The sequence below is a fragment of the Pseudomonas sp. MPB26 genome (assembly GCF_046605355.1).
In the GTDB taxonomy this organism is placed as follows: Bacteria; Pseudomonadota; Gammaproteobacteria; order Pseudomonadales; family Pseudomonadaceae; genus Aquipseudomonas; species Aquipseudomonas cedrina.
This window is the reverse complement of the sequence record NZ_CP176793.1, coordinates 5069574-5182191: the sequence shown is the minus strand read 5'-3', so window position 1 is coordinate 5182191 and position 112618 is coordinate 5069574. Positions and strand designations below refer to the sequence as shown.

Genomic DNA, 112618 nt, shown 5'->3' with positions numbered 1-112618 from the left:
CATGATCAGCATCATCTTCTGCGCGTAGCCGACCGCGTCGTCCAACACATCAATCGGCGTCCCCAACGCCTGCAGGGCCGGACGTGCGAACAAGCTGCCCAGCACTGCGGCGATTACCCCGACCAACGCCCCCAACGTCAGGGTGGCGCCGGTAATCGCCTTGACCATCCCTGTCTCCTGCGCACCCCAGGCCTGGCCGATCAGCACCGACGCACCCGCCCCCAGGCCGATCACCAGCGCAATAAAGAAGAACACGATGGGAAACATCCCCGACACCGCCGCCAACGCCTGGGTGCCGAGCATTTGCCCGACATAAATGCCGTTGAGGGTGCCGGAAAAGCTTTGCAGGAAGTTGGACAGCACCATGGGTGCCAGAAAGATCAGGTAGATCTGCCACAGGGGTCGTTGCAGGGGGCTTTGCATGAAAAAACCGGGCCTCGGAAAACTAAAGCGTGCGAGGGTTATACCGTAATTGGATCCTATGTTCCTGTGCTTTAAGGCATTCCCGCTCGCTCACTCCGCTGCGCGGAAGACAACGTCGCTCAGGCCGAGCGATTTTATTCCATCAATTCGCTCAATAGCGGTTTCAGTATTTACTGATTGGACGCGCACCCGGCGGAGCTTTAGATTTCGCCGCATAGATAGCTTTTAGCCATCACCTCTACTCTCCTGACTATCGAGTTTCCCATGAAAAAACCTGTTTCGTTGGCGATGCGTATCGGCCTGGGCTTCGCGTCCACCCTCTCGCTGCTGGTGCTGATCACCGCCGTCGGTATCCAACGCGTGGGTTTTATCGACAGCACACTCAAGGATGTCGGTGAAAAGGCCGCCGTGGTGCAGCGCTACGCGATCAATTTCCGCGGCAGCGTACACAACCGTGCCATCGCTATTCGCGATGCGGTGCTGGTCAAGGATGAAGCGGCGCTCAACCTTCACCTGGCCGAGATCGACCAGCTCAAGCGCGATTACCAGGATTCCGCCGTGATGATGGATCGCCTGTTGGGCAGCAGCGCCGCCAGCGGCGAAGAGACCCGCCTGTTGGGCGATATCAAGGCCATCGAGCGCCAGGCCCTGGCCTCCACCGAACGGGTGGTCAACCTGCGTCGCAATAATGACCTCGCCGGTGCCCAGGACCTGCTGCTGACGCAGGCGTCCGCCGACTACACCCAGTGGCTCGCGCGCGTGAACGCCCTGATCGACTTCGAAGAAGCGCAAATCAGGCAACGCCTGGACACGGTGCAATCGGCCGCCAGCCACTTTGCACTGCTGATGGTGGCGGCCAGCGCCGCCGCGATTATCTTGAGCGTGCTGGTTTCACTCCTGATTATCCGTAAGGTCAAGGCCACCCTTGGCGCCGAGCCCGAAGAAGTCGCCGAGGCAATCCGCCGCCTGGCCAATGGCGAGCTGAACCAGCCCATCGAAACGCGCTACCCCGACAGCGTGATGGGCCTGCTGAAAAACGCCCTGGCGCGCCTGGGCGACACCATCACTGAAGTACGTTCGGCGGCCCAGGCCCTGCGCCACTCCTCGGTCACCTTGTTGTCGGTTGCCAGCGATAACCGCCGGCAGATCACCCTGCAGACCAGCGAAGCGCAGCATGTGGCGGCAGCGATCACGCAAATGGCCGCCTCGGTCAGCGAGGTGTCGGGCTACGCATCCGCCGCGTCCAAGGCGACCATCCTGGCCGACGCGGAAGTCAACAGCGGCCACCGCCTGGTGGGCGAAGTGACGGTGGCGATCGAGGAACTGGCAACCATCCTCGACCAGGCCACCCACCGGGTCAATCAGGTGTCCAGCGACAGTGAGAGCATCGAAACGGTGATTGAAGTGATCAACGCCATCGCCGCTCAGACTAACCTGCTGGCGCTGAACGCTGCGATTGAAGCCGCCCGCGCCGGTGAGCACGGCCGAGGCTTTGCGGTGGTGGCCGATGAAGTGCGCTCCCTGGCGACGCGCACCCAGCAATCCACCCAGGAAATCCGCGACATGATCGGCAAGCTGCAGAGCGGCACCCAGGACGCCGCCGATATCATGCAACGCAGCCGCAACCTGGCCCAGATCACCGTGGCGCAGACCCGCGACTCCCAAGTGGCACTGGGCAAGATCAGCCAGGAAGTGGGCGCGATCAATACGATGAACGCCCAGATCGCCAGTGCCTCGGTGCAGCAAACCGCCGCCGCTGAAGAAGTCGCGCAGAACGTTACCCGCATCCACGGCTCAACCGTGCAATCGGCGGCCGGCTCCGAAGTGGTGGAAGGCGCCAACCAGAAACTCGTGGAGCTGGCGGATCGGTTGAGCACCAAGGTGGCGTTCTTCAACGTGGCGTGAGGGCTCGGTGCCTGGTCCACCGCTCACTACCCGCCAAACGTGTGCGACGGCCGGCACCGCCAACCCCGCCATCCGTGGTCGGGACCAGGTCAACCAGGTGCGGCCGAAGTGAAATGCGCGGTGAAGTCGGTCGCTCGAGCGTTAATCATTGCGGCACGAAAGGCAGCGCGCGTTTGTGCGCTGTCTTGCTATACGCCTCCTCGACGATCGCCCTCACCCGCTCGCTCACCGGCTCGCCCATCAGGTACGCATCGATGTCTGCATAGGTGCAGCCGTACGCCACCTCATCCGCTTTCCCCGGCGCCAGCTCTTCCAGGTCGGCGGTGGGCAGCTTGCCGACCAGGTTCGCCGGTGCGCCGAGGCTTGCGCCCAACAGGCGTACCTGGGTTTTGGTCAGGCCGGACAGCGGCGCCAGGTCGCAGGCGCCGTCACCGAACTTGGTGAAGAACCCCATCAAGGCTTCAGCGCCCTGGTCGGTGCCGACCACCAGGCCGTTGTGCAAATTGGCCACGGCGTACTGGGCGATCATGCGCGCTCGCGCCTTGACGTTGCCTTTGATGAAATCCACGCGCTCGGCGCTGACGTCCGGCACAGACAGGTTGGACATCAGCCCGTCGACGCCCGCCGCAATATTCAACGTCTCGGTCTGGTCTGGGCGGATAAAGTCCAGGGAGGCTGTCGCATCGTGCTCGTCCGCCTGGCTCTTGTACGGCAGGCGCATGGCAATAAAACGCGCAGGATAATCTTCAGCGCGCAATTGCTCTGCCGCCAACTGACACAGGCGCCCGGCCACCAGCGAGTCGACCCCGCCGCTGATGCCCAGCACCAGGGCCTTGCAGCCGGATTGACGCAGGGTGTCCTTGATAAAGTCGACGCGGCGCTGGATTTCCTGGGGCTCGCGACCTTTTACCAGCGAGCGGTCGATATTCAGTTCCTGAGCGATACGGTCCTGGGTTTGCATGTCATACCTCCACACTGCCAACGTTGAACACTTGTGCTACGTACTGCAAGAACGAGGGGTCCTCACAGACGTTCTTGATCGGATCATCCGAAAACTTCACCACCGGCTCGCCGTGCACCCTGACCAGTTTCATGACGATGCTCAGCGGCTCGACGCCGTCCACATCGCAGGCCAGGCTGGTGCCCATGCCAAAGCCGAACCGGGCCTTGCCGCGGATGTGACGCAGGATCGGCAGACATTTTTCGAAGTTCAGGCCATCGGAGAACATAAGGTCTTTGGTCATGGGGTCGATGCCGAGTTCCTTATACCTGGCCAGGACTTTATCGGCCCAGACGATAGGATCACCGGAGTCCTGGCGCAGGCCGTCGTACAGCTTGGCGAAGTACAGGTCAAAATCCTTGAGGAAAAAGTCGGTGCTGATGCAGTCGGTCAGGGCCATCCCCAGGCGGCCACGGTATTCATGCACCCAGTTTTCCAGCGCGGCATTCTGGCTTTCGCGCAGACGGCCCAGTTGCTGGTGCACCATCAGCCATTGGTGGGCCATGGTGCCGATCAGCGGCAGGTCGAACTCATAGGCCAGGTGCGCGTTGCTGGTGCCGAGGAACTGACCAGGGAAGTCGCGGCGCATGATATCGACCACTTCACGCTGGGCCTTGAATGACAGGCGCCGCCGCGTGGAAAAATCGGAGACACGCAAGTCGGCCAGTTCCTCGCGGCTGAGGTTTTTCTTCAGCCAGTCAAACTTCTGGTAGAGCTTGCGGGTAACGTCTTCCAGGGTCACATCAGGGTATTTATCGCGGTTGCGCAGCTCGCTGACCAGCGCCAGTACCGGTTGCTCGAACATGATGCAGTGAAGCATCGGGCCAACCACACGGATATTCAGTTGGCCGTCGACTTCGCTGACATGAATGTAGCGCAGGTTGAAGCGGAACAGGCCGAGGAAGCGCTCGTAGTCCGGGGTAAGGTATTCGCGAAAACGTGGGTTGAACAGAAAGCGCAGTTCACCTTCGCGCATGTTCAGGCCGGCGAGCTTTTCCAACTCGTCGCGCAACTGCGGAATCAAGTGCCCCAGTTTTTCCCTGGAGCGGACGATGAAGTTGTATTCCACATCGACATTGGGGTGCTGGTGCAACACAGCCTGCATCATGGTGAAGGTATAGTAGTCGGTGTCGAGCAGCCCCTGGATGACCGGGGATTCGTAGTCGTATGCACTTTCCATGGTGTATCTCCTTAACGCGTGGCCATCGCGGCCAGTTCTTCGCGGGTGCTGCTGATGACGGCACCGGCCTTGAGCAACTCATTGACAGCCTGTACGCCGCCCTCCTCGTTGATGCTTCGGCACGCCGGCAGGTGCAGGACCACTTCCAGGCCAGCCTTGAGCAGTTGCAGCGCGGTGGTCTTGACGCAGTAGTCCAAGGCCAGGCCACCGACGATCACGCGGCTGACGCCCTGGGCCGTGAAGTACTCGATCACGCCCGTGGACAGCTTGTCGTGCAGGTCGTGATAGCAGGCACCGTAGGGGTGCAGGTCGGGTTCGACGCCTTTCCAGATGAAGTAATCGTAGTCATAAGGCGTGGGCAATTCGTCCAGCAAAGTGAAGCCTTCGGTGCCGGGCACGCAGTGGCTGACCCAGGTCACATCGGCGTGGGCCAGGCCGGTGGGTTGCAGCATCGCGCTGTGTTGGCTCACTACCCAGGGGGCGTGCGGCGTGTGGGCGTCTTTACTGCCGACGCGATGGCCGGCCAGACTCGCCATGTAGTTGAGCTCGGCACCAATCAGGTCGCCACCGGCTACAGGCAACTCATCGGGGCACAGCGGCGTAAAGCTCTTCTGGGCGTCGACGTCGAATGAAGCAATGGCGGTTTTCGCGAGGGTCATGGTGTTCTCCTGTGGCCTGGAAACAAAAGTACACGTCATGTACTCTCATTGCAAGAAACATTTGGATATCTACGTGGGCGCAAGTACATGACATATCTGCTCGATTCGTTAGACTGTGCCCCACCGCTGTTAGAAGGACATCCCATGCCACTGAGCGCCTACCTCCATACTGTTGACCTGTGCGTGCTGTTTTATTGCCGCGCGGACGGGGAATTGAAGCTGCTGCTGAACAAGCGCGAGGCCGAACCGTTCGCCGGGCACTGGGCGCTACCGGGCGTAGTCGTCAACGGCGGCGTGCAAGATTTGAGCCTCAAGGATGCCGTGGAGCGGTTGCGCGCGAGTGACAAAGTTGGGCTGGCGTTGGCCTGGAGCGAGCAAGTCGGCACTGTGGGGGATGCGTTTCGCGATCCGCGCTGCTGGTCATCGTCCACCTACTACCTGGCGATCGTGAGCGATGAGGTGGAGTTGGCTGAGCATCAGGGTTGGTTTTCGCTGACGGCGGTGGCCGACGGCGGGATCAAGTTGCCGTTCGATCACAACAACATTGTGGCGGCGGTCAAGGAGCGGCTGTTCTCCAAGTCGCTTTACAGCAGCTTGCCGTTGATGTTCCTGGGCGATGAATTCAGTGCGCCGGAAGCGACGACGATCTTTTCGCTGGTGCTGGAGCGGCCGGTGTTGAAGACCAGTATTCGCCAGCGTTTGCTCAAGCTGACCGAGGCGGGGTATTTGCGCGAGACCGGGCGCAAGAAGCACGGTGAAGGCGGCAGGCCCCAGGCGACGGTGGAAACGCTGAGGCCCGCAGAGATCTATTTTTTTGATCGCAGCTTTGCCGACTAGCCTCGACTCCAAGCCCAACGAGGTTCAAATGTGGGAGCTGGCTCTAGTTCATCCAGTTCCCGCCATCCACGTTATAGGTCTGCGCGACCACGTAATCGGCGTCCCTTGACGCCAGGAAAACCGCCATCCCCGTCAAATCCTGCGCCGTGCCCATCCGCCCGAACGGCACTTCGGCCCCTACACGCTTCTTCTTCTCGCCAGGCGCCAGGCCTTCGTGCCTGGCAAACAGCGCATCCACCCCGTCCCAGTGTTCGCCATCCACCACACCCGGTGCGATGGCGTTGACATTGATGCCTTGCTTGATCAGGTTCAACCCCGCCGATTGCGTCAGGCTGATCACCGCCGCCTTGGTCGCGCAATAGACCGCCACCAACGGCTCGCCCCGGCGGCCGGCCTGGCTGGCCATGTTGATGATCTTGCCGCCGTGCGCCTGGCGGATCATCTGCCGTGCGGCGGCCTGCAGGGTGAACAGCGTGCCGGCGACGTTGATCGAAAATAGCCGTTCATAGCTATCGCGGGTGATGTCGACGATCGGCGCCAGGTCGAACAGCGCGGCATTATTGACAAGGATGTCCAACTTGCCAGCCTGTGCCACCACGGCGGCAATCGCGCCGTCGATGGAGCCTTGGTCGGTGACGTCCATCGCGACCGCGTAAGCCTGCGGGCCCAGGTCGGCGGCCGTGGCCTGGGCCCTTTGCAGGTTGATATCGGCAATGGCAACCGTGGCGCCTTCAGCGATATAGGCCTGGGCAAAAGCGCGGCCGATACCGCGCGCCGATCCGGTGATCAACGCACTTTTTCCTTCCAGTCGTTTCATGAGGTACCTGGCCCTTGTTGGAAAATTATTTGGGATAACCGGCGCGCTTCATCTCGCGCTCGGTCGTGGACTGGGCCTGGAGCAAGGCCTGGTCAACCGACATGCCGCCAGTCAGCGCCGCCGAGAACAGCTTGCCGACCGAAGTGCCGATCGCTTGGAACTCAGGAATCGTCACGTACTGGATGCCCACGTAAGGCACCGGTTTGGCCGACGGGTGCGCGGGATCGGCATGCTTCATCATTTCCAGGGTCACCTGGGCAAACGGTGCGGCTTTCAAATAGGCCTTGCTATAGGTGGACTGGCGGGTGCCCGGCGGTACATTGGTGATGCCTTCCTTGTCGGCGACCAGCTGGATGTAGTCCTTGGAGGTGGCCCAGGCGATAAAGGCCTTGGCGGCATCCTTGTGCTTGGAAGTGGCCGGGATCGCCAGGGACCAGGCGTAGAGCCATGAGGAACCTTTGTCGGTCACTTCGGTAGGCGCGGCGGCGAAACCTACGCTGTCGGCCACCTTGCTTTGCGCCTTGTCGGTGGTGAAGGACCCGGCGACGCTGGCATCGACCCAGATCGCGCACTTGCCGCTGTTGAACAGCGCCAGGGTTTCGTTGAAGCCGTTGCTGGATACGCCCGGCGGGCCGTATTGCTTGAGGGTGTTGACGTAGAAGTTGGCCGCCGCGGTCCACTCTGGGCTGGTCAGCTCGGGCTTCCACTGTTCGTCGAACCAGCGCGCGCCAAAGGCATTGGCCATGGTGCTGAGCAAGGCGATGTTCTCGCCCCAGCCGGCCTTGCCGCGCAGGCACATGCCGTACTGGCCTTGGTCCTTGGCAGTAAGCTTGGCGGCGAATTCGCCGAGCTGTGTCCAGGTAGGGCGCGCGGGCATGTTCAAGCCGGCCTGCTTGAACAGGTCGGTTCGGTAATAAGTGACCGTGCTTTCACCATAGAACGGCAAGGCATACAGGGTGTCGTTAACCGAAAGCCCTTGGCGCACCGAGGGGAAAATGTCGTCGACGTCATAGTCGGCCGGCAGTTGGGTCAACGGTTCCAGCCAGTGCTTGGCGCCCCACAGCGGGGTTTCGTATGTGCCGATGGTCAGCACGTCGAACTGCCCGCCTTGGGTGGCGATATCGGTGGTGAGCCGCTGGCGCAGCACGTTTTCTTCCAGCACCACCCAGTTGAGTTTGATATCTGGGTGCTGTTCCTCGAACACCTTGGACAGGCGCTGCATGCGGATCATGTCACTGTTGTTGACCGTGGCGATGGTTACGGTGTCGGCGGCGTGGCTTGGCAGCGCCAGGCTGGAAAGCAGGAACAAGGCTTGCGGGATCTTGGCTTTGCCGTTCAGGAACATGGCGGTTTCCACCTGTTGTTTTTGTTTGAGTGCCGATTACAGCAGCTTGGCCCGGCCTCCACAAACGCGTGGCGGATGCCGGACCGGTACTTTTTTAACACTGGGTCAGCCGTCAAAAAAGTATCAGTGGCGGGCAAAACGGGGGTAGCGCGCCCGCGACCCAGGCGCGTATTTTGAAGCGTCCGAGAACCCTAAGAAGCCCGCCATGCCTGTCAGCCGCGCCAAGCTCTTCGAGCACCGCCCCGCCGAACTGGAGGTCATCCTGCCCGAACCGGACCACTGCTTCCGCTGGTTCGAACACGATTACCCCTACGACCTGGCGCGCTGGAACCACCACCCCGAATTCGAAATCCACTTGATCCGCCAAGGCAGCGGCAAGCTGGTGGCGGGCGACTACATCGGTGCATTCAACGCCGGGCATGTCGCGCTGATCGGCCCCGACCTGCCTCACGACTGGATCGGCGAATTGGCGCCCGGCGAACACCTGAGCGGCCGCGATGTGGTGCTGCAATTCGACGGCGCCACCCTCCTCGCCCTGCGCGCCACCCTGCCGGAACTTGGCGATTTGCAACCCTTGTTCGAGCGCGCCCGACGCGGCCTGGAATTCGCCGGCGACACGGCGTTGCAGGCCGCGCGGTTGATGGAGGCCATCGGCAGCGCCCATGGCCTGCCGCGACTGATCCTGTTCCTGCAACTGCTCGATACCCTGAAAAACGCCCCGACGCAGCAGGTCAAGGCCCTGGCCAGCCCTTGCTACGCACCGACGTTGGATGCGCGCAGCGCCGAACGCATCAATAAGGCGTTCGACTATTTGATGCGCGAGCTGACCGGCGAGGTGCGCCTGTCGGTCATTGCGCAGCAACTGGAGATGAGCGAACCGGGTTTTTCGCGCTTCTTCAAGCGCAACACCGGCCACGGTTTTATCGACCTGATGCGCAAGTTCCGCGTGCAGCGCGCCTGTCGCTTGTTACTGCAAAGCGACAGGTCGGTGGCAGACATCTGCTTTGAAGTGGGTTACGCCAACCTGTCCAATTTCAACCGGCACTTTCGCATCGAGATGAACCAGACACCGAGCGACTATCGACGGGAAACGGCGAGGCATTTGTTCCAACCCATTGAAAAAATGCCACCCAGTCAATTCTGACCAAAAGGTCGACTAAATCGTATTTTTTGCAGGCTGATCAATCGATTGAGCCAAGTTGGTACAACCTGTGCAAACGTTTGCGGTACGGACTTGCTCGCCAGGTTCACCGTACCCGAAGAATCGGGTCCCAACCGCGTACGAATAGGGATTTTCAATGCAGTCCACCTCAAGGCGTCCTGCCAACCTTGGTGTTTCCCTGCTACTGGCCGCCGTTACGGGAGTACTCAGCGCGCCCATTTTGGCGCAGGGGCAACCCGTCGATGACTCAGCACAGGGCGAAACCCTCAGCCCGAAAACCAAGAGCCCGCAAGCCAGCCCGACAAAGCAAGGCGCATACCTGTCGGACTGGTTCAACCAGGACCTGACGTTGATCGGCAGCAAAGACATCAGCTTCGGCCCCAAGCCGCAGGATGATATCTACCTTGAATATGAGTACTTCGGCCGCAAGGGGCCTTTCGAACTGTACGGTTACATCGACGTGCCGAAGATTCTCACCATCGGTAACAGCAATGACAAAGGCGTGTGGGACCACGGCTCGCCGGTGTTCATGGAGCATGAGCCGCGCATTTCCATCGACTATTTGGCGGGCCGCAGCCTGGCCATCGGGCCATTCAAGGAATGGTACGTGGCGTTCGATTGGATTTACGACCACGGCAGCCGTAAGGAAAACCGCGCCAACACGCTGTACAGCGGCCTCGGCACCGACATCGATACCCACTCGCGGGTCAACCTGTCGGCCAACTTCTACGGGCGCTACCAATGGGAAAACTATGGCGCCAGCAATGAATATGCGTGGGACGGTTACCGCGCGCAAATGAAGTACATCGTGCCCATCGGCAAGTTCGACAACGGGGCCTCACTGACCTATATCGGCTTCACCAACTACGACTTCGGCTCGGATCTGCACAAGGACAATCCCGCACGCACCGCCAACTCCCTGGTGGCGACCAACGTGCTGTTGTATTCGTTTACCCACCTGCGCTTCACCCTGGTCGGCCGTTACTTCCATAATGGCGGCAACTGGGAAGATGGCAGCGAGTTGAATTTCGGCGAAGGCAACTTCCGCGCCCGCTCCGATGGCTGGGGTTATTACGCTGGCGTGGGCTACCAATTCTGATGGAGGCGTTACAGATGAAAGCACTTACCCGACTCTCGCTGGCCGTGGGCCTGGCCTTGCTGCCCCACGTAGTGCTGGCGGATACGCCCGCGCCGATCAAACCCAAAGTGATGCTGATCACCATGTTCGCCCCCGAGGCGCAAACCTGGATCGATCGCCTGGCACTCCAGCAAGAAGTGCGTGTACCAGGGCTGTCCGCCGAATACCCGGTGATCCGCTGCAACACCCAGGACGTGTGCCTGCTGGTCACCGGCATGGGCCAGACCAACGCCGCCGCGTCCACGCTGGCCCTGGCGCTGTCGCCCAAGTTCGACCTGCGTCAGAGCTACTTCCTGATCGCCGGTATCGCCGGCATCAACCCCAAGCACGGCACCCTCGGCACCGCCGCCTGGGCGCATTACCTGGTGGAGTTCGGCACCCAGTGGGAACTGGACGCGCGGGACGCGCCCAAGGCGTGGCCGACGGGCTATATCGGCATCAATACCAAGGGCCCCAACGAGAAACCACCGTTGGACTACAAGACTGAAGTGTTTGAATTGAACCCCAAGCTGCAGGCCAAGGCGTTTGCCTTGTCGCAAAAGGTTGAGCTGAGCGAAAGCAAAGAATCGAGCGCCTGGCGCAAACACTACCCTGCGGCACCGGCCAACCAGCCACCACAGGTTACCCGTTGCGACACCTTGGCAGGCAACACCTGGTTCTCCGGCACACGCCTGAGCGAACGCGCCGAAGTCTGGACCAGGCTGCTCACCGACAACAAGGGCGAGTACTGCACCACCCAACAGGAAGACAACTCCACCTACGAAGCACTGTTGCGTGCCAGCCGCGAGGGTCTGGTGGACATCCAACGCCTGGCCGTGGTGCGCGCCGGCTCGGACTTCGACCGCCCCTACCCCGGCTACAGCGAAGTGGACAACCTGCTCAAATACGCGGACCAGGGCGGCTTCGTACCGGCGCTGGAAAACCTCTACCGCACGGGCAACCCGTTGGTGCAGGCGATCCTCCAGAACTGGTCGGCGTGGGAGAAAGGCGTTCCCGAAGCCTGAGGAACAGTAAACCCTGGTGATGGCTACCGCCCGGCAATCCAACTGAATTTTCGCGGCCGGCGGTGATCACTTGCTTACACCACCAGGGTTGATGGACCAATGAATAACGCAAAACTCTTTGTGATCGACTACAGGCTGCATGGCGAGCCCAAGTCTTTCATTATCCGCCTGGAAAAACTCGACAACCTGGAAGCCTGGCATTGGGCGAGTTGTGACGCAGGCATCGGCCGCATTGGCAGGTTCGCGCGTGAACAGGTAAAGAAAACCAGCCAGGAGCAGGCCGAAAAGTTCGGCCTTACCGGCGTGCAGTGGCGCCGCTCCGATGCCCGCGCCCAGGCTTGATCGAGGAGAGATACCCATGAATTCACTGGAACCGGTCAATGGCAAAGCGCGCATCGACTACACCCAGGACACGTTGTTCGGGCCGATGGCCAAGCAGGTCGAGTGCCAAGTGGCCGTGCAGCGTCAAACAGATGGGGTGGTCCTCAAGGTCTTCCAGCCGTTGCCAGACGATCTGCACGCAGCGCACACCGTAGTGGTCGCCCTGGACGGGCGGCGAACGAGCGGCGTGGTCAAGGATAGCCAGCGCTTGTCCGACGATAGCCTGAGGCTTGAGCTGGAAATCCAATAGCCACCATCTACACAACGCCCAATGGCTGACAAGTCTCTCGTAGTGAGCGGGCTTGTCCCGCGCTGGGTGGCGAAGCCGCTCCCATGAAAGACACCGCCGATTCCGCAGAGAACCGAGTAGCCTGGTTTGGGGCCGCTTCGCAGCCCAGCGCGGGGCGAGCCCGCTCACTACAAAGAGATGGCCATTGCAGACAAGCGGGCTTCCAAAGTTTTTAACTGCGCTCAGTCATGGGGCGGCTTTGGCGCACTCACAACCGTTTACCGCCGCACACGGCTCGCCATGGGCATGGTGTTCGGCACAACCCTGGCAGCAATAGCCCTTACCGTCCTTCATCACCGCGTCAATGCCCAACACACATCGGCAATGTGGGCAGGCACACGTTTGATCTGGCATGTTCAGACTCCTCTTTTTTGATCGTGACCGGTGCGGCGCACGCCCCACCTCCAACAGTGACTGCGCGCCGCCGGCGATGGTTCAAATCATCAATCGGTACGGGTATTGCTGCGGTACATGAACACCAGTGCCAGGGCCAGGCAGGCCATCGCCACGATCCGGCTGCCCGACAGTTCGATGGCGGGGTTGCCCAGACAGCCGAAGTTATCGATCAACATGCCCATGCCCAGTTGGCCGACGATCACCGCTACAGTCGCCACGGCCGTGCCGACGATCGGCACCGCGCCGACCATCACCATCATGTACACCACCCCGAACAACGCGCCGGTCAGTTGCCATTTCGGCACATCCAGCACGCTCACCGCCTGGGCCGGCTCAAAGAACAGGATCAGCAAGGCGGTGACAATTGCGCCCACCACAAAGGTCAACAGGCTGCCGCGCAACACACCGACCGCCTGGCCCAGACGGCCATTGATCGCTGCCTGCACACTCAACACCGCGCCCGCGGCCACCACCACTGCCAATAACAGAATCAGATTCATCGCCTTAACCTCGTGCAATCAGAACAAGCGCCACCACAATCAACGCCAACGCAATCCAGCGCTCGCCATTGACCCGTTTGCGCGCCGTGCCGAACCAGCCGAAATGGTCAATCAGCACACTCTTGCCGACCTGCCCGGACAAAATCGCGATCATGGTCATCGCAATACCGATATGCGGCGTGGCCAGGGTCAGCACCACCACGTAGATCGGCCCCAGGAAACCGCCGATCAACTGCCAGCGCGGCAGCTCGGACAGCGCCGGGCCCTTTTGCGGGCCACTGAACAACAGCAGCAGATACAAAATCGCCGAGCCCACGCCGAAGATGCTCAAGGTCGCCCATAAATGGCCCACCTGCACACCCAGCGGCCCGAGCAGCCCCGCTTCAACCGACAGGCCCATACCCGCGAGGATCACCAGCGGCAACAGCAGCAGCCGCAGAAGGTTTTTCTTCGGCCTGGCCTGGGCCGCGCCCTCGATAGCACTTGCTTGCATACATCACCTGCACATCAACAAAGGATTGGATGGCGCGCATTATCCAGTGGTCTTGCTGTGCGATAAATGGGAGCATGTCGACAACACCTTTGCACAAAACGCACAACCCAGGAGACGTGATGCAAGGTCTGAATGAATTGAGTTTCAAGGCCTTGCGCCTGTTCGTCGCCGTGCTGGACCTCGGCAGTTTTTCCGAAGTGGCGCGCCGTGAAGGCCTGGCGCCCTCTTCCATCTCCCGGCAGATACAGCTGATGGAACAGGCCCTCGGCCAGCAATTGCTCTACCGCCATACCCGGGCGGTCAGCCCCACCGAGGCGGGCCGCTTATTGGGCCGGCACGCACGCTTGATGCTCGAACAGCTGGAAGTCGCCGGCCAGGCCCTGCAGGAACAGGAAAGCGAGCCCAGCGGCCTGGTGCGCATCAACGCGCCGATGGTGTTTGGCCAGCGGCATCTGTCACCTTGGCTTGGCGAGCTGTGCCGGCGCTATCCGAAGCTGCAACTGGATATCCAGCAGACCGACACCTTCGTCGACCCTCTGCAAGATGGCACCGACCTGCTGTTTCGCATCGGCGTGCTCAACGACTCCAGCATGCAGGCACGTATTTTCGCACCGCAACGCTTTCGCATTGCCGCCAGCCCCGCTTATCTGGCCAGGCATGGCACGCCGCGACACCCCGACGAACTCGCCAACCACCAGTGCCTGGCCTACAAAGGCATCACCGGCCAGCAACGCTGGTTCTTCCGCAAAGGTCAGGGAGACTGGACGCCCTACAGCGTCAAGGGTCCGATCACCGGCAACCATGCCGACACCCTCACCCACGCTGCCGAGCAAGGGCTGGGGCTGGTGGTATTTCCTTCATGGTTGATCGGCGAAGGCTTGCGTGCCGGTACATTGCAGGCGGTGCTCACCGAATACGACGTAGCGACAACCCTGGAGCCGCAACAGATTGCCGCGTTGTGGCCGGGCAGCCGGCGCTTGTCGCTGAAGGTGCGTACGGTGATTGATTACTTTGTGGAATGTTTTGGGGCGGTGCCGTATTGGGATCGTTAATAGCCGAGCGGTTCGCCGGGTACATTTCCTACGTGAATAAGTAGTTCAATTCTGATTTTACTGGCCAGCATTTTTTACCGTCGTGCACTGCGGCAGACTTTGGCAACTTCCGTCATGGAGAGAAGTCATGAACGCGCCATGCGCTGAACTTAAGGTTACGTTCGATCTAGCAAAGGCAAACTTTTCAAAACTGGTACATCAAGCCAGCGCCGGGAAAATCATAACGATCACTCAGGATGGACGCGCACTTGCCCGGCTCGTGGCCGCAGAGTTGCAACCTGGACGCCGGATCGGCGCGATGAAGGGAAAACTTATAATCCCAGCAGACTTTGGTTCGCCGCTTCCAGACGACACGCTGGATGCGTTCGAATGCAGGTCCATTTGTTTAACCTGAACCACGAGTCAAAACACCCACTGCCCGATCAACCACGCATTCGCCCCACTGATCACCGCAAACAGAAACCACGCCAGCAACCGCGTCGGCAGCCGATTCACGAACGGCCCCATCAACTTTTTATCGCCGGTCATGCGAATCAATGGGTACAGCGCGAACGGCAGCTGCAGGCTGAGCACCACCTGGCTGAGGATCAGCAGCTTGCCGATGGCGTCATCGCCCATCAGCCACACGCCGAGAAACGCCGGGATCAGCGCCAGCCCGCGAGTAATAAGGCGCCGTTGCCAGCAGGGAATCCGCAGGTTGAGGTAGCCCTCCATGATCACCTGCCCGGCAATGGTACCGGTGAAGGTGGAGCTTTGGCCGGAGGCCAGCAAGGCCACGCCAAACAGGATGCTCGCAAACGCACCGCCTACCAGCGGGTCGAGCAGATGATAGGCATCCTGGATCTCGACCACGTCGGTGTGGCCCGTCTTATGGAAGGCGGCTGCGGCGAGTACCAGGATTGCAGCGTTGACCAGCAAGGCCAGGGCCAGCGAGCCGATGGTGTCGATACGGGCCAGCTTGACCGCGTCCTGTTTGCTGGCGAGGTCCTTGCCGATCATACGGGTCTGCACGATGGAGCTGTGCAGGTAGAGGTTATGGGGCATCACCGTAGCACCGAGAATACCGATGGCCAGGTACAACGGAGCGGCATCGCTGATGGCCGACAATGACGGGGTGAAACCGCTGAACACATCCGGCCAGTAGGGTTTGATCAAGACCAATTCGATAAAGAAACACACGCCGATGGTCGCCACCAGCGCCAGCATGATCGCCTCCAGACGGCGGAAACCTCGGTTCTGGAGGGCCAGGATCAGCAACGTATCGAAGGCGGTGATAACAATACCGGTGGTCAGCGAAACGCCAAGCAGCAGGTGAAATGCCAGGGCGCAGCCCAGCACTTCGGCAAGGTCGGTGGCGATGATGGAGATTTCCGCCAGCGCCCACTGGGTGCGGGCGGAACGCTTGCTGTAGCGTTCACGGCACAATTGCGCCAGGTCCTTGCCGGTGGCGATGCCCAACCGCGAGCACAGGCACTGCACCGCCATCCCTGCCAGGCTGGCCAGCAACACCACAAACAACAGGCTGTAACCATAACGTGAGCCGGCCTCGATGGCCGTGGCCCAGTTTCCCGGGTCCATGTAGCCGATGGAAATCAGCAGGCCCGGGCCTGCGAACATAAGCACGCGCTTGAAAAACGAGGCCTTGGGATCAACGGCGACGGAGCCCGCCACTTCCGGCGGGCAAAACGGGGCGGTGGCGATTTTTGGCAGGCTGAATTTCACGCGGCATTCCAGGCAAACACACTCGATGGAGGCGCAGCTTATCAGTCCGACGCAACGGTGCGCATCACCGTTTCCCGCGGCAGGTCGAACGCTTCGACCACCTGCACCACCAGGTCCAGCTCCTGATTCAGCGCTTCACGCTCCATGCGTTGGCGGATCACCCCGATCACCAGCACCGCCAGCGTGGTGATCGAATACGCCGGCCCGGAAAACGCGCGCACACCACTCACCAGCAGCATCGCCGCCGCCACCGCTTGCCCTACCACCGGAATCGCCGAAGCTGCACCACGGCGCAGGATAAACCCGGTCAGCCCGGCCAACGCCGTGCCACTCAACGCCGTGGTAGCCGATCGGCCGACATCGAAACGGCTGAACATCCCCTGCTCCTTCCGCGCGGCGGCTTTGAGCTGCGCGTCGAACACCTGCCGGTCAGCGTGGCTGAGTTTGTCCTTGTACTGCGCGATGAGTTTTTCCGCGACCTGCGCCTCAAGGTCCGCCAATTCAACGGTATCCAGAGGCACCTCGAACTTGATTCCCAAGCGCCGCACCACATCCTCGGCGATCTGGCGATAACTCACGCCATGGCCGCGGGCCAGGTTCATAAAGGTATCGCCGCCCATGCGTTGTAGCTCGATGGCCAGCTTGAGCGGCTCACGCACCGTGGCATCGACGGATGCACTGCGCTTTTGCGCCATCAGTTCGGCGAGGAACTTCAACTCTTCCGGGCGCGCCTGCACCAGCGCCGGGAACAGCTGCGCGTCCTCTTCGGCAAAACGTACCTCGGTGCTGCGCTGGTCGGAGCGGATCATGCCGCGCCGCTCGTGCAACAGGTCGGTGTACTGCACCACTGTCTGCAACTGCGGCCAATAGGCGGCGTGGTCGAAGCTTGCCAGGTGCACATTGGTGACCTTGGTCTTGAGCGCCGGCGTCACCGGTATCGCGTAACGGCCAATGCAGCGCTCGGTATCTGGCTTCATGGCCAGGGCCCAGTCCTTGCTGGAATGGCAGTTGATCACGCGTCCCTTGAGCGGCGCCGACACTTCATCCCACGGGCTTGACGTGCAGATCGCACCGCCCATCAACAGCAAGTTGTCCAACGGCAGTTCGCGGGCGGTTTCAGGGCTGGCCAGCAGGCTCTTGACCAGAATGCGTGCGCCCAGGGAATGGCCGATCAGGTTGATACGCCGCACCTCAAGGGACTCACCGTGCAGGTAGCTGGCGAGTTCCGGCAACAGGCTCCTGGCAACTTCGTCCACCCGCGCCTCGACGCTTTTATAGTGATCGAGAAAATATGCAATGGCCTTGCCTACCCCCACCGTGGCCGCGCCCAGGCTACCGCCGCCGAGCATCGCGCCCATCACATCTTTGAAGGGGGCAAACAGGTTTTCCAGGAAATGTCCGGCTGGCCAGAACAGCATCAGGTTGGTCGAACCTTCGATGCTTGCCAACTGCGCCTTGAAGCTACCCAGTTGTTGCCGGTTGAAGAACGCCGAATAACCGTGAACGTAGAGATTGAGCACATCGCCCTGGGGCTCGCCACACAGTAAGAACGTGGGCTTGCGGGTACGGTGCATTTCATCCCACTGCTGCTGCATGGGGCGGTGACTCCTGGTGACGAGGGAGGGTGATAGTATCAAAGGCTGCGTTTCAAAGGCGTGCCGCTGGGGGAAAAGGCCTCCGTTGGTCTATCCAATCATGCACGGCACGAGGCTTGGCGATTGCACCCGCGTTCAGTAGGCAAAATTGTCGATCTTGACCTGACCATCAGGAAACGTCGCAATGATCTCCAACTCACCGCCCATCGCACGGATGTAATTGCGCAACGTGCTGATGTACATGTCGGTGCGCCGCTCCATCTTGGAAACGGCCGCCTGGTTGATATTCAATGCCTTGGCCAGGTTCTCCTGGCTCAACTGCTGAGCCTTGCGCAGCTCGTGCAGGGGCATTTCCTTGAGGTGTTGCTGGAACAACTGCTTTGCCTCGGCTCGAGACTCCGGCGTCATGCCGGCTTGAAGTTCAGCGAATTTTTTAGCCATGGGTTGGGCCCTCTCCACGTAATGCCTCCCAAAATATGCCACCCAAGGAATATAAACTCAAGAGCATAAAAATTAGTAGACGAACCGGACGAACCGCCACTCGCTCACGCTGGGGAATTGTTTGTACGTCTTTCCAGACGAGCCGCAGAACCGTCAGTTCTCAACAGGAATAAGGCTTTTATTCAGTTCCACACGCTGCAAAAACACAATTATCAAATTGTAAAAAGCGCTCTAATACGCGCCTGTCGATTTAGTTTCGAAGATCCTGGAGTTCGCAATGCCCCATGAAGGCAACCTGTTACAAGCAGCCGTGGTGTTCCTGCTCGCCGCCGTGCTGACCGTGCCCCTGGCCAAGCGTCTGCAGCTGGGCGCGGTGCTGGGTTATCTGTTTGCCGGTGTGATCATCGGCCCGTCGGTACTGGGCCTGATTGGCAACCCGCAAAGCGTCGCGCAATTCTCCGAGCTGGGGGTGGTGTTGCTGTTGTTCATCATCGGCCTGGAATTGTCGCCCAAGCGTCTGTGGGTGATGCGCAAGGCGGTGTTTGGTGTCGGCCTGGCCCAGGTGCTGCTGACCGGCGTAGTGATGGGCGCGGTAGCGCTGTGGCTGTTTGGCCAGTCGTGGAACAGCGCCATCGTGCTGGGGCTGGGCCTGGCGTTGTCCTCGACGGCCTTCGGCTTGCAAAGCCTGGCCGAGCGCAAGGAGTTGAACCAGCCACACGGTCGCCTGGCATTCGCCATCCTGCTGTTCCAGGACATCGCCGCGATCCCGCTGATCGCCCTGGTGCCGCTGCTGGCCGGCAGCAACCATCCGACCACCGAAGCCGAGGGCCTGAGGCATGTCTTGCAGGTCTTGGGCAGCATCGCCGTGGTGATCATCGGCGGTCGCTATCTGTTGCGACCGGTGTTTCGCATCGTCGCCAAGACCGGCCTGCGCGAAGTCTCCACGGCCACCGCGTTGTTGGTGGTGATCGGCACCGCCTGGTTGATGGAATTGGTGGGCGTGTCCATGGCTTTGGGCGCCTTCCTCGCCGGCCTGCTGCTGGCGGACTCGGAATACCGCCACGAACTGGAATCCCAGATCGAGCCGTTCAAGGGCTTGTTGCTGGGGCTGTTTTTCATCAGCGTGGGCATGGGCGCCAACCTCGGTTTGCTGCTCAGCTCGCCGCTGGTGGTGATCGGTCTGACGCTGCTGCTGATCGGTTTGAAACTGCCACTGCTGTACGCCGTGGGCCGCCTGGTCGGCGATCTCAACCGCGAAAGCGCCCTGCGCCTGGGCGTTGTACTGGCGGCCGGCGGCGAGTTTGCCTTCGTGGTGTTCAAGATCGGTCGCGACCAGGGCCTGTTCGAACCCCACCTGTACGACATTCTGGTACTGACCATCACCCTTTCCATGGCCGTGACCCCGCTGCTGTTGCTGGTGTGCCCGAAGCTGTTCAAGCCCAAGGTCAAGCCGGTGGAAGTACCCGAGGAATACCGCGCCATCGAAAGCGACGCACCGCGCGTGGTCATCGCCGGCATGGGCCGCATGGGCCAGATCGTCGCGCGCATCCTGCGCGCGCAGAACATATCATTCATCGCCCTGGACACCTCGGTGGAAACCATCGAACTGACCCGCAGCTTCGGTGGCATGCCGGTGTTCTACGGCGACCCGCAACGCCCGGAGATCCTGCACGCGGCCAAGGTCGACCAGGCGGAGTTCTTCGTGATCGCCATGGATGACCCGGAGATCAACATCAAGACCGCCGAACTGGTGCGCAACCTCTACCCGCACATGAAGATCATCGCCCGCGCGCGCAACCGCCAGCACGTGCATCGCCTGGTGGACCTGGATGCCTCGCCGATTCGCGAGACGTTCTACTCCAGCCTGGAAATGAGCCGCCGCACCCTGGTGGGCCTCGGCCTGAGCCAAGCCCAGGCTGACGCACGCATCACCCGCTTCAAGAATCACGACTTGCAAGTGCTGGCCGCGCAACATGCGGTATACGACGACGCCGCCAAGGTCATGCAAACCGCCCAGGAAGCGCGGGCGGAACTGGCGCGGCTGTTCGAGATGGATCGACTTGAGGAAGAGTCCGACAAGGTGTGAGGCTGGGGATGAACGATTTTGCGAAATTTCTGACAGAATACGCCGCAACCTCGTTCATCCCTGGAGCGCTTCATGGCCACTTTCACCAAGACCGCCGCCCTGCTGGCCCTCGCGCTGACCGCCGGCAGCGTCTTCGCCGCGTCCAAGCCGGCGACACAAACCATCTCCACCTTGGGCGGCAAGTTCACCTTCACCCTGCCCAAGGCCTATGTTGCCGACACCCTGCCGGCCGGCAAGGCCGAAGACGGTACAGCCGATACCCAAGGCACGATGTACGCCAACCAGACCACCAAAAGCGTGGTGATTGTCGCCGAGACCCTGCGCAACGACGGGGTCAGCATCAAGGACAACGACGCGCAGTTCCTTGACGGCGCCGTGGCCGGTTTCATCAAGGACCAGAGCGCCGCCCTGCCTGACTTCAAGAAACAGAGCGAGAAAAAGCTGACCTTCAAGGGCCTGGGCCTGCGCCAGGTGGACAGCACCGCGACCCAGGGCGGCGGCAAGACCTTGAACTCCACGTTCCTGGGTGGCTCGGGTAATCAGTTATTGGTGATCCAGGCAATTTCGCGGGCTGATGATGCGAAAGGGCACGCCGCGCTGGTGAAGCAAATTACCGGCGGCAAGTAACTCGATCAAAATGTGGGAGCGGGCTTGCTCGCGAATGCGGTGTATCAGTGAAGGATATATGACTGATCCACCGCTTTCGCGAGCAAGCCCGCTCCCACATTTTCAACCGCGTCTATTTCAGGCTTTTCTCCAGCCAGACCTTCAAGTCCTGCACCTCCGCCTCGCTGACGGTGTGATTCATCCCCGCATACCCATGAAACTCCGGCTTCAACCCCAACCCCGTCAGCACCTGATTCGCCCGGGTCGCCGACGCATACGGCAGCACCTGGTCCACCGTGCCATGGCCGATAAAAATCGCCAACTTGTCCAGTGCCGCATCCGGCTTCAACTGCGCCTTGAGCACCGGCAACACGCTGCCACTCAACGCCGCAATCCCACGCACCAACTGCGGGTCACGCAACGCCACTTCGTACGACATGATCGCGCCCTGGCTGAAACCCACCAGGAACACCCGATCGCTGCGGGTGTGGTACTTGGCGGTGGCTTTGCCGACAAAGTCCTTGATCACCTGGGCACTGCTCTGCAGGTCGGCCGTCACGCCGTCGTACTCACCGTCACCGGGGGTCTTGGTAAACCAGCGGAATCCATTCGCGTCCACCGGCATGGGCGCGCGCACCGACAAGTAGGTCCAGGTAGCGGGCAACGCGTCCTTGATACCGAACAGGTCTTGCTCGTTGCTGCCGAAACCGTGCAGGAAAATCACCAGCGGCTGGTTACGTGCGTCGCCCTGGGTCTGTTCCAGGTAAGACAACGGCAAATCGGTGTGCAGCGTATCGTCGGCATGGGCGGTGCCGACCAGCAGGGTCAGCGCCAGGGCGAACAGTTTGAGCATGGGAGGTGACCTCATGGTTTGCGTAACAGATAAGTGTCCATGATCCAGCCATTTTCCAGGCGCGCGGCCTTGCGCACCCGTTCGATTTCTTGCGCTACCTCGCAGACTTTGCCGCTGATAAGTATCTCGTCCGGCGTGCCCAGGTAGGCACCCCAATAAATCTCCAGGTCTTGATCGGCCACGGTGCGGTAGGAATCTTCGGCGTCGAGCATGACCACCAGGGTATCGGCATCACTCGCCTGCCCCGCCGCCAGGCGCCGCCCGGTGGTGATCTCGACGGACTTGCCAATGCGGTTCAGCGCCACTTTGTGCTGCGCGGCCAGGGCCTGCACGCTGGTAATACCGGGGATCACTTCGAACTCGAAGGTGCAACGGCCAGTGGCAAGGATCGCCTGCAGGATGCGAATGGTGCTGTCGTACAGCGCAGGGTCGCCCCAGGCCAGGAAAGCGCCCACTTCACCGTCAGCCATCTCCTCGTTGATCATGCGCTCGAAGGCCTGCTGCTTGTCGCGGTTGAGGTCCTGCACGGCCGTGGTGTAGTCGATATCGCCGCGCGCTCGCTCGGGACACGCGGCCTCGACGAAGCGGTAGCCGGGCTCGGTGATGTAGGTCTGGCAGATCTCGCGGCGCAGGTCGATCAACTTGTCCTTGCTCTGGCCCTTGTCCATCAGGAAAAACACGTCGGTGCGGTTCAGCGCCTTCACGGCCTGCATCGTGATGTAGTCAGGGTTGCCGGCGCCAATGCCGATGATCAGGATGCGTTTCATGGGTTGCTCTCAGTGCGGGGCGTGGATTTTGCCATGCTCAGGCGCCTAGGCGTGAGTTTGCAGGCGCAGGCGCCATACATCGTTGAAGCGCAGCTCGGTTGCGGACAAAGGTTCGACGTCGATCAGGTAGAACATCGAGATCGGAAACTGCATGGCGTACAACATCGCGGCGCGGATCACAAGCGGATGGGTGACGGCGACAACATGCCCGGGGCGGGTTTCGAGGGATTTCATCCACCGCCCTACCCGTGTGCACACATGGTCCACGGATTCGCCGCCATGGGCTGTACTGGCGCTGTTGCCAAGCCAATCTATCAACTCGTTACGATCAACCTCGTTGATGTCCTTACCTTTCCAACGGCCCAGGTCGCCATCACGCAAGGCTTTCTCGACCACGGGATGGCTGCCGAACATACCCGCCGTCTGCCGGGTACGAGCCTCGGGGCCGCATAACAAACGCGAGGTCCTGTAACGACCGGCAAGGGACAAACCTGCATTTCGCCAATCCATCGCGACGGACTCGTCATCGGGAAAGCTGCCCTTTTTCTGCTGAGGCGTCACGGCATGGCAAATGAGTGTCAAACGAGTGGACTGCGGCACGGTTTGCCTCAATGACTTGGATGAGGCCACTAAGACTGGCGCAGTTATCGCCCAGGCGCAACGCCTTGTGCCAGATAGAGCACCTGGTAACCCGTCCCAGCATGCTCGGCGTCCAGCGCCTTGGCCGACAGGGTAAACCGCACCAGGCGCCACGCCTGCACATCCAGCGCCAGCAGCACCGCGAATGTGTCGCTGCAATCAGCCACCTGTTGATTGCGGCGCTTCTCCTTGGCCAAGACCTCGGCCCGATCCGCGCCAGGTTCCAGTGGCCATTCCTCCCGGTACAGACTCAACGCGCCCTGCGCCGGGCCACGTTGTAGATCCAACGGCAGCCAGCTCTCGATATGCGGGCGGCCAAAGCTATCGAGTACTTTCTGAAACCGCTCCCCCAGCAGAAAGTCGGCGGCCTGCAAGGGGTCGGACCACAGGTATACCGACGAATACACATTGGCGCCGCGCTCCTGAGCGACGAACGCCTTGAACAGCAATCCTTCGGCGTGATCCCACGACGGGCCTAACTGCGCGGCTCGTCGGCGAATCAGGTTCATGTCGTAGTCGGCGGGTAAACGGTGCGAGTACTGTTTGGCGAACATAAAGAACTCCCAGGCAAGATGAGCGTTCAGCTTGCGCACTCGCCGTGATTACAACAACATATGACTCAATATAAATGAGATAAGCATTGAATATGACCGAGGCGCTCAAACCGCTGGATATCGACACCGTCCAGGCCTTCGTACTGGTCGCCGATTTTGCCAGTTTCACCCGTGCCGCCGAGGCTCTCGACACGTCCCAGGCTGCAATCAGCCTCAAGCTCAAGCGCCTGGAAGAGCGTATCGGCTATCGTTTGCTCGAACGAACGCCAAGGCATGTACGGCTGTCACCGCAGGGCGAGCAGTTCATCGTGGCCGCCCGTGCGCTGCTTAACGCCCATGAGCGCGCCTTGGGCGATATGAACAGCAATACGCCGCGACGCCTGGTGATTGGCATCAGCGACCACGTGGCCGGCCCCGACTTACCGACCTGGCTCAGTCGCCTGGCCGCCTACGACCCTATGGTTATCCTTGAAGTGCGCATCGCCCCCTCCCGCGATTTAGTCGCCGCCTTCGATCGACAAGAGCTGGACGCCGTCATCGTGCGCAACGAGGGCGAACGCCACGACGGTGAAGTCTTGGTGCTGGAACGCTTTGGCTGGTTCGCCGCCCCCACCTGGCAGCACACCCCCGGCATGCCGCTGCGCATGGCGACGATGGCCGCGCCCTGCGGGGTTCGCCACTTGGCCATACGTGCACTTGACGCAGCGCGCATCGACTGGACCGAAGTATTCGTCGGCGGCGGTGTAATGGCCGTGGGTGCCGCTGTCAGCGCCGGATTGGGCGTGGCCGCCCTTGCCCCCCGCGTGGCCCCGGCTGGCGCGGTGGACGTGAGCGAGCAATACGGGTTGCCACCGTTGCCCGTCAGCGAAGTGGTGCTCTACAGCCGCATCAGCGATGGCCGTTCAAAAGAGACGTTGCGCGCACTGAGTGCAACTTTCCGTGGCGTGTTGCAACGCTAGGATGAGCCCTTCACGGTTCTTTTTATGGGCGAAGAAGCCCTCGCAGTTTGAGCGGGTTAGACGGCAGAGTCGTCAATCAAACCACTCCCGCCGTCCCTCGAACGTACCAACGATCAATTCCACAATCATTCGCACCGCCTCGGCATCGCGCACTTGCACATTCACCGCCATCCACACCTGGCGTTGCATGCTCTCGGCCAATAATCCCGGCAGCGCCACCAGGCCACGGTCGAAGCTGCTCATATAGTGCGGCAGCAAGCCGATACAGGCGCCGCAGCGAATCATCTCCAGCATCAGCGAATACGCATGCACCTGCACCACTGCCGCCAAACGCTGCTGCACCACGTGGTTCCATGCCTGCAACGCGCCCACCTGTGCATCAGGTTGCCACTGCACCAGCATGTAGTCGTCGAGGTCTTCCACACTGTCCGGCCGTGTCGTCAGCCGTGAATAACGCTTGGCGATATGCGGCAAATATTGCAAACGCGCCAGAACCCGTGGCGGCTGGGTGGCAAAGCTCGGGCCAGGCTCGGGACCATCGGCCTCCGACAGCCATAGCACCACATCCACATCCACCGCCTGCAGCGACAACCGGCTGTCGATGGAGATGATCTCCAGGCGCACACTGGCATTGCGGCGCAACAAAGCGATCAGGTCGCGCCCAAGAATGTCGTGCAGGATCGGCTCAGCCACCGCCAGCCGAATCAACGGCTGCTCCGTCACCGGCAAGCGTCGTTCGTGGGCCAGGGCAATCAATTGCGCCTGTAACTGCTGGCCATCGCGGCTGAGCACCAGGCCATTGCCCTGGTAGCTGAACAGCGAATGGCGCACCTGTTGTTCCAGCTGCGCCAGGCGCTTGCGCAACAGCGTGGCCTTGATATTCAGACTGCGCGCCGCCTGCATGAAGCAACCGCAGCGCGCGCTCACCAGGAAATAGCGCGCCACCTCCGGGTCAATGTCATCGGCCAGGGCCAGCCAGGGGCCGCGCGCCTCGGCCGGCGCGCGATAAACGGACGGCCCTTGAGGGGCGGACGGTTCCAGTAATGCCATGGGAGACTCCCTGTCTTGTCGATCGGTGCATCCAATGCGAAGTGATGCGGGTTACTCCAGCACCTTGTTCAACTCGGCGCCGTCGATGCTCAGGGTCGCCGTGTTGAGCATGCCTTCGAGGTAGGCCTTGGCGATCTGTTCCTGACGCTGGGTGCGCAAGGCCTGTGTCAGGCGTTCACGCAGTTCGTCGAGGGTTGCGGTGCGCGCCGGTTGTTGACCGGTGAGCTTGAGCACATGAAACCCCGCCGCGCTCTGCACCACTTCCGACACCGCGCCGACCTTGAGGCGCGACACCGCACTGCGCACTTCCGGCACCAGTTGTTGCAGGGGTTGCATGCCTGAGTCGCCACCGCGCGCAGCGGAGTCGGTGTCCTGGGAAAACTGCGTGGCCAGGGCTGCGAAATCCGCTGGCGCCGCCTGGGCCCGACGACTCAGTTCCTGGGCCTGGCGGCGTACGGCCTCGATATTCTGCGGATCGTTCACCGCGAGGAAAATCTGGCTTACCCGGTACAACGGCGGCGTCACCCATTGCGCCTTACCACCGTCGTAAGCCTGCTGCAACTCCGCCGCGCTGGGGTAGTCGGCCGGCACCTGGCTGACCGACAGCATGTAGTCGCGGAACACGATCTGCTCCGTGGCGGCGCGGGTCTGCTGCTCCACCTCGGGGCGTTGGCGCCAGCCTTGGGCATCGGCCTGTTCGAGCACGGCTTTTTGCGCCAGGCGTGAACGAATCCAGGTCTCCAGCGCGCCTCGGTTGCCGCGCAATTGCTCGCGGGACTCGGCCGGCAGGCTGGCCAGTACGGTTTTCAGTTCCGTCAGGTCGATCTGCTGATTGCCCAGGCGGGCCACCGCCGGGCCGGCCGATACAGGGTTGATCACCGGTTCCGGTTGCTGCGCCGCCACCGGGTCGCTGCCCGGCCGCAGGCTCAAGCCCACCGCCACCACCAGCAAGGCCAGCGCACCCGCGCCGACCAACAGGGTTGGTTTTTTCACAATACAGGCGCCTCTTCGCCAATCGATGCAGCCTGCAACTGCGCCGCCTGCTGGCTGTACTCACGCAGGTAGACGATAAACTCCTGCAACAGGCGGTCCCACAGCTCCAGTTGGCTGCGCAGGTGCGTGGCGCCGACGCCGGCCACCACCACATCCATTTCCATCAGCAAAAATTCGCCCTGCACCGACAACCGCGCAAAGCGACGCGATGCGTTCCACACCTGGGCCAACCCTTCAGGCAACTCGCCCTGGATGCGCAGCGCGCAGCTGTAGGTGAAGTCCACGTACGCGCCCTGCTCCGCCGCCGGGTTGCCGAAACGCACGGCAAAGCCGATGCCCTGGCTGGCGCTGAGCAACTGTACGATGCCGTTCTGTTCGGTCTGGTTGACCCGGTAACCGGCTTCCTGCAGCAGTTCGGTGAGGCTCTGGGTGGTGACGCTGGTGATCAAATCGGTCATGTTAATTCTTCCCTGTCTCTATCAATGATTGGCGGTTGCCTGGGGCGCATCGAAACGGCTCTTGTACAAATCGTCGCCAAAGCCCTGGGCCAGTTCCTCGAACTTGACCCGCGCGCTGCTGGCGAACGGCTGGCGGATACTCATCACCTGGGCCACATCGATTTTTTCGTAGGCCGCGAGCAGCTGCTGGGCCACGCCGTACATCTGTTGATTCTTGACTGAACATTGCTGCACTTGCGTGTCACGTTCGCTCAAGGACGCCTGCAAGCGGGCGCGTTCGGCTTCCTTGCCCTTGGCCAGCACCAGCAGTTCGTCATAGGCCTTCTTGAACTTGCCGATCTGCTCGTTACTCGCCGCCACCTGAGCCTGCGCCTGGCTGTGCAGGTTCTGTTGCTGACCGGCCAGTTGCTCGGCCACGCCCCGGGCCTGGGCGAGTTCAGCCGTCAGCTGTTTGATTTGCGCCTGGGCCTGCTTGGCCTGGTTTTCGGCGGCAAGGCGCGCCGCGCTGGCCTGGGCCTGTTCGCTTTGCAGGGTCTGCAATTGCTGGGTGGTGCTGCGCAATTGCGTGCGCAGGCGTTCCTCCATGCCTTCAGCCGAAGCCGCCGTGGCAACGAACGCCAAGAGCAGCCCGCAGATTCGTGTGTTCATGTGGCATCTCCCTGCGCATTAAAAGCGCGTGTTGAGTTCCAGTTGCATCACATCGACTTCGAACGGCTGGCCATACACTTCGGACGCGCTCAGCCAACGCGCGCTGGCGTAGATGTTCTTTTCGATGCCGTAGTTGGCGCCAATGAAGTAACCCTTGGCGTTGGTACCGCCCAGGTGGAACGACGAATCGTTGAAGCCGTCGGGCAAGGCGTCGGGCTGGATGTACTTGTAGCCGGCCAGCACGTTCCAGTCGCCACGCTTGCGCATTTCCAGCGCACTGCCGAGGGTGAACGAAACCATCAGCGCATTGCCGCCGCTTTCAAACTGGCCTTTGCTGCTGATGTTGTTGACGATCTCGCCTTCGCTGCGCTTGAGCATCTCGCCCTTGTCGTAGGCCAGGTTGTGGATGAAGTTGCCTTGGGAGCGCAGTTTGAAGTCGCTCGGCAATTCGCTGTCCCAGACCAGGTTGAGGTCGAGCACATCGAACTTGGAGGCCAGGCCTACGAACTGAGGATCCGGCGTTCGGGCAGGGTCTGCCGGGTTGGTGGTGTTGTTGCGCAGGTTGAACACCGTGTTGCCTTTTTGCATGAAAGCCACGCGCGTGCCGTCGGTGTCGCACCCCGCCGCGCCGGCCCAGGGCGCGCAAGGGCTGGAGCGCTCGCCTTCGATATCCTGGAACTGGTAATAGGCGGCCGCCAGCTTGAGGCGGTTGCTGCGATTGATCTTCCAGTCCGCGCCGATCTGCCCGCCGAACAGCCATTTGGTCTCGCTGTCTTCCTTGTCGATACCGTTGGCGCTGGCGGTGTCGGAGGTGTATTCGACCGGGAAGGCGCCAAGTGTGCCGAACAGGCCCCATTCGCTGTTGAGGGTGTGATTGAAGATGGCCGCCACACCGTCGAAGTTGAGGTCGTTGGAATACATCATGTCGGTGGAATAGAACGGGTTGCCGATGCGCCCAGCGGTCAACTTCATGTAGTCGGTGGTGGTCCAGGTGAGGTAACCCTGGTCGAGCCAGACGTCTTTTTTGCCAAAGCCGCCGCCCAGGGTCTGGGTGGTGGACACCGGGTTATTGTCGGACCCGGTGGCGATGCGGATGCCGGCGGTCCATTCCGGCGACAGCACCGCTTTCATGCCCAGGCGTGCACGCAGGCGGAACAGGTTTTCGCGGTCCTCGCGGGTATTGAGCAAGGGTGGGAACCTGGTGTTGGAGTTTTTGTTGACGTCGTAGGGGCCGGTGTCGTTGAGCTTGGCGAAGTCAGTAATGTTGTTGCTGTTATTACCCGAAAAATAGCGCGACTCGTCGCGCAAACGGATATCGCCGTCAAAGCTGATGCGCGAGATCCAATCCGGGAAGGTATTGGGTTGCGCCCAGTTTTCCTTTTTCGCAGTAGACATGACCTCAGCCTTCACCTGGTCACGAATCTGATCGCGCACCGCCTGCGGCACGTACTGCACGCGCACATCGCCAGGAGCAGTCGCCGGGCCGCTGGCAACCACCGGCGCAGCGTTCGCCTGGCGCGCCTGTTGGGCTTCTTTCTCGGCCTGGGCGATCAGCCCGTTGGCGGTTTCCTGCTTGAGCACGCCTTGCTGCACCAGCAGGCGAATCAGGTTGATGGTGACGTTTTCCGAGGGGGCGACCGGGGCCGCCGTCGCCTGGCCGACCAGGGTCGCGATGACCATGCCGACCGCCAGGGTCAGTCGATTCACGGGGGAAATCATGTGTACGCAACTCCTACAAAAATCCGTTGAGAAAAATCCAAGAACACGTGTTCGGTCATTCCGGGCGCCGGCCCTTGAGCGACAGGCGCATGGGCAGCGTCAGCGACGCCGGCGGCTTCTGTGTGGCACGCGGCGCCTGTATCAAGGCGAGCATTTGCGCGTCGGTCTCGGCATCGCCGCTGGACTTGGCCACCAACGCCTTGGTGACCTGGCCATCGGCGCCCAGCCACAGGTCTATCTGTATCGAGAAAGCCTTCTTGCGTAATTCAGGGTTCTCGCGCATCAGCCGTTGATAGGTGCCGGCCAGGTACTGCTTGTACGTGCCGGTCCCCAACCCGCCGCCGCCACCGCTGCCGGCCATGCCGCCGCCTTTACCGGCGCCGATGTTGAAACCGTCATTGCCGGACTGGGCGTCGCCATCGATCTGCATCGGGTTGGCCAGGTCATCGGCGGGCGAAGGCGGTGCTTCCTCGGCCGGCTTGACCTCCTCCGGTTCGGGGCTGGGCACCGGTTCGGGGATTTTTTCCTCGACCTGAGGCTCAGGTTCCTTGGGTTTTTCCGGCGGCGGTGGCGGTGGTGGCGGCAACGGGATAATCGTCGGCACCTTCGGCGCTTCGCGGCGCACGCCGCTCATGTCATTGGCCCACTGCCATAAAAACCAGGCCGCCACGGCGCCGAGCAACAGGCCGACGCCCCACTTCAGCGGGCGCAGCGGCGGCTTATTCTTCACGGGCATCGGCGCAATCGGGATCTGTGCAGTCATGGCTCAGCCCTGGCTCGGTTTGCCGGTGACCAGCCCGACCTGGGACAGCTCCAGCCGGCGCAACAGGTCAAGCACTTCGATGACCTTCTGGTACTGCACCATCGCGTCGCCGCGCACGATCACCGGGAAATCCGGGTTCAGCGCTTTCTCGATACGCAGGCGTTCTTCCAGCTCGCCGAGGGTCACAGGGTAGGCGTCGAGGAACACCTGCCCGCCGTCATTCACGGAGATCGCCTTGGTCTTGGCCTCCGACAGCGACACCGAGGCGCTGGCCTTTGGCAAATGGATCTGGATGCCCGACACCTGGGCGGTGGCGGTGAGGATGAACATCACCAGCACCACCATCAGCACGTCCACCAGGGGCGTGATGTTGATGCTGTCGACGGCGGCATCATCGTCATCGTCATGGGCGCTATTTACGGAAGCCATGGCGATTCTCCTCAGGCCGGAACCGGTGCGTGATGCGCAACGCGGTGCGCCGCTTCACTGTGCTGGCTCTCGCCGTGCATCTCCGCCAGGCGGGTGATGAACTCGTCGACGAACACGCGCATGTCCGCGCTGACTTCCTTGTTGCGCGTGATCAAGCGGTTGTAGCCAAACAGCGCCGGGATCGCGACGAACAGGCCCATGGCCGTGGCCAGCAAGGCCGCCGCCATACCCGGGGCGATGGCGTTGATGTTGACGTCACCGGCCATCGCCGTGCCGAGGAACACCACCATGATCCCCAGCACCGTACCGAGCAGGCCAATGTAGGGGCCGCCGGCGATGGCGTTGGACAGGGTCGAGAGCTTGGAACTGAGCGCCTGGTTTTCGCGGGTGCGCACGCCGTCCATGGAGCAGCGGATGGCTTCGATGGTCGCGGCCGAGACCGATGAGGTGTCGGCGCCCTGGGCTCGGCGGGTGCGGATCTCCTTGACCGCCACCAGGTACAGGCGCCACAGCGACGAATGGGTCAGGCGCTCGGCCAGTTGCGTATCGTCGGCGTACATCTCCAGGCGGGTGCCGATTTGCGCGAAGTGCTCGCGAAACACTTCGTTGGCACTGCTGAGGCGGCTGACCTGGCGGTTCTTGCGCAGCATGATCACCCACGACTGGAACATCATTGCCACCAGCACCAGGATGATCACCCAGGCGTCCACCGGCACGGCATTGAGCAGGAAGCCCAGGCTGCCGAAACCAATGCCGGACTGTTCTTCGTCCACGCCATAGGCAACCAGTTTCGACTCGGCGCCCTGGGCGCTGGCATCGGCCAGCAACAGCGCGGCCGGGCGCGCGACCTTGGACAGGCGCAGCTCATCGATGGCCCCGGCGAAAGGCAGATGCGTACTGCCCGCCTCCGGAAGATCGGCGCCGATCGCCAGTTGGGCATTGAACGCCGGCAAGGCAACGGCCAGGGTCGCGGTTTCGCGGCCATTCACATACAGCGTGACCTTGGCGCCCTCGGCGGTAAATGCCAGGTGCTGCCATTGGCCGGGGTTGAGCGGCTGGGTCGACACAGCGCGCTGGCCGTCGATTTCGACGAAGGGCATGCCTTGGTTCACGCCCAGCAACAGGCTGTGAGGAGCGTCGCGACGGGCCAGCAGCACTTGCTCGCCACTGGCCTGGTCCAGGCGCAGCCAGGCGCTGAAGGTGAACGCGCCGCCGGCGGCCTGTTGCAGCGATGGGCTGGCCGGCAGCATCAGCGGCTGGCCGCCGAGCTGCAAGGCGCGGCCGATCACACCGTCGATGCTCGCACCGGTGGCGTTCAACGCGGTGTTGGCGTAGGCCGTGGTGTCGCGGGCCGGGGTGCCGTTGGCGCCGTCGAAGTGGTAGAGCGCGATGTAGTTCGGGTCGAAGGTCAGTTGGCCGTTGGCACTGGCCGCGGCTTTCTGGTTGCCGTAATACATCCACAGATCCTGGCGCTGACCGCCTTCGACCTTGGGCACATCGACCCAGATCAGCGCCATGCCCATCAACGGGTCGAAGCTTTCGATCTGGTGGTTGAACACGGTCTTGTCATCGGCACTCACAAAGCGCAAATCGGAGCCGTCGTCCTTGACCCCGTCGAAGCTGAAGTTGCCGGTATGCAGGCGCACCAGCAGCGCGGTGCGGCCCAGGGCCTGGTTGATCGCCGCGCCTTGGGCGGTGGTGTCCACCGAGATCTGCTTGCGGTAGTGCCAGTCGTCCTGCCACCAGGCATGGGCGGTGGCCGGGAGCGCGAAGCCCAGGCAGATCAACAGGCTCAGGAATAGGCGTTGCATGGGTGAAATCTCCGAAAGAAAAAGTCAGAAAGTCGCCTGCACACTGAAGTGCAGTCGCGAGTCCTGTTTCTGGGTGTTCGGTCCATCGAGCAGCGGCAAGCCCCAATCCAGGCTGCCGGACAACCATTTGCTCAAACTGGCGCGTGTGCCCAGGCCGACACTGGCCAGGCTGTATTCGTCTTCTTGCTCGGGCAGTGGGTCGTGCAGGCGCATGCGCGCGCCTTCGGCGAACGCATAGAAGCGCCACTCCTGCACATAACTGCCGAGAAACTTGGCCAGGGACGGCGTGCGCAACTCCTGGGAGAGCAAGTAGCCCTCATCCCCGGTGCGCTCCGCCGCCAGGTAACCGCGCACCGAGGTGGCGCCGCCGGCGGAGTACTGTTCGTTGGACACCAGCGGTCCGGAGGCGAGCTGGAAGCCGCCTTTGGTGGCCGACTGCCAATCGTTGGCGAAGGTGTAGGTATAATTCAGGTCGCCCTTGAGCACGGCGAAACTGGCGCTGGCCTTGTAGCGCTTGTAGTCGAACTCCTCGGCGTCGCTGCCATAACCGAAGAATGCGCGGGTGCCGACCACCAGGTTCAAACCGAGGCCCAACTGGGAGTGCTCGGTGTAGCGATAGCCGTTGTAGCCCAGGGTGAATGGCGCGTACTTGAGCGGCACCTGGTCGCTGCTGGCGCCGAATTTCATTTCTTCGTCGAAGTCCTTGAAGTCGACCCCAAACGAGAACGAGTTGGCCCAGTTACCGGCCGCCGGCAGGTTGTAGATCGCCGACACGCCGTAGGAATGCCCCTTGCCCAGCACGTTGCTGCCGCCGATGGTGGCGATGTTGCTGTCGGACTGGTAACCGGAGAACTGCAAGGTCCAGCGCTCGTTCAACGGGGCGCTGTAGGAGCCCGACCAGACCTTGGCGTTCTCGGTGTCCTGGGGCGCGGTGAAGTAGGTCAGGGAAATGCTGTGCCCCAGTTGCCACAGGTTGTCGTAGCCCAGGGTCGCCACCGAGCGCAGCTTTTCGGTGTCGGCGCTGTAGTCGTTGTTCAGGCCGATGCTGGCGTGCCAGGGGTTCTGGTCCTCCACCTGCAAATCCACATCCATGGTGCCGGGGCGCTGGCCTTCGCGGACCAGTGGCGTGACCTGGCGACCCGCACTGCGGTTGAGGCCGGCCAACTGGGTTTGCACAGTGGCAAAGTCCGGCACCGCGCCCTCTTCCAAGGCTGGCACCTGCTCGCGGATTTCCACCGGCGAGTAGTGTTTGGCGCCGACCACACGCACGCGGCCCACCTTGGTTTCGCTGACTTGCAGGTAGACGATCCCGTCGTCGACCTTCTGCTCGGGCAGCTCGACAAACACCGACTGGTAGCCACGTGACTGGTAGATCTTCTGCAGCGCATCGCGGGCGCCTTCGATATCGCCCAAGGTCTTCTGCGGGCCGAGGAACGGGTACACCGCCTCCTCGATGGTCGCCGCGTCCAGCACCGTGTTGCCGCGCACGAAGTACTCGTTGACGTCGACCTTGCGCGCCGCCGCTTCTTCCTCGGCCAGCGCTATTTGCGTCACGCTCCCCAGCGTCATGCAACACAGCGCCAGCGTTAATTTGAACAGATGCTCCACACCGCCCCCTGACTTTCTGTTGTTGTGTGCCATCGCCGATTGCCCGGCGTGCGGCCTGCTCAATTGCTGGTGATCGAGGTATTGCCGTGCCGGGCCAGCCAGGTGTGCAGCAAGGCGAAGTTCAACGAGAACTCCGGCATGTGCAGCAAGGCGCCACAAAACACGTCACCGATGATTTTCTGGATGAGTTGCACCGCCTGTGGGTGGTTCAGCAGCGTGGCGATGTCGCGGGTCAATGCATGAATGCTCCAGACCTTCTGGTTCAGGTCCAGGCCGACGAACCAGCGGAACAGCAGGTTGTAGTTCAGCTGTTCGTGCAGCTGCTGCTCGCTGGGCACCGAATACAGCAGTTGCAGCAACAGGATTTGCAACACGGTGTGCGGGGCGATCGACATCGGGGCGTCGGCCACCAACCAGTCACGGTGCTGATCCAGCACCTCATCGATCTGCGGACGCAGCAACACCAGCGAATGCCCCGCCGGGATGTAGCTGGACACTTCCTTCAGCGCGCCCTGCCAGTCGTCCTGCGAGACGATCCACACCCACGGCGCGCCGTAGCGATACACTGACACCGGCTTCTTGCGCGCCGCTTCGACGATCTTCGACAAGCGCTGATCGAGCTCCTGCATGCCTACTTTCGAGTAACGTTCCATAGTTCCCACGTGCCCCACTCCTGGCGTCTTGCTGACGGCTGGGGAGGCCACGTGTGGCGGCCTCCAGCGCGTTACATAGGAGAGACGGGCGTAGGTGGGAGCTACCGAACTTTTGTCATGAAAGCTTCATTTGATCGTCCCCACGCTCTGCGATTGATCGTTCCCACGCTCTGCGTGGGAATGCATCCCGTGACGCTCCGCGTCACCTCGCGCAGTGCTTGAAACAGGCGCCGGCTTCGGGACGCGGAGCGACCGGGGCGGCATTCCCACGCGGAGCGTGGGAACGATCACGTTCGCGCAGATAAAAAAACGGGGCGATCACTGATCGCCCCAAACGGTCCATCGAGAGGTCCTTTCCAAGGTTTTACAAACTGATCTGCTTGCGCTCCTCATCCGTCAACCGCGCCCGCGCCTGCTCGCTCAACGGCCCGGCGCCCAGCACCTGCACCGGGCTGTCGGGGTTGTAGCTGGAGCTTTTTTGCTGCGGTTGCGGCTCACGGGGCAACGGTTCGCTGCCCAGGCTCAATACTTCCACGGTCATGATCGACGGCCGGCCCTGCCTGGCCGCGGCCTGCTGGCTGCGCGCCGCGTCTTCCGCCGCCTGGGACGCCGCCGCCCCCGCCGCGCTGGCCGAACTCATGGCCCCGGTGTTGACGCTGGCCGACACCGGCACCCCGGACGACTTGCCCTGGGTCTGGATGTTCGCCGCGTTCACCACGCGCAAGGCGGCGATGTTGACGTTGCCCGACACCCGTATGCCCGCCTCCCCCGCATCGATGGTGCCCAATGGCGCGATCAGGTCGATGTCGCCTGCCGGCACTTCCGGGATCGGGTTGAGCGTGGCGATCCCCGCGCCCGTGCTCGGCACCGACGGCGAAAGGCTCACGTTGCCCCAGTTGTCATAGACGCGCTTGGGCGGCGTGTACACCACGGTGGTCTTGGAACCACGCCCGGCGTTGATGTCGCCCTCGCTGGTCCAGCCCATGATCGAGCCGCCGAAGGTGGTCATGATGCGGCTCTGACCGAGCAGGATGCTGCCCAGGGAATACAGCTGAATATCGCCGGAACCCTGAGTGATCACACCCGCCGTCGACGGTGGCGCCTCGCCTTCGATGCCGAAAGTCTGACGCCCGCCCGGGGTGAGCATCTGGATCGAGCCACCGAAGTTGGTGTGCACGCCGGCGCCGCCGAACATCGTGATATCGCCCTTGTAGGTGATCGGGTTGCCGGCCACGTCCTTACTCGGGAACAGCGCCGCAATCGCCTCACGGCCACGCAGGTAACTGCCCTGGCGCACGCTGCCATCCTGGTTGTATTCACGGCCGGCGGCCTTGAGTTCGGCGAAGTACACATCACGGGCGAATACCCGTTGTTGTTCGGTCGGCAGGGCTGCGTAGTAGGCGCGGGCCTGTTCGGTGTTGCCGGCAAAACCGAAGCGCGCGGCGAGCCAGCCGACCAGCTCGTTTTCGTAGGTCTTGGCCACCTTGCCGCCCTGGATCGACTCACCCGGTTGCGCCAGGTTGACGGGGTTCAGGTAGGCCTCGACGAAGCGCAGATAATCCGGGCCGTTGGGGCCTACGCCGGCTTGCATCACGATGCTGGCGCCGGGGCGGTTGTCACCCGTGGCCACAGGGCCGAGGCTGGTGACGCTGACCTTATCGTCCATCTGGATATGGCGACCGGCGCTCAGTTCCAGCAGGCCAGGACCTGCGACCTGGAAGTTGCTGTAGAGAATGTCGCGTCCGGCGGACACGACGGAGATGTCAGTGGGGCTGTCGTGAATAAACAGGTTCCCCAGGGTGTTCGCCCCCTGCACGGTGGTGTCCGCGCCGAACAGCCGCCCGCTGCTGACAATATCGCGCCCCGCCATCATCCACACCGGACCGCCGCCTTCATACCAGGTCTGACCCTGGTGCAAGGTGCCCACGCCACTGCTGAAGATAAAGCTGCGGCCGCTGCTGACACCCACCAAGTCACCGGTCGCGGCATAAAACCGCGCAGGTTGATCTGCCCGGCCTGAACCGGTTGCCGCAGTGGGACTGCCGAAGGTAAACATGGGCAGCTGTGCACCGGCTGTCAACGCGCTGCCGTTGGACGACAGGTTACTGAGTTCGGCACTTGGCGTGCCGGAGATCTGCCCGACGAACGCCGGTCGCCATGGCGTCGCCACGGTGCTCGTGTCGGCGGACGACTGGCTGACAGAAGCACCACCGGCGTAGATCGAGTCGTACGCCAGGAATTGCAGCTGGCCATTACTCCCGGGGCCCAGCAGGAGCGGCGCGGAGTAATTGAGATCAAGGGTCTGTGCCGCCGCCGCTTTACCATAGTAAAAATTGCCACTGGCCGCCGTCGCCCGCAGGATGGACGGATAAACAATCGACAGGTCCGAAGCGACCCCGGCCGTATTAGGCGTGACGTTGCCGCCCGCCGAGTACAGATCGATCGCGGTACGATCGGTCCAGAGTGTGAACCAACTGGAGCCACTGCCCTGGGCATAACCCGGCTCGCCCTTGACACCACGGCTGATGCCGGACTTGTTCGCCAACTCGATCCGACCGGGATCGAGCACCTCCTGCAGCACCAGGTCGCCCAGGGTCGCCAGGCTGAAGGTTGCATCGCCCGGCACCAGGGTCAAGCCCCCCGCCGCCAGGCCACGCGTGGCGGTCAAGGCGTCGAATGCGCGGGCTTCGCCAGGCGTGTGATCGGTATTGAGACTGCCGTAGTGCAAGTCAACCTGCCCCACGGACCCACTCTGCAAGGTCGCATTGCCGCGCAGGTTCACCAGCACGCCGTTCTGTAGTCCCACCGCTGTCGGGCTGGCGCTGTTGAGCTCGCCGCCGATGCGCACCCGCAGATCGCCACCGCCGGTCAACTGCAGGCTGCCGTCGCTGGCGATTCGACCGGTGCTGCCCACCGCCAGCACCAACCCCAGGCTTCGCGGGTTGGCGACGGGTTCAATGGTGTTGCCTGCCAGGGTGCGCAGCAGGCCGGCATCACCGCCCACCTGCACGTCGAGGTCACCACCGCCGAGGGTACCGAAACCGGTGAAACCGACCAACTGATCCGTCGCGGCGGTGCCGGTGTAACTGCCGAAATTGATCCACCAGGCCGTGGGCTGGGCCTGCCCGGCATTCACCGTGCCGCTGCCCTGGCGCCATAGCCAGTTACCCACGCTGGCCGAATCGTTGCCCGTGTCATCGGGGTTGGGGCGCCCCTGCCTCGCACTGTTCAGCGCGCTGACAATGTTGCCGGTCAGGTTGCCATCCACTTTCAAGGTCACATTCCCGCCCGCGTCCGGGTACCAGGCGCGATAGAGGCTGCCGGTGCCGCCATTGACGAACTGCTCGAAATAACTGCGTGAATCATTGAGCACAGTAGTGCCGCGCCCCAACGCTTTAGGCTGGTTGTACGGATCGCCCTGAAAGGTCGCGGTGGAGGACGTACCAGCGGTGTACACGCCGTACAAAGAATCCATGCTCAGGTTGCCGGCGCTGAGCAACTGCAAGTCGCCAGTGCCGGTACGAATTACGCTGAAACGCGAACTTGAAGGTGTCGCGCCATATTCAGGCGTGTTCTGCGCCAGGCAGTAACTCGGCGTGTCCTTGCAAAAATCGTCGATTGAGGGCACACCCATATCGTCCATGAACTTCTTGTCGATCGGCGCGCCAGCCTTGACGATGATGTTGTTAAGGGCCAGTTCTCGCTCGGCCGTTTCGGTCCAGACAAAATTAGCCTTAACCCCACAATAGGCAGGAGAGCCGGCACAGAACTCGTCCACCGTGCCCAAGCTGTTGTCGGCGAGCAACTGCGGGTCAACCGGGTCGCCTTCTTTCACGGTGATACCGAGGAACGCCAGCAGATCCGCCGCGCCTTGGGCCGTCCAGATGATCACCGCCTTGGACGGCAGTTCCTTGGAGAACATCCCATAGTGGCTGTCTGCCAGACGCAAGTCGCCGCTGCGGGGATGGGCCTGCAGCAGGCGACTGTCCGCCGCTTCGGTATCCGCGCCCGCCACCAGGCGGATCGACCAGGATTGCGAGCCCTCGGCCAGCATTGGGGCAATCGCCCACTGACGGTCCTTGCTGCCGGTGACATCGGTGCGCAACTGAATCGACTCAACACCGGCCAGCAGCTTGACATTGGTCCCGGACGGAATCAGTGCGCCGCGCGCCAACACCGTATCGGCGCTGAGGGTGACCACATTGAGCGTGGAACCGGACGCTTGGAAATTCCCCGGCAACGGCACACCTTTTGGCCAGGTCATTGCCTTCAGCAACGTGTTTTGGGTCAACAGCGTGCCGGCCTCCAGTTGCGAACCGGCCACCAGGGTCTGCGCCTGGTTGAGCAGCGTACCGGCCGCCAGCAATACATCGCCGGTGCTGTCGAGTACGGCCGCCGCCAGCACCGTGCCGGCTGGCAATACCAGGTCCTGCTGGAGCGTGGCCCTTACCGGCAGGCGCGTACCGGCTACCACGCCGATGTCGTTGATCGGCACGTCATAATTAAGCACCGCACCGGCCGGAAACGCCGTACCGCCGGCCAGCGTGACGCCGTGCCCCGGCACCACGATATCGCCGCCGGTAAAATCGACGCCTGGCAACAACACCCAGCCTTTGTCATCGGCGGTTTCCGGCGGCAGGGCGAAGCCGTCGGTGATGCTGCCGTAGACCGACAGGTCGCCGCCCGCGCGCAGGGTCAGGCTGCCCGACTCACCCGAGCCGTACACGTCGGGGCTCTGCTTGACGTGTGGATTGTTGCTCGCATAACGAAAGCCCGACAGGTCGACATCGCCCTGCACCACCAGGTCACCGTCCGGGGTCTTGCTGACGATCTCCACCCCTGGCCGCAGGTGGAAGACGTCGGCATAGCTGGCATTGTTCAGGCCCGCGAGCTTGTTTTGCAGCAGGTTGCTGTTATCCAGCGCGGCCTTAATGAACGCCACGCTCAACTCATGCTTTTTGTCCAAGTAATCCTGGGTGATCACCTGGTACGGCCGGCCGCTGACGGTCGGCTCGTTGATCAACTCGGCGTCGTCATAACTGATCATGCCGTTGAGCGCGATCGAGCGGGCGCCCTGGATATCCAGGCGGCCACGGGCATCGATGGCGATGTCGTTGCTGCTGCCGTCCGGGTTGATGATGCGCGGCGCGTTCAGTTCCAGGGTGCCGCGGCTGCGGCCGTCGTTGCCCTTGGCCGCTGCGATGCCGTGGCGCAAATCGATACGCGCGCCGTCGGCCAGGGTCAGCAGGCCATCGCCGGAGCCGAGCACCACCATGGCACGGTTGGGTGAATCAATGATCTTGCCGTAGCTGTCGACCCGCAACAGGCTGCCATGGGCATCGAGCACGGCGCCGCCGTCCAGGGTCAGGCCATGCTTGCCGGCCAGGTTGATGCTGCCGACGCGCTCACCGCTGGCGTCCACGTGGCCGGTGACCCGCAGGCTGCCGTTGTCCACCGACACATTGATGATGCCCGCCTTCAGGCCCTCGCCAATGCTCAGGTCGCCCTGCTTGAGCTGGAAGCTGCGTGCGCCGAACACCTGGCCTGCGTTGAGTCGCTGGTTGAGGGCGGCGAATTGCTGGTCCAGCGTGCCCTGGCTACCCAGGCGTTGGGCCTGGATTTCCACGGTACCGGCTTCATAGGGCACCAGGGTGCCGCCCGCATCGTAGTAACCGCTGCTGCCGCCGAGGATCTTGCCTTGCAGGTCGACGCTCCCGCCCGCCGCGTCCACCGCCACCGCGCGCAATTTGCCGGCGCGGTTGTAGGTGGCCGACAGGTCAATGGTTGAACCGGCCGCCTGGAGGATATTGCCGCTGCGGCTGTCGAGCAGCACGTCGCCACCCCAACCGTATTGCGTCACATCGTTGAACGCCACGGCACGCCCGGCGACATCGATCAATGCGGCATCGGTGAGCACCACGTCGCCACGGGCGCCGAGGCTGACCTTGCCGCTGGGCAACACCACCGCTGAAGCCACGCGGATGCTGTCGCCTTGCAGCGACAGTTCGGCGCCCTGGCCGGTGACCGTGCCACGCGGCCCGGCGGAGGCCGCCACATCAATCGCGCCGCCTGCGGTAATCCGGTTCACCGAACCGGCTTCGCCCGTCATCAGCGGCGTGAGGATATTGAGGTTGCCACCGCTGTACTGGAAGCCCTTGACCGGATCGTACCCCGTCAGGCGCTGGTACACCGACAGGCTGCCCTTGTGGTTGGCGGTGATGCGCTCGCTGGCATTAAGGTTGACGCTGGCAAAGCCCAGGGCCAGCCGGTCGAAGGTCTGGGTGGTGCTGGGCTGGGCGAAGGCGCCATAGCCGAACTCGATGCGCTCGGCGTTGATATCCAGGCGCCCATTGCCGGTGCCGGCACCGCCGCTGATCACCGCGCCGGGCGCGGCCTCGGCGCCCTGCCAGGTCAGGTTGGCGGTGTGGATAGTGGCGACGTCATTGGTACCACCGGCGCCATAAATGGCTGGGGTCGACAGCAGCAGATTGTCGAGGCGCGACTTGCCGGTCTGCGCGTCGTACGTGTCGAGGGTGCTGGTACCGTAGAAGTTGAACGCCTGGGCCGCGGACAGTTGCAGGGTTTCCAGGGCCGGCGCGCCAGACTCGGTATCGCCGCGCAACAGGCGGTCGAGCACCTGTTGATTGAGCGTCAACCCGCCGGGCAGCACATTGCGCGCGGCGGCGTCGGCCAGGGCCTCGACACTGCCCACATTGATATTGCTCAGCGCCAACGCCAGGTGGCGGGTGCCGTAGCGAACCTGGTCGTCCAACTCCAGGGTCTGGGTGGTCGAGGCAATAATGCTGCCTTCGGAATACAGCGCTGTCTGGCCGCTACAGCTGACGCTGACACAAGCACCGATCTGGATTTTACCGCCCGCACCCGAATTAATATCGTAGGGCAGCACGTTGAGCAGCCCGTTGGACACCGCCAGCAGGTTCGCCGCCCCCTTGTAGACAAACCCGTCGCGGGCGTCATAGGCAGCAGTGCCCTGGCCAAGCGTACTGATCGATGCACCTTGCTCGACAACAATGTCGCCGGAGCCGGCTACCAGCATCACCTCGGGTGCCACCAATGTCGCGCCGGATCGTACGAAGATCGATCCGGAGGGTCTGTTGAGACCGCCGGCAAACTCGATGGCATTGCCACCTTGCCCATAAAGCACCATCGACAAGCCGCCTACCAGCAACCGCTTTGCCTTCAGCGCATTAAGGCTTTCTACGTCCAGGGTCAAGCCTTCGAACGCAGGGTCAAGCGGCTGACCAGGGTTGACGATCTGCGTCGCCGAGGCTGGACCCGACATGCTGCGATTGATCACCGCCACCGTCCCGCCAAAACCGCCGGGCGCCGCCTCGAAGCGGCCAATGCCCTTGAACGAAAAGGTGTCCAGCCCATTCCCGGCACTCAATGCCAGCTTGAGCGTCTTGGCATCCACCGGCAACAGCGCACGTGGCACGCCAAGCCTGGCGGCGTCAGCCATCGCGAACTGCGCATAGCTGGTTTCGTTGTACTGAGAGTAGCGGCGCAAGGTGTCCGCAGACGTCAGGATCACCTGGCTGGCCAGGCTGTTCTCAATCGGGGTATTGACGATCGACAGGCGCCCGGCCGTCGACCACGAGCCATTGCGCAACGCCGTGACGCCGCCATCCGTACCCAGACCGGCCAAGCCGTTGATCTCGACCCGGAACGCTCCCGGCATCAGTGCATAGGTCGAAGGCATCAAGGTATAGGTGCCGGCCGGCAAGCCCGGCACGCCGGCGCCGATGCTGATCTGCTGCCCCACCAAGGGCGTGCTCGCGCCGCCTTCCGCCGCCACGGGCGCGTAACCCTGCGGCACACCCGCAACGATGGCGTAAACCGGATTGGTCGCCAGCCCCGGCAGGACGAAGCCACCGCTGGCGCCAAACTGCACCAGCGGGTTGTAGCGTGCATCGGTGGAGCCGCCGCGCCCGGAGATAAACCCGGCGCCGAGCAGATCACCGCCGCCGGACAGGTCCAGGGTGGCATCCGGCAACACCACCACCGACTTGCCTCCCAGGATTACGCCCACTGTAAGGTCGCCATTGCTGACCTTCACACCACCCTGGCCAACGAAGCTCACTGCCTTGCCGTTATAGCGATAGACCTGCCCATCGAGCGTCCCGCCATAGGGCAGCACCAAACCCTTGCCGCTCACCGAAGTGAGGCTGCCGGGCAATAATTGGACTTTGGTGCTGCCCAGGTTGCCCATCTCGATCAGCCCCAGGGGGGCCAGCAATACACCGCCCTGCTTGATCGTCGCGGCGCCCAGTTGCAAGCGCCCGAATGCCGAATAAGGCACAGCACCGTTACCGCCGCCGGCTTTTTCGATGGCCAGGGTCCGGGTCGGATCAAACTGCATGTTCTGTCGATCGCCACCGGTACGGCCCACCACCACCTGCGCACTGATCTCGGTACCGGGGTAGATACGCGCGGCGCGCAAAGTCAGGTCGCCCCCCGCCTGCAATACCGTACTGAAGCCATCGGTGGTCACACCGCCATCGCGTCCCGCGAGAAAGCGCAGGTCGCCGCGGCTGTTGAGATTGACCCGATCAAAGCCCTGGTTGAGGGCAAACGTTACCTGGTCGCGGATATCCAGCAAATCGCTGTCAACCGTCAACCGTCCCTGCCCCGGCAACGTCGTCGCAGGGTCACCCAGGTTAGGCGCGACGTAGTTCTCCAGACCTGTGCGGTCCGGCGCGAGCAGGCCACTGAGCACGACGTAAGGCGCCGCGAGATGGACCTCAGACGCTGTGGCGGCGCCCTTCGCCAAACTGATGCCTTTTGAATACAGCGCCAGGCTTTGGCCCACATTCAACGACACGTCGCCGGCCATGCTGAGCGTGCCATTGACCAACAGCGCCAGGCTGTCGAAGCCGCCCGCCTTGACTTGGTCCACCCCAAGCCGGCCATGGCCGTAGGTCAAGGTATCAGCCGCCGCGTCGGCGCTGCCCGGCAACACCGAGACTTGATGCTGCTGGCTCAGCATCAGCTCACGCACGGGCAATACCCGGTTGCTGGCCAGGCTACGCAGGTAATAAGGCGCCTCCAGCGCCAGTGCCAAACGCCCACCCGCAGCCCCCGCACCACCGGCATTGGCGACGAAACTGCCGTCCAGGTACAGGCCGTTGTTGGAAGCAAAGGCAATCGTGCCGCCGTTGCTTGCCACATTCGTTCGGCCTTCGCCTGGAATATCCAGCCGCGCCTGGGTACCGGAAGCGTCGAGCCGCGCGCCGTCACGTACCACCACGAACAGATTGCTGGCCTTGGCTATCCCGGTAGTGGGGTCGATGTCGCCACCCACCGTGATCTGCCCTCCGTTACGCACCTGGCCATAGACGCTACCGCGATTGTCCACGGCGGTGACGGCACGCGCAGCCACATCAATCAGCGCCTGTTCGCCGATCCAGATCGAACGACCATGGCCGACAGCCTCGACCGCTTCCGAATCAGCCGTGCCCAATCCCCCCAGACTGACGCTGCCGCCCCATGCGTTGAGCGTGCCGTTGAGGGTGAGCTGGCCGACGCTGAGCAGGTTGATGGCCTGGCCCGGGTCGACATTGATCACCGCGCCCTGCCCCACGTTCAGGCTGGTCGTCGCCATTTGCGCGGCGCTGGATTGTACGTGTCCGGCGCTCAGGTTCAGGCTGGCGCCACGCCGCTGAGTCAGGATGCCTTTGGTCGGGTCCTCCTGGTACAACAGCGGCGTCCAGCGTTCGAGCACGCTCGCTGCATCACTGCCGGTCTGCGCGCCAGTGGCCTGCTCGCCCAACCGGTAAACCGGCATGTTCACATCGACCTGGGAGCCGTGCGCGACGATCAACCCTTCATTGCCGGTGATGTCATAGGCCGAGAAGCCCTTGTTGAAAAAATCACCGGCCAGTTGCAGGGTGTCGGCATCCGCCGCGCCTGCGCCGATCAGCACCTTGTGGGCCTGCAACGCCAAAGCGCCGCCGCCGTTGACGCCATAGCCACGCACCTCGCCACCCAGGGCGAGGGTACCCAGCCCGCCCAGCTTCACGTCGCCGCCTTTGCCACCGCTGACCTTGCCGTCTTCGCCGACGGTGGCGCCAGAGGACACATCCACCGCGCTGCCGGCCGCAAGGTTCACTGCCGTGGTGCTGCGCAACGAGACCTTGCCGCCGTTGATATACGCCACACCGTCGCGGTGGTTCGAGTCCAGCGCCAGGTTATTCCAGCGTCCACCGGCGTCCAGCTTGACGCCACTGGCCAGCGCCAGTCGGCCGCTGCCCGCCAGGATCACATCGCCCACCGCGTTGCTTTTATCGAGGTCGACCTGAGTAAGTATGTTGCCCGCGTTGAGACTGCCACCGTGGGCCGTCAGGTTGGCGTTGATATTCACCCCGGGGCCGAACAGGGTGATATCGCCACCGTCCGTGACGTTGAGCGCACCGTTGACGGTAATCTGCTGCCTGGCGCCGACCTTGATCGCGCCCAGTCGGTAGCCATTGAGCTGGTCACTGTCGAGCACTATCTTGCCTTGGCGATCCGCCGGCAGCGCGGTGGCAAGGTCCAACCCATCGGCGATTTTTTGCGTGTTGCTCTCGATCAGCACCTGGTCGGTGTTCCCGGTCAGGGCATAGCGCAGGGTGCCGGTGGTCTTGTTGTAGACCGGCGTGTACCCGCCAATGATCAACTGCGCGCGCTGGGCCATGGCCTTCTGCGATTGCTGGTATCCATCGAGGTTGACGTTCGGCGCCTGGGTCTGGCGATCGCCCTGGAACACGTCGCTGATCACCTGGCCTTCGAGCACTGCTTGGGTGGTACCGATCACCAGCTTGCCGGCATCGCGGCCCACGGTGTAACCGCTCTCGTAACGGCGCTGCTTGGCAATCAACGGGTTGTAGTAATAGTCGGTCTGGCCCCAGCGCTTGCTGGTGTCCTCATACCCTTTGTAAAAGCCGGAGTAGAGAATATCGCCCGGCGCGTTGGACACCTCATACAGGCGCCCATCGGGACCCTTGAGCCAGGTCTGCTGGATATAACCGGCCTGCACATCCACGGTGCCGCCCGACAGGTTGATCTGCGCGCCCTTTTGGGTCACCACATCCTTGCCGGTAAAGGTCACGCTGCCGCCCTGGGCCATCCATTCGCCGACCGAGTGGCCCTGGGTGCCGAGGTATCCGCCCACTTCCAGCAAGCCGCCGGCGGTGTACCAGCGGTCCGTGGCATAGCCGTTGGTACTGGCCGGCACGAACACCAGCTCGCGCAGGTCAACCCACACATCGTTGTTGATCAGCTTCCCGTCGTCCCGGTTGACCGGCGCATCGCGCTGTTCATTGCCCTGCACGTTGATCTTGATGTTATTGGACGCCATCGACACCTTGACGCCGACGGCGCCGGAGACGTCGATCATCGCCCCATCGCGCACCAAACTACGCCCGGCGGCGCTGACCGCCACCTGGCCGCCTGTGGCCAGGGTGATCGAGCCTTTCTGGAAGTCCACGGTGCCGCCGCTGACGATCTCGATGCGTGACTGGTCGGTACGGTCGGCCACGGCGCTGAGGTTGTTGAACTGCCCGGCGATCAGGTTGGCAGCCAGGCCGTCCAGCTTGATCAGGCCTGCGCCTTTCTGGCTGTCGAACGCGGTGCTGCCGCTGGCGTCCAGCAGGATCGCGGTGGTGCTGCCCTCGCCCAGCGTCACGCTGCCGGTTGTGTCGGTTGCCGAATTCAATAAATGAAGGGTGCCGCGCGTATCCACCGAGGTGCTGGCCAGGGCCACGCCGTTTTGCTGCACCTGATGCCCAGTGAGGGTAACGTCGCCGGTCGAGGCCATGATCAGGCCGCTGTTGGTGACCTTGCCCGCGCTGCTGCCGGCCTTGAGGCTGGTGGCGACTTCATTGCCACGGGTAGTGGAGCGGTCGTTGCCGCCAGTGCCGACGCCCTTGCGGATGTAAAAGCTGTCGCCGGCTGCCAGGGTGGTCTGGCCCTTGGCGGTGATGAGGGTGCCGGCGTTCTCGACTTCCGCGCCGAGCAGCAAAGCATAGCCACCGGCGTCGGTGGAGGTGGCGGCGTCATGGGTCTGAATCAATGCACCGCGTTGCACCACGACCTTGCCTGCCGCGTCGGTGAAGGTTGGCTGGGTGCCATTGGCATCAACGTAGATACCCCGCTGGGTAAACTGCTCGTCGGTGATATTCGCCGCAGCGGCCACCAAGTTACGCACATTGACCTGGCTGGTGCCGCCGAACACCACACCGTTACGGTTGATGATCATCACCGTGCCGGCGCCGTTGATCTGGCCCTGGATCTCGCTCGGGCGCGCATTGGGATCGTTGACGCGGTTGAGCACCGCCCAATTGGACTGCTGCTGGAAATCCACGCTGGTGTTACGCCCGACGTTGAAGGTCTCCCAATTGAGGATCGCCTTGTCGGCCGTTTGCTCGACGGCCACCGTGGTCATGCCGCCAGACTGGCTTTGGGTAGGGCCCTTGGCGTTGGTCCAGCCTTGGGTGAGGCTGTTATCCACCTGCAGACCGCCCTTGCCCAGGCCATCGGGAATGTTCGAGACCTGCCCAAACGCCGCTTGCCGCCCCGCCGCCTGCGCCGCCTGCTGCGCGGCAATCGCCGCGACACTGGTGTTGAGTGTGCTGATGGAACGCGCCAATTGCTGGTTGACCCGCGCCTGCTGGTTGAGCGTTGGAATCCCCGGCACCTGCCCGGCACTGAGCCGCGCCGCCGTCGCCGCCTGGGTCGCGCCTTTGTCGGCAAACCAACTGGAACTGAACGCCGTGGCCGCCTGCGCGTTGCCTGCCACCATCAACAACGCAATGGCATGGGCCAGCGGCTTGAGACGCAGGACTGTCTGGGCGCTCTGGCCTTGGGCTTTGCGGTTAACCGGTGATTTGCAGCGGACCATCGGAAATCTTCCTTCTTTGTTATCGCCACGCTGGGCAAGACAAACTCACGTATGAGGGTTAGGCGGTTGGCGAGGGGCGGGACTGAACTTCTGTCATGGAAAGTTCATAGAGGGCGGGTAGCCGTCGCAAACGCAAAAATCAGCAACGGCACAGGCCGTTGCTGACTCAGGTAGTGCAGGTCGGTGAAAGCCTGGGGTTACAGCGGACGACCGATGGCGTTGCAGACGTCAGCCTTACCGATGCTGAGGTTGCTGGTAGCGGTGAGGAAGTTGTCACGTACGGCCGTTTTCCAGGTAGCCGGCAGCGGTACGAAGCGGTTGTTGCGGATGGCGGCGTCGTTGTTGGTCAATGCGTTGGAACCGTAGTGGCGAGTGAAAAACGCGCGCACCTGGCTGGTTTGGGTGGCATCGGCATAGCACTGGCTGAAGATCAGGTTAGTGAAGCCCAGGATCGGATAACCGGTGGTTGGGTAAGCCACGACGCTTGGGTCGGACGGGTTGGCGGCGGCGGCGAAGGTCGGTACCCAGGCGTTCTGGTCGGCGACGTTGGTTGGCACAGGCACAGTGCCGATAGCCGTGGACACGTTGGCGGGGTTTGGCGAGACACCGGCAATGGTTGCAACCTTGGTAGCGTCATCCAGACCTGCCAGGGTAGCTGCTGCGTAGTCCGGGCTCATGTAGGTCACACGGCCGTCGCCGGCGTTCAGGGTGCTCATGACCCCAGCGCTGGTATCGGTATAAGTGCCGCCGGCAGGGTTGGCCTGCTGCAGTGGGTTGAGAGCGGTAGCTGGCAAGCCCCCCGAAAAGCTGCTGCCGAATGCCTGGGTAATCGCGAAGGTGCCGCCTTCCAAAGCAGGTTTGCACTTGGCGTTCAGGAAGCGCGTGAACAGCTCAGTGGTGCCGCTGTTCTCTTTACGGTAAACCACGGTGATCGGGCCGGTACGGCCGGAGCCAGGAATCAGGTCCCAGGTAGCCAGGCGACCCGAAAATACGCCGCACAGTTGGTCAACGCTGAGGTTGACTGCGTTGGCACCCGCTTTGTTGAACGGAATGGCAACCGAAGTAGCCACCGATGGCACCTGGATCAGCTTGCCCCAGGTGGGTTGCTTGGCCGAAGCGTAGGTCGACAGTTCAGTCGCCGACAGCTTCGAATCGCTACCGGCCCAGTGCACGTTCTTGTTGGTCACGCCAGCCACGAACTGGCTGTAATCGTTGTTCAGGAAGGCCAGCTTGCCTTTGCCGCTGCCCACACCGATGTATTGAGCGAAACCGGCAGTCAAGACGTTGGCAGTCTGGTACAGCGGTTGTGGCAGGGTTGCACCGCCACCATTTACGTCAGCCATTGCAGCCTGGGCCGAGCACAGTGCAGCGAGGGTCATGGATACCGCGAGAACGTTGCGCTTAAACATGAAGAAGCTCCTTTCGTCGTGTTTGTACGTTTGGGGTAGATGGCTCTTGCATGACGCCATGGCTTCGGTCCCAAGCCATGTTGCGGGGGTGGCCGGGGGTGAAAACCATGGAGAGAAAGTCGCAGTTTCCGATGACGGTTATGGGAAAAAACCTCGGGAGGAACGCATTGATTTTAAAAAGATTCTCGGGTGTTTCGGTCATGGCTTTGGGCGGTTTCGGCGGGAGATGACAGCGCGGTTTCAGTGGGCGTGGCGCAAGGCCGCAAGGGGTGGCGGAATATGACGGAATGAGGAACCCGAGGTTGGCGGAACCAGCAGAATTCAGCTCAGTTCCAATGTGTGTATTCAGGTGACCAGCTGGTTGATCTCGATGATCGGCAACAGCACCGCCATGACGATCACCAGCACCACCGCGCCCATCACCACGATCATCAGCGGTTCAAGCAACGCGGTCATGCCCATGGCGCGGCGCTCGATATCGCGTGACAAGGTCTGCGCCGCGCGCTCGAGCATCGGCGGCAGCGAGCCGGTTTTCTCGCCGCTGGCGATCAGGTGGATCAGCACCGGCGGGAATACCTTTTCCACCGCCAGCGCCGGGGCCAGGTTGACGCCTTCGCGCACCTTGGCGGTGGCGTCGTTGACGCACTGGCTCAGGCGGTCATTGGACAGGGTCTGCCGCGCCGCTTCCAGGGCGCGCAACAAGGGCACGCCGGCACCGCCGAGAATCGCCAGGGTCGAGGCGAACCGCGCGGTGTTCAGGCCGAGCACGAAGCGTCCGATCAGCGGCAGGCTCAAGACGCGGCTATGCCAATTGAGGCGCGCCACCGGGTTGCGCAAGTACAGGCGCCAGCCCCAGAAACCGCCGACGATGCCGGCAAAACACAACCAGCCCCAGGCGCGGATAAAGTCGCTGGCGTTGAGCATCGCCAGGGTGAGCCCTGGCAGGTCCTGGCGCGCCTGGGAAAACGCGCTGACCACCTGAGGCACCACGTAACTGAGCAAAAAAATCACAATGCCGATCGACACCAGCCCCACTACGCCGGGGTAGATAAACGCGGTGAGGATCTTGCCACGCAGGTTGTTGCGCTCCTCGATGTAGTCCGCTAGGCGCTCCATGACCTGGGCCAGGTCGCCGGACTCCTCCCCCGCCGCGATCAACGCGCGGTAGATCGAGGGGAAATCCCGTGGCCGCGCCGCCAACGCATCCGCCAGGCGCATGCCGCCGCGCACATCGGCGCGCACGGCGGCGAGGGTCTGGGCGATGTGCTTTTTCTCGGCCTGTTCCACCGTGGCGCTCAGCGCCGCCTCCAACGGCAAACTGGCACCGAGCAGGCTCGCCAGTTGCCGCGTGGCCCAGGCCAGGTCGTTGTCCGACAGCTTGGCGCTGAACAGGCTGTTGCCGGCTTTCGTGGACTGCCCGCCTTCCACCTGTACCAGCAACGCGGTCAGGCCACGGCTGCGCAACACCGCAAACGCGCCGCTCTGGCTGTCCGCCTCCAGGTGCCCGGCCTCGATTTTGCCGCTGGCATCGGCGGCTTCATAGCGATAGCGATTCATCAGGCGTCCCGTGTCACGCGCAGGATTTCTTCGGGCGCCGTGGTGCCGCTGCGCACCCAACGTTCGCCGTCTTCACGCATGCTCAGCATCCCGGCACGACGTGCGGCCAGGCGCAGTTCCTGCTCGTTGGCGCCCTGGTGGATCAGGCCGCGCACCGCGTCGTCGACGCTGAACAATTCATGGATACCGGTACGGCCGCTGTAGCCGGTCTGGTTGCACTGCGCGCAGCCGACCGGGCGCCAGGTGCCGGGCGCGGCCGGGTCTTGCTGCTTGCAGTGCGGGCACAGCCGGCGCACCAGGCGCTGGGCCAACACGCCGAGCAATGACGAGGCCAGCAGGAACGGCTCCACACCCATGTCGATCAGGCGATTGACCGCCGACACCGCATCGTTGGTGTGCAACGTGGCAAGCACCAGGTGCCCGGTAAGCGAGGCCTGCACGGCGATTTGCGCGGTTTCCAGGTCGCGGATTTCACCGATCATGATGATGTCCGGGTCCTGGCGCAGGATAGCGCGCAAGGCCAGGCCGAAGGTCATGTCGATCTTGGCGTTGACCTGGATCTGGCTGATACCCGGCAAGTCGTATTCCACCGGGTCTTCCACGGTGAGGATATTGCTGGTACTCGCATCCAGCCGCGCCAGGGCGGCGTACAGGCTGGTGGTCTTGCCGCTGCCGGTGGGGCCGGTGACCAGCACGATGCCGTGGGGCTGGCGGATCAGCGTGTCCAGGCGCGCCAGCACCTGCGGCTCCATGCCCAGGGTTTCCAGTTGCAACCGCCCCGCCTGTTTGTCCAACAGCCGCATCACCACCCGCTCGCCATGCCCGGTGGGCACCGTCGACACCCGAATATCAATCGGCCGCCCGGCCACCCGCAACGCGATACGGCCGTCCTGGGGCAAGCGTTTTTCGGCGATGTCGAGCTGGGCCATGATCTTGATCCGCGACACCAGCGCACCGTGCAGCGCCTTGCGTGGCGACACCACATCACGCAGGGTGCCGTCGACGCGGTAGCGCACCACGGAATGGGTTTCATACGGCTCGATATGAATGTCGCTGGCCTCATCGCGCGCGGCCTGGGTGAGCAAGGCGTTGATCATGCGAATCACCGGCGCGCCGTCCTGGGTGTCGAGCAGGTCGGTGATTTCGGGCATGTCCTGCATCAGGCGGTCGAGGTCCACCTCGTTTTCGGCGGCGCCCACCACCGCGGCGGCGCTGCCGGTATCGGCGTAGGCGCTGGCGAGCAGGCCGTCGAGTTCGTCGTCGCGAACCTGTTCGAGGTGGGCCTGGCCGAACTGACGGTGGACCTCACTGATGGACCAGCCGGGGGTTGAGGGGCAAACGGTAAGCAGCATCCCGTCCTCGCCAGGGCGCAGGAGGATGCGCTGGGATTTGGCCCAGGCGTAGGGTAGAAGGCTCATGGGGTTGGCCCTTTTTGAAGGTGTACATATCTGTTGCTGCGGTAACGGCTGATTTTGGTTCCGCCCTTACGGCGGCTCACTTTGGAAAAGCCCCAAAGTAAGCAAAGGGCTCTTGCCCCAACACTCGGCACCTCGCCTAGGCTCGGTGTGCCCGTAATCCGACAGGGATTTGGGGGGCCGCCGCCACGCGCCATCCATGGCGCGGGGCGGCTAAACCGGCATCCCTGCCGGTTTACCCCCCAAATCCCTGTCGAATTCCGGCCAGCGTGTTTGACGGGGCGCCTAAGATCAAAATCAAGAGCAAAAGCACAGCGGCCTGACAGCCGGCTTGAGTGGTGGAGATCAAAAGCATTTTTTTGTGTACCGCAAATTGCTTTTCTGTGGGAGCTGGCTTGTCGGATCGCCGCAGCGCTGCGATGCAGGCACCTCGGTTCATCAGGTACACCGCGTTGATGCCTTCGCAGGCAAGCCAGCTCCCACATTTGACCGAGTTCGACAGTAAGATACCGGTCGGCTCTAAGGCCGCCGCGCTCTGCTTTTGCTTTTGCTTTTGATCTTCGGCGCCCCGTAAAACCACGCTGGCCGAACGCAGGCTTGAATCCGTGGGTAACCCGGCAGGACGCCGGGTTAGCCGCCCCGCGCCATGGATGGCGCGTGGCGGCGGCCCACGGATTCAAGCCTGCGTTCGGGCACACCGAGCCTAAGCGAGGTGCCGAGTGGTGGGGCGAAGGCCTTTTGCTTACTTTTGGGCCTTTCCAAAAGTGAGCCGCTGTAAGAGCGGAACCATAAGCGGCCGTTACCGAAGAAACGGATATGTACCCGGCGATCACTGCGGCACCGCCCGAATCACCGCCCGAGGCCCCTGCTGCCCAGGAATCGCCTTCTCCACCGACGGCAACTGCGGCGCCTGCACATCCGGCATCGCCCAACTGCGCTCCGGCTGCAAGCCACCCTGGGCCCGGCGCATGAACTCATAGCGGTTCAACGTAATACTGCGCCCCGCTCCACTGTCGCGAATAATGTAGGGCCGCAAAAACACCATCAGGTTGGTCTTGCTCACACTGCGCTTCTCATTGCGAAACAGCGCGCCCAACCCCGGGATATCCGCCAACCAAGGCACCGCGTCATTGCTCTGGCTGTACCCGTCCTGCAGCAACCCGCCGAGCACCATGATCTGCCCGTCATCCAACAAAATACTGGTATCAATCGCACGCTTGTTGGTCACCGTGCCCGCCGTCACCGAAGCACGCTCATCGACGGTGCTGACCTCCTGGTAGATATCCAGCTTCACCGTGCCACCCTCGGATATCTGCGGTCGAACATTCAGCTTGAGACCCACCTCTTCACGCTGCACGGTCTGGAACGGGTTGTTGCTGGTACCTCCGCCTCCGGTCACATAACTGCCGGTGACAAACGGAATGGTCTGCCCCACGAAAATGCTCGCCGCCTCGTTGTCCAGGGTCAGCAGGTTCGGCGTGGACAGCACGTTGGTGCCGCCCTTGCTCTTCAACGCACGGGCCAACACCTTGAGGTCGAGCACCTTGCCGATACCGGGAATATCCACGGTGCCGTTGACCAACCCGATGTTCAGGCCCTTGGGCAGCACATCAATACTGGTCGGGCTGGCGGGCGTGCCGACCACGCCGCTGCCGCCGAGGTTCACGCCGCCGAACGCGCCCTTGCCCGCCAGGTTGCCGGCCTGCCATTGCACACCGAACTCGGTGGCATCGTCTTCGTTGACTTCCACGATCAGGCTTTCGATCACCACCTGGGCGCGGCGCTGGTCGAGCATGTCGATGACTTCGCGCAGGTTGCGGTACAGCGGGTCCGGCGCGGAGATCAGCAAGGTGTTGGTGGTGGCGTCGGCCTGGATGGTCACGCCGCCGGCACTGAACGCGGTGTCCTGGTCATTGGCGGTTTTGCCATTGCCGGTGGCGCTGCTCGAACCGGCGGTTTGCCCATAGCCTGGCTGCACGCCGCTGCCGGTCGGTGTCCCCGTGCTGTTCTGGGTGTTGTTCGCGCCCTGGCTGTTTTTGTCATTGCCGCCCATGGCGCTGAGCTTGCCACGGGCATCGTCACTCACGCCCGAATCACTCTCGCCCGTGAGCAGCCCGCGCAGCGACTGGGCCAGTTTGCCGGCCTGGGCGTTGCGCAGGTACACCACGTGCATGTTGCTGGGGTTGCTCTGGGCGTTGTCGAGTTTGTAGATCAGGTTGCGCGCCAGCTCGGTGCGCTCCGGGCTGCCGGAACGGATGATGACGGCGTTGGAACGCGGGTCGCCGATCACGTTGATCTTCTGGGTCTGGTCGGCGCCCTGGGTTTCCAGCAGCTCGGAGACCATGGCGGCGATGTCCACGGCGATGCCGTTCTGCACCATCACCACGTCGGTGTCGATGGCACTGGGGGTGTCGATGCCATTGATGATCTGCGCCACCCGCGCGAGGTTTTCCGCATAGTCAGTGATGACAATGCTGTTGTTGCCGGGGTAGGCATTGATCGGGTTGTTCGGCGATACGATGGGGCGCAGTACCGGGATCAGGTTCACCGCGTTTTCGTATTGCAGGCGAAAGGTGCGGGTCTGCATGCCGCTGCTGCCGGCGCTGTAGATCGGCCCGCCGAGCAACTTGGCATCGGCCTCGGGCACCACCTGGGCCACGCCGCCCACATCCACCACGCTGAAGCCCTGCATGCGCAACGCCGCCAGCAGCATGTCGTAGGCCTGGTGCGCCGGCACCTGCCCTTCGCTGACCAGGGTGAGGTTGCCTTTCACGCGTGGGTCCACCAGAAATTGCTGCCCGGTGGCGCGGGACAGCGCGCGCACCACGGCCTGGATATCCGCATCGACAAAATTGAGCTGCACCGGCTGGTCACCCAGCGGGTTGCGCGCCTTGACGGCCGCCGGGGCATGGCCGCGCGCGGTGTCGGTGATCCGGTGCTGTACGGGAGGTCTGGGCAGGCGTTCACCTTGGCGGTCCAGCACCGTCTCGGCGCTGCGGCGAGTCTCCGCCAGGGGTTGGCCAAGCTCACTGTCCACCAGCAATGGCGTGGTTGACGGGTTGCTGCACGCACTCAGGGCCAGCACCAGCAACGGCGCGACCAGGCGAAACGGGGGGACTGACCACTTCATGAAGCTTCCTTAGCGCCAAGCGCCTGATCCATGCGAACGGTCCCGGACACAGTGCCGGCCGAGCTGTCGACGGCATCCATCGCGCGCTGCAAACGCGCTTCGGACACCTCCAGGGAAAACGAACGGGGATTGCCCAGCAGCCAGCCCACTACCGCATCGGCCGGGGCGTTGTCGAACGTCAACCGCCAGCCGCCGGGTTCCAGCGCCTGCAATTGGTAATGCCCTTTGAGGCCGGCGTTATCCAGGGCCTGGCGCAGCGCGGTTTCGTCGCCCTGTCTGGGCGCGGCGACGCCCTGCAACAGCACCTGCAGGGCTTCGGCCTGGGCGCGCAGCTTGGGGGTTTCAGCCTGCCAGTAATCGATCTTCTTCAACGCCGGTTGCACCAGCACCAGCCAGGTCAGCAGGCCCGCCAGAATCAGACCGGCGCCGCTGAGCAGGCGTTTTTCGCGCAGGGCCAGGCCGCTCCAGAACACCTGGGCCTGGCTGCGCAGTCGCTGGACTTTATTCATCGTCGGCACCCGTTTTTTCCGCGGCCTGCGCCGGCCCAATCACCCAGGCCTGCTCATCGCGGCTGGCCGTGAAGCCGGCCTGGGCCAACGCCGCCTGCCATTCGCCCTCGGCTTTCGGGCTGCGACTGTCGGCCACCAATTCAACCCGCAAGCGCCCCTGTTCAAAGCTCAAGTTGGCGACGCTACCGACCATGAACGGCAGGTTGCTGCCCGCCAGTTGCATCAGGCTGGTAAAGCGCTGACCGGGGTCTGCGGCAGCGCCGCTCTGGCGGGCGGCCAATTGCTGGCGGGCCTGCTGCAAAGGGTTGAGCACCACCGGCAATTCGGGAAACGCCTGGCGCACCTGCTGGCTCATCAACGCCTTGAGCCGTTGGCCCTCGTCCACTTGGCGTGCGGCATAAAGGTTGAGGCCCACAACCCAAATGGCCGTGGCCAGCGCCACACAGGCCAGTGCCCGGGCCCATCCGCCGGTCGAGGGTTGGCTGAGATGGCCGTGCAACCCCCACGCGGGCAACGGCCCACTCCAGCGCTGTGCCGCGTCCACCCGCTGCACATCCAGCGTCTGCGCGCCCAAGGGGTGCACCGCGCCTTGTTGCGGGCTCTCGCGTGTCAGCAGATAGCCGTCGTCCAACGCAGCAGCGCCCAGCGGCAAGGCAAAGGGCGCCGGGTACAGGCCGCGCAGTTTGAGCGGCATCCGGGCCAGCCGCTCCAACCCGGCCTTAGGCACCCAGGCCACCTGCACGCGTCCATCGCTTTCACGCGGGCCGTGGGCCACGTGCAGGTGTTCCACCGGGCCAAGGATCAACGCCTGGGCGGCGCAGGCCACGGCGGCAGCGGTTTTCGCGGCAGGTAACGGCGGCAGCTCCAGGCTGGTGAGCAGGCTGTCACGCGGGTGCAGGAAACACTCCACTGCCTGACGGGGCTTACCCAACTGCGCCAGGCTTGCATAACCCTCTTCAATGACCACGCCACGGTCCAACCAGGCAAATTTGACCTGGCTCTCGGCGCTCAATTGATCCAGCGGCGGCAAGCCAATGCGCAGGCGTTTCATACGCCCACCCGCGACCAGATCACGCGCGGTTCGCGGTCTTCGGGACGATGCAACAACGCATCAACCGTCACCCGTCGCTGTTCACGGCGCGCCTGGCCCTGCAGGCGGAACCACTCGCTGGTGATGCCCACCTGCACCGAGTCCACGTTTATCTGGGGCAAGCGCAGGCGGTTGACGAAATCCCCCCGGTTGATAAACCACTGCCCTCTGTCACGCTCGGCCACCAGCCCGTGGGCCTGGGCCAGGCTGAGCTGCGGCACCACCGCGCTGAGCACTTCGGCGCTGGCGGTATTGCCATTGACCCAGGTAGGGCCGGGCAACACGCTGATGTACGCCTGCATGCGTTGCAACACAACGGGGTCCAGGCCCTCGATTCCGCTCAAGTCATCCAGGCTGCGCAGCATCGGGTATTTGGCGGACGGCTCATAAGAACCGATCACGCGCTGGCTGATCCGCCGGCTCACCGCCGGGTCGACGCCAATCAGCCGGCACAGGCGCTCAAAGCTTTGCAATTGCTCGGTATCCACCTGCTGGAGATTGACCAGGTTGCGCAGGTTGAACTTGCCCTGCTCGTCCTCGATCCGCCCCGCAAACGCGCCGACTTGAGCGCGCGCCCAAGGTTGATCGAGGCGGGTCAGCACGTCCTTGCGGCGTGCGTCCCAGAGCATCTGCCGGCTTTGTTCGAGGCCGCCTTGCAACAGCCATTGACCCTGGATGCGTAACTGCTCGGCCTCCAGGCTGCGGGTGAACACGCTCTGGCGCGTGAGCATGGCCCCGGCCAATACCGCCACCACCGCCGCGATCAGCAAGGCGCTGATAATCGCCATGCCGCGCTGCTTCGCCACTGGGGGCGAATACCCTTTCATGGCGGGCCTTAGAGCTGCCAGGAGCCGATATCGGCATTCACGCCATCGCCGTCCGGCTGGCCGTCGGCGCCGAGGGAGAACACGTCCACTTCACCGTTGGCGCCCGGGTTGAGGTAGTGATAGGGGTGGCCCCACGGATCGTTGGGCAGGCGGTCGAGGTAGGCGCGCCAGTTGGTGTTCTTCGCATCCGCCGGGCGCTCCACCAACACCTTCAAACCCTGGTTCATGTTCGGGTAACTGCCGTGGTCCAGGCGGTAGAGTTTCAACGCCTGCATCAACCCGCCGATGTCCTGCTTGGCCGCGGTGGCGCGCGCCTGGTCCGGCCGATCAAGGACCTTGGGCACCACCATCGCGGCGAGGATCCCGAGGATGACCACCACCACCATGATCTCGATCAAAGTGAAGCCACGTTGCCCGCGAGGGCCTGGCAGCGGTGACGTTAGGCGTGCGATATCCATCTCGACATTCCTTGGCTTGAGTGCAATGGGGGCGCAGTGTTGCAAGAACACATGTCAGTCGTATTGAAAATGCTCGGGAGTTTCGGTCGCCAATCGGTCAACTGCCGGCGCTAGTCTGCGGGCCTGTTTCCCGGCTTTGAGAGCGCCATGTACGGCCGTCGCAAGGAGCAAGGTTTTACCCTGATCGAGGTGCTGGTGGCGCTGGCGATCATTGCCGTGGCCATGGCCGCCGCCGTGCGCGTGGCCGGGCTGATGGCCCAGAGCAACGGCCTGCTGCGCGACAAATCCATCGCGCTGCTGGCGGCGCAGAGTCGCCTGGCGGAGCTACGCCTGGAGGGCCACCTGCGCAGCGGCAAGAAGACCTTCGAGTGCGATCAAGGCCGCCTGAAACTGCGCTGCGAACAGACCATCAACGCCGATGGCCGCCTGTTTCAGGTCAACCTGCAGGTGCTTGACGCCAGCCGCGAAGCACCGCCCCTGGCGCGCCTGGACACCCAGGTCATGGCCGAGTGAGCAGTGGCAGCGCCGGCCCCTGCGGCAACTTTTCGAGGTTGACGCGCAGCTTCTCGCCGCCGCGTTCTATCTCTACCCCATCGCCTTCGATGGCGGTCAGCCGCACGCCGGGGCTGAGGCGCTCGCCCAACAGGAAACTGCGCGGCGGCCCATCGTTAAGGCTGAGGATCGCCACCGCGCCACGCGCGCCCGCCAGCACGCCGGTCACTTTGACTTGCAGCGCCGTCGGCGCGTTGGAAAACCATTGCAGCGCCGGGTTATCGCTGCGCGCCGCCAATGCCTGGGGCGTGGCGCTGGGGGTGTGGGACTCGGCGCTGGTGAGCAGCAGCGGCATCCACACCGCCGCGCCCGCCAAGGCCGCCAGCACACCCAGCGCCTGCACGCCGTGGGCCAGGGTGAAACGAGGGGCGAATGTCATGGGCAGGACCTCCTGTTTGTCCGTCGCACCAGCCTACAGGGTCAATTCGCACGCTTTTATTTCACACACTCCCCAGTTTCCAGGGAACGCGCGATGAAACAGCAAGGCTTCACTCTGATCGAACTAATGGTGGTGCTGGTGATCATCGGCATCGCCAGCGCCGCCATCAGCCTCACCATCAAGCCCGACCCGCTGCACCTGCTGCGCAAGGATGCCGAGCGCCTGAGCCAACTGCTGCAAGTCGCCCAGGCCGAAGCCCACGCCGACGGCCGCCCTATTACCTGGCGCGCCGACGCCAAGGGCTTTCGCTTCAACCGCCGCAGTGATGATGGAACGAGCGTGGAAGCCTTCCAGGGCGACAGCCAACTGCGCCCGCGCCTATGGGAAAGCACACCGATGCAAGTCACTGTCGAACCCCGGCAAACCCTGGTGCTCAACGCCGAATGGATCAACCCACCGCTGCGGGTGGTGTTGTCCGACGGGCAACACAGCCTCAGCCTGCGCCGCGACGCCGCCGGCCTGATGCGCGTGGAAGCCCTGCCATGAACCGGTCCCAGCAAGGCTTCACCCTGATCGAAGTGATGGTGGCGATCATGCTGATGGCGCTGGTCAGCCTGATCGCCTGGCGCGGCCTCGACAGCGTGACCCGCGCCGACCAGCACCTGCAGGCCAGTACCGAGCAGACCGAGGTATTGCTGCGCGCGCTGAACCAGATGCAGCGCGATATCAGCTTGCGGGCCAGCATTGAACTGACGGCCCCGGATGCACCGAGCGACGAGGGATTGGCGGCGGTCACGGTGCGCAGTTCCGACAGCAAGGGCTTTCGCCTGGATGTGATCCGCAGCGCCCCGGTTGCCGGGGACGGGCTGCAACGGGTGCGCTGGTGGCTCAAGGGCGATTCGCTGTATCGGGCAGCCGCGCCGGCACGCGACCGGTTTCCGCTGCCGGCGGCGAAAGACGCAGTGGTGGTGCTGACGGGGGTCAGCGACTTGCAGGTGCGCGTATGGGAGACGGACAAGGGCTGGCGGCAGTTGAGTGGCAATCGGCGTGAAGATCCAACGGGGCTGGAGATCAAGCTGGTACGACAGACGCCACAGGGGGTGGAAAAGTATCGGCAGGTGGTGGGGCCGTTAAAGTGAGTCAACTCAACAACACCACCCCACCCGGCAACTCCGTACATTTGGCGCCATACGCATCGCGAATCAACAACGCCACGCCCGCCAGTTGCTGCAAGCTGAACCGCGCCTGCACCCGGCGCTGGCCAAGTTGTTTATTCAACAACACCAGCATCCCCGGCCGATAGCGGTTGATCTCATCCACCACCGTCGCCAGCGTGGCGTTGTTGAACACCAGCACCTGTTCACGCCAGGCCACCACGGCCTGGGTGTCCACCGTGGTCACTTCACTGACTCCGGTAGCGCCATAGGTCAGTTGCCGTCCACCGTCCAGACGCACACTGCGACCGGCAATGTCCACCGACAGCGAACCTTCGATGCAGGTCACGCAGACATTTTGGTCGGTGTTGCGCACATTGAAGCGCGCCTGGGCCGCGCTCACCCAGCCCGCGCCGGCCTGGACCCTGAGCGGTTGCGCAACGTGGGCGACGACCTCGACTTCACCTTCGAACAATTCAATGCCCTGCCCGACCCGGCTGATGCGCGTCTGGGTATTGAGTTCCAGGCTCACGCCCTCGCTCAACCGCACTTGGCGCTGCTCGCCGACCTCGGTGCGGTAGTCAGCCGTAAGCCCGGCAAAGCCGCCCGGCACGCCGACGCGCACCATCACTACGGCCGCCGAGGCGGCAATCGCACCGCCCAGGAAGGCACGCCGGCCGAAGCTGCGCGGTTGCGACATTTGATCGAGGGCCGGCGCCAACTGCTTCCACAACATCTTGGCCTGCTCGAACGCCTGGGCATGCTCCGGGCTTTGGGCGCACCAGGCTTTCAGGGCCTTGGCATCGGCCACGGTGGCCCGGCCCGACGTCAGCAGGACCAGCCAATCGCGGGCCTCATCATGCAGGGGGCTGGCGGCGGATGGCCGGACGGTGGAGAGGTTAAAGATATTCAAGCGCGCACATACTCACGGATTTATCAGGGACTCGACACTAAGACGGTTTTCCGGCCCCGGGACCGAACCGCTGAATCACTTTTCTTTCCAGGCGCTTGGCACAATGGCCCAGGGCGGCCTTGATTTCCTTCTCGACCATGCGCGTTGAAATGCCGAAGCGCTGGGAGATTTCCAGGTGTGGCGCTTCTTCCAGGCGGGCGGCGATGAGGATCTTGCGGCGGCGTGCCGGCAGTTCGTAGAGCGCCTTGACCAGGGATTGGATTTCTTTCTGGCCACCCACTACCCGCGAGGGGTCCTGGGCTTCGTCGGCGCTTTGCAGCAGCTCTTGCACTTCGCTGCCGGTGAGCAGGCGCGCGTCGGCCTGACGGCGGTCGGCAGCGATATTCAAGGCCATGCGATACAGGTAGGCATTGGGCTGTTGCAGGTTCGCCGGCACGTCCATGCGATCGACCCGCAGGTAGGTTTCGTGTAGCACGTCGTTGGCCAGGTCTTCCGAGCCCAGGCGCTTGCGCAAACGCACCTTGAAGTCTTCGTAGGAGGCCAGGAACAAGCTGACCATCGGACTGTGCCCGGTATTTTTCATCCGCCCCAGGCTCCTTTTGCTGCTGTGCATTCCATGCGTGTTCCCGTTGTGTCAGGCATCAGAAGTAAAGTCACCGGTTGACGCAGTGAGCTCGGCGCCGGGCGTTCCACCCGTGCCGTTGCCAGGCTGCGTACCAGTGCTTCATCGCGTTGTTCATCGCCGGTGGAACTGACCAGCCGGCTGTGTTCTATCACCCCGTCCGGGTTCACCCAAACCTGCACCAGCGCCCGGAAACTGCCGGGGCGGGTCAAGGGGGAACGGCACAGGCTGGTCTCGATCGCTTGCTGCAACGCCGTCGCGTAGCTGTTGTTGATCCGCGCGGCGTTGCGAGCCGCCGCGCCCTTGGTGGGAGGCGGCTGGCTGAGCTGCGGCGCCTGCAAAGTGAACGCATCGCTGCGTGCATAACGTGCCATCAGGCCACTCCCTGTCAGCAACATCGTCAGTGCTTCTTGCGCCGTAAAACGCCCGCGCACCCCAATGGAGCGCCGGCCCCGCGTCAATTCGCGGTCCACCAGCACCGCCATCCCGGTGGCGCTGCTGTAGGCTTGCAGGGCGTGTTCCAGATCTTGCGCCGGCAAATCCAAGGTCAACAACGGCGACTCTGCCTGCGCCGCACGGCCGCCAGCCAGCAGCAACAGCAAGACCAGGGCGCATGCGGCGCGCCTCCACACTCCCCATTCACCCCCTGCTCTGCATTGCTGCACGGCCGACGCGCCCTAGAAAACCGTCATCCTGAGGCCAGTTTATGAATCTGATGTTACGGTGATAGCAAAAAAAACATCACGGTGACGAGAGGCCCGCTGCGCTAGACTTTCAAGCCTTACCGGGCCACTCCTACGGGCCCGCCAGGAGGCCCGATGAACCTGTTCCCGACCCTTGCCAGCTTGACGCTGTGCGCCGCCCTGCCCTTGCTCGCCCACGCCGACAGCTGCGCCGAAGTCACGGTGGATGGGTATAAGGCACCCAACTATGGTTGCCTGAGCCAGCAGATGGGCAATGACACAAACGCGACCAAGGCCGCCAGCAAAAACCGCGAAGCGCAAAACATCCCCATCGAGAAACGGCCGCCGAACGCGGTGGGTTTATCCACCCCGGCGGCGACCAGTGTGCGCATGGGCAACACGTTCGGTACGTCGGTGAAGCCGCAGCGGCCCTGACGGATCAAGCGCCGCGGGCCCGCTGGGTGAGTGTGGACTTATAGGCATGGCTTTTGGGCTTTCACGCCTGACAAACTGCGCGCTCACTTTGCAGCGGCACGGCTCGCCATGGATCACACGCATAACGCTCGCAACACGCAACACGCAACTTGACCGCTTGTCCCTGGCACTGGCCGTCTTCAAGCATTACATCGAGATCAAAAACAAGGACCTGCTCCAGGACAACAACCGGCTGGCAGAATCGTTGATCGCAGACTTGATGTCGTATTTGTGTGGATGGGGCCATTTCAAAGACCTCAACGAGCAAAACCTTCATCACCCCGCCATCGACCTATTGTCCGAAGATGGCACGGGAGCTGTCGAGCTTTAGCGAGGCTGCGAAAGCGGTGGGTCAGGCGACGAACATGCCAGCAATGCCGCCGCCTTCGCAGCCTCGCTGGGGCTCGACAGCTCCCACAGTTGAGCTGTGGTGCTGCTGATATTGCGCCCGCCGCTAGACCGCAAATCCAGCGTACACAGCCAATCCCCTGTGGGAGCTGTCGAGCTTTAGCGAGGCTGCGAGAGGGGAGTGTCAGGCGATGAAAATGCCAGCAGTACCGCCGCTTTCGCAGCCTCGCTGGGGCTCGACAGCTCCCATAGTTGAGCTGCGGTGCTGCTGAAAAGGGCGCCAGTCGCCACACCGCAAATCCAACCCACAAAAGCCGGTCCCCTGTGGGAGCTGTCGAGCTTTAGCGAGGCTGCGAAAGCGGTGGGTCAGGCGACGAACATGCCAGCAGTACCGCCGCCTTCGCAGCCTCGCTGGGGCTCGACAGCTCCCACAGTTGAGTTGCGGTGCTGCTGATATTGCGCCCGCCGCTAGACCGCAAATCCAGCGTACACAGCCAATCCCCTGTGGGAGCTGTCGAGCTTTAGCGAGGCTGCGAAAGCGGAGTGTCAGTCGATGAAAATGCCAGCAGTACCGCCGCTTTCGCAGCCTCGCTGGGGCTCGACAGCTCCCACATTTGAACTGAGATGCTGCTGAAAATGGCGTCAGCCGCAACACCGCAAGTCCAACTTGCCACAGCCAATCCCCTGTGGGAGCTGTCGAGCCCCAGCGAGGCTGCGAAAGCGGTGTGTCAGGCGAAGAAAATGCCAGCAATGCCGCCGCCTTCGCAGCCTCGCCGGGGCTCGACAGCTCCCACAGTTGAGTTGCGGTGCTGCTGATATTGCGCCCGCCGCTAAACCGCAAATCCAGCGTACACAGCCGATCCCCGGTGGGAGCTGTCGAGCTTTAGCGAGGCTGCGAAAGCGGTGGGTCAGGCGATGAACATGCCAGCATGTACCGCCGCCTTCACAGCCTCGCCGGGGCTCGACAGCTCCCCATAGGGCAGTGCCGCTCGTGCGATCACGCGACCTGGCTTTCCTTTTTCAAACTGTCCATATCAATCACAAACCGGTACTTCACATCACCCTTGAGCATGCGCTCATACGCTTCGTTGATGCCTTGGATATCGATCATCTCAATATCCGAAACAATCCCATGTCTGGCACAGAAATCGAGCATGTCCTGGGTCTCCTGGATACCGCCGATCAACGAACCCGCCAGGCTGCGGCGTTTGAAGATCAGGTTGAACACCGTTGGCGACGGGTGCGGGCTGTCGGGTGCGCCGACCAGGGTCATGGTGCCGTCGCGCTTGAGCAGGTTGAGGAAGGCGTCGAGGTCGTGGGGCGCGGCGACGGTGTTGAGGATGAAGTCCAGGCTGTTGGCGACCTTGGCCATTTCGTCCGGGTTCTTCGACACCACCACTTGATCGGCGCCCAGGCGCAGGCCGTCTTCGCGCTTGTTGGGCGAGGTGGTGAATAACGTGACATGGGCACCCATGGCATGGGCAATTTTCACCGCCATATGGCCGAGGCCACCGAGGCCGACCACACCGACTTTCTTGCCGGGGCCCACCTTCCAGTGATGCAGCGGCGAATACGTGGTGATGCCCGCGCACAGCAGCGGCGCCACGGCGGCCAGGTTGGCGTCGTCGTGGGAGATGCGCAGTACGAACTTCTCCTTGACCACGATGCTGTCGGAGTAGCCGCCGAAAGTGTTTTCACCGCCGAACACCGGACCGTTGTAGGTGCCGGTAAAGCCGTTCTCGCAATATTGCTCTTCGCCTTCGGCGCAAGACGCACACTGTTGGCAGCTGTCGACCATGCAACCCACGCCAGCCAAATCACCGACCTTGAACTTGCTGACATTGCTGCCTACCGCCGTGACGCGACCGACGATCTCGTGGCCGGGCACGCTGGGATACAGGGTGTTGTTCCACTCGTTGCGCACGGTGTGCAGGTCGGAGTGACAGACACCGCAATAGAGAATATCGATCTGTACGTCGTCCGCCCCCGGCGCGCGGCGCTCGAAGGTGAAAGGCTTGAGGGAATCCTTGGCGTTCTGGGCGGCGTAGCTGTAAGTCTTGGCCATTTCGTTCACCTGTGAAATCGGATGCTGGAAGTCAGATGACCGGCCTGGACGCTGAATCGTTCAATCAAGCACGCCTGTACAATTCGCCCCGCTGGCGCATCCCTAAGCTCACGGCTTTCGATCCTAGGCATAGCGCTGGAGAGTAAGCATGTGTAAACGCGTAATTAAGGTTTCCCTGGCCCTGACCTTGCTGGCCGGGCAGATCATGGGCAGCGCATTCGCCGCAACACCCGCGGTGGCCGTGGCGCCGCAATACGACACCAGCCACGTCTACGTCGCGCCGGCCGATGTCGACCGCTTTGCCCAGAGTTTCCTGGCGACCTTTGGTGGCAAAAGCACCGCCCAAGTGGTGGTGAATGTGCTGCCGGTGCCGAGCAGCACCACCTCGCAATTGCTGCAGACCCCGGCCGGCACGGTGTCGCTGTTTGGTTTCAGCACGCCGATCCCGCACCCGTTCGGCCAGGAGCGCAATGGCTACCTGGTCAAGGACATGGACGTCGCGCTCAAGGCCGCCCGTGAAAACGGTGCGGCGGTGATCGTCAGCGATTTCCCCGACCCGATCGGGCGTGATGCGGTGGTGCAGTGGCCGGGCGGTGTGAACATGCAGCTCTACTGGCACACCAAGACCCCGGATTACGCGGCGTTCCAGACCGTGCCGGAAAACCGCGTGTACCTCAGCGCAGACCGTGCCGACGCCTTTATCAAAGCCTTTATGGGCTTTTCCCACGGCAAAGTCCTGGCCGATGACAAGCACGCCCCTGGCGTCGATATCGGCCAAGCCGGCGGCAGCTATCGCCGTGTCGACATCGAGTCGCCGTTCGGGCGCATGGCGGTGCTGGTCACCAACGGTCAACTGCCCTACCCGTTCGGCCACGAGACCACCGGTTACCAAGTGGCTGACCTGACGGCCACCCTGGGCAAGGCCACCGGCTCCGGCGCCAAAGTGCTGGTGCCCGCCTTCGACAGCAAAGGCCGGCGCAGCGCATTGGTCGAGTTCCCGGGCGGCTACGTCGCGGAAATTCATCAGCTCAACGCGGCAAAATGAAGCGTCGCGCAGGCTTGAGCCTGGCCGTGCTGTGGCCGCTGCTCGCCGGCAGCGTCCACGCCGACGCGCAAGCGACACGCCCGGCGATCAAGGCCAACCGTTGGCAGGAAGACTGGTCGGCGCTGCAAAACCCGGCGCTGCGCACGCAACCGTTGGACAACTTGAAGTACATCCCGCTGTCGAGTGCCGACCCGTTCACCTATCTGTCCCTGGGCGCGACGTTACGCGAGCGCTTCGAGATGAACGATGCCAGTGGTTTCGGCGTACGCGACGTGAAGCGCGATCGCTACCTGATCCAGCGTTTCCAGGTGCATGCCGACCTGCATCTGACCCGGAACTGGCGGGTGTTCACCCAACTCGAAGACGTGCGCGCCTACGACAAAACCACGATTGGCGGCGCCGACCAGAACCGCGTCGACCTGCGCCTGGCCTTTGCCGAGTACGTCAATGCCTTCAGCAGCGGCACGCTGAAGGCACGCGTCGGGCGCCAGGATTTCGCCTTCGACCTGCAGCGCTTCATCTCATCGCGGGACGGCCCGAATGTGCGGCAATCCTTCGATGCGCTGTGGGCCGACTGGGAAACCTCCAACTGGCGCTTCATCGGCATTGCCAGCCAGCCGGTGCAGTATCAGGACGAACGGCATTTCGACGACAAGTCCAACAGCGACGCGCGCTTTCACCTGGTGCGGGTCGAGCGCCTGGTGGGTGGCAAGAACGAACTGTCGGCCTACTACGGCGTGTATGAGCGCAGCGCCGCGCACTACCTGGACGCGGACGGCGACGAGACTCGCCACCTGTTCGACGCCCGTCTGGGCGGCGCGGCCATGGGCTTTGATTGGGACGTCGAAGCGATGTTGCAAAGCGGTTCGGTGGGCAGCAAGGACATTCGCGCCTGGGCCGGCGGCAGTCGTACCGGCTACACCTTCGACAGCCTGGCCTGGAAACCGCGCGTGGGCCTGCAACTGGACATCGCCTCGGGTGACCGTAAGGCAGGAGATGGCAGCGTCGGCACGTTCAACCCGCTGTTCCCCAATGGCTACTACTTTTCCCTGGCGGGCTACACCGGCTACAGCAACCTGATTCACGTCAAGCCCTCGATCACCGTCAAGCCGATCGATAAGCTCAGCGTGCAAACCGCCATCGGCTTGCTCTGGCGCCAGACCACCGAGGATGCCGTGTACACCCAGCCCAACCTGCCAGTGGCCGCAACGGCGGGCCAGGGTGATCGCTGGACCGGTGCCTACGCACAACTGCGCACCGACTATGTGTTCAGCCCCAACCTCACCGGCGCCGTCGAAGCCGTGCACTACGACGTCGGCCAGACCCTGCGCGACGCCGGTGGTGATGACAGCAATTACCTGGGGGTCGAGCTTAAATTCAGTTGGTGACCCCAACCAAGCACACCCATACAAGCCCGGCGTACGCTTTACACCAATAGTGACGCTGAGTTTTCCCCGCTACCCAAGGAGTTTTCCATGAGCACATTTGTTGCCAAAGACGGTACCCAGATCTACTTCAAGGACTGGGGCAGCGGTAAGCCCGTGCTGTTCAGCCACGGCTGGCCGCTGGATGCCGACATGTGGGAATACCAGATGGAATACCTGAGCAGCCGCGGCTTTCGCACCATCGCGTTCGACCGTCGTGGTTTCGGCCGCTCGGACCAGCCGTGGACCGGTAACGACTACGACACATTCGCCGACGACATCGCGCAGTTGATCGAACACCTGGACCTCCAGGAAGTGACCCTGGTGGGCTTCTCCATGGGCGGCGGCGACGTGGCCCGCTACATCGCACGCCATGGCAGCGCCCGTGTCGCCGGCCTGGTGCTGCTGGGCGCGGTCACGCCGCTGTTCGGGCAGAAACCGGACTACCCGCAGGGCGTGCCGACAGAAGTGTTCGACGGCATCAAGGCCGGGCTGTTGAAGGACCGTGCGCAGTTCATTGCTGACTTCAACACGCCGTTCTTCGGCATCAACAAGGGCCAGAAAGTCTCCGAAGGCGTGCTGACGCAAACCCTGCAGATCGCGATGCTGGCCTCGCTCAAGTCGACGGTGGATTGCGTCACCGCCTTCTCCGAGACCGACTTCCGCCCGGACATGGCCACAATCGACATCCCGACCCTGGTCATTCACGGTGACGGCGACCAGATCGTACCGTTCGAGACCACCGGCAAAGCGGCGGCCGCTTCAATCAAGGGCGCCGAGCTGAAAGTCTACAAGGATGCACCGCACGGTTTCGCCGTGACCCATGCCCAGGCCCTGAATGAAGACCTGCTGGCATTCCTCAACCGCTGAAAACCCTGCACCACCCTCTCCTTATTTCGGCCGGGCTTGCCCGGCCTTTTTTTGTTCAGGAGAAACGCGAGCTGACCACCAGGCGACCTGGCCCGCTGATCAGCAACGTGGTGAAGATAATCAGCAGTAACCAGCCGAACTGCCCTTCGAACAGCGTCCATTCCGGGTGCACCACAATCAAGGCGACCAGCAGCACGCTGAGGATCGGCAAGCACGCCAGGCGCACCAGCACCCCGGCAATGATCAGCAGCGGGCACAGCACTTCGGCAAAGATCGCCAGCCACAGCGTGATGTGGGCACCCAAATGAAAAGGGTCCTCGATCAGCGTCAGTTGTTCGCTGTAATCGATTAATTTGGGCAACCCGTGCACCCACAGCAGGAACAGCGCCCCGCTGCCCCGCAAAAACAACAGCCCCAGGTCCTGACTTCTTGATTCGTTCATAGGTGCTCTCGGTTGGTTGACACACACCTCGATTGTGTCGACAGCGCTCCACGCACGCTTGCAAGCCTGTGCTGACCTCACTCCTGCGTGCCGGCAAACGCCGCGACGATTTCATCGATCACCACCCGCACCCGCGCGGTATGGCGCAGGTCGGCGTGGGTCACCAGCCACACGTCATACGGCAGCGGCCGGGTGCGTTCCGGCCACAGACGCACCAGCCCGTCGCGTTCACCGGTGTACACCGGGATTTCCCCGACGCCAATGCCGGCGGCGATGGCACGGCGCACCAGCAGGCTGGAACTCAAGGCCGCGACAATGCGCCCGCGGCCCACGGGCTCGCAGGCCAGCGCCAGGTCTTTGTGGCTTTGCAGGTAGGGCTGGTAGACCACCAGGTCGTGGCCCTCGAACAGGCTGCCAGGTTCGGGCACGCCGTGACGGTCGATGTAGCGCTGTGCGGCAAACAGCCCCACCGGCCAGCGGGCGATGCGTCGGGCGATCAGGTCGGGGTTGTCCGGACGCTGGTTGCGCACCGCGATGTCGGCCTCGCGCTTGGCCAGGCTGAGGATCTGGGTAGAGGCGTCCAGTTGCACGCGCACGTCAGGGTGCTTGTCGTACAGGTGGGCAATGGCCGGGATCAGGAAATCGATGGCCAGGGAGTCGGTGGTGCTGACCCGTACGGTGCCGGTCAGGCGGTCGTCCAGGCCCTGGATCTGGCGCTCCAGGTCGAGGGCTGAGCGCTCCATCTTTTCCACCGAGAGCAAGGCGGCTTCGCCTAAGGCGGTGAGCGCGTAGCCCTCGGAAGTGCGCAGGAACAATGTGGCACCCAGGGATTTTTCCAAGGCGTTGATCCGTCGGCCCACCGTGGCCTGATCCACCCCCAGCACCCGCGCGGCGCCCCGCAGCGTGGATTCACGGCACACCGCCAGGAACATCCGCGCATCGTCCCAATTCATAAGTTTCCCCAGTGCTGCATATATGCATCGTTGTGACGCTAAATCGCAGCATTATTGCATCAATGAACGTAGCTATGCTGGCCACCAGAGAAAAATTTCAGGAAAGCCACCATGTTTGACACCCCCGCTCCATCGCGCAGCGCAGTCTGGCTGCCCATCTTCGCCGGCCTGTGCGCCAGCCTGGTCAGCATTGGCCTGGCACGGTTCGCCTACACGCCGTTGATTCCGTCCCTGATCCAGGCCCAGTGGTTTTCGGCCAGTGACGTGGTTTACCTCGGTGCCGCCAACCTGGTGGGTTACCTGATCGGCGCGCTGATCGGCCGACCCATCGCCCAGCGCACCTCTAACAGGACCGCGCTGCGCATCATGATGGTGGCGGTGACCCTGGCGTTCTTCGCCTGTGGCTTCCCACTGTCGGTGCTGTGGTTTTTCGCCTGGCGCCTGCTGTCGGGGATTGCCGGGGGCGCGATCATGGTTCTGGTGGCCGCCACCGTGCTGCCCCATGTTCCGGCGGCACGCCGGGGCCTGGCCAGCGGCGCGATCTTCCTCGGCATCGGCCTGGGCATCGCCGGCTCCGGCACGCTAGTGCCGCCACTGTTGAGCCTGGGCTTGCAGCAGACCTGGGTTGGCCTGGGCCTGTTGGCGCTGGTATTGACGGCTGCCAGTTGGTTTGCCTGGCCCGACGGCACGCCTCATCAGGCACCGGCACCTGCGCACGTTTCAGCGCGCACCCCCTCCGGCGTGTACCTGCTGTTTGCTCAATACGCCTTCATGGCGGCGGGCCTGGTGCCGGCGATGGTGTTCCTGGTGGACTACGTGGCCCGTGGCCTGGGCGACGGCGCGCACATTGGCGCAATGATCTGGGTGATGTACGGCCTGGGCGCGATTGTGGGGCCGGTGACCTACGGCTTTCTTGCGGATAAACTCGGCGCCCGCCAGAGTATCCGTTGGGTGCTGGTGGTGCAGGCGATAGCGCTCGGCCTGTTGCCGTTCGCCGGCTCGTTCGCCGCGTTGGCGGTGCTGGCGGTGATTCTCGGTTCCTTCCCGCCGGGCATCGTGCCCCTGGCGCTGGCGCGGGTGCATGAACTGCTGCCCGACCATCACCAGCAACAGGTGGCGTGGAGCCGCGCCACAGTTTCCTTTGCCACGTTCCAGGCACTGTCCGGGTTCGCCTACTCGGTGCTGTTCAACAGCAGCGGCGGCCAGCACGCGTTGCTGTTCATGATCGCGGCCGGCGCCATCGTGGTCGCCCTGGCCCTGGAATGGGGCATGATTGCGCTGAACCGCCGGCCGCTCGACACGGTCCCAACCCATACGCTCATCGCTGCAGGTAATCTGAAATGACGCTTCCACAAGAAATGACCCAGATCGAAATCACCACCCCCGGCGGCCCCGAAGTGCTGCAACCACGCCGGGCCGATGTGCCGGTGGCGGGCCCCCGCGAAATCCTGATCCGCGTGCACGCCGCCGGGGTCAACCGCCCTGACGCCTTGCAGCGCGCCGGCAAATACCCGATGAAACCCGGCATGAACCCGCTTCCAGGCCTGGAAGTGGCCGGTGAAGTGGTGGCGCTGGGCGATGGCGTGAGCGAATACGCTATCGGCGACAAAGTCTGCGCCCTGACCAATGGCGGCGGCTACGCGCAATTCTGCAGCGTGCCGGCCAGCCAGGCCCTGCCGATCCCCGAGGGCATGGACTGGATCCAGGCCGCCGCCGTGCCGGAAACCTTCTTCACCGTATGGGCCAACCTGTTCGGCCTCGGCGGTGCGCGCACCGGCCAACGCGTATTGATCCACGGCGGCACCAGCGGCATCGGTACGACCGCCTTGATGCTGTGCCGCGAGTTCGGCATCCAGGCCTTCGCCACCGCCGGCAGTGCCGACAAGTGCGCGGCGATTGCCGGGTTGGGTGCCGAGCCGATCAATTACCGTGAGCAGGACTTTGCCGAGGTCATCGCCCAGAAAACCGATGCCAAGGGCGTGGATGTGATCCTGGATATCATGGGAGCCTCCTACCTGAACAACAACCTCAAGGCCCTGGGCATGGACGGGCATTTGGTGATGATCGGTTTCCTCGGTGGCGGCAAAGCCAATGATGTGGACCTGCTGAGCATCCTGGGCAAACGTGCCGTGATCACCGGCTCGCTGCTGCGCGCGCGCACCAGGGAAGAAAAAGCAGCGATTGCCGACCAACTGCGCGAGTACGTGTGGCCGGTACTGACAGCCGGGCGCTGCCTGCCGATCATCGACAAAGTGTACGAATACACCGACGCCGCCCAGGCCCATGCACGGATGGAGGGTGGCGATCATATCGGCAAGATTGTGTTGCGGGTCAGTTGATCCGAAGGCAATACAAATCAAATGTGGGAGCGGGCTTGCTCGCGAATGCGGTGTGTCAGACCTGAATGAGTTGACTGACACGCCGCTTTCGCGAGCAAGCCCGCTCCCACATTGACCGGCTTTGCTTTCAGGATCTGTTTCTACTGCTCGGCGTATACCGGGTAATCGGTGTAGCCCTCTATACCGCCCCCATACATCCCTTCCGTGCGCAGCGGGTTCAGCGGCCAGCCGTTGAATATCCGCTGTGGCAGGTCCGGGTTGGCAATGAACGGCCGCCCGAACGCAATCAAGTCCGCCAGCCCTGCTTCTACCAGTTGAGCGCCGCGCTCGGCGGTGTAGCGGCCGGCGTAGATGATCCGCCCGCTGAAGGTCTCGCGCACCGCGCGGCGGAACGATTCGGGCAGCACCGGGGCGTTATCCCAGTCGGCTTCGGCGATGGACACATAGGCGATGCCGGACGCTTGCAGCACCTTGATCGCTTCGATGTAGGTGTGGTGCGGGTCTTCTTCCACCAGGCCGATGTACACCCGGTCCTGGTCGGTGCCACTGAACAACGGTGAAAACCGCACGCCCAGACGCTCCGGCCCCACGACGGCCGTCACGGCTTCAACGATCTCGCGCAGGAAACGCAGGCGGTTTTCCAGGGAGCCGCCATATTGATCATCGCGCTGGTTGGCGTGGGCCGAGATGAACTGGTTGACCAGGTAACCGTTCGCCGAGTGGATTTCCACCCCATCAAACCCCGCATCCAGCGCATTGCGTGCCGCCTGTGCGTAGTGCTCGATCAACTCCTCGATCTCGAGGACGCTCAGTGCACGCGGCACTGGCGGCTGCTTCAGCTCACCCGCACCTGGCGCGGTTTCGATAAAGGCCTTGGCCTGCAGCGCCTGGATCGCAGAAGGTGCAACCGGCGCAGCGCCGTCAGGCTGCAAGGCGTTATGTGACACCCGGCCGACGTGCCACAGTTGGGCAAAGATCACTCCGCCTTCGGCATGCACCGCGTCGGTGACTTTGCGCCAGCCGTCGATCTGCGCCGGGCTGTAAATGCCCGGCGTCCACGCATAACCCTGGCCACGCGGTTCAATCTGCGTGCCCTCACTGACCATGAAACCGGCACTGGCACGCTGGCGGTAATACTCGGCCATCAAGTCGGTGGCGATATCGCCGGGCTGGGCGCTGCGCTGGCGCGTCAACGGCGGCAGCACGATACGGTTGTCGAGTGTGTGGTGACCCAGTTTTACCGGGGTGCTTAAAATAGGCTTTTTCATCTAAGGTTTTCCAAATGGCGGACGCGCTGAAGCATTGGCGACTTATGCAAGTCGCCAATGAATCAAGCGGTTTGATTAACTTACGCGGTGAGTTTCAGCAGGGCTTTAGCCACGTCGCTGGAACTGCCAGGGTTTTGCCCGGTGACCAGCAAACCATCGGTAATTACAAAGGATTGCCAGTCAGCGCCCTTCTCATAGTGGCCGCCGAGTTGCTTGAACTCATCCTCAATTAGGAACGGCACCACGTCGGTCAATTGCACCGCGGCCTCTTCCGAATTGGAGAAACCGGTGACCCGGCGGCCCTTGACCAGCGGCTCGCCATTGACGGCCTTGACGTGACGCAGGGCGCCCGGTGCGTGGCAGACAAAGCCGATCGGTTTGCCCGCACGTTCGAAGGACTCGATCAGCGCGATCGAGACGGGCGATTCCGCCAGGTCCCACAGCGGGCCATGGCCGCCTGGGTAGAACACGGTGTCGAAGTCATCGGCGTTGACGCTCTCCAGCTTCAGCGTGTTGGCCAGGGCCTGCTGCGCGGCCGGGTCGGCGGCGAAACGGTGGGTCTGTTCGGTCTGGAAGTCCGGCTGGTCGCTCACCGGGTCCAGCGGCGGCTGGCCGCCGGCCGGGGAAGCCAGCACCACGTCGGCGCCGGCGTCCTTGAACGCATAATAGGGTGCGGCAAACTCTTCGAGCCAAAAGCCGGTCTTGCGCCCGGTGTCGCCGAGCTGGTCGTGAGAGGTCAGTACCATTAATACTTTCATTTTCCAGTGCCTCGATAGGTGGGAGTGTCGGTGTGGTCAGGCTGGCCCAACAACTGTCGGGTCATCCGCAGCGCCTCGTCGAAAGGCGCCGATGTACGGGTGATCTTGCTCATGACGCTGGTCCCCAACCACAACGCATACAGGCGTTGGGCCAGGCTCTCGGGGTGTTGCGCAAGCGTTACCGAACCGTCTTCGATGCCTGCCTGCAAGGCCGTGGCGAGCAACCCGATGGTGCGTGCGGTGCCGCGCTGCAGGGCCAGGCGCATCGGCTCTGACAGGTCTGACACCTCGGCACCCAGTTTGACGGCAAGGCATTTGCCCGCGTCGGTGCAGCCGGTCTGGTTGTCGATCCAGCAGTCCCAATAGCGCATCAACTTGGCGTGCTGGGTTAAACCAGGCTGGTCGAGCAGTTGCTGCATGCCGTGCACATAGTGGTCGAAGTAGTGGTCGAGCAGCACAACGCCGAACGCATCCTTGGAGTTGAAGTAGTGATAAAACGAACCCTTGGGCACGTCGGCGGCTTGCAGTATTTCGTTCAGGCCCACCGCCGAAAACCCTTTGCGCCCGACAATCAACTGCGCCGTGTCCAGAATGGCCTGCCGTGCACTTTTAGTTTCGCTGTTCATGCTTCACCCCGTCCGATTAGACCAGTCGTCTAGTTCGTTGAGGGGATGTTAGGAGCCGGGCAAAATTCGCACAATGTCAGATGCGCAAGGATTCCGGACATGACGCAAAGGCAGTTGCCGTTTAACCGGCACGCGCCGACAATCGCCTCTCCCACGCCCCTTGGAGAATGACGATGCACAGCGTTGCGCTGATGGTTTACCCGAACTTCCAATCCCTGAGCCTCAGCCTGGGTTCGGTGTTCGAGTGCGCGAACCTGCTGCGCGGCGAGCAGGCCTATGAGTTTCACCTGGTCTCGGAGAGCGGCGGCGCGGTGATGACCTCCCAGGGGTTTTCGGTGAATACCACACCGATCCGGCCCGAGGGTTACGACACACTGATTGTCAGTGGTTACCTGGAATTCCGCCTGCCGGAAGCCAACCTGCTGGAGCTGGTCAAGGCCGCGTCCGCGCAATCGCGACGGGTTGCCTCGCTGTGCATGGGTATTTTCGTGCTGGCCGAGGCCGGGCTGCTGGAAGGCAAGCGCACCACCACGCACTGGATTCACGCACCGGCGTTTCGCAAGCGCTACCCGCACATACGCCTGGAAGAAGACAAGCTGTTCATCGTCGACGGCCAGGTGTGGACCGGCGCGGGCATGAGCGCCGGCGTGGACCTGGCGTTGGCCATGGTGGAAAACGACCTGGGCGGCGACCTCGCCCGGCGCATTGCGCGCAAGCTGGTGATCGCCCAACGTCGGGGCAGTGAACAGTCGCAGTTGTCGGCGCTGCTGGAGCTGGACCCCAAGTCAGACCGCGTGCAACTGGCCCTGGCCTACGCCCGCGAGAACCTGACCCACGACCTCTCCGTGGAGGCCCTGGCCGATGTCGCCCGGCTCAGCCCGCGCCAGTTCAGCCGGGTGTTTCGCGAAGAAACCGGACAAACGCCGGCCAAGGCCATCGAATCCCTGCGGGTGGAGGCCGCCCGGTCGATGATGGAAACCAGTCGCCACCCGGTCGAGGTGGTCGCCCGCGAAACCGGGTTTGGCGACCGCGAGCGCATGCGCCAGGCGTTTCTGCGCGCATTCGGGCAGCCGCCGCAGGCGATGCAGCAGGCGTTTAATGCAGTGACACTCGCGTAACCAGGTAACTCACCAGTTGCGGCTCGTCCCCCAGCTCAAGCGTCTGCACCGGGCGCGGCAGGTTATCCAGCACCGTGCGCCAGAATGCCTGGGACACTTCATCCTGGTCATAAAAGCGCACCAGCCAATCGGCCTCGCCGCTGCACAGCACTTGGCTGGCGATGGCACGGCCGATGCCTTTGCGCCGATAGCGCTTGAGGATGAACAGGTCCGCCAGTTCCAGCGCGTCGATACCCGGCAGCTCGCTGCCCTCGATCAGTAGGAAACCGGCGATATAGCCGTCGACCAACAGCAGGTTGGCGCTCCATTGCGGGTCCTGCCAATAACGGTCCAGGTGCTCATCATGGATGTAGAAACGGCCGTCCGCCTCGACATCTTCCTGCTCCCAGTCCGAGGACTCATAGGCGTAATACTGGTAGAGATTGCGGATCAGCTCGGCGGCTTCAGGGCCGGTCTGGATCAATTCGACAGTGGTTTCAGGCATGGGACCCTCAGTGGAAAAACGCAGGGCGCCATTGTTCACAAATCGTGGGGACAGTCCAATAGAGCGGCCGATCTTTTTAGACAACTTTGGCTCGGCGCTGAAGCCCGATGGATCGGGTTGTTGTGGCGAGCGGGCTTGCCCCGCGTTGGGGTGCGAAGCAGCCCCAGAACCAGACGCAGCGGAACGTCTGATACACCGTATTTGTCTTCAATTGGGGGCGCTTCGCACCCCAACGCGGGGCAAGCCCGCTCGCCACAACAAGTCCAGTTTGCTGCGCGAGCGCGCTAAGTCGAAGTAGACCGCATGCCTTGACCGAACGGGGTCAGGGTGATTTCTGGCAGCTTTTCCACACGTCTCGGATCAGAGCCTGCAGCTTCAGCGCTTCGGCCCAGCGGTCGCTGATTTCTCGGCCATCCGCGCCGGTGATCGCATAGGGCGGCGGGCCCAGTTCGCAGGTGAACGACAGGCTCTGCGGCGTCTCGGGCCGAGCCAGCCAGTCTTCGATCCCGTAGCGCCACCACTCGGTGAAGCGCTGCACCCAGGCCTGATGCTGCGCAAAGTCCAGCGACACCTGGACCTGTTCGCTGCTGGCCACGCGGCCGTGGAAACCCCAGCTGTGGCGCAGGACGGTGCGGATCTGCTCATCATCTTCAGCCGCGCCAGGTTCCGGCAGTTCGCCGCCGACTACGTAGTGGGAAAGGTCGGCCAAGAGTTTCAAGTCGGGCATCTGGGCCAGCAGGTCGAGGGTGAACAGCAGGTCGTTGGTGAGCCGGTAGCGATGGGTTTCAAGCAGGACCGGAAAATCCACCTGTTCGGCCAGGCGTTGCCAACCCTCCACCAGCCGTGCGGCTTCGGCCTGGGTGCGCGGGCGCACGTCGGCTTGCAGTGTGAGGTGGTGGCAGCCATAGCGGCTGATCACTTCCAGCGCGGCCGCCAGGTCATCCACCGATTGCGGAAACAACTGGCCCTCGATCTGCAAGCCCCTGGCCGAGGCGGCGGCATGCAAGCGCGCCACCTCGGCGGGTTGCCAGTAGTGGTCGGTAATGCCATCGAAACCGGCGGCCTTGATGCGGTCGAGTTGAGCGTCCAGGGGGCCGGGTTCGGTCTGCATGGCCCACATAGATTGGAACACCAGGAATTGGCGCATATCAGCCTCGCAGCAATTGTTTGAGGGACAGCTCGGGGTTGGCCAGGCTGGCGGTATCGAGTGGCAGACGCGCGCTGATCAGGCGTTCGCAGAGCTTGATGTCCTTGGCCACGCTGTTGCCCCGCGCCCAACCGCAGGCTCCTTGCAAATGGTGATCGGCATCCAGGTAGAACAGCAACAGGCCGCCGTCGGGCAAGGTGCGGCTGACCGTTAAGGGTGTGATCACGCCCACGGTCTGCAACCCCCAGTCGTATTGATCGGACCAGAAACCGGGGAGCGCCTCGAACGCGGCTTCACGCCCCAGCAGGCCCAGCGCCGCATGCCGGCCCTGGGCTTCGGCGTTGCGCCAGGTTTCCTGGCGCTGGTAGAGGCCGCCGAGGCGAAACTCGCACACGTCGCCGGCGGCATAAATATCGGGCGCGCTGGTGCGCAACTGCGCATCCACGCGAATGCCCTGCCCCACGTCCAGCCCGGCCGCCGTGGCCAGTTCGACATTGGGCTGCATGCCGATGCCCACCACCACCCGATCGCAGGGCAGCCGCTGCCCGTCCGCCAGCAGTACGGCGTCGGCCTGGATGGATTCCAACGTCACATTCAAGCGCACGTCGACCCCATGCTGACGATGCAGCTCCAACAGCGCCTGGGAGATAACCGGCGGCAACACCCTGCCCGCCAAGCGCGGCCCGGCTTCAAGCACCGTCACTTCACAGCCCAGTCCACGCGCGGTGGCGGCCACTTCCAGGCCGATGAAGCCACCGCCCACCACCACCAGCCGCGTGCCGGGTTGCAATGCACTGCGCAACGCCAGCGCTTCATCATGGGTGCGCAGGTAAAGCACATGGGCGTGCTCCTGGGGCAATCGTCGCGCCCTGCCCCCGGTGGCCAAGAGCAGACCGGCGTAGGGCAGCCACTGGCCGTCATTGAGTTGCAGGCGATGGTGTTGCGGGTCCAAGTGAGTGACCGGGTTGCCGGCGATGTGCTCGATGCCCAGCTCGGCCAGCCGCGCGCTGTCGCACAAACTGTATCCAGCCAGGTCCGCCGTGCCCTGCAACACGCCCTTGGACAGCGGTGGCCGCTCGTAGGGCAAGTGCGGTTCATCGCCGATCAGGATCAGCCGCCCGGCGTAGCCTTCTTCGCGCAGTGTCAGCGCCGCACGCCCTCCGGCGTGCCCGGCGCCGACGATGATCAGGGCGTGGCTTGCAAGTGCTTCGCTCATGATCATGCCGTGACAGCGAGCAACACCCGCCCCGCTTCGACCCGCACCGGGTAGGTCTTGAGGTTGACGCACACCGGCGCGCCCATGGCCTGGCCGTTGCGGTAATCGAAGCGCCCATTGTGCTTGGGGCACTCGATGATGTGGTCCATCACCAGGCCGTCGGCCAGATGGATGTTTTCGTGGGTGCACAGGCCAGCGGTGGCGAAGAATTGATTGTCCGCCGAGCGATACACCGCATAAGTGTGCGCCCCATGGTCGAAGCGCAGTACGTCTTCTTCGTCTATTTCGCCCACGGCGCAGACATCGATCCATTGATCGTTCATGGCGTTTTTCTCTTGTTATTTTAAGGGGTCAGATTCAGCTGGCAGCGGCTTCTGCACGCACCGCGGCATTGGCGGCCGATTCGGCGCGCGCGCGGATCGGGCGCTGGATGAAATGGCTGGGGTCGCGGCGCTGTTTCCAGATCGTCGGCAGGATTTCCTTGTACGCCTCGAACAGGGTGGCGTACGGCGGCGGGCAATCGTCGCGGATTTCTTCGTGCAGTTGCGCCAGGGCGTGATACGGCACCATCGGGTACATGTGGTGTTCGAGGTGGTAGTTCATGTTCATGTAGAGAAAGCGCAGCACGCGGTTCATATAGATGGTGCGGCAGTTGCTGCGGTGGTCGAGCACGTCTTCGGCCAGGCCCACGTGCTGGGTCAGGCCGAACAGGTAACCCAGCCAGGCGCCGTAGAGGCTGGGCAGGCCGATCAGCATCAGCGGCAGCCAGCTGTGCAGGTACAAAGCGGTGCCGATGACCAGGGCATAGAGGCCGACCCAGACGCGCGCCGCGCGGAACACTTTGGGCCACTCGGATTCGGGGATGAAGTCCGCCTCTTGGGCGCTCATCCGGCCGACGGCATGGCGCGCGACGCCGCTGAACGTCTTCCAGGCCAGGGGCAGGTTGAACAGGCTGAGGAACATCATCAACAAGCTCGGCGGGCGCGGCTCGACGATCTCCGGGTCTCGCCCGACGACGATGGTGTCGGTGTGATGGCGGGCATGGCTCCAGCGCCAGACATGGGGCTCGAAGATGCACATGAAGCTGGCGACCTGATACAGCACGTCGTTCATCCAGCGGGTCTTGAACGCCGTGCCGTGGCCGGTTTCGTGCCAGCGCGGGTTGGACGCGGTGCCGTACAACACGCCATAGGCCACGAAGAACGGCACGCAGGCCCAGGTGCCCCAGAACCAGTAGCCGCCAAAACCGCTGATGAACAGCGCGATGACCCACAGGGCGGTGTCAAGCAAGGCCGGGGCGTCGCGGCGTTGCATCAGTTCTTTGATGCGTTTGCGCGGGATGGGCGACTGGTACCACTGGGCCGAGACCAGGCCTTTATCGAAGGCGCGGGCGGCTTCGGGCCCCGTGAGGCTGTAGTCACGCCGGGCGGTGTGAGCGGTGTATTTAGACATTGTTATTGTTCTCCGCAAGCGGGTGATTTCTTGTGCTGTGCGAAACAGACGATAGAGAACGGCTTATTCGCCTTCAAGGCCTTGAATCCATTCCCTATCAAGCTATCATCCAGGCCCAGCGGGGCTTGATAGTTTTCTATCAAGACGCTCAAAGGGCTTGTCATGAACAACAAAAAGCGCCCAACCATCGCCACCGTCGCCGCCCATGCCGGGCTCAGCGTGGCCACCGTCGACCGTGTATTGAATGCGCGTGCGCCGGTCAATCCGCAGACCGCCGAACAGGTGGTGCAGGCCGCCGAGGCCGTGGGCTATTTTGCGGCGCGTTTGATCGGCCAGCGTATTCGCGAACGCCGGCCGACTTATCGTTTCGGCATCCTGTTGCTGGCCACCGCCCAGGCGTTCTACGCCGGCCTGGCGCAGGCGATCAGCGAGGCCGCCGAGCAGCATGCCGGCGCCAACCTGAGCTGCGAGTTCGAATACATCACCGATCGCACCCCCGCCGCCATCGTCGCGCAAATTGAACACCTGGCCGTGAAGTGCGACGGGCTCGCGGTGGTCAGCTTCGCCCATCCGCTGATCAACGCCTGCCTGGCACAGATCCGCACGGCCGGCGTGCCGGTGGTGGCCTTGCTCTCGGACATTCACGAACGCGCCGATGAACCCTACGTAGGCCAGGACAACCATGTGGTCGGCCGCACCATGGGCTGGCTGCTCGCGCGCACCAGCGGCGCACGCAAAGGCAGCGTGGGGATCCTGCTCGGCGGCCATCGTTTTCTGGGCCACCATGCGCGGGTCGAAGGCTTGCACGGCTACCTGGCGGAACACGCTCCCGGGCTCAAGCCGCTGGAACCGTTGATCAACCTGGATAACTGCGACATCACCGAGGAGGCCACCCTCGACCTGATCAGCCGCCACCGCGACCTGCGCGGCCTGTGCGTGGTGGGCGGCGGCGGCGATGGCATCATCAGCGCCCTGGCGCAGTTGCCCAAGCGACCGGCGTTGTGTTGCATCCTGCAGGAGTCGACCGAGCTGTCGCGCCAGGCGCTGAGCCGGGGCCTGGTGGATGTGGTGATCGATTCCCAACCAGGGCTCACCGCCACGGCGCTGGTGGCGTTGATGGTGGAGCTGCAGAGCGCCGAAGCGTTCGACCCGGCGCGGCATCGGGTGTACATACCGCCGCACATCGTGACCTCGGAGAACCTCTAGCGGGCGCGGCACTCGATCAGCAAGCCGCCCTCTTCGCGCACGTGGCTGTCAATCACCACAGGCAGGAAGCGTTGGATCACGCACATATTGCTGTGCAGATGGTCACTCATGTGCGACGTGGTGAAACAACCGCCACCGGCCAACGCCATTGGCAGCAGCAATTGATCGGCCAGGTGTTCGCCCACCGCCGTGTCGGTTGCTTGCCACGCCACGGCCTGGTCAATCGCCTGGTCGGCCACGGTTTCGGCGCGCAGGTTGGCCAGGCCAAACGCGCTGAACACTTCAGTGACATGGGCGTGGACGTACTCCAGCATCAGCACGTTGCCCGGACCTTGCCGAGGGTCAATCTCGACTGGCAGGCACTGTGCGGCGTCGAATGCCAAACGCAGGCCCACACGCTTGAATTGGCGTTCGCTGACCTGGGCCGGCAACCCGGCGTTGAGCGTTATCGCACGGGATTCGAGCAGGTTGCCGCGCTGCACCAGCTGCAACGGCGCCAGCACGCTGGGCTGGATAAACGCCTCCAACTCACCGCCACCGGCGGGCACAAAGCCATAACGGTTCAGATTCAATTCGATCCGAGCGCCCATGCGTCGCAACAGGGGCAGCCAGGCGCGCTGCAAGAAGTCCACAGGCGGCGCCAGCGGGTTATGGGTGCCACCGCAGATCGTCACGCGGCTGGCCGTGGGCGCGCGCAGTAACGCAGGCAGCATGGTCTGCAACACCAGGGTGCAACTGCCAGCCGTGCCAATGGCGAAGCGGTAATCGCCGCCTTGAATCGGCCCTGGTTCGAATACCAACGCCTGCGCACCCAATTGCGCACCGTGCACCTTGGCCCCGCAGACCTGTGCCGCCGCCAGCACGGCGGTCAGGTGCTGGCGCATCAAGCCCGGCCGACTGCGCCTGGCGCGAATGTTTTTGATACTCAGGGTCCGGCCGGTCAGCATCGACAGGCTCAGGCCGCTGCGCAATACCTGGCCACCGCCGATGGCGCCGTCGAGTTCAATCACGTCCTGTTGCATAGTCATCCTTAAGCGGGTGGCGTTGTTCTTTGCTCATCTTCTGGTCCCCTTTTATCCTTTGACACACACCACTTGACGCAAGGTGTGCAGCACTTGCACCAGCTCGCGCTGGGCGTGCATGACCTGGTCGATGTCCTTGTAGGCCATCGGGATTTCATCGATCACATCGACGTCCTTGCGGCATTCCACGTGGGCGGTGGCGCGGATCTGGTCGGCCACGGTGAAGGTGTTCTTCGCCTTGGTGCGGCTCATGGTGCGGCCGGCGCCGTGGCTGCAGGAGCAGAACGACTCTTCGTTGCCCAGGCCGCGCACGATGAAGCTTTTGGCGCCCATGGAACCCGGAATAATCCCCAGCTCGCCCTTCCTGGCCGACACCGCGCCTTTACGCGTGACCAGGATTTCTTCGCCGAAGTGACGCTCTTTCTGCACATAGTTGTGATGGCAGTTCACCGCTTCCAGCGCCACTTCGAACGGCTTGCCGAGCACCTGGCGCGTGGCCCGGACCACTGCGCGCATCATCAACTCGCGGTTCTGCCGGGCAAAATCCTGGGCCCAACCCACCGCTTGCACGTAGTCATCGAAGTGCCGGCTGCCTTCTTCGAAATACGCCAGGTCGCGGTCCGGCAGGTTCGCCAGGTGCTGGCGCATATCCGCCTGGGCCAACTGGATAAACAGGTTGCCGATGGCGTTGCCCACGCCACGCGAACCGCTGTGCAACATGAACCAGACGCGGTTGGCTTCATCCAGGCACACCTCGACAAAATGGTTGCCGGTCCCCAGGGTGCCCAGGTGCTGGCGATGGTTGCTGCGTTCCAGTTGCGGGTATTTGTCGGTGATCGCCTTGAAGCGCGGGTGCAACGCCGCCCATACCTGATCGGCCTGGGCCGGCACGTCTTCCCAGGCGCCTTTGTCACGGCCCTTACGGCTGCGCGTGCGGCCATGGGGCACGGCGGCTTCGATGGCGCAACGCAGGGCGTGGAGGTTGTCGGGCAAGTCGCCGGCAGTCAGCGTGGTGCGCGCGGCGATCATGCCGCAGCCGATGTCCACCCCCACCGCCGCCGGGATGATCGCGCCCACAGTGGGGATGACGCTGCCGATGGTCGAACCCTTGCCCAGGTGCACGTCCGGCATCACCGCCAGGTGTTTGAAGATGAACGGCATCGTGGCAGTGTTCATCAGTTGCTGGCGGGCCTCGGGCTCCACGGGCACGCCCTCGGTCCAGAGCTTGATCGGCTTGCCGTTGGCGACTTCCAGCAGTTGGTAGGTGGTGTCTTGCATGATCTCGATTCTTTTTTTAAAAGCCGGCACTGCGGCGTTGGTGAGGGTATAGCAGCGGGCGTGCCAGGTTTGCTGTTGCTTTGCTGAAAATTCTTAACTTCATGTTTTTAAAAAGATATTTGCCAAAAAAATAAGTAGTGCGTTGAAAACCGATGACAAGCCCATCCGCAAATCCATATCCTTAGTTATCGTTATTTATATTTTGGTCCAGCCATGAAACACAAGCGCACCGTCGCCATCGGGTTTATCGGGTCCAAGCTGGATCGCGTCGGCAAGGGCACCAATCGCTGGAATCACTGGCGTCCCAGTGTCGGCCTGTGCCAGCAAGACAACCTGCTGATCGATCGCCTGGAACTGATCCACGATATCGACGCCCGCGACGTCAGCCTGGCCGAGCGGGTGCGCGCCGACATCCAGCAAATCTCGCCGACCACCGAGGTGCGCCTGCACCCGATGCCGCTGAGCAACCCCTGGGATTTCGAAGAGGTCTACGGCGCGCTGCATGACTTCACCAATGCCTACGCTTTCGACACCGAACGCGAGGACTACCTGGTCCACATCACCACCGGCACCCACGTGGCGCAGATCTGCTGGTTCCTGCTCACCGAGGCGCGCACCCTGCCCGCCCGCCTGATCCAGACCGCGCCCAGCCGCCACCCCGACGACACCGTGCCAGCCACCGGCACCCATACCCTGATCGATCTTGACCTGTCGCGCTACGACCGCATCGCTTCGCGCTTCGCCCACCAGCGCCTGGAAGGCCTGGCGTTTCTGAAGTCGGGGATCGCCACGCGCAACAGCGCCTTCAATGCCTCCATCGAGCAGATCGAACGCGTGGCCGTGCGCTCCACGGCACCGATGCTGCTGATCGGCCCCACCGGCGCGGGCAAATCCTTCCTCGCCCGGCGCATCTACGAACTCAAACGCAGCCGCCATCAACTGCAAGGCCGCTTCGTGGAAGTCAACTGCGCCACCCTGCGCGGCGATGGCGCGATGTCAGCGCTGTTCGGGCATATCAAGGGCGCCTTCACCGGCGCGCAAAACACCCGGGACGGCCTGCTGCGCGCGGCGGATGGCGGCATGCTGTTCCTTGATGAAATCGGCGAGCTGGGCGCGGATGAACAGGCGATGCTGCTCAAGGCCATCGAAGAAAAACGCTTCTACCCCATGGGCGCCGACCGCGAAGTAACCAGCGACTTCCTGATCATCGCCGGCACCCACCGCGACCTGCGCGAGCGCGTGGCCCAGGGGCTGTTTCGCGAAGACCTGTATGCACGGGTCAACCTGTGGACCTTTGAACTGCCGGGCCTGGCGGGCAGGCGCGAAGACATCGAACCCAATATCGATTTCGAGCTGGAGCGCCACGCCCACGAACACGGCCGCCGCGTGCGCTTCAACCTGCAGGCGCGGCGCCGCTACCTGGCGTTTGCCTGCTCCAGCGAAGCGGCGTGGCTGGGCAACTTTCGTGAACTGTCCGCCTCCATCACACGCATGGCGACCCTGGCCGACAGCGGGCGTATCGACGAAGCCCAGGTCGACGCCGAGATCCAGCGCCTGCGTTACGCCTGGGGGCTGTCGGAGCCCGATGCGCTGCTGCCTGCCGACCTGGACCTGTTCGACCGCTTGCAACTCAAAGCGGTGCTCGACGTGTGCCGCCAATCGGACAGCCTCTCCGACGCCGGCCGCCGGCTGTTCGGTGTGTCGCGCCAGGCCAAGGCGCAACCCAATGATGCGGATCGGTTGCGCAAGTACCTGGCGCGGTTTTCGATTGAGTGGAAGCAGTTGAAGCCCTAGCGAAGACGGCCACCTTAAGGTCAAGCCAATGAGGTACTGAGCTGTTTCGAAATGGAAATAAATCAGTGGACTTGGTAAAAAGTCACCTCGCGCACAAACACTTGCGCCTGGGCTTTGAGCCACTCGAACAGTCGGGCGATATCGGGCTCTGACTGGCGTCCATTTCGGCAAATGATGTAGTACGCAGCGGGCGACATCATCACAGGAGCGTTCAGCGCCAGCAAGGTGCCGTCTTTCAAAGCGTCATAGACCAATGCCGTCCGGCCCAGCGCGATCCCGCCACCTTTGACCGCAAGACTGATCGCCAGGCCAGAGTCCGGAAAGCGTGGCCCGTGGTGATACGGCGGCGGTGCCAGCCCCTGGAACGCAAACCAGTTTTCCCAGCTTGGACACACGTGATCATCGACCCGATGAATCAGCGGGTAACGTGCAATATCCTCCAATGCAATATCGCCATTCACCTTTTGAAAATCCGGCGAGTACACGGGGAACACCGCATCGTGCATCAACAATTCGGCGTAATGATCAGGGTAGTCGCCGTCCCCCATCACGATCGCCACATCGAATTGATGAACCTCTGGATTGGTTCGACTTATATCGGCACTGGTCAGCACCAACTCGAGATTGAACGAGGCCTCGGTGTGAGACCCATGCATCCTGGGAATCAGCCAGGTGGAACAAAGAGAAGACGTGCATGAAAGATAAAGCGGCCGGGATTTGCTCGGGTTCAGCGAATGCAACACCGCCTCAAGCTCCTGGAAAAAACCATCGACCACCGGGAGCAAAGCCCGCCCTGCAGCCGTGAGTTTAACGCCCCGTGAATGGCGCTCGAATAACTGCACACCCCACCATTCCTCCAGGCCTGCGATTTGATGGCTGATAGCACTGGCGGTAAGGTTCAACTCCGAAGCAGCGCGGGCGAGACTTCCCGTTTGCGCCGCGCTGATGAAGGCCTGAAGCATGGGAGTGGGTGGCGGACGTCGGGCCATCAGGTGCTCACTTTGATCAGGATGATTCCACAAACGATAACGAAGGCTGAAAGCATTCGCCGCCAGCCGAAGCGTTCATGGAAGAACAGCGCGGCGATAATGGCGCCGATAATAACACTGGTTTCCCGCAGTGCTGAGACCTTGGCAACCGCATCCAGAGACAGCGCAAACAACACCAGACCGTAGGAAGCCAAGTAAAAAACGCCGCCCAGCACGCCCATGCGCCATTGGCCGCAAACAGCTTGCGCCAGTGCCGGCCGCTGCTTGAAAAAAGCCAGCACGGGAATCGGAATACTCTGGAATATCGTCAAATAAATGATGTATTGCAACACCGTCTCGCTGGCTCTGACGCCTATGGCATCCACCACCGTGTAGGACGCAATGAACGCTCCCGCACACACCGCCATCAGAATTGGCTTGAACATCTGCGCAGTCATCCTGCGCACAAATGTCAGGCTGATGATGCCAGCACAGATCAGCAGCACTCCCGCCATTGCCTGGGATGACAATTGTTCATGTAGCACAAAGCAGGAAACTAGCGCGACCAATACCGGCGGTACACCGCGCATCACCGGGTAGACCTGTCCGAAATCGCCGGTCTCGTAGGCTTTGATCAAAAACAATCGGTAGATCGTATTGAGTACCACGGACACCAGCACATAGCCCCACACCTGCAGGCTCGGCACATTGACAAGTGGCAACGCCGCCAGGCAGATGAGTAACGCAGTGCCATCGACCATAGCCAACGTGATGAAGCGGCTGCTGCCAGCGCGGACAACAGCATTCCAGGTAGCGTGCATGAAGGCGGAGATCAAGACAAGGGTGATTGCGATGTCGGAGTTGTCCATGGGGCTCGGCTTTTAGGTATTAGAGGTCGCTGGTTATATGCGGCAGGCCATCATTTTTTTCGCAGCCACATTCGCAGCATGTATCGATTCAGATCATTCAAAGGCGTCGCGTCATTGATCTCTGCATGCGGGGCATTTATATCGATGAAGTGTGTCCGGGTATGGAGAAATTTGTTATCCGCTGAAATAAGAACCTGCCCAGGCTCAAGCAATACTCGATACTGCACCGATGATTGATCAAGGACCGTATCTAAAAAATCCAATGCTTGAGTTTGCGCCAACGTCAACGGCACACCTGCTTTAAGGTGAGCCGATTCAATGTAGACCCGAAAGTACCTGATTAAAGGAACGCCTTCGTCGGAAAAGCTCAGGATGGGCGCTTTAAACAGCTGTTCTTCTTCTGACATACCTCGATTTTCAAAATAGAAATCGCATTTAAGTTCTTCCAATACTTCTGGAAATGCCATCAGCTCTGCGTATACAGCGCTCGCATCAATCAGAATGCTCTCGCCACCCAATCGAGCCTTCTGCCCACACGCCAGGATCAGATAGTCGATAGGAAGCGGGTCGCTCACTCCGTCGTTGTGTACGTAAGCGCCCTGACGGGTTTGATGGTATCTCGTACCCTCTTCAATGCTCATGCCCCCTCGGTCATACACTTCAATCACTTTATGGCCAAGATGATTCTGCACCATCGGCGCACCCAGCAAGGAGCCAAATGTCCATACCAGTGATTTGAAACCTGCAAGGTCATCCGTCTTGAACCCTTCAAGGATCAGTGCATGGCTTTCATGATCTATCGTGTTCCGTATATGGCGTAGTTCCGAACTGAGAGCCTGCGAGTGAATTGGATCAATGTAGGCAGATGTTGCATCGAATCGATGAGTTTGTGCATCCAACTCAAACTTGGCCTTAGCGCTCTGCAGCTCATTGAACGCTGCTTTTGATAGCCTGACTTTAGATACTTCCTGACGAAAATGACTAACGTTAATGCTCATCGCTATCTCATGAGAAAGGTGGTTGGAGCCAATATTTAACTAACCTCACACACCCTGAAAAAGCGAAACATCCTCAGTGCTACCATCAAAATCCGTCATGGCAGACCGCTCCTACAGATAAATCCTCTTATATGTTCATTAGTGGCATCTGGACATGGTTTGTAAAAGGCCAGCAAGGCGTGTCGCTTTTAATCGCAGGACGTTTCCTAGACAATCCTCGCCGCCTTGTGCCTGCTGGAATCGGTGGCTAGTCTGCGGTCCGTCACTGCTCATCAGTGATCGGGTTTAGTCGCCCGGATTCTGAACAGGCGCATGCTCCCATGAAGTTCTATGGTGGCTGTGCGCAGGGCGCCCTCGGGCGCGCCGGGTTCCTGTTCTGACCGGTCGACTAACCTGCGCACAGCCGCCACCTTCGTTTAGTCGCGAAAGATGTCGTCTCCTTGATAATCAGACAGGAACTGCACCATGAACAAAGTCCTACCCGACCCACCCCGCGATCCCGCCAAAGACCGCGCTGCCTTCAACCGCGCCATCGATCACTACCTTCCCACCCAGGGCTTTCACTCCGTCAACGAAGACCTGAGCTTCGAAGATGCCCTGCTCTACACCGCCAGCTTGCTCGACAGTGCCTCGGCGACTGCTCTGGATTGCGGCGAGGCGCTGGACAATCCCCAGCGGGCGAAGATTCTGGCGGTGTGGCATTTGCTGGAGATTGCCAGGACCACGGTGGATCGCTCCATCGAGTGCCTGAAGCCTTCACCTACCGCTGCCTAATCGAGGTCAACAATGTGGGAGCTGGCTTGCCTGCGATAGCCATGGGTATCTACACAACTTTCAGAGGCTGACTTCACCTCCTGTGGGAGCTGTCGAGCTTTAGCGAGGCTGCGAAAGCGGTGGGTCAGGCGAAAAAAATGCCAGCAGTGCCGCCGCCTTCGCAGCCTCGCTGGGGCTCGACAGCTCCCACATTTTGAACCGAGTTCGACATGAATACCGGTCGGCTCCAAGGCCGCCGCGCTTTGTTTTTGATCTTGATCTGAGGCGCCCCGTCAACCACGCTGGCCGCAATTCGATATTGATTTGGGGGGTAAACCGGCAGGACGCCGGTTTAGCCGCCCCGCGCCATGGATGGCGCGTGGCGGCGGCCCCCCAAATCAATGTCGGATTACGGGCATGCCGAGCCTAGGCGAGGCACCGAGTGGTGGGGCGAAGCATTTGGTTACTTTTTTTTGCGCTCTTCAAAAAGTGACCCGCCGTAAGGGCGGAACCCTAAGCCGCCGTTACCGCAGCAACGGATATGTACTCGGTCAAACCCAAAAAAACGGTCGGCCCGAAGGCCGCCTGGTTTGGGGCCGCTTCGCAGCCCAGCGCGGGACGAGCCCGCTCACTACAAAGATGGGTAGATACCTATGGCTATCGCGGGCAAGCCAGCTCCCACATCTAACTCTCACCCGCTGCGAAAATCCGCGACAGCCAATCCAACTCGACTCAGATAGCCAGAGGCCAACCGATACGCGCTGCACGGCGCAGGCTGGCCTTGACGACCAAGCGGTGAAAGGGCGCTATAACGAACAGGTAGGCCCGACCCAGGCGGTTGTGGCACTGGACCACGGTCGAAAAAACCAGTTGGCGACTGCCTTCTGGCTCGGCCTCTTCAGAACAGAGGACCGATATGCGGAAGTCGAGGTGCGCGTCCTCCTCGCCCAGCACGATTTCAGTGCGGTCCGTGCTGTAGACCTGGAAGGCGCCCACCCGACCAGCAAGGGATGCCAAATGCCTGGCTGTCTTGAGACCAAAACAGACAACAACAGTGTCTCGCACCGTCAAGAGCCACCCGATCCAGGCGGGCTGGTGTGAAAGGATGAATCGAGCCAGCAAATCCGGATCAACGGATGTGCCCGCAGGAAGCCTAATCGCAAAAGCGTCCGCCAGGTTCATTGGCGTGTAAAGATGGGTAATGCCGGACCTTGAGGGCACGGGGACGGACAGAACGCGCTCATATTCTCGGGGCATTGGGGGTCTCTCCTGAGTGCTGACTATCAATTAGACAACCTGCCCACGCCATTCCAGAATTAAGCAGCGCAAATGGAGCCGATTCGCTGGCGTTGGAACGATTTTCTTTAAAGCGAACGCCATGAAAAGTGCTGGTGTGCAAAACGCAACGACCCTCCATGCTGGTGTATGCAGCGTATCAAGGGCTCGACAGGCAGGGCTGCGGCATAATGCCGCGCGCCTGAAGCCCACCTCCCCCACTGCCTGGGCACGGTCAAAAATGTGGGAGCGGGCTTGCTCGCGAAAGCGCCCTGTCAGTCACTATGCACTGGCTGATACGCCGCCTTCGCGAGCAAGCCCGCTCCCACATTGGGTCCGCGTTTTGCCAGTTCTACAGCTGCGTCCCGTGCGCTAGTCCCTCGCCAAAGGCAAGCCCACCGCTGTCCACCTGCCGTGCGCTTTTCGCCCCGACCCGCGCGATTTCGCCTTCCTGCAACACCCGCAACAGGCGGCGGTGCGGATGATCAGGGCGAGCCGATTGAGCCGAGGTATGGGTGCCGTTCGAATTGATCAAGCCTGAGCAGGTAGGCCTATTCGAGCAACGCTACAAATAGCTCGAGAATGTAGAGCTCCCACAGTTGATCGTTCCCACGCTCAGCGTGGGAACGATCCGCACAGTTTTAGTCCAGGTCGCTTGCAGAATGTCGCTCTGGCAACTGCTCCGCAGGCTCGCCGGAAACCCGATTCACCCTGCGCCCCCGCTGCACCGCCGGCCGTGCCTCGATGGCATCCGCCCAACGCACCACATGGGTGTACTCATGCACCGCCAGAAACTCCGCCGCGCCATACAGACGGCCTTTGACCAACCCGCCATACCACGGCCAGATCGCGATATCAGCAATGGTGTATTCATCCCCGGCAATGTACTCGCTCACGGCCAGGCGCTGGTTCAGCACGTCCAACTGACGCTTGGTCTCCATGGCGAACCGGTTGATCGGGTATTCCATCTTGCTTGGCGCATACGCATAGAAATGCCCGAAACCGCCGCCCAGGTAGGGCGCGCTGCCCATCTGCCAGAACAACCACGACAAGCACTCCGCGCGGGCTGCCGGCTCAGTGGGAAAGAACGCGCCGAATTTTTCCGCCAGGTACTGCAAGATAGCCCCCGACTCGAACACCCGAATCGGCGTGGCGCCGCTGCGGTCCAGCAGTGCCGGGATCTTGGAGTTCGGGTTGACTCCGACAAAACCGCTGCCGAACTGGTCGCCGTCGCCGATCTTGATCAGCCACGCATCGTATTCGGCGCCGCTGTGCCCCAGGGCCAGCAGCTCTTCGAGCAGGATGGTGACCTTCTGCCCATTGGGCGTGGCAAGCGAATACAGTTGCAGGGGGTGCTGGCCCACCGGCAGTTCCTTGTCATGGGTCGGGCCGGCAATCGGGCGGTTGATGCTGGCGAACGTGCCGCCGCTTTCGGCGTCCCAGGTCCAGACCTTGGGGGGTACGTACTCGGTCATGCTCACTGCTCCAGAAGCGATCAACGAAGCGTTCCAGACTAAACCAAAGGCTGGCGTTGCGGGAACCCATTCGCAATTGCGCCCGCCGATCAAGCGGACGTAAGCTCCGAGCCAGGCACCTTGAGAGCAATGGAGGCTTCATGAAACTGATCGGTATGCTGGACTCGCCCTATGTGCGCCGCGTGGCCATTTCCCTGGAGCTGTACGGGGTGGATTTTGTGCATGAACCGCTGTCGGTTTTTCGCACCTTCAGCGAGTTTTCCGAGATCAACCCAGTGGTCAAGGCCCCGACCCTGATGCTGGACGATGGCACGGTTTTGATGGACTCCAGCCTGATCCTGGACTACCTGGAAAGCCTGGCACCGGCAGACAAAAAACTGCTCCCCCAGCAACCCGCCACACGCGCCCGCGACCTGCAGTTGCTTGGGCTGGCCCTGGCGGCCTGCGAGAAGAGCGTGCAGATCGTCTATGAACACAACCTGCGTCCGGCCGAGAAGCTGCATGAGCCCTGGCTTGAGCGTGTAAGCGGGCAATTGCTCGCGGCCTATTCATTGCTGGAAAAGCAGTTGACTGACAATGAACCGCTGAGCCAGGCGTCCCTCACCGCGGCGGTCGCCTGGTCGTTCAGCCAGTTCACCGTGGCGTCGGTGGTCAAAGCGGATGTGTTTCCCAACTTGAAGCGTCACGCCGAGCGCCTCGAAGAGCATACGGCGTTCAAGCGCTATCCCATCGAATAATCACCGCAGTTCAAATGTGGGAGCGGGCTTGCTCGCGAATGCGGTGGTTCAGTTGGAAAATCTTTGATTGACACACCGCTTTCGCGGGCAAGCCCGCTCCCACATTTAGGGCTTTCATTGCCTGGACGATTGCGCCGGGCTCAGACCCAGCCACCATCCACAATGAAGTTCTGCGCCGAGCACATCGCCGACGCATCGGAGGCGAGAAACAGCGCCATATTGGCGATGTGTTCCGGCAGTACGCTGCCCGGCAAACATTGGCTGCGGCTGATCAGTTCCTTGGCGGCATCGTCGACCCACATCGCCAGTTGTTTTTCGGTCATCACCCAACCTGGCACCAGCGTGTTGACGCGGATACGGCTCGGCCCCAACTCACGGGCCAGGGCGCGGGTCATGCCGTGGGCGGCGGCCTTGCTGGCGGCGTACACCGGGTAGCCGGCGGAGGCCATCATCCAGCCCACCGACCCCAGGTTGATGATCGCCCCGCCACCTGCGTTTTTCATCATCGGCACCACGGCCTTGGCAGCGAAGAAGGCGTGCTTGAGGTTGACCGAGATCAGCCTGTCGAACATTTCCGAGTCGACTTCTTCGAGCGTGTGGCGCACGTCATTGGCCGCGTTGTTCACCAGTACGGTGATCGGCCCCAATGAGTGTTCGAAGCGGCCGATGGCGGCCTTGTAGCCGATCTCATCAGTGATGTCGCAGTTCACGAACTCCACGGTGTGCCCGCGCGAACTCAACAGCGCCGCCAGGCGTTCGCCCTGGCTTTGCGCACGGTCCACAAACCCCACCTTGGCGCCCTGGGCGGCGAAGGCCCGGACCATGAATTCGCCGATACCCGAAGCACCGCCGGAGATCAGCACGGTCTTGCCTTCGAGGTCGGGATAAACCGCGTGTTGAGTCGTCATGAAAGGTTGCCTCGCTCAATTAGTCTTATTTTATTTTGCAAATACGGCGTTTAAGGCTATAAATTCGCTGTCCAACCGACAAAATATCGCTATTAGTAGAACTATTCCACTCAAAACAACAAAAGGACGTTCGACCATGAAGCACCCTCGTTATCTGTTGTCCGGTCTCGCCATGTCCATGTTGATCGCCAGCGGCGGCGCCCAGGCCGCAGGACTCACCAGCGAACACAAGCCCTTCGGTAAAACCAACGACGGCACCGCCGTCGAGCAGTACATCCTGCGCAACAGCCACGGCATGCAAGCCACGGTGATCACCTACGGCGGCGTGCTGCAGTCGCTGAAAGTGCCGGACAAAAACGGCAAGGTCGACGACGTGGTGCTGGGCTTCGACGACGTGCAAGGCTACCAGGCCGGCACGGCGTTTTTTGGAGCGACCATCGGCCGCTTCGGCAATCGCCTGGCCGGCGGTGCCTTTGAGCTGGACGGCAAACGCTACCAGGTGCCGCTCAACGATGGCCCCAACTCACTGCATGGCGGCGCGCAAGGCTTCGACAAGCAGGTGTGGAAGGCCGCCGAGGTCAAGGGCAAGGACTCGGTGGGCGTTACCCTCACCTACCTGTCCAAGGACGGTGAAATGGGCTTTCCCGGTAACCTGAAAACCGAAGTCACCTACAGCCTCAACGATAAAAACGAACTGCACATCGCCTACAAGGCCACCACCGACAAGCCCACGGTGCTCAACCTCACCAACCACAGCTACTTCAACCTGGCCGGCGCGGGCAATGGCGACATTCTCAAGCAAGTGGCTACCTTGCACGCCAGCCATTACACGCCGGTGAACGCCACCCTGATTCCGACCGGCGAAGTGGCGCCGGTGAAAGGCACGCCGATGGACTTCCTGAAACCAACACCGATCGGCCAGCACATCAAGGCCGATCATCCGCAGCTCAAGTTTGCCGAGCCTAAACAAGGCGGGTTCGACTTCAACTGGGCACTGGACACCCAGGGTGACGTGAAGAAACTGGCGGCCGAGGTACATGATCCTGAGTCGGGGCGCAGATTGCAGCTCTACACCACGGAGCCGGGCGTGCAGTTCTATACCAGTAACTTCCTTGATGGTTCGGTAAAGGGCAAAGGCGGCAAGACTTACCTGCACTGGAGTGGTTTCACGCTGGAGACCCAGCACTATCCAGATGCACCTAACCAGCCCAAGTTTGCCTCGACCCGTTTGAACCCTGGGCAGACTTACACCCAGAACACCGTTTTCAAATTCTCTGCCGACTAAACCTGTGGGAGCTGGCTTGCCTGCGATGGCGGTGTATCAGTTAAAGCAGTAGTGACTGACTCACCGCTATCGCAGGCAAGCCAGCTCCCACACAAAAGCTCATCCCACATTTGGATCTTCACATGACAAGGGTTCAGCGTTGTTTCATACGGTCGATGACCACCGCCAGCAGCAGGATCGAGCCGCGGATCACGTACTGGTAGAAGGTGTCGATGTTCTTCAGGTTCATCGCATTCTCGATAATCGCCAGGATCAACACGCCGGCGATCACATGCCGGATCATGCCGATCCCGCCGCTCAACGACACTCCGCCCAACACACAGGCCGAGATCACCGTCAGCTCGAAGCCCTGGCCGATCATCGGCTGGCCGGAGGTCATGCGCGAGGCCAGGATCACCCCGGCCAATGCGCCGATCACACCGTGCACGGCAAAGATCAGGATCTTGGTGCGGTCCACATTGACGCCCGCCAGCAACGCCGCTTCCGGGTTGCCACCGATGGCCATGGTGTTGCGCCCGTACGTGGTGTAATTGAGCAGCCAGCCGAAAAACATAAAGCAGACGATGGTGATCAGGATCGGCACCGGCACGCCCAGCCATTGGCCGTTGCCGAACACGAAGAATTGGTCCTGGGACACGCCCACCGCCTTGCCGTCGGCGAAGATATACGCCAGCCCGCGCACGATCTGCATGGTCGCCAGCGTGGTGATCAGCGCGTTGACCCGCAGTTTGGCGATCACGATGCCGTTGATCAGCCCGACGATCAAACCCATCCCCAGCGCGGCGCCGATACCGAGCATGACGCTGTCGGTGTCGCGCATCACGATCGCCGCCACCACCCCGGCGCAGGCGATCACCGAGCCCACCGACAGGTCGAAGTGCCCCGATGCCAGGCAAAACAGCATGGTGCAGGCGGCGATGCCTACGGTGGAAATCGCCAGACCCAGCCCGCGCATGTTCAGCGGCGAGAGGAAGTTATCGATCAGCAAGGCACAGAGTACAAAGATGCCCACGGCAGCCAGCAGCATCGCCCAGTTGTCGAGCAGTGCGCGCATATCCAGGGGTTTGCGTGCCGAGGGCAACGCGTTGTCTTGGGTTGTCATAGTCGTCTCTCAGTTCGCCACGCTGCGTGGCAAGGCCAGTTGCAGCAAGTTGGATTCAGTCGCCTGTTCGCGGGTTTGCTCACCCCGCAGTGCGCCTTCGCAGAGCACCAGGATGCGGTCGGAAATGCCCATCACTTCCATCAGGTCGCTGGACACCACGATCACCGCAATGCCCTGGGCCGCGAGGTTATGGATGATCTGGTAGATCTCGGCCTTGGCGCCGATATCGATGCCACGGGTCGGCTCGTCCAGCAGCAGCACTTTCATCGGCATCGACAGCCAGCGGCCGAGAATGGCCTTTTGCTGATTGCCGCCCGAGAGGTACATGATCTTCTGCCCCGCGTTGGGCGTCTTGACCTTCATCGCCTTGATCTGCTGGTCGGCGTTGCGCTTCTCCCAGCCGTCGCGCAGCAACCAACCGAACGCGGAATGCGCGCCGCGTGCGCTGATGTTGATGTTCTCGGCCACGCTGGACAGCGGAATGATGCCCTCTTTCTTGCGGTCTTCCGGGCACAGCAGCACGCCGGCCGCGATGGCGTCCCGAGGTGACTGCAAGCGCAGTGGCGCGCCACACAGTTCCAACTGCCCGGCGCTGGAGCGCTCCAGGCCGCTGAGCAGGCGGAACAGCTCGGTACGCCCTGCCCCGACCAGGCCGAACAGGCCGAGAATCTCGCCCTTGCGTACATTGAAACTGATCGGCTCGCGCAAGCCGGGACCCAGCAGGCCATCGACCTTGAGCGCGACGTCGCCGTGCGTGCGCGGACGATAGTCGTAGATATCCTGGATATCGCGACCGACCATGCACGTCACCAACTGGTCATGGGTCAGCGCGCTCATGTCCTCGAACGTGCGCACATAGCGCCCGTCCTTGAACACCGTGACGGCGTTGCAGATGCGGAACACTTCCTCCATGCGGTGCGATACATACAGCACCACTTTGCCCTCGTCGCGCAGGCGCGTGATGATCGCCATCAAGCGGTCGATCTCGCGCGCCGAGAGGCTGCTGGTGGGTTCGTCGAAGGCGATCACATGGGCGCCACGGGACAGCGCCTTGGCAATTTCCACCAATTGGCGCTGGCCGAGGGACAGCCGACCGAGCTTTTCCTCGGGATCGATTTCATCCGCCAGGCCCTTGAGGCAGGCCAGCGCCTGCTTGCGCAACTGGCTGCGGTTGACCACGCCGAAGCGCGACGGCAAGTGCCCGAGGAACAGGTTCTCGGCCACGGTCATTTCCGGTACCAGGTGCAGCTCCTGATGGATCACCGCGACGCCGCTGGCGATGCTGTCAGCGGCGTTTTTGAAGGCCATGGTCTGTTCGCCGATCTGCAGCGTGCCGCTGTTAGGGATGTACGCGCCGCCGAGGATTTTCAGCAGCGTCGACTTGCCCGCGCCGTTCTCGCCCATCAAGGCGTGCACCTGGCCCGGGTGGGCGATGAAGCTGATGCCATCCAGCGCCTTGACCCCGGGAAAGGTTTTGCCGATGCCGTCGAATCGCAAGGCGGCAGCGGTCATTTCCACAGCCCGATTTTGGTCAGTTCTTCCTGGAAATTGGCGCGAGTGATCAGCGTCACTTCGTCCATGGCCGTGTACTTCGGCGGCTCAGTGCCTTTGGTGACCCATTCGTACATCATCAGCGCGGTGTTGTAGCCTTCGATGTGCGGGCTAGGCAGCATTGAGCCGAAGAAGCCGCTGTCTTTCTTCTTGAGTTCGCCGATGGCGTCGGTGCCATTGATGCCGATGCCGATCACGTTGGCGGCCTTGAAGCCGGCACTTTCGGTGGCGCGTACGCCGCCGAGCACGGTGTTGTCGTTCATGCCGCCGATGATCAGGTTTTTCGCGCCGCTGGGCAGCTTGACCAGGGCCGAGTTGGTGGCGTCCATGCTGCCGGGCACGTCGAGGGTTTTAAGTGGGGCGGTGAGGATATGGTCGGCCGGAATGCCTGCCTCTTTCAGCGACTGGATCGAACCGTCGGTGCGTTTCTTGCCGGTGTCGAGTTCGTTGAAAGTGGTGACCACTGCATAGGTCTCCTTCCAGTCCCAACCGCGTTTCTTCGCTTCGGCGGCCATCGCGGCGCCCTGCTTCTGGCCCACTTCAAACGCGGCCATGCCCAGGTACGGCACGTCTTCCATAAAGGCGCCTTTGGCGTCGACAAAACGGTCGTCAACGGCGATCACCTTTAGGCCATTGGCCTTGGCCTTGGCGACGATGGCCGGGCCGAGGGATACGTCCGGCGGGCAGATCACAAAGCCCTTGGCGCCGTTGGCGGCCAGGCTGTCGATGGCCGAAAGGGTTTTTTCGCCATCCGGCACGGCGATCTTGATCACGGTGAAGCCGTGTTCCTTGCCGGCTTTTTCGGCGAAGGCCCATTCGGTCTGGAACCACGGTTCTTCGGCCTGCTTGACCAGAAAGCCGATCTTCACTTCTTCAGCGGCCAGCAACAGCCCGCTCAAGCTCATGGCCGAGACCGCCACAGCGGCGCAGCACAGGGAACGCAAACCACGACGACGATTCATACGGGTGACTCCTTGTTGTTGTTTTTCAAAGTCTTGGGTTTAACCGGCAAAGCGGTGACAGGGCTTGCCTGGCACGTCGACCTCGATGGCCAGCACCGCACCATCCAAGGGGTGATCCAAAGGGCTGGCGGCGCTGGTGATATACAGGGTGGTGAGGTTGGGGCCGCCGAACACGCAGCTGGTGGGACGGCTGACCGGCAGTTCGATGATGCGGTCCACCTGACCGTCGGGCGCAAGGCGCAGCAGGCAGCTGCCGTCCCAGCGCGCGTTCCAGATGTAACCCTCCACGTCCATGGCCGAGCCGTCCGGCCCACCGCGTTCGTGCGGGCCGAACCAGACGTGCGCCGGATGCAGTTGGCCGTCCGGCGCAATCCCGTGCCGGTACAGCGTGCCGTCCAGGCTGTCGCCGAAATGCACCTGCGTGCCGTCATCGCTCCACAGCAGGGTGTTGGGAATGCCCAGGCCACTGAGCAGCGGCGTGACCCGCGCATCGGCATCGATGCGAAACAGGCCGCCGGAGCGTCGGGTGATGGGCAGGTCTTCACCCTGCTCGCCGATGTTGTTCTGCATGGTGCCCAGCCACAGCCGGCCCTGGGCATCGCAACGGGCTTCATTGCCGCGGTTGCCCGGTTGCGGGTCGGCCACGCACAGCAGCGCCAGGGCTTCGGTGGCCAGGTCGAGGCGATACACGCCGCTGCTCAAGGTCACCAGCGCATCGCCGCTTTCACAGGGAATGAACGCCGAAACATGCTCGGGCAACTGCCACACCTGCAAGTGCCCGTCCATCAGGCGCAAAGCCTGTTTGCCGGCGATATTGACCCAGTACAGCGCCTGGGTGGGCGCGTCCCAGAACGGGCCCTCCCCCAGTTGCGCGCGATGCGTGGTGACAGCGTGAAACGACATGGTGCCTCCTGGAGTGTTGTTGTTCTCAGGCGTGCTTTACAGCGATTCGCGCGATGGCGTGCCGTCCACCAGCCGCTGGATACGCAACGGATTGGCGTTTTTCAACGCATCGGGCAGCAGGCTGTCGGGGTAGTTCTGGAAGCACACAGGACGCAGGAACCGGTCGATGGCCAAGGTGCCGACCGAGGTGCCACGGGCGTCCGATGTCGCCGGGTACGGCCCGCCGTGTACCATCGAATCGCAGACCTCCACACCGGTTGGGTAGCCGTTGAGCAGGATGCGCCCGACTTTCTGTTCCAGCAGCGGCGTGAGTTCGGCGAACTGTTGAAGGTCGTCCGGCTCGCCGATGATCGTGGCAGTCAATTGCCCGTGCAGACCGTGCAAGGCCGCACTGAGCTGGGCCTGGTCGGCGACTTCGACAAACACCGTGGTGGGGCCGAAGACTTCTTCCTGCAGCACTTCATCGCCGTCGATCAACAGGCGCACATCGGCCTTGAACAGTTGCGGCTGCGCCTGGTTGCCCGCCTGGGCGTTGCCCGCCAGGTGCTGGATACCGGCGTGCGCCAGGAGCTTTTCCAGGCCCTTGCCGTAGCTGCCCAGGGTGCCGGCATTGAGCATGGTTTGCGCCGGTTGCTCGCCGATCAATTGCGCCACTTGTTGGGTAAAGGCCGTGAATTCGGGCGACGCGATGCCGATCACCAGCCCAGGGTTGGTGCAGAACTGGCCGCAACCCTGCACCACCGAAGCGGTCAGGTCGCGGGCCACGCTTTCAGCGCGCGCCTTGAGGGCCTGGGGTAATACGATCACCGGGTTGATGCTCGACATTTCGGCGAACACCGGGATCGGCTGCGGGCGCGCCGCCGCCATGTCGCACAGGGCACGACCGCCCTTGAGCGAACCGGTGAAACCCACGGCCTGGATCGCCGGGTGCTTGACCAGCGCTTCGCCGACGCCACCGCCGAAGATCATGTTGAACACGCCGGCCGGCATTTCGGTGGCTTCGGCCGCGCGAATAATTGCACTGGCAACCTGTTCAGCCGTGGCCATATGCCCGCTATGGGCCTTGAACACTACCGGGCAACCGGCCGCCAATGCCGCTGCGGTATCACCGCCCGCCGTAGAGAACGCCAGGGGGAAGTTGCTCGCGCCGAACACTGCCACCGGGCCGAGGCCGATGCGGTACTGACGCAGGTCCGGGCGTGGCAGTGGCTGGCGATCCGGCAGGGCCTTGTCGATACGCGCGCCGTAGAAATCACCGCGACGCAGCACGGTCGCGAACAAGCGCATCTGGCCGCTGGTGCGCCCACGCTCGCCCTTGATACGCGCGGCCGGCAGTGCGGTTTCGCGGCACACCAACTCAATGAAGTTATCGCTCAGGGCATCCAGTTCGTCAGCGATCGCATCCAGGAACTGCGCGCGGCGCGCGGCACTCAAGGCGCGGTACGCCGGGTAAGCCTGCGCGGCGGCCTTGGCGGCGGCGTCGACTTCGTCCGGGGTGGCCTGGTAGAAATCCTGGGGCAAGGCTTCGCCAGTGGTCGCGTCGACGCTTTGCAGCTTGACGCTGCCGTTGGCGCTGCGCTGGCCGCCGATGTAATTGTGGCCGAGATACTGGGTCATGGGGCTCTCCTTTAAAGGGTGATGACGTTGCCGGGTTCGAATGCCGCATCGCTGCTGCCGACACGGTTGACCAGCGGCGCGCCGAACTCAGCCTGGCTGATCTCGAACACATCGCCGGCCTGGGTACGTATACCGTCGGCAAATGACAGCGTGGCGGTGCCGAAGAAGTGAATATGCACATCGCCGGGCTTGAGGAACTGGCGGTATTTGAAGTGATGGTATTCGAGGTTTTCCAGGCTGTGGCACATATTGGCCTCGCCGCTGAGGAATTCGTTCCGCCAGATTTCCTCGCCGTTACGCAGGATACGACTGGTGCCCGCCAGGTGCTGGGGCAATTGGCCCACGCGCACTTCCGGGCCATAGCTGCAACTGCGCAGTTTGGAATGGGCCAGGTACAGGTAGTTCTTGCGCTCCATGATATGGTCGGAGAACTCGTTGCCTACCGCAAAGCCCACGCGGTAAGGCTTGCTATCCGGGCCGATCACGTAAAGGCCACCGATTTCCGGCTCTTCGCCGGCATCTTCGGCAAACGGCGGCACCGGGAAGGCGGCGCCTGGGCGCACGACGGTGCTGCCGTCGCCCTTGTAGAACCACTCCGGTTGCACGCCCGCCTGGCCGGCCGCCGGTTTACCGCCCTCCACGCCCCATTTGAAGATGCGCATGGTGTCGGTCAAGGCGGTCTCGTCGCCGGCCTGGTGCATCTTGTCGCGCGCCGAGGCGCTGCCCAGGTGGGTCAGGCCGGTGCCGCTGATCAGCATGTGCGCTGGGTCCGGGTGATCCAGCGGCGGCAGGATCTTCAGGTCGGCCAGCAGGCTGGCGTAGTCGTGGCTGTCGCCCAGGCCGAGGCTGTTCACCTGGTGTTCCAGGCCCACCCCCGCTTCGATGGCGGCCAACGCCAACTCGCGCACGCTGCGCGCCGTGCGCACCTCACGCAGTTGGCTGCCCTCGACAACGCCGACGCGGCGCTCGCCGTTGCTTGACTCGAACTGAACTAGACGCATGGATTTTCTCCCAGATTAAGGTCGTGTGGCGCCACGGGCGCTGGCGGCGAATTGGTCGACGGGCAGCACATGCTTGCGCTCCAGCAGGCGGTAGACCACGCCGGTCAGGACCAGCCCGAACAGCATCACCGCCGACAGGAAATACAAGCCCGAGGCCAGGTTGCCGGTGTACTCCTTGAGCGCACCGATCACGAACGGGCCGATATAGCCGCCGAGGTTGCCCACCGAATTGATCAGGGCAATGCCCGCCGCCGCACTGGCGCCGGCGAAGAACCGCCCCGGCAAGGTCCAGAACACCGCCGTGCAGGAAAACAGCGCGAATGCCGCCAGGCACAGCGCAGCCATCTGCAGTACCGGCGCACTCAGCCAGGCGCTTGAGAACAGGCCGATGGCGCCCAGCACATAGAGCACGGCGAGGTGGCCGTAGCGATCATTCAAACGGTCGGAACTGCGCGGAATAATCAGCAGGCCGATGATGCCGAAGATATACGGCACGGCGGAGATGAAGCCGGTGGTGAGGTCGCTGCCGCCGAACTGCTTGATCAGGGTCGGCAGCCACAGGCCCAGGCCATAGATGCTCAGGGTCACCGGCAGGTAGAACAGCGCCAGCAGCAACACGCGCTTGTCTTTCAACGCATGCAGCGGGTTGCCGTGGCGGGTCTGGCCGTAGGCCTGCAGGTCTTTGGCCAGTTCGCCGGTGAGCCAGGCTTTTTCCTCGTCGCTCATCCATTTGACCTGCTTGGGGCCATCCGGCAGGTAGCGCAGCACCGGCCAGGTCAGCAGGATCGCCGGAGTGCCGATCACGATAAACAGCCACTGCCAGCCGTGCAGGCCGAGGATGCCGTCCATGCCCAGCAAGCCACCGGACACGGGGCCGGTGATCATCATGGCGATGGGTTGCGAGAGAATGAACAGCCCGAGGATCTTGCCGCGATGGCGCACCGGGAACCATTGGGTGATGTAGTACAGGACGCCCGGAAAAAAGCCCGCTTCGGCCGCGCCGAGCAGAAAGCGCATCACGTAGAAGCTGTGCGGCCCTTGCACAAAGGCCATGCCGATGGTGATGGCGCCCCAGGTGAGCATGATCCGCGCAAACCAGCGCCGCGCGCCGAAGCGGTCGAGCATCAAGTTGCTGGGGATCTCGAACAGGAAGTAGCCAATGAAGAACAGCCCCGCGCCCAGGCCATAGGCGGCGTCGCCAATGCCGACGTCGGCGCCCATGTGCAACTTGGCGAAGCCCACGGCGGAACGGTCCACGTAGGCGATCAGGTACAGCAGGATCAGGAAGGGAATCAGTTTCAGCGTGATGCGCCGAATAAGCCGCAGCTCCTGGCTCATGGGTCGATCTCCGATTGTTGTTCTTATAGAAGCTCGGGGGACGCCTCTCGCGAAAATCCGCCAGGGTCATACCTCAGTTGAGGCTGACTATATAGTAGGACTATTTGCAAAACAACTCTTCCAAAGCATCGATTTTGCGCTTATGTTTAGGCACGCATAGAACATATAGTCATACAATAAGAGAATCGATCATGTCTGATAAAAAGCCCGGCCTACGCTCCGCCCAGTGGTTCGGTACCGCCGACAAGAACGGCTTCATGTACCGCAGCTGGATGAAGAACCAGGGCATTGCCGACCATCAGTTCCATGGCAAGCCGATCATCGGCATCTGCAACACCTGGTCGGAGCTGACCCCGTGCAACGCGCATTTCCGCCAGATCGCCGAGCACGTCAAACGCGGCGTGATCGAGGCCGGCGGCTTCCCGGTGGAGTTCCCGGTGTTTTCCAACGGCGAATCGAACCTGCGCCCTACCGCCATGCTCACCCGCAACCTGGCGAGCATGGACGTGGAAGAAGCGATTCGCGGCAACCCGATTGACGGCGTGGTGCTGCTGACCGGCTGCGACAAGACCACCCCGGCGCTGCTGATGGGCGCCGCCAGTTGCGACGTGCCCGCCATCGTGGTTACCGGCGGGCCGATGCTCAACGGCAAGCACAAGGGCCAGGACATCGGCTCGGGCACCGTGGTGTGGCAGCTCAGCGAACAGGTGAAAGCCGGCACCATTACCTTGGATGATTTCCTCGCGGCCGAGGGCGGCATGTCGCGTTCGGCGGGCACCTGCAACACCATGGGCACGGCCTCCACCATGGCCTGCATGGCCGAAGCACTGGGCACCTCCCTGCCCCACAACGCGGCGATCCCGGCGGTGGATGCACGGCGCTATGTGCTGGCGCATATGTCGGGCATGCGCGCGGTAGAGATGGTGCGCGAAGATTTGAAGCTCTCCAAGATCCTCACCAAAGAGGCGTTCGAAAACGCGATTCGCGTGAACGCGGCCATCGGCGGCTCGACCAACGCCGTGATCCACCTCAAGGCCATCGCCGGGCGCATCGGCGTGGAGCTGGACCTGGATGACTGGACCCGCATCGGCCGTGGCATGCCGACCATTGTCGACCTGCAGCCGTCGGGGCGTTTCCTGATGGAAGAGTTCTACTACGCCGGTGGCCTGCCCGCCGTGCTGCGCCGCCTCGGTGAAGCCAACCTGATCCCGCACCCGAATGCCTTGACCGTGAATGGCAAGTCCCTGGGCGAGAACACCAAGGACTCGCCGATCTACGGCCAGGATGAAGTGATCCGCACCCTCGACAACCCGATCCGCGCCGACGGCGGCATCTGCGTGCTGCGTGGCAACCTGGCGCCGCTGGGCGCGGTGCTCAAGCCCTCCGCCGCCAGCGCGGAGCTGATGCAGCACCGCGGCCGCGCGGTGGTGTTCGAGAACTTCGACATGTACAAGGCACGCATCAACGACCCGGAGCTGGACGTGGACGCCAACTCGATCCTGGTCATGAAAAACTGCGGGCCCAAGGGTTACCCAGGCATGGCCGAAGTCGGCAACATGGGCCTGCCGGCCAAGCTGCTGGCCCAGGGCGTGACGGATATGGTGCGTATTTCCGATGCGCGCATGAGCGGCACGGCGTACGGCACGGTGGTGTTGCATGTGGCGCCGGAAGCCGCAGCCGGCGGGCCGTTGGCCGCGGTGAAGGAAGGCGATTGGATCGAACTGGACTGCGCCAATGGCCGCCTGCACCTGGACATCCCTGACGCCGAGCTGGCAGAGCGGATGGCGAACCTGGCGCCCTCCGAAAAGCTCATCGTCGGTGGCTATCGCCAGCTGTACATCGACCATGTACTGCAGGCCGACCAGGGTTGCGACTTCGATTTCCTGGTGGGTTGCCGCGGGGCGGAAGTCCCACGGCATTCCCACTAATTGGGATGCTATGATGCCGCGAATCTAAGCCAGAGCCTCCCCGTCGTTATGGATCACCAGCCGCCCAAGCCGCGCAAGAGCCAGCATGCCCAGATCGTTCAGGACTTGGGCATGCACATCGTTTCCGGCCGCTTCAAGCCCGAAGAACGGCTGCCCATGGAGGCCACGCTCTGCGAGGAGTACAAGGTCAGCCGCTCGGTGTTGCGCGAGGCGACACGGGTGCTCAGCGCCAAGGGCCTGGTGTATTCCAAGCCTCGGGTCGGCGCGGTGGTGCGGCCCCGCTTGAAATGGCACCTGCTCGACCCGGACGTACTGTCCTGGTTGATGCAGTCCACGCCCCACAGCGAGTTTTTCAACACGCTGGCCGGTGTGCGGCGCATTCTGGAACCGGAAATCGCGGCCATGGCGGCGACCACGGCCACCGACGAAGACATCGCCATCATCGAGAAGGCTTACGGCGGCATGGAAACCGCGAAGACCCACGAAGACCTGTTGCAGGCCGACCTGGACTTCCACCGCGCCATTGCCGACGCCACCCGCAACGACCTGCTCGCCTATATGTGCAACATGCTGTCGTTGCCGTTGCGCGAGTCGATCAACATCACCAACCGCCGCCCGGATATCCAGGGCCTGAGCCTGCCCCGGCACAAGGCGATCCTGACCGCGATCAAAAACCGCGACGCACTGGGCGCGCGGCATGCGTCGCTGGTGCAGTTGGATGACACGCGGGTGGCGTTGGATACGGTGATGAACGTGCTCACTCCGCTCTGAAGCCGTTCACCACTGCGGCTCAAGGTCCGCTTTAACGCAAGCCGTAGGTATGAATGCCGACGCCATCACGCTGACTTGGCTTGGCCCAGATTACCCGGTCGCTGGCAGCGTCGAAACCGAGCACGCCGTGGTCGTCCAGGGCCAGGCGTCTCCAGCCCTGGCCCCAGTCGTTGGAATAAAACACTGCCCCGGCCGAGATGTTCGCATCGCCCCACCAGTACAGCCAACGCGGTGGGTGGTGTTCGCTGTAGGTGCTGATCATCAGGCTATCGCGCCCCACCCACAACCGCTGCGCCTGGGTGCTGGCGGCCAGTGGCGAAAACACATTGGGCACATCGCCCAGGGGCTGCCAGGCCAGGGTAGTGGTGTTCATTTCAGCGACCATGGCCTGCCCACGCGAGCCCTGGTCGATCAGGCCGAGCACACGCCCCTCGCCGTTACTGCCCAGGTCGGTGATGTACAAGCCGTCTTCACGTTCGATCCTGCCCACCTGCCAGGTCCCGGCCGTGCGCGTGAGTTCCACCCGGGTGGTGACGCTGGCCGCCACGTTGCCGTCCTTGTCATCCGGGGAGCTGCCCCAGAAGCGCTGGGACACCCAGATATAGGCGCGTCGGGCATCCAATTGCAGCACGTGGGTCACTTGGTCGCTTGAATCGTGCCATTGCTTGATATCCGGGCGTTTGCCGCTTGCGTACTCAGACCCTACCACCAAAGAGTGTGGGGTCATGATCGGCGTACTGTGCAGGCCGCCGGCACTGGAGTAGTACACTCCGGTCGATAGACTGTTGGACGCATCCTCGATTTCTTCGGGGAGGCCCCAGGCCCAGACCTCGTCCTTGCTGTAAAAGTACGGATCAAGGAGCACCAGCGCCCCCCCTATCCCGGGAAAGAAATCATCGGTCAACAAGTTCCAGGTCTTGCCCTGGTCATCACTGCTGAACACCACCTGGCCATCGGCGCCCTTGGGACGCTGCAGGTCGGTGAGCAGAAACACCCGTGCGCCATCGGCACTGGCCACCAAGGACGCGCCGCCACTGAGCCGGGCCACTGGCTTGAACTCGCCGTCAGCCCCCAGGCGCGACACAAAGGTGGTCTGGGGTTTGCTGCCTGAGAAGAAGCTGGAATACGTGCTTTCCTCTTCCGGCGCCTTCGGGGTCTTGCCGTAGAGCTGCTCGGTCAGGTTGACCTCTTCGGCACTCGGTTCGAACCTGTGACATTCATCATTGACCCGCCCTACCAACCACGTCCCTTGGGCCGTCACCACAACGCCGGTACCCGAGTCGGCGAAGCCATACGGACTCAGGCCCTGCAAGGTGCCCAACTGCTGCTGATCCGGGCTGGCACCGCCGATTTCCAGCTTGGGGCTGGCGATGATCCAGATGTACCACAGCGCGGCGCCGATCAGCAGGGCGACGACCAGGCGGGTGATGAAGACTGAGCGAGGCATGGGATGTCCATCTCCGGGGAAATGGGCATGCTTTTCTCATCTCTCGGGGAAGGCGTAAACGCTTTTTTGAGCGCAGGCGGGGTTTTCTGCCGGGGTTGTGACGTGGCGTGCAATCACCGGTTGGAGGATTGCACGCCGACGGGCAGCCATTACAAGGTGTACGAGATGCCTACCTGCACGGTACGCGGCTCACCAGGGTAGGCATAGAAGTTCTGGAACGAACCCTCTTCGTACTCGCGGTTGAATAGGTTTTTCACATCCAGGTTGAGCCGTACGTTCTCGTTGACCTTGTAGTAACCCAGCAGGTCGACCACCGTGTAAGCATCCATGGTGAATGTAGTATTGGTGGTCTGCCCGGCACGATCCGCCACGTATTTTGTACCTGCGCCAAGGCCCAGTCCCTTGAGCGTGCCGTCCTGGAACTCATACACGTTAAGCAGGCTGAAGCTGTTACGCGGGATGTTGGCCAGGCGCGTCCCTGTACGAACCGCCGTATCCTTGGTGACCGCCGCATCCACGTATGCATAGCCGCCGATCACCCGCCATTCAGGCGTCAGGTTACCGGCCACATTCAGGTCGAAACCGCGGCTGCGCACCTGACCGGTCGCAACGTTGAAAGCGGAGTCAAGCGGGTCGACACCCTGGACGTTTTTCTTTTCGATCTGGTAGATCGCCGCGTCGACGCTCAGCTGTTTATCCAGCGCTTCCCATTTCACGCCCATCTCATAGGACTTGCCTTTCTCCGGTTCGAACCCGCCACCCTGGCGGCTGGCACCGGTGTTCGGTTTGAAGGAGCGGGCGGCATCGGCATAAATCGCGACGGTATCGGTGAGGTCGTACATCACGCCGACGCGCGGGGTGACGGCATTATCGGCCGCGTTCCAGTTCGGGGCGCCTGCGTAGGATTCATACTTATGCTCGAAACGCTCAAAGCGTGCACCTGCGAGAACTTTCAAACGCTCGGTCAGCGCCACCTGGTCCTGGACGAAGGCCGCGTAGGTCTTGAGGTTTTCCTTGTCATGGGTGGGCGTGCGGGTCAGCGCCGGACGCGGCTGGCCGTAGACCGGGTTGAAGATATCGATCGGAAAGGTGCCCGTCGCAGCGCTGGAGCGCTGGATGATCGATTTATAATCGTAGTCTTCGTACTCGACGCCGGTCAGCAGGGTGTGATCAAAACCGCCAGTAGAGAAGTGCCCGGTCAAGTTGAGCTGATAGTCCTTGTCGGTCCATTCCAGCTTGCGGTAGTTGAAGTTGCGCTGCAGGGTGCGGCCGTCGGCGCCCAGGCTGGTCGCGCCGTTGGCCTCCACGCCATTGCCCTTCATCGCGCCGTCGAGCCACTGGAAACCACCGCCCAGGGTCCAGTTGTCGTTGAGCATATGCTCGAAGCGCAACTGCGCGGTGTTGTTATCGTTGTGCAGGTCGCCGGCGTATTTTTCACCCCAGAAGGTGTCGCGCGACGGCGTCCCGCGTTGGTTGGCAAAGCGGGTCAGGCCGCGATCCAGCGGGTGGTTGTTGCGGATGAAGTCGCCTTCGAAGATCAACTTCGTGGCGTCATTGACCTGCCAGCTCAACACCGGGGCCACGCCGTAACGTTCGGTGGAAACATGGTCGCGGAAGGTATCGCCGCCCTCGCCCACCACGTTCAGGCGATAGGCCAGGCGCCCTTCGTCGTCCAACGGGCCGGAGGCATCCAGGGTGCCGCGCTTCATGCCCTGATCATCCAACTGGCTGCCCAACGTGACGGTGCGCTCGGCCAGGGGCTGCTTGGAGACCACGTTGAAGGTACCGCCGGGATCGCCACGGCCGTAGAGCATGGTCGCCGGGCCGCGCAGTACTTCAAGGCGTTCAATGGTGTTGGCGTCGGGCATGGCCGGGTAGCCGCGGTTGACGGGAAACCCATTGCGATAAAACTCAGCGGTGGTAAAGCCACGCACGGTGAAACTGGTAAGGCCTTGGCCACCGAAGTTGTTCGCCCGACCCACGCCGCCGGCGTAATCGAGGGCCTCCTGCAGTCGGGTCGCGCCGATGTCCTCGACCACGTCTTTGGAAACCACGGTGATGGACTGTGGCGTTTCATGAATCGAGGTGTCGGTGCGCGTCGCACTGGCCGAACGTGTGGCGTGGTAACCCTTGACAGGCCCTTGCGCCGTTTCGAAATCCGCCGTGCCGGTCACGCTGGTCGCTTGCAACTCCAGGCTGGCTTTTTCGGAGGGGGCGACGTCTGCCCAACTGAAGGGAGAAAACGCCTGCAGCACACAGATGGAAATCAGGGTACGACGCATGGGAGTTGGACCTAGTGAATGAGCCAGATGGGGCGGCAGACCTGCCAAGAATTCGGCGGGCATGGTATACCAACCATTCTCGTTTGACATCTATTCTCATTCGTTATTTTTTTGGTATCTGGTTTGTATCAAAATCCGGCCGAAAAAAAGCCACTCAAACGAGTGGCTCATTACACGCTTGGCTCAGCTCAGCGATAGCGTTCCAGCCAATGCGCATACGGCGCCGGCAAGGTCCACGAGGACTTCTCGACACCCAGCTCCTTGGCCGCGAAATACGCCCAGTGCGGGTCAGCCAGGTGCGCACGACCTACCGAAACCAGGTCAAGGTGCCCAGCCTGCAACGCGCCTTCCGCCAGTTGCGGCGTACCAAAGCCCCAGGCCGAGGTCACCGGGATACCGGCTTCGCGGCGCACGCGTTCGGCGATCGGGCCCATGAATGCCGGGCCCCATGGAATGTTGGTGTCAGGGATGGTGAAGCCCACGCTGACGCTCAACAGGTCGAGGCCGCCGGCCTTGAAGTGACGGGCCAGCTCGATGGATTCGGTGAGGGTCTGCTCGTCGCGGCCGTCGTATTCGATCACGCCGAAACGCGCGGTCAGCGGCAGGTTTTCCGGCCACACTTCGCGCACGGCGGCCAGGGTTTCCAGGAGGAAACGGCTGCGGTTGTCGAAGCTGCCGCCGTAGGCGTCGGTGCGCTGGTTGGAGTGTTCGCTGAAGAAGCTCTGGCCCAGGTAGCCGTGGGCGAAGTGCAGCTCGATCCATTCAAAGCCGACGTCACGGGCGCGACGGGCGGCGTCGACGAAATCCTGTTTGACCCGGGCGATGTCGTCCAGGGTCATGGCGCGCGGCACGTTCGGCAGGTTGGCACCAAAGGCAATGGCCGACGGCGCAATGGTTTCCCAGCTGCGTGCGTCAGAGGCCGGCATGTGGTCATCGCCTTCCCATGGACGGTTGGCGCTGGCCTTACGCCCGGCGTGGGCGATCTGGATGCCCGGCACCGAACCCGCGGCCTTGATCGCCTGGACCATCGGCACGAACGCTTCGGCGTGGGCATCGCTCCAGATACCGGCGCAGCCCGGCGTGATGCGGCCTTCAGGGGATACCGCGGTGGCTTCGACCACCAGCAGCCCGGCGCCGCCACGGGCCATGCCGGCCAGGTGCACATGGTGCCAATCGTTGACCATGCCGTCATCGGCCATGTATTGGCACATCGGCGGAATGGCGATACGGTTACGCAGGGTGACGTCTTTGAGGGTGAAGGGTTCGAACAATGCCGACATGGGGGACTCCAGCAACAGATGAGTGATTCGATAGTTCGATGGTAATCGAACTATGGTATTCAGCGATACCCCCCTGTTATCATCCGCGCCATGCGAGCCTTCAAACACCCCACCCCTCAAGACCTGACCCTCGAACGCGTGCTCTACGCCTTGAGTGATCCAGTGCGCCTGGACATCGTGCGTTGCCTGGCCGGCGTGCCGGAGGCGACCTGCGGCGAACTGGACGGTGGGCGGCCAAAATCCAGCATGTCCCATCACTTCCGGGTTTTACGCGATGCCGGCCTGGTGCACACCCGCAGTGTGGGCACCACCCACATGAACTCGCTGCGCGGCGATGAGCTGGAGAGCCGCTTTCCTGGGTTGCTGGCCAGCGTTCTCGCCCAGCGGTAGTCGTCGTATCAGTCCAGCAGCGCGATAAGCCGCGGCTCTATGCGCTTTGCCTGCACGTCCAGCACCGCCAGCGTCACCGGCAGTTTGAAGCGCCGCCGCCCTGCGCTGCCGGGGTTCACATACAGCGTCTCGGCCCGCCACTCGATCAGCGGTTTATGCGAGTGGCCGGTGATCACCAGGCGCGTCGCGTGGTCGAGCAAGGCCGGTACGTCGGCAATGTCATGCACAACCAAGGCCTGCCAACCGTTCACATCGATCATCAGATGATCAGGCACCTGCTCCGCCCACGCCGCGCCCTGGTCATTATTGCCGCGTACAACGTGCAACGGCGCGATGCGCGCCAACTGGTCGAGAATCTCGGAGCCGCCGATATCGCCGGCGTGGATGATCTGCTCGCAGCCCTCCAGTGCCGCCACGGCTTCAGGCCGCAACAGGCCGTGGGTGTCGGAAATCACACCGATTTTCATGAAACCTCCAGAATTTTGGATCCAACAGCAGGCAACCGACGAGCAGCTTAAACGATTCAGGCCCACGGCGAACCTTCCCCATTCACTGGCGTCCGAGCTAAGGCACTGTTGCTTACCGCTCGCGCGAGGTCCTCGTTTGAAAGCCGCCATCATCAAAAAATACCGTTTGATCATCAAGACCATGGGCTACGTAGGCTGGGCGCTGTTCTGGCTGTTGCTGTGGGACGTCGCCGTCACCGTGGATTTCATGCTGTTTCTCACCGCCAAGATCAATTTGCCATTAATGCCTCTGACCCTGCTGGGCTCGGCGCTGGTGGTGCTGATCAGTTTTCGCAACAGCAGCGCCTACAACCGCTGGTGGGAAGCCCGCACCCTGTGGGGCGCGATGGTGAATAATTCGCGCAGCTTTGCGCGCCAGGTCCTGACCCTGCTGGACGACCCCGACGGCGAG

Annotated in this window: 101 protein-coding genes (2 of these 101 only partly in view); 32 read left to right on the top strand and 69 right to left on the bottom strand. The window is 62.5% G+C overall.

The window, feature by feature from the left end:
* Positions 1-423 carry the 5' portion of an MATE family efflux transporter gene (locus tag ACLH0H_RS23820; RefSeq protein ID WP_411379895.1) on the bottom strand. It extends 933 nt beyond the left edge of the window, so 423 of the gene's 1356 nt are visible here — the first part of the coding sequence; it begins with the start codon at positions 421-423; the stop codon falls past the left edge of the window.
* Between the two features lie 264 nt (positions 424-687).
* Between ACLH0H_RS23820 and ACLH0H_RS23815 the strand changes: the two genes are divergently transcribed.
* Entirely contained in the window at positions 688-2328 is a 1641-nt protein-coding gene (locus ACLH0H_RS23815) for a methyl-accepting chemotaxis protein (protein WP_411379894.1), read from the top strand.
* Between the two features lie 145 nt (positions 2329-2473).
* Here ACLH0H_RS23815 and nadE read toward each other — a convergent pair whose 3' ends face one another.
* Genes nadE through ACLH0H_RS23800 form a run of 3 tightly spaced genes read right to left on the bottom strand, consistent with a single transcriptional unit; the run spans position 2474 to position 5167 of the window.
* Positions 2474-3289 (bottom strand): ammonia-dependent NAD(+) synthetase, encoded by an 816-nt coding sequence (gene nadE, locus ACLH0H_RS23810; RefSeq protein WP_411379893.1) that lies wholly within the window; start codon positions 3287-3289, stop codon positions 2474-2476.
* A 1-nt stretch (position 3290) separates the two neighbouring features.
* Positions 3291-4508, bottom strand: a complete 1218-nt coding sequence (pncB, locus tag ACLH0H_RS23805; protein WP_411379892.1) for a nicotinate phosphoribosyltransferase — start codon at positions 4506-4508, stop codon at positions 3291-3293.
* An 11-nt stretch (positions 4509-4519) separates the two neighbouring features.
* Positions 4520-5167, bottom strand: a complete 648-nt coding sequence (locus ACLH0H_RS23800) for a nicotinamidase (protein WP_411379891.1) — start codon at positions 5165-5167, stop codon at positions 4520-4522.
* Between the two features lie 144 nt (positions 5168-5311).
* Here ACLH0H_RS23800 and ACLH0H_RS23795 point away from each other — a divergent pair, with 144 nt between their 5' ends.
* Positions 5312-6004 carry an NUDIX hydrolase gene (locus ACLH0H_RS23795; RefSeq protein ID WP_411379890.1) on the top strand — a complete coding sequence of 231 codons (693 nt, stop codon included), beginning with the start codon at positions 5312-5314 and terminating at the stop codon, positions 6002-6004.
* Positions 6005-6047: 43 nt separating this feature from the next.
* Here the strand turns inward: ACLH0H_RS23795 and ACLH0H_RS23790 are convergent, their stop codons facing one another.
* The gene (locus tag ACLH0H_RS23790) at positions 6048-6821 is read right to left on the bottom strand and encodes an L-iditol 2-dehydrogenase (RefSeq protein ID WP_411379889.1); all 774 of its coding nucleotides are present in this window, start codon (positions 6819-6821) and stop codon (positions 6048-6050) included.
* Positions 6822-6846: 25 nt separating this feature from the next.
* Positions 6847-8166 carry an ABC transporter substrate-binding protein gene (locus tag ACLH0H_RS23785; protein ID WP_411379888.1) on the bottom strand — a complete coding sequence of 440 codons (1320 nt, stop codon included), beginning with the start codon at positions 8164-8166 and terminating at the stop codon, positions 6847-6849.
* Between the two features lie 205 nt (positions 8167-8371).
* Here ACLH0H_RS23785 and ACLH0H_RS23780 point away from each other — a divergent pair, with 205 nt between their 5' ends.
* The 5 genes from ACLH0H_RS23780 (at position 8372) to ACLH0H_RS23760 (ending at position 12101) form a co-directional block, all read left to right on the top strand.
* Complete coding sequence (locus ACLH0H_RS23780) at positions 8372-9310, top strand: AraC family transcriptional regulator (protein WP_411379887.1); 939 nt, start codon at positions 8372-8374, stop codon at positions 9308-9310.
* 154 nt (positions 9311-9464) lie between these two features.
* Complete coding sequence (locus tag ACLH0H_RS23775; protein WP_411379886.1) at positions 9465-10427, top strand: nucleoside-specific channel-forming protein Tsx; 963 nt, start codon at positions 9465-9467, stop codon at positions 10425-10427.
* 14 nt (positions 10428-10441) lie between these two features.
* The gene (locus tag ACLH0H_RS23770) at positions 10442-11470 is read left to right on the top strand and encodes a purine-nucleoside phosphorylase (RefSeq protein ID WP_411379885.1); all 1029 of its coding nucleotides are present in this window, start codon (positions 10442-10444) and stop codon (positions 11468-11470) included.
* 99 nt (positions 11471-11569) lie between these two features.
* The gene (locus tag ACLH0H_RS23765) at positions 11570-11812 is read left to right on the top strand and encodes a DUF6555 family protein (protein ID WP_186691748.1); all 243 of its coding nucleotides are present in this window, start codon (positions 11570-11572) and stop codon (positions 11810-11812) included.
* Between the two features lie 16 nt (positions 11813-11828).
* Positions 11829-12101, top strand: coding sequence for a hypothetical protein (locus ACLH0H_RS23760; protein ID WP_411379884.1), 273 nt, complete (start codon positions 11829-11831; stop codon positions 12099-12101).
* Positions 12102-12326: 225 nt separating this feature from the next.
* Here ACLH0H_RS23760 and ACLH0H_RS23755 read toward each other — a convergent pair whose 3' ends face one another.
* From ACLH0H_RS23755 to ACLH0H_RS23745, 3 genes are all read right to left on the bottom strand, one after another.
* The gene (locus tag ACLH0H_RS23755) at positions 12327-12494 is read right to left on the bottom strand and encodes a metallothionein (protein ID WP_076955050.1); all 168 of its coding nucleotides are present in this window, start codon (positions 12492-12494) and stop codon (positions 12327-12329) included.
* 89 nt (positions 12495-12583) lie between these two features.
* Positions 12584-13036, bottom strand: coding sequence for a DMT family transporter (locus ACLH0H_RS23750; RefSeq protein WP_411379883.1), 453 nt, complete (start codon positions 13034-13036; stop codon positions 12584-12586).
* 4 nt (positions 13037-13040) lie between these two features.
* Positions 13041-13529: a DMT family transporter gene (locus ACLH0H_RS23745; protein ID WP_076955052.1), complete on the bottom strand. Its 489-nt coding sequence runs from the start codon at positions 13527-13529 to the stop codon at positions 13041-13043.
* A gap of 119 nt (positions 13530-13648) precedes the next feature.
* On the opposite strand from ACLH0H_RS23745, the gene ACLH0H_RS23740 reads away from it, so the two are divergent.
* On the top strand, positions 13649-14581 hold the full coding sequence (locus ACLH0H_RS23740; protein ID WP_411379882.1) for a LysR family transcriptional regulator: 933 nt from the start codon (positions 13649-13651) through the stop codon (positions 14579-14581).
* 127 nt (positions 14582-14708) lie between these two features.
* Positions 14709-14975, top strand: coding sequence for a type II toxin-antitoxin system Phd/YefM family antitoxin (locus ACLH0H_RS23735; protein ID WP_411379881.1), 267 nt, complete (start codon positions 14709-14711; stop codon positions 14973-14975).
* An 8-nt stretch (positions 14976-14983) separates the two neighbouring features.
* Here the strand turns inward: ACLH0H_RS23735 and ACLH0H_RS23730 are convergent, their stop codons facing one another.
* The 3 genes from ACLH0H_RS23730 to ACLH0H_RS23720 all read right to left on the bottom strand — a co-directional run bounded on the left by ACLH0H_RS23730 (position 14984) and on the right by ACLH0H_RS23720 (position 18339).
* Complete coding sequence (locus ACLH0H_RS23730) at positions 14984-16303, bottom strand: Nramp family divalent metal transporter (RefSeq protein ID WP_411379880.1); 1320 nt, start codon at positions 16301-16303, stop codon at positions 14984-14986.
* Positions 16304-16344: 41 nt separating this feature from the next.
* Positions 16345-17898, bottom strand: coding sequence for a DUF726 domain-containing protein (locus tag ACLH0H_RS23725; RefSeq protein WP_411379879.1), 1554 nt, complete (start codon positions 17896-17898; stop codon positions 16345-16347).
* A 135-nt stretch (positions 17899-18033) separates the two neighbouring features.
* Positions 18034-18339 carry an XRE family transcriptional regulator gene (locus ACLH0H_RS23720; protein ID WP_186691715.1) on the bottom strand — a complete coding sequence of 102 codons (306 nt, stop codon included), beginning with the start codon at positions 18337-18339 and terminating at the stop codon, positions 18034-18036.
* Between the two features lie 277 nt (positions 18340-18616).
* Between ACLH0H_RS23720 and ACLH0H_RS23715 the strand changes: the two genes are divergently transcribed.
* Both ACLH0H_RS23715 and ACLH0H_RS23710 read left to right on the top strand, forming a co-directional pair.
* Positions 18617-20425 carry a monovalent cation:proton antiporter-2 (CPA2) family protein gene (locus tag ACLH0H_RS23715; protein ID WP_411379878.1) on the top strand — a complete coding sequence of 603 codons (1809 nt, stop codon included), beginning with the start codon at positions 18617-18619 and terminating at the stop codon, positions 20423-20425.
* 72 nt (positions 20426-20497) lie between these two features.
* The gene (locus ACLH0H_RS23710; protein ID WP_186691702.1) at positions 20498-21052 is read left to right on the top strand and encodes a hypothetical protein; all 555 of its coding nucleotides are present in this window, start codon (positions 20498-20500) and stop codon (positions 21050-21052) included.
* 112 nt (positions 21053-21164) lie between these two features.
* Here the strand turns inward: ACLH0H_RS23710 and ACLH0H_RS23705 are convergent, their stop codons facing one another.
* Genes ACLH0H_RS23705 through ACLH0H_RS23690 form a run of 4 tightly spaced genes read right to left on the bottom strand, consistent with a single transcriptional unit; the run spans position 21165 to position 23844 of the window.
* A complete protein-coding gene (locus ACLH0H_RS23705) occupies positions 21165-21884 on the bottom strand; it encodes an alpha/beta hydrolase (RefSeq protein WP_411379877.1) in 720 nt (239 codons plus the stop codon).
* A gap of 11 nt (positions 21885-21895) precedes the next feature.
* Positions 21896-22651 carry a precorrin-6A synthase (deacetylating) gene (cobF, locus tag ACLH0H_RS23700; RefSeq protein ID WP_411379876.1) on the bottom strand — a complete coding sequence of 252 codons (756 nt, stop codon included), beginning with the start codon at positions 22649-22651 and terminating at the stop codon, positions 21896-21898.
* A gap of 45 nt (positions 22652-22696) precedes the next feature.
* On the bottom strand, positions 22697-23251 hold the full coding sequence (locus tag ACLH0H_RS23695; RefSeq protein ID WP_411379875.1) for a histidine phosphatase family protein: 555 nt from the start codon (positions 23249-23251) through the stop codon (positions 22697-22699).
* Positions 23252-23295: 44 nt separating this feature from the next.
* Complete coding sequence (locus ACLH0H_RS23690) at positions 23296-23844, bottom strand: DUF4865 family protein (protein ID WP_411379874.1); 549 nt, start codon at positions 23842-23844, stop codon at positions 23296-23298.
* 92 nt (positions 23845-23936) lie between these two features.
* Between ACLH0H_RS23690 and ACLH0H_RS23685 the strand changes: the two genes are divergently transcribed.
* On the top strand, positions 23937-24803 hold the full coding sequence (locus ACLH0H_RS23685) for a LysR family transcriptional regulator (protein WP_411382454.1): 867 nt from the start codon (positions 23937-23939) through the stop codon (positions 24801-24803).
* A gap of 72 nt (positions 24804-24875) precedes the next feature.
* Here ACLH0H_RS23685 and ACLH0H_RS23680 read toward each other — a convergent pair whose 3' ends face one another.
* From ACLH0H_RS23680 to gspG, 19 genes are all read right to left on the bottom strand, one after another.
* Positions 24876-25853, bottom strand: a complete 978-nt coding sequence (locus tag ACLH0H_RS23680; protein ID WP_411379873.1) for a LysR family transcriptional regulator — start codon at positions 25851-25853, stop codon at positions 24876-24878.
* Between the two features lie 51 nt (positions 25854-25904).
* Entirely contained in the window at positions 25905-26846 is a 942-nt protein-coding gene (locus tag ACLH0H_RS23675; RefSeq protein ID WP_411379872.1) for a peptidylprolyl isomerase, read from the bottom strand.
* Positions 26843-27304 carry a YbjN domain-containing protein gene (locus ACLH0H_RS23670; protein ID WP_411379871.1) on the bottom strand — a complete coding sequence of 154 codons (462 nt, stop codon included), beginning with the start codon at positions 27302-27304 and terminating at the stop codon, positions 26843-26845. Before ACLH0H_RS23670 ends, ACLH0H_RS23675 begins: the two co-directional genes overlap by 4 nt.
* A gap of 21 nt (positions 27305-27325) precedes the next feature.
* Positions 27326-27952, bottom strand: coding sequence for a DNA repair protein (locus tag ACLH0H_RS23665; protein ID WP_411379870.1), 627 nt, complete (start codon positions 27950-27952; stop codon positions 27326-27328).
* An 18-nt stretch (positions 27953-27970) separates the two neighbouring features.
* On the bottom strand, positions 27971-29671 hold the full coding sequence (locus ACLH0H_RS23660) for a putative porin (RefSeq protein WP_411379869.1): 1701 nt from the start codon (positions 29669-29671) through the stop codon (positions 27971-27973).
* Between the two features lie 55 nt (positions 29672-29726).
* On the bottom strand, positions 29727-30434 hold the full coding sequence (locus ACLH0H_RS23655) for an energy transducer TonB (protein WP_411379868.1): 708 nt from the start codon (positions 30432-30434) through the stop codon (positions 29727-29729).
* Positions 30435-30437: 3 nt separating this feature from the next.
* Complete coding sequence (locus tag ACLH0H_RS23650; protein ID WP_411379867.1) at positions 30438-30863, bottom strand: ExbD/TolR family protein; 426 nt, start codon at positions 30861-30863, stop codon at positions 30438-30440.
* 11 nt (positions 30864-30874) lie between these two features.
* Entirely contained in the window at positions 30875-32674 is a 1800-nt protein-coding gene (locus ACLH0H_RS23645; RefSeq protein WP_411379866.1) for a DUF2341 domain-containing protein, read from the bottom strand.
* Positions 32675-32698: 24 nt separating this feature from the next.
* On the bottom strand, positions 32699-34282 hold the full coding sequence (locus ACLH0H_RS23640) for a ShlB/FhaC/HecB family hemolysin secretion/activation protein (RefSeq protein WP_411379865.1): 1584 nt from the start codon (positions 34280-34282) through the stop codon (positions 32699-32701).
* 59 nt (positions 34283-34341) lie between these two features.
* Entirely contained in the window at positions 34342-34935 is a 594-nt protein-coding gene (locus ACLH0H_RS23635) for a transposase (RefSeq protein WP_076955071.1), read from the bottom strand.
* 364 nt (positions 34936-35299) lie between these two features.
* Positions 35300-47833: a filamentous haemagglutinin family protein gene (locus ACLH0H_RS23630; RefSeq protein WP_411379864.1), complete on the bottom strand. Its 12534-nt coding sequence runs from the start codon at positions 47831-47833 to the stop codon at positions 35300-35302.
* Positions 47834-48030: 197 nt separating this feature from the next.
* Positions 48031-49242, bottom strand: a complete 1212-nt coding sequence (locus ACLH0H_RS23625; protein WP_411379863.1) for a substrate-binding domain-containing protein — start codon at positions 49240-49242, stop codon at positions 48031-48033.
* A 345-nt stretch (positions 49243-49587) separates the two neighbouring features.
* Positions 49588-50799, bottom strand: coding sequence for a type II secretion system inner membrane protein GspF (gene gspF / locus ACLH0H_RS23620; protein ID WP_411379862.1), 1212 nt, complete (start codon positions 50797-50799; stop codon positions 49588-49590).
* Positions 50799-52217: a type II secretion system ATPase GspE gene (gene gspE, locus ACLH0H_RS23615; protein ID WP_411379861.1), complete on the bottom strand. Its 1419-nt coding sequence runs from the start codon at positions 52215-52217 to the stop codon at positions 50799-50801. Before gspE ends, gspF begins: the two co-directional genes overlap by 1 nt.
* Positions 52218-53043: 826 nt before the next feature.
* Positions 53044-55344, bottom strand: coding sequence for a type II secretion system secretin GspD (gspD, locus tag ACLH0H_RS23610; RefSeq protein WP_411379860.1), 2301 nt, complete (start codon positions 55342-55344; stop codon positions 53044-53046).
* On the bottom strand, positions 55341-55853 hold the full coding sequence (gspM, locus tag ACLH0H_RS23605; protein ID WP_411379859.1) for a type II secretion system protein GspM: 513 nt from the start codon (positions 55851-55853) through the stop codon (positions 55341-55343). Before gspM ends, gspD begins: the two co-directional genes overlap by 4 nt.
* On the bottom strand, positions 55846-56904 hold the full coding sequence (gspL, locus tag ACLH0H_RS23600; protein WP_411379858.1) for a type II secretion system protein GspL: 1059 nt from the start codon (positions 56902-56904) through the stop codon (positions 55846-55848). The genes gspM and gspL overlap by 8 nt, the downstream gene beginning before the upstream one ends.
* Entirely contained in the window at positions 56901-57770 is an 870-nt protein-coding gene (gene gspK / locus ACLH0H_RS23595; protein ID WP_411379857.1) for a type II secretion system minor pseudopilin GspK, read from the bottom strand. Before gspK ends, gspL begins: the two co-directional genes overlap by 4 nt.
* Positions 57771-57778: 8 nt before the next feature.
* Positions 57779-58228 carry a type II secretion system major pseudopilin GspG gene (gene gspG / locus ACLH0H_RS23590; protein ID WP_076954293.1) on the bottom strand — a complete coding sequence of 150 codons (450 nt, stop codon included), beginning with the start codon at positions 58226-58228 and terminating at the stop codon, positions 57779-57781.
* 147 nt (positions 58229-58375) lie between these two features.
* On the opposite strand from gspG, the gene gspI reads away from it, so the two are divergent.
* Positions 58376-58741: a type II secretion system minor pseudopilin GspI gene (gene gspI, locus ACLH0H_RS23585; RefSeq protein WP_049708806.1), complete on the top strand. Its 366-nt coding sequence runs from the start codon at positions 58376-58378 to the stop codon at positions 58739-58741.
* On the opposite strand, the gene ACLH0H_RS23580 is transcribed toward gspI, so the two are convergent.
* On the bottom strand, positions 58728-59159 hold the full coding sequence (locus tag ACLH0H_RS23580) for a type II secretion system protein N (protein ID WP_076954295.1): 432 nt from the start codon (positions 59157-59159) through the stop codon (positions 58728-58730). The two genes, gspI and ACLH0H_RS23580, sit on opposite strands and share 14 nt — an antisense overlap.
* A 93-nt stretch (positions 59160-59252) precedes the next feature.
* On the opposite strand from ACLH0H_RS23580, the gene gspH reads away from it, so the two are divergent.
* Together gspH and ACLH0H_RS23570 are read left to right on the top strand one after the other, a co-directional pair.
* Positions 59253-59705, top strand: a complete 453-nt coding sequence (gene gspH / locus ACLH0H_RS23575; RefSeq protein WP_411379856.1) for a type II secretion system minor pseudopilin GspH — start codon at positions 59253-59255, stop codon at positions 59703-59705.
* Positions 59702-60298 (top strand): type II secretion system protein GspJ, encoded by a 597-nt coding sequence (locus ACLH0H_RS23570; RefSeq protein ID WP_411379855.1) that lies wholly within the window; start codon positions 59702-59704, stop codon positions 60296-60298. The genes gspH and ACLH0H_RS23570 overlap by 4 nt, the downstream gene beginning before the upstream one ends.
* 1 nt (position 60299) lies before the next feature.
* On the opposite strand, the gene ACLH0H_RS23565 is transcribed toward ACLH0H_RS23570, so the two are convergent.
* The 3 genes from ACLH0H_RS23565 to ACLH0H_RS23555 are packed head-to-tail and all read right to left on the bottom strand — an operon-like array spanning position 60300 to position 62450.
* On the bottom strand, positions 60300-61226 hold the full coding sequence (locus tag ACLH0H_RS23565) for a FecR family protein (protein ID WP_411379854.1): 927 nt from the start codon (positions 61224-61226) through the stop codon (positions 60300-60302).
* 37 nt (positions 61227-61263) lie between these two features.
* A complete protein-coding gene (locus ACLH0H_RS23560) occupies positions 61264-61809 on the bottom strand; it encodes a sigma-70 family RNA polymerase sigma factor (protein ID WP_076954299.1) in 546 nt (181 codons plus the stop codon).
* Positions 61806-62450, bottom strand: a complete 645-nt coding sequence (locus ACLH0H_RS23555) for a TonB family protein (protein ID WP_411379853.1) — start codon at positions 62448-62450, stop codon at positions 61806-61808. Before ACLH0H_RS23555 ends, ACLH0H_RS23560 begins: the two co-directional genes overlap by 4 nt.
* Positions 62451-62666: 216 nt before the next feature.
* Here ACLH0H_RS23555 and ACLH0H_RS23550 point away from each other — a divergent pair, with 216 nt between their 5' ends.
* Both ACLH0H_RS23550 and ACLH0H_RS23545 read left to right on the top strand, forming a co-directional pair.
* Entirely contained in the window at positions 62667-62966 is a 300-nt protein-coding gene (locus ACLH0H_RS23550; RefSeq protein ID WP_411379852.1) for a hypothetical protein, read from the top strand.
* Positions 62967-63012: 46 nt separating this feature from the next.
* Entirely contained in the window at positions 63013-63336 is a 324-nt protein-coding gene (locus ACLH0H_RS23545) for an SMEK domain-containing protein (RefSeq protein ID WP_411379851.1), read from the top strand.
* Positions 63337-64350: 1014 nt separating this feature from the next.
* Here the strand turns inward: ACLH0H_RS23545 and ACLH0H_RS23540 are convergent.
* The gene (locus ACLH0H_RS23540) at positions 64351-65418 is read right to left on the bottom strand and encodes an NAD(P)-dependent alcohol dehydrogenase (protein ID WP_411379850.1); all 1068 of its coding nucleotides are present in this window, start codon (positions 65416-65418) and stop codon (positions 64351-64353) included.
* Positions 65419-65566: 148 nt separating this feature from the next.
* Here ACLH0H_RS23540 and ACLH0H_RS23535 point away from each other — a divergent pair, with 148 nt between their 5' ends.
* The 3 genes from ACLH0H_RS23535 (at position 65567) to ACLH0H_RS23525 (ending at position 68757) form a co-directional block, all read left to right on the top strand.
* Positions 65567-66463, top strand: a complete 897-nt coding sequence (locus ACLH0H_RS23535; protein ID WP_186690427.1) for a VOC family protein — start codon at positions 65567-65569, stop codon at positions 66461-66463.
* A complete protein-coding gene (locus ACLH0H_RS23530; RefSeq protein ID WP_411379849.1) occupies positions 66460-67851 on the top strand; it encodes an alginate export family protein in 1392 nt (463 codons plus the stop codon). The genes ACLH0H_RS23535 and ACLH0H_RS23530 overlap by 4 nt, the downstream gene beginning before the upstream one ends.
* An 87-nt stretch (positions 67852-67938) precedes the next feature.
* Positions 67939-68757, top strand: a complete 819-nt coding sequence (locus ACLH0H_RS23525; RefSeq protein ID WP_411379848.1) for an alpha/beta fold hydrolase — start codon at positions 67939-67941, stop codon at positions 68755-68757.
* Positions 68758-68812: 55 nt separating this feature from the next.
* On the opposite strand, the gene ACLH0H_RS23520 is transcribed toward ACLH0H_RS23525, so the two are convergent.
* Together ACLH0H_RS23520 and ACLH0H_RS23515 are read right to left on the bottom strand one after the other, a co-directional pair.
* On the bottom strand, positions 68813-69199 hold the full coding sequence (locus ACLH0H_RS23520; protein WP_411379847.1) for a DoxX family protein: 387 nt from the start codon (positions 69197-69199) through the stop codon (positions 68813-68815).
* Positions 69200-69276: 77 nt separating this feature from the next.
* A complete protein-coding gene (locus tag ACLH0H_RS23515; RefSeq protein WP_411379846.1) occupies positions 69277-70152 on the bottom strand; it encodes a LysR family transcriptional regulator in 876 nt (291 codons plus the stop codon).
* A gap of 111 nt (positions 70153-70263) precedes the next feature.
* Here ACLH0H_RS23515 and ACLH0H_RS23510 point away from each other — a divergent pair, with 111 nt between their 5' ends.
* Both ACLH0H_RS23510 and ACLH0H_RS23505 read left to right on the top strand, forming a co-directional pair.
* On the top strand, positions 70264-71496 hold the full coding sequence (locus ACLH0H_RS23510; protein WP_411379845.1) for a YbfB/YjiJ family MFS transporter: 1233 nt from the start codon (positions 70264-70266) through the stop codon (positions 71494-71496).
* A complete protein-coding gene (locus ACLH0H_RS23505) occupies positions 71493-72491 on the top strand; it encodes an NAD(P)H-quinone oxidoreductase (RefSeq protein WP_411379844.1) in 999 nt (332 codons plus the stop codon). Before ACLH0H_RS23510 ends, ACLH0H_RS23505 begins: the two co-directional genes overlap by 4 nt.
* 140 nt (positions 72492-72631) lie before the next feature.
* Here ACLH0H_RS23505 and ACLH0H_RS23500 read toward each other — a convergent pair whose 3' ends face one another.
* From ACLH0H_RS23500 to ACLH0H_RS23490, 3 genes are all read right to left on the bottom strand, one after another.
* On the bottom strand, positions 72632-73759 hold the full coding sequence (locus ACLH0H_RS23500; RefSeq protein ID WP_411379843.1) for an alkene reductase: 1128 nt from the start codon (positions 73757-73759) through the stop codon (positions 72632-72634).
* 80 nt (positions 73760-73839) lie between these two features.
* Positions 73840-74517, bottom strand: a complete 678-nt coding sequence (locus ACLH0H_RS23495; RefSeq protein WP_411379842.1) for a type 1 glutamine amidotransferase domain-containing protein — start codon at positions 74515-74517, stop codon at positions 73840-73842.
* Complete coding sequence (locus ACLH0H_RS23490) at positions 74514-75143, bottom strand: TetR/AcrR family transcriptional regulator (protein ID WP_411379841.1); 630 nt, start codon at positions 75141-75143, stop codon at positions 74514-74516. Before ACLH0H_RS23490 ends, ACLH0H_RS23495 begins: the two co-directional genes overlap by 4 nt.
* A 173-nt stretch (positions 75144-75316) precedes the next feature.
* On the opposite strand from ACLH0H_RS23490, the gene ACLH0H_RS23485 reads away from it, so the two are divergent.
* Positions 75317-76261: a GlxA family transcriptional regulator gene (locus tag ACLH0H_RS23485; protein ID WP_411379840.1), complete on the top strand. Its 945-nt coding sequence runs from the start codon at positions 75317-75319 to the stop codon at positions 76259-76261.
* Here the strand turns inward: ACLH0H_RS23485 and ACLH0H_RS23480 are convergent.
* From ACLH0H_RS23480 to ACLH0H_RS23460, 5 genes are all read right to left on the bottom strand, one after another.
* Positions 76239-76745 carry a GNAT family N-acetyltransferase gene (locus ACLH0H_RS23480; protein ID WP_411379839.1) on the bottom strand — a complete coding sequence of 169 codons (507 nt, stop codon included), beginning with the start codon at positions 76743-76745 and terminating at the stop codon, positions 76239-76241. The two genes, ACLH0H_RS23485 and ACLH0H_RS23480, sit on opposite strands and share 23 nt — an antisense overlap.
* Positions 76746-77067: 322 nt before the next feature.
* On the bottom strand, positions 77068-77892 hold the full coding sequence (locus tag ACLH0H_RS23475; protein WP_411379838.1) for a sugar phosphate isomerase/epimerase family protein: 825 nt from the start codon (positions 77890-77892) through the stop codon (positions 77068-77070).
* A 1-nt stretch (position 77893) separates the two neighbouring features.
* Positions 77894-79108 (bottom strand): NAD(P)/FAD-dependent oxidoreductase, encoded by a 1215-nt coding sequence (locus ACLH0H_RS23470; RefSeq protein WP_411379837.1) that lies wholly within the window; start codon positions 79106-79108, stop codon positions 77894-77896.
* A 2-nt stretch (positions 79109-79110) separates the two neighbouring features.
* A complete protein-coding gene (locus tag ACLH0H_RS23465) occupies positions 79111-79431 on the bottom strand; it encodes a MocE family 2Fe-2S type ferredoxin (protein WP_411379836.1) in 321 nt (106 codons plus the stop codon).
* Positions 79432-79465: 34 nt separating this feature from the next.
* A complete protein-coding gene (locus ACLH0H_RS23460) occupies positions 79466-80560 on the bottom strand; it encodes a fatty acid desaturase family protein (protein ID WP_411379835.1) in 1095 nt (364 codons plus the stop codon).
* Positions 80561-80722: 162 nt separating this feature from the next.
* On the opposite strand from ACLH0H_RS23460, the gene ACLH0H_RS23455 reads away from it, so the two are divergent.
* Positions 80723-81766: a LacI family DNA-binding transcriptional regulator gene (locus ACLH0H_RS23455; RefSeq protein ID WP_411379834.1), complete on the top strand. Its 1044-nt coding sequence runs from the start codon at positions 80723-80725 to the stop codon at positions 81764-81766.
* Here ACLH0H_RS23455 and rtcA read toward each other — a convergent pair.
* Together rtcA and ACLH0H_RS23445 are read right to left on the bottom strand one after the other, a co-directional pair.
* On the bottom strand, positions 81763-82788 hold the full coding sequence (rtcA, locus tag ACLH0H_RS23450; RefSeq protein ID WP_411379833.1) for an RNA 3'-terminal phosphate cyclase: 1026 nt from the start codon (positions 82786-82788) through the stop codon (positions 81763-81765). The genes ACLH0H_RS23455 and rtcA overlap by 4 nt on opposite strands.
* A 51-nt stretch (positions 82789-82839) precedes the next feature.
* Positions 82840-84066 carry an RtcB family protein gene (locus tag ACLH0H_RS23445; protein ID WP_411379832.1) on the bottom strand — a complete coding sequence of 409 codons (1227 nt, stop codon included), beginning with the start codon at positions 84064-84066 and terminating at the stop codon, positions 82840-82842.
* 213 nt (positions 84067-84279) lie between these two features.
* On the opposite strand from ACLH0H_RS23445, the gene rtcR reads away from it, so the two are divergent.
* Positions 84280-85860 carry an RNA repair transcriptional activator RtcR gene (gene rtcR / locus ACLH0H_RS23440; protein WP_411379831.1) on the top strand — a complete coding sequence of 527 codons (1581 nt, stop codon included), beginning with the start codon at positions 84280-84282 and terminating at the stop codon, positions 85858-85860.
* Between the two features lie 62 nt (positions 85861-85922).
* Here rtcR and ACLH0H_RS23435 read toward each other — a convergent pair whose 3' ends face one another.
* Genes ACLH0H_RS23435 through ACLH0H_RS23425 form a run of 3 tightly spaced genes read right to left on the bottom strand, consistent with a single transcriptional unit; the run spans position 85923 to position 88695 of the window.
* Positions 85923-86849, bottom strand: a complete 927-nt coding sequence (locus tag ACLH0H_RS23435) for a LysR family transcriptional regulator (protein WP_411379830.1) — start codon at positions 86847-86849, stop codon at positions 85923-85925.
* On the bottom strand, positions 86849-87697 hold the full coding sequence (locus ACLH0H_RS23430; RefSeq protein ID WP_411379829.1) for an EamA family transporter: 849 nt from the start codon (positions 87695-87697) through the stop codon (positions 86849-86851). The genes ACLH0H_RS23435 and ACLH0H_RS23430 overlap by 1 nt, the downstream gene beginning before the upstream one ends.
* Before the next feature lie 50 nt (positions 87698-87747).
* Entirely contained in the window at positions 87748-88695 is a 948-nt protein-coding gene (locus ACLH0H_RS23425) for a TauD/TfdA family dioxygenase (protein ID WP_411379828.1), read from the bottom strand.
* A gap of 465 nt (positions 88696-89160) precedes the next feature.
* Between ACLH0H_RS23425 and ACLH0H_RS23420 the strand changes: the two genes are divergently transcribed.
* The gene (locus tag ACLH0H_RS23420; RefSeq protein WP_307401161.1) at positions 89161-89469 is read left to right on the top strand and encodes a DUF6124 family protein; all 309 of its coding nucleotides are present in this window, start codon (positions 89161-89163) and stop codon (positions 89467-89469) included.
* Positions 89470-90180: 711 nt separating this feature from the next.
* Here ACLH0H_RS23420 and ACLH0H_RS23415 read toward each other — a convergent pair.
* Positions 90181-90705 carry a DUF2867 domain-containing protein gene (locus ACLH0H_RS23415; RefSeq protein WP_411379827.1) on the bottom strand — a complete coding sequence of 175 codons (525 nt, stop codon included), beginning with the start codon at positions 90703-90705 and terminating at the stop codon, positions 90181-90183.
* Positions 90706-91364: 659 nt separating this feature from the next.
* The gene (yghU, locus tag ACLH0H_RS23410) at positions 91365-92198 is read right to left on the bottom strand and encodes a glutathione-dependent disulfide-bond oxidoreductase (RefSeq protein WP_411379826.1); all 834 of its coding nucleotides are present in this window, start codon (positions 92196-92198) and stop codon (positions 91365-91367) included.
* 140 nt (positions 92199-92338) lie between these two features.
* Between yghU and ACLH0H_RS23405 the strand changes: the two genes are divergently transcribed.
* On the top strand, positions 92339-92935 hold the full coding sequence (locus tag ACLH0H_RS23405) for a glutathione S-transferase family protein (protein WP_411379825.1): 597 nt from the start codon (positions 92339-92341) through the stop codon (positions 92933-92935).
* Between the two features lie 140 nt (positions 92936-93075).
* Here ACLH0H_RS23405 and ACLH0H_RS23400 read toward each other — a convergent pair whose 3' ends face one another.
* Complete coding sequence (locus ACLH0H_RS23400) at positions 93076-93843, bottom strand: SDR family NAD(P)-dependent oxidoreductase (protein WP_076954331.1); 768 nt, start codon at positions 93841-93843, stop codon at positions 93076-93078.
* 136 nt (positions 93844-93979) lie between these two features.
* On the opposite strand from ACLH0H_RS23400, the gene ACLH0H_RS23395 reads away from it, so the two are divergent.
* On the top strand, positions 93980-95128 hold the full coding sequence (locus ACLH0H_RS23395; protein WP_411379824.1) for an aldose epimerase family protein: 1149 nt from the start codon (positions 93980-93982) through the stop codon (positions 95126-95128).
* 133 nt (positions 95129-95261) lie between these two features.
* Here ACLH0H_RS23395 and araH read toward each other — a convergent pair whose 3' ends face one another.
* From araH to ACLH0H_RS23360, 7 genes are read right to left on the bottom strand one after another with little or no spacing between them, the layout of a single operon-like run.
* Positions 95262-96230 carry an L-arabinose ABC transporter permease AraH gene (gene araH, locus ACLH0H_RS23390; protein WP_411379823.1) on the bottom strand — a complete coding sequence of 323 codons (969 nt, stop codon included), beginning with the start codon at positions 96228-96230 and terminating at the stop codon, positions 95262-95264.
* A 9-nt stretch (positions 96231-96239) separates the two neighbouring features.
* Positions 96240-97742, bottom strand: a complete 1503-nt coding sequence (araG, locus tag ACLH0H_RS23385; RefSeq protein ID WP_411379822.1) for an L-arabinose ABC transporter ATP-binding protein AraG — start codon at positions 97740-97742, stop codon at positions 96240-96242.
* On the bottom strand, positions 97739-98743 hold the full coding sequence (locus tag ACLH0H_RS23380; protein WP_307401187.1) for a substrate-binding domain-containing protein: 1005 nt from the start codon (positions 98741-98743) through the stop codon (positions 97739-97741). The genes araG and ACLH0H_RS23380 overlap by 4 nt, the downstream gene beginning before the upstream one ends.
* Before the next feature lie 39 nt (positions 98744-98782).
* Complete coding sequence (locus ACLH0H_RS23375; protein ID WP_411379821.1) at positions 98783-99646, bottom strand: SMP-30/gluconolactonase/LRE family protein; 864 nt, start codon at positions 99644-99646, stop codon at positions 98783-98785.
* Positions 99647-99682: 36 nt separating this feature from the next.
* A complete protein-coding gene (locus tag ACLH0H_RS23370; RefSeq protein WP_411379820.1) occupies positions 99683-101263 on the bottom strand; it encodes an aldehyde dehydrogenase (NADP(+)) in 1581 nt (526 codons plus the stop codon).
* An 11-nt stretch (positions 101264-101274) separates the two neighbouring features.
* Complete coding sequence (gene araD1 / locus ACLH0H_RS23365; protein ID WP_411379819.1) at positions 101275-102264, bottom strand: AraD1 family protein; 990 nt, start codon at positions 102262-102264, stop codon at positions 101275-101277.
* A gap of 15 nt (positions 102265-102279) precedes the next feature.
* A complete protein-coding gene (locus ACLH0H_RS23360) occupies positions 102280-103602 on the bottom strand; it encodes an MFS transporter (protein WP_411379818.1) in 1323 nt (440 codons plus the stop codon).
* Positions 103603-103793: 191 nt separating this feature from the next.
* Between ACLH0H_RS23360 and ACLH0H_RS23355 the strand changes: the two genes are divergently transcribed.
* Both ACLH0H_RS23355 and ACLH0H_RS23350 read left to right on the top strand, forming a co-directional pair.
* Positions 103794-105530 carry an IlvD/Edd family dehydratase gene (locus tag ACLH0H_RS23355; protein WP_411379817.1) on the top strand — a complete coding sequence of 579 codons (1737 nt, stop codon included), beginning with the start codon at positions 103794-103796 and terminating at the stop codon, positions 105528-105530.
* Between the two features lie 48 nt (positions 105531-105578).
* On the top strand, positions 105579-106301 hold the full coding sequence (locus ACLH0H_RS23350; RefSeq protein ID WP_076954340.1) for a FadR/GntR family transcriptional regulator: 723 nt from the start codon (positions 105579-105581) through the stop codon (positions 106299-106301).
* A 31-nt stretch (positions 106302-106332) separates the two neighbouring features.
* Here ACLH0H_RS23350 and ACLH0H_RS23345 read toward each other — a convergent pair whose 3' ends face one another.
* From ACLH0H_RS23345 to ACLH0H_RS23335, 3 genes are all read right to left on the bottom strand, one after another.
* A complete protein-coding gene (locus ACLH0H_RS23345; RefSeq protein ID WP_411379816.1) occupies positions 106333-107748 on the bottom strand; it encodes a hypothetical protein in 1416 nt (471 codons plus the stop codon).
* 149 nt (positions 107749-107897) lie between these two features.
* On the bottom strand, positions 107898-110030 hold the full coding sequence (locus tag ACLH0H_RS23340) for a TonB-dependent siderophore receptor (protein ID WP_411379815.1): 2133 nt from the start codon (positions 110028-110030) through the stop codon (positions 107898-107900).
* Between the two features lie 188 nt (positions 110031-110218).
* On the bottom strand, positions 110219-111310 hold the full coding sequence (locus ACLH0H_RS23335) for an NADH:flavin oxidoreductase/NADH oxidase (protein ID WP_411379814.1): 1092 nt from the start codon (positions 111308-111310) through the stop codon (positions 110219-110221).
* Positions 111311-111400: 90 nt separating this feature from the next.
* Between ACLH0H_RS23335 and ACLH0H_RS23330 the strand changes: the two genes are divergently transcribed.
* Entirely contained in the window at positions 111401-111700 is a 300-nt protein-coding gene (locus ACLH0H_RS23330; RefSeq protein WP_186690345.1) for an ArsR/SmtB family transcription factor, read from the top strand.
* Between the two features lie 8 nt (positions 111701-111708).
* Here the strand turns inward: ACLH0H_RS23330 and ACLH0H_RS23325 are convergent, their stop codons facing one another.
* Positions 111709-112167, bottom strand: a complete 459-nt coding sequence (locus ACLH0H_RS23325) for a metallophosphoesterase family protein (RefSeq protein ID WP_411379813.1) — start codon at positions 112165-112167, stop codon at positions 111709-111711.
* 136 nt (positions 112168-112303) lie between these two features.
* On the opposite strand from ACLH0H_RS23325, the gene ACLH0H_RS23320 reads away from it, so the two are divergent.
* Positions 112304-112618, top strand: partial view of a bestrophin family protein gene (locus ACLH0H_RS23320; RefSeq protein WP_076954347.1) — the start only. It continues 576 nt past the right edge of the window; 315 of the gene's 891 nt are visible here — the first part of the coding sequence; its start codon is at positions 112304-112306; its stop codon lies beyond the right edge, outside the window.

What these genes read in the sequence shown, in the direction of transcription:
- ACLH0H_RS23560 (WP_076954299.1), bottom strand. Translation starts at nt 61,809, where the DNA reads ATGAAAAATACCGGGCACAGTCCGATGGTCAGCTTGTTCCTGGCCTCC.
- ACLH0H_RS23480 (WP_411379839.1), bottom strand. Translation starts at nt 76,745, where the DNA reads ATGCCTGAAACCACTGTCGAATTGATCCAGACCGGCCCTGAAGCCGCC.
- ACLH0H_RS23375 (WP_411379821.1), bottom strand. Translation starts at nt 99,646, where the DNA reads ATGTCGTTTCACGCTGTCACCACGCATCGCGCGCAACTGGGGGAGGGC.
- ACLH0H_RS23550 (WP_411379852.1), top strand. Translation starts at nt 62,667, where the DNA reads ATGAACCTGTTCCCGACCCTTGCCAGCTTGACGCTGTGCGCCGCCCTG.
- ACLH0H_RS23340 (WP_411379815.1), bottom strand. Translation starts at nt 110,030, where the DNA reads ATGCGTCGTACCCTGATTTCCATCTGTGTGCTGCAGGCGTTTTCTCCC.
- ACLH0H_RS23735 (WP_411379881.1), top strand. Translation starts at nt 14,709, where the DNA reads ATGAACGCGCCATGCGCTGAACTTAAGGTTACGTTCGATCTAGCAAAG.
- ACLH0H_RS23425 (WP_411379828.1), bottom strand. Translation starts at nt 88,695, where the DNA reads ATGAGCATTAACGTTAGTCATTTTCGTCAGGAAGTATCTAAAGTCAGG.
- ACLH0H_RS23720 (WP_186691715.1), bottom strand. Translation starts at nt 18,339, where the DNA reads ATGGCTAAAAAATTCGCTGAACTTCAAGCCGGCATGACGCCGGAGTCT.
- ACLH0H_RS23475 (WP_411379838.1), bottom strand. Translation starts at nt 77,892, where the DNA reads ATGCGCCAATTCCTGGTGTTCCAATCTATGTGGGCCATGCAGACCGAA.
- gspH (WP_411379856.1), top strand. Translation starts at nt 59,253, where the DNA reads ATGAAACAGCAAGGCTTCACTCTGATCGAACTAATGGTGGTGCTGGTG.
- ACLH0H_RS23750 (WP_411379883.1), bottom strand. Translation starts at nt 13,036, where the DNA reads ATGAATCTGATTCTGTTATTGGCAGTGGTGGTGGCCGCGGGCGCGGTG.
- ACLH0H_RS23415 (WP_411379827.1), bottom strand. Translation starts at nt 90,705, where the DNA reads ATGCCCCGAGAATATGAGCGCGTTCTGTCCGTCCCCGTGCCCTCAAGG.
- ACLH0H_RS23625 (WP_411379863.1), bottom strand. Translation starts at nt 49,242, where the DNA reads ATGTTTAAGCGCAACGTTCTCGCGGTATCCATGACCCTCGCTGCACTG.
- ACLH0H_RS23510 (WP_411379845.1), top strand. Translation starts at nt 70,264, where the DNA reads ATGTTTGACACCCCCGCTCCATCGCGCAGCGCAGTCTGGCTGCCCATC.
- ACLH0H_RS23495 (WP_411379842.1), bottom strand. Translation starts at nt 74,517, where the DNA reads ATGAAAGTATTAATGGTACTGACCTCTCACGACCAGCTCGGCGACACC.
- ACLH0H_RS23360 (WP_411379818.1), bottom strand. Translation starts at nt 103,602, where the DNA reads ATGAGCCAGGAGCTGCGGCTTATTCGGCGCATCACGCTGAAACTGATT.
- ACLH0H_RS23635 (WP_076955071.1), bottom strand. Translation starts at nt 34,935, where the DNA reads ATGGAACGTTACTCGAAAGTAGGCATGCAGGAGCTCGATCAGCGCTTG.
- ACLH0H_RS23405 (WP_411379825.1), top strand. Translation starts at nt 92,339, where the DNA reads ATGAAACTGATCGGTATGCTGGACTCGCCCTATGTGCGCCGCGTGGCC.
- ACLH0H_RS23350 (WP_076954340.1), top strand. Translation starts at nt 105,579, where the DNA reads ATGGATCACCAGCCGCCCAAGCCGCGCAAGAGCCAGCATGCCCAGATC.
- ACLH0H_RS23670 (WP_411379871.1), bottom strand. Translation starts at nt 27,304, where the DNA reads ATGACCGATTTGATCACCAGCGTCACCACCCAGAGCCTCACCGAACTG.
- ACLH0H_RS23430 (WP_411379829.1), bottom strand. Translation starts at nt 87,697, where the DNA reads ATGGACAACTCCGACATCGCAATCACCCTTGTCTTGATCTCCGCCTTC.
- ACLH0H_RS23335 (WP_411379814.1), bottom strand. Translation starts at nt 111,310, where the DNA reads ATGTCGGCATTGTTCGAACCCTTCACCCTCAAAGACGTCACCCTGCGT.
- ACLH0H_RS23460 (WP_411379835.1), bottom strand. Translation starts at nt 80,560, where the DNA reads ATGTCTAAATACACCGCTCACACCGCCCGGCGTGACTACAGCCTCACG.
- ACLH0H_RS23630 (WP_411379864.1), bottom strand. Translation starts at nt 47,833, where the DNA reads ATGGTCCGCTGCAAATCACCGGTTAACCGCAAAGCCCAAGGCCAGAGC.
- ACLH0H_RS23525 (WP_411379848.1), top strand. Translation starts at nt 67,939, where the DNA reads ATGAGCACATTTGTTGCCAAAGACGGTACCCAGATCTACTTCAAGGAC.
- ACLH0H_RS23530 (WP_411379849.1), top strand. Translation starts at nt 66,460, where the DNA reads ATGAAGCGTCGCGCAGGCTTGAGCCTGGCCGTGCTGTGGCCGCTGCTC.
- ACLH0H_RS23815 (WP_411379894.1), top strand. Translation starts at nt 688, where the DNA reads ATGAAAAAACCTGTTTCGTTGGCGATGCGTATCGGCCTGGGCTTCGCG.
- ACLH0H_RS23465 (WP_411379836.1), bottom strand. Translation starts at nt 79,431, where the DNA reads ATGAACGATCAATGGATCGATGTCTGCGCCGTGGGCGAAATAGACGAA.
- ACLH0H_RS23715 (WP_411379878.1), top strand. Translation starts at nt 18,617, where the DNA reads ATGCCCCATGAAGGCAACCTGTTACAAGCAGCCGTGGTGTTCCTGCTC.
- ACLH0H_RS23680 (WP_411379873.1), bottom strand. Translation starts at nt 25,853, where the DNA reads ATGGCATTACTGGAACCGTCCGCCCCTCAAGGGCCGTCCGTTTATCGC.
- ACLH0H_RS23745 (WP_076955052.1), bottom strand. Translation starts at nt 13,529, where the DNA reads ATGCAAGCAAGTGCTATCGAGGGCGCGGCCCAGGCCAGGCCGAAGAAA.
- gspM (WP_411379859.1), bottom strand. Translation starts at nt 55,853, where the DNA reads ATGAATAAAGTCCAGCGACTGCGCAGCCAGGCCCAGGTGTTCTGGAGC.
- pncB (WP_411379892.1), bottom strand. Translation starts at nt 4,508, where the DNA reads ATGGAAAGTGCATACGACTACGAATCCCCGGTCATCCAGGGGCTGCTC.
- ACLH0H_RS23485 (WP_411379840.1), top strand. Translation starts at nt 75,317, where the DNA reads ATGCACAGCGTTGCGCTGATGGTTTACCCGAACTTCCAATCCCTGAGC.
- ACLH0H_RS23435 (WP_411379830.1), bottom strand. Translation starts at nt 86,849, where the DNA reads ATGGCCCGACGTCCGCCACCCACTCCCATGCTTCAGGCCTTCATCAGC.
- ACLH0H_RS23470 (WP_411379837.1), bottom strand. Translation starts at nt 79,108, where the DNA reads ATGAGCGAAGCACTTGCAAGCCACGCCCTGATCATCGTCGGCGCCGGG.
- rtcA (WP_411379833.1), bottom strand. Translation starts at nt 82,788, where the DNA reads ATGCAACAGGACGTGATTGAACTCGACGGCGCCATCGGCGGTGGCCAG.
- ACLH0H_RS23775 (WP_411379886.1), top strand. Translation starts at nt 9,465, where the DNA reads ATGCAGTCCACCTCAAGGCGTCCTGCCAACCTTGGTGTTTCCCTGCTA.
- ACLH0H_RS23540 (WP_411379850.1), bottom strand. Translation starts at nt 65,418, where the DNA reads ATGGCCAAGACTTACAGCTACGCCGCCCAGAACGCCAAGGATTCCCTC.
- ACLH0H_RS23505 (WP_411379844.1), top strand. Translation starts at nt 71,493, where the DNA reads ATGACGCTTCCACAAGAAATGACCCAGATCGAAATCACCACCCCCGGC.
- ACLH0H_RS23420 (WP_307401161.1), top strand. Translation starts at nt 89,161, where the DNA reads ATGAACAAAGTCCTACCCGACCCACCCCGCGATCCCGCCAAAGACCGC.
- ACLH0H_RS23655 (WP_411379868.1), bottom strand. Translation starts at nt 30,434, where the DNA reads ATGACTGCACAGATCCCGATTGCGCCGATGCCCGTGAAGAATAAGCCG.
- ACLH0H_RS23725 (WP_411379879.1), bottom strand. Translation starts at nt 17,898, where the DNA reads ATGCAGCAGCAGTGGGATGAAATGCACCGTACCCGCAAGCCCACGTTC.
- ACLH0H_RS23645 (WP_411379866.1), bottom strand. Translation starts at nt 32,674, where the DNA reads ATGCAACGCCTATTCCTGAGCCTGTTGATCTGCCTGGGCTTCGCGCTC.
- ACLH0H_RS23330 (WP_186690345.1), top strand. Translation starts at nt 111,401, where the DNA reads ATGCGAGCCTTCAAACACCCCACCCCTCAAGACCTGACCCTCGAACGC.
- ACLH0H_RS23520 (WP_411379847.1), bottom strand. Translation starts at nt 69,199, where the DNA reads ATGAACGAATCAAGAAGTCAGGACCTGGGGCTGTTGTTTTTGCGGGGC.
- gspE (WP_411379861.1), bottom strand. Translation starts at nt 52,217, where the DNA reads ATGAGCCTTCTACCCTACGCCTGGGCCAAATCCCAGCGCATCCTCCTG.
- ACLH0H_RS23515 (WP_411379846.1), bottom strand. Translation starts at nt 70,152, where the DNA reads ATGAATTGGGACGATGCGCGGATGTTCCTGGCGGTGTGCCGTGAATCC.
- ACLH0H_RS23380 (WP_307401187.1), bottom strand. Translation starts at nt 98,743, where the DNA reads ATGAATCGTCGTCGTGGTTTGCGTTCCCTGTGCTGCGCCGCTGTGGCG.
- gspK (WP_411379857.1), bottom strand. Translation starts at nt 57,770, where the DNA reads ATGAAAGGGTATTCGCCCCCAGTGGCGAAGCAGCGCGGCATGGCGATT.
- ACLH0H_RS23535 (WP_186690427.1), top strand. Translation starts at nt 65,567, where the DNA reads ATGTGTAAACGCGTAATTAAGGTTTCCCTGGCCCTGACCTTGCTGGCC.
- ACLH0H_RS23765 (WP_186691748.1), top strand. Translation starts at nt 11,570, where the DNA reads ATGAATAACGCAAAACTCTTTGTGATCGACTACAGGCTGCATGGCGAG.
- ACLH0H_RS23685 (WP_411382454.1), top strand. Translation starts at nt 23,937, where the DNA reads ATGACCGAGGCGCTCAAACCGCTGGATATCGACACCGTCCAGGCCTTC.
- yghU (WP_411379826.1), bottom strand. Translation starts at nt 92,198, where the DNA reads ATGACCGAGTACGTACCCCCCAAGGTCTGGACCTGGGACGCCGAAAGC.
- ACLH0H_RS23570 (WP_411379855.1), top strand. Translation starts at nt 59,702, where the DNA reads ATGAACCGGTCCCAGCAAGGCTTCACCCTGATCGAAGTGATGGTGGCG.
- gspF (WP_411379862.1), bottom strand. Translation starts at nt 50,799, where the DNA reads ATGAATCGCTATCGCTATGAAGCCGCCGATGCCAGCGGCAAAATCGAG.
- ACLH0H_RS23705 (WP_411379877.1), bottom strand. Translation starts at nt 21,884, where the DNA reads ATGCTCAAACTGTTCGCCCTGGCGCTGACCCTGCTGGTCGGCACCGCC.
- nadE (WP_411379893.1), bottom strand. Translation starts at nt 3,289, where the DNA reads ATGCAAACCCAGGACCGTATCGCTCAGGAACTGAATATCGACCGCTCG.
- ACLH0H_RS23325 (WP_411379813.1), bottom strand. Translation starts at nt 112,167, where the DNA reads ATGAAAATCGGTGTGATTTCCGACACCCACGGCCTGTTGCGGCCTGAA.
- ACLH0H_RS23445 (WP_411379832.1), bottom strand. Translation starts at nt 84,066, where the DNA reads ATGCAAGACACCACCTACCAACTGCTGGAAGTCGCCAACGGCAAGCCG.
- gspG (WP_076954293.1), bottom strand. Translation starts at nt 58,228, where the DNA reads ATGGATATCGCACGCCTAACGTCACCGCTGCCAGGCCCTCGCGGGCAA.
- gspD (WP_411379860.1), bottom strand. Translation starts at nt 55,344, where the DNA reads ATGAAGTGGTCAGTCCCCCCGTTTCGCCTGGTCGCGCCGTTGCTGGTG.
- ACLH0H_RS23650 (WP_411379867.1), bottom strand. Translation starts at nt 30,863, where the DNA reads ATGGCTTCCGTAAATAGCGCCCATGACGATGACGATGATGCCGCCGTC.
- ACLH0H_RS23710 (WP_186691702.1), top strand. Translation starts at nt 20,498, where the DNA reads ATGGCCACTTTCACCAAGACCGCCGCCCTGCTGGCCCTCGCGCTGACC.
- ACLH0H_RS23355 (WP_411379817.1), top strand. Translation starts at nt 103,794, where the DNA reads ATGTCTGATAAAAAGCCCGGCCTACGCTCCGCCCAGTGGTTCGGTACC.
- ACLH0H_RS23690 (WP_411379874.1), bottom strand. Translation starts at nt 23,844, where the DNA reads ATGTTCGCCAAACAGTACTCGCACCGTTTACCCGCCGACTACGACATG.
- ACLH0H_RS23345 (WP_411379816.1), bottom strand. Translation starts at nt 107,748, where the DNA reads ATGCCTCGCTCAGTCTTCATCACCCGCCTGGTCGTCGCCCTGCTGATC.
- ACLH0H_RS23795 (WP_411379890.1), top strand. Translation starts at nt 5,312, where the DNA reads ATGCCACTGAGCGCCTACCTCCATACTGTTGACCTGTGCGTGCTGTTT.
- ACLH0H_RS23400 (WP_076954331.1), bottom strand. Translation starts at nt 93,843, where the DNA reads ATGACGACTCAACACGCGGTTTATCCCGACCTCGAAGGCAAGACCGTG.
- ACLH0H_RS23760 (WP_411379884.1), top strand. Translation starts at nt 11,829, where the DNA reads ATGAATTCACTGGAACCGGTCAATGGCAAAGCGCGCATCGACTACACC.
- ACLH0H_RS23490 (WP_411379841.1), bottom strand. Translation starts at nt 75,143, where the DNA reads ATGAACAGCGAAACTAAAAGTGCACGGCAGGCCATTCTGGACACGGCG.
- ACLH0H_RS23790 (WP_411379889.1), bottom strand. Translation starts at nt 6,821, where the DNA reads ATGAAACGACTGGAAGGAAAAAGTGCGTTGATCACCGGATCGGCGCGC.
- cobF (WP_411379876.1), bottom strand. Translation starts at nt 22,651, where the DNA reads ATGAAACGCATCCTGATCATCGGCATTGGCGCCGGCAACCCTGACTAC.
- ACLH0H_RS23660 (WP_411379869.1), bottom strand. Translation starts at nt 29,671, where the DNA reads ATGATTTCCCCCGTGAATCGACTGACCCTGGCGGTCGGCATGGTCATC.
- ACLH0H_RS23665 (WP_411379870.1), bottom strand. Translation starts at nt 27,952, where the DNA reads ATGAACACACGAATCTGCGGGCTGCTCTTGGCGTTCGTTGCCACGGCG.
- ACLH0H_RS23500 (WP_411379843.1), bottom strand. Translation starts at nt 73,759, where the DNA reads ATGAAAAAGCCTATTTTAAGCACCCCGGTAAAACTGGGTCACCACACA.
- ACLH0H_RS23770 (WP_411379885.1), top strand. Translation starts at nt 10,442, where the DNA reads ATGAAAGCACTTACCCGACTCTCGCTGGCCGTGGGCCTGGCCTTGCTG.
- araD1 (WP_411379819.1), bottom strand. Translation starts at nt 102,264, where the DNA reads ATGCGTCTAGTTCAGTTCGAGTCAAGCAACGGCGAGCGCCGCGTCGGC.
- ACLH0H_RS23780 (WP_411379887.1), top strand. Translation starts at nt 8,372, where the DNA reads ATGCCTGTCAGCCGCGCCAAGCTCTTCGAGCACCGCCCCGCCGAACTG.
- araG (WP_411379822.1), bottom strand. Translation starts at nt 97,742, where the DNA reads ATGACCGCTGCCGCCTTGCGATTCGACGGCATCGGCAAAACCTTTCCC.
- ACLH0H_RS23800 (WP_411379891.1), bottom strand. Translation starts at nt 5,167, where the DNA reads ATGACCCTCGCGAAAACCGCCATTGCTTCATTCGACGTCGACGCCCAG.
- ACLH0H_RS23580 (WP_076954295.1), bottom strand. Translation starts at nt 59,159, where the DNA reads ATGACATTCGCCCCTCGTTTCACCCTGGCCCACGGCGTGCAGGCGCTG.
- rtcR (WP_411379831.1), top strand. Translation starts at nt 84,280, where the DNA reads ATGAAACACAAGCGCACCGTCGCCATCGGGTTTATCGGGTCCAAGCTG.
- ACLH0H_RS23755 (WP_076955050.1), bottom strand. Translation starts at nt 12,494, where the DNA reads ATGCCAGATCAAACGTGTGCCTGCCCACATTGCCGATGTGTGTTGGGC.
- araH (WP_411379823.1), bottom strand. Translation starts at nt 96,230, where the DNA reads ATGACAACCCAAGACAACGCGTTGCCCTCGGCACGCAAACCCCTGGAT.
- ACLH0H_RS23785 (WP_411379888.1), bottom strand. Translation starts at nt 8,166, where the DNA reads ATGTTCCTGAACGGCAAAGCCAAGATCCCGCAAGCCTTGTTCCTGCTT.
- ACLH0H_RS23395 (WP_411379824.1), top strand. Translation starts at nt 93,980, where the DNA reads ATGAAGCACCCTCGTTATCTGTTGTCCGGTCTCGCCATGTCCATGTTG.
- gspI (WP_049708806.1), top strand. Translation starts at nt 58,376, where the DNA reads ATGTACGGCCGTCGCAAGGAGCAAGGTTTTACCCTGATCGAGGTGCTG.
- ACLH0H_RS23545 (WP_411379851.1), top strand. Translation starts at nt 63,013, where the DNA reads ATGGCTTTTGGGCTTTCACGCCTGACAAACTGCGCGCTCACTTTGCAG.
- ACLH0H_RS23455 (WP_411379834.1), top strand. Translation starts at nt 80,723, where the DNA reads ATGAACAACAAAAAGCGCCCAACCATCGCCACCGTCGCCGCCCATGCC.
- ACLH0H_RS23740 (WP_411379882.1), top strand. Translation starts at nt 13,649, where the DNA reads ATGCAAGGTCTGAATGAATTGAGTTTCAAGGCCTTGCGCCTGTTCGTC.
- ACLH0H_RS23370 (WP_411379820.1), bottom strand. Translation starts at nt 101,263, where the DNA reads ATGACCCAGTATCTCGGCCACAATTACATCGGCGGCCAGCGCAGCGCC.
- gspL (WP_411379858.1), bottom strand. Translation starts at nt 56,904, where the DNA reads ATGAAACGCCTGCGCATTGGCTTGCCGCCGCTGGATCAATTGAGCGCC.